General features: G+C 43.1%; 96 protein-coding genes, 2 tRNA genes and 3 rRNA genes (1 of these 101 only partly in view). 57 read left to right on the forward strand and 44 right to left on the reverse strand.

All coding sequences use genetic code 11. From position 1 onward, the window contains the following. Positions 1–532, forward strand: partial view of a hypothetical protein gene (locus tag ACFGVS_RS26265; protein WP_439696234.1) — the 3' portion only. 410 nt of this gene lie to the left of the window's left edge; the window shows 532 of its 942 coding nt (coding positions 411–942); its start codon lies off the left edge, out of view; the stop codon is at positions 530–532. A 320-nt stretch (positions 533–852) separates the two neighbouring features. On the opposite strand, the gene ACFGVS_RS26270 is transcribed toward ACFGVS_RS26265, so the two are convergent. Beyond that, positions 853–1,749, reverse strand: a complete 897-nt coding sequence (locus ACFGVS_RS26270; RefSeq protein ID WP_439696235.1) for an alpha/beta hydrolase — start codon at positions 1,747–1,749, stop codon at positions 853–855. 146 nt (positions 1,750–1,895) lie between these two features. Here ACFGVS_RS26270 and trxA point away from each other — a divergent pair, with 146 nt between their 5' ends. The 9 genes from trxA (at position 1,896) to rrf (ending at position 11,347) form a co-directional block, all read left to right on the forward strand. Further along, positions 1,896–2,192, forward strand: a complete 297-nt coding sequence (gene trxA, locus ACFGVS_RS26275) for a thioredoxin (protein WP_090652262.1) — start codon at positions 1,896–1,898, stop codon at positions 2,190–2,192. 127 nt (positions 2,193–2,319) lie between these two features. Continuing rightward, positions 2,320–2,955: a TetR family transcriptional regulator C-terminal domain-containing protein gene (locus ACFGVS_RS26280; protein WP_439696236.1), complete on the forward strand. Its 636-nt coding sequence runs from the start codon at positions 2,320–2,322 to the stop codon at positions 2,953–2,955. Positions 2,956–2,980: 25 nt separating this feature from the next. Continuing rightward, positions 2,981–4,348, forward strand: a complete 1,368-nt coding sequence (locus ACFGVS_RS26285) for an ABC1 kinase family protein (protein WP_439696237.1) — start codon at positions 2,981–2,983, stop codon at positions 4,346–4,348. Positions 4,349–4,450: 102 nt separating this feature from the next. Beyond that, on the forward strand, positions 4,451–4,993 hold the full coding sequence (locus tag ACFGVS_RS26290) for a hypothetical protein (protein WP_274209552.1): 543 nt from the start codon (positions 4,451–4,453) through the stop codon (positions 4,991–4,993). 741 nt (positions 4,994–5,734) lie between these two features. Next, positions 5,735–7,256, forward strand: a 16S ribosomal RNA gene (locus ACFGVS_RS26295). Between the two features lie 346 nt (positions 7,257–7,602). After that, a tRNA-Ile gene (locus tag ACFGVS_RS26300) sits at positions 7,603–7,677 on the forward strand. Between the two features lie 97 nt (positions 7,678–7,774). Then, a tRNA-Ala gene (locus ACFGVS_RS26305) sits at positions 7,775–7,851 on the forward strand. Positions 7,852–8,127: 276 nt separating this feature from the next. Beyond that, positions 8,128–11,006, forward strand: a 23S ribosomal RNA gene (locus tag ACFGVS_RS26310). A 229-nt stretch (positions 11,007–11,235) separates the two neighbouring features. Then, a 5S ribosomal RNA gene (gene rrf, locus ACFGVS_RS26315) occupies positions 11,236–11,347 on the forward strand. Together the 16S, 23S and 5S rRNA genes with 2 tRNA genes alongside form the textbook arrangement of a ribosomal RNA operon. 235 nt (positions 11,348–11,582) lie before the next feature. On the opposite strand, the gene ACFGVS_RS26320 is transcribed toward rrf, so the two are convergent. Further along, positions 11,583–11,756 carry a hypothetical protein gene (locus ACFGVS_RS26320; RefSeq protein WP_439696238.1) on the reverse strand — a complete coding sequence of 58 codons (174 nt, stop codon included), beginning with the start codon at positions 11,754–11,756 and terminating at the stop codon, positions 11,583–11,585. Positions 11,757–11,965: 209 nt separating this feature from the next. Here ACFGVS_RS26320 and ACFGVS_RS26325 point away from each other — a divergent pair, with 209 nt between their 5' ends. Further along, positions 11,966–12,178 carry a hypothetical protein gene (locus ACFGVS_RS26325; protein WP_143065561.1) on the forward strand — a complete coding sequence of 71 codons (213 nt, stop codon included), beginning with the start codon at positions 11,966–11,968 and terminating at the stop codon, positions 12,176–12,178. Between the two features lie 258 nt (positions 12,179–12,436). On the opposite strand, the gene ACFGVS_RS26330 is transcribed toward ACFGVS_RS26325, so the two are convergent. From ACFGVS_RS26330 to spt, 9 genes are all read right to left on the reverse strand, one after another. After that, positions 12,437–13,204: a hypothetical protein gene (locus ACFGVS_RS26330; protein WP_439696239.1), complete on the reverse strand. Its 768-nt coding sequence runs from the start codon at positions 13,202–13,204 to the stop codon at positions 12,437–12,439. A 243-nt stretch (positions 13,205–13,447) separates the two neighbouring features. After that, positions 13,448–14,386, reverse strand: a complete 939-nt coding sequence (locus tag ACFGVS_RS26335; RefSeq protein WP_439696240.1) for a phosphatase PAP2 family protein — start codon at positions 14,384–14,386, stop codon at positions 13,448–13,450. A gap of 1 nt (position 14,387) precedes the next feature. Next, positions 14,388–15,014: a sterol desaturase family protein gene (locus tag ACFGVS_RS26340; RefSeq protein WP_090653219.1), complete on the reverse strand. Its 627-nt coding sequence runs from the start codon at positions 15,012–15,014 to the stop codon at positions 14,388–14,390. A gap of 278 nt (positions 15,015–15,292) precedes the next feature. Then, positions 15,293–16,015 (reverse strand): CDP-alcohol phosphatidyltransferase family protein, encoded by a 723-nt coding sequence (locus tag ACFGVS_RS26345; RefSeq protein WP_090653266.1) that lies wholly within the window; start codon positions 16,013–16,015, stop codon positions 15,293–15,295. Positions 16,016–16,040: 25 nt separating this feature from the next. Beyond that, the gene (locus tag ACFGVS_RS26350; protein ID WP_439696241.1) at positions 16,041–18,599 is read right to left on the reverse strand and encodes a DUF5686 family protein; all 2,559 of its coding nucleotides are present in this window, start codon (positions 18,597–18,599) and stop codon (positions 16,041–16,043) included. A gap of 616 nt (positions 18,600–19,215) precedes the next feature. Beyond that, a complete protein-coding gene (locus ACFGVS_RS26355) occupies positions 19,216–20,541 on the reverse strand; it encodes an inositol-3-phosphate synthase (protein ID WP_090653221.1) in 1,326 nt (441 codons plus the stop codon). 191 nt (positions 20,542–20,732) lie between these two features. Beyond that, positions 20,733–21,719 carry an NAD-dependent epimerase/dehydratase family protein gene (locus ACFGVS_RS26360; protein ID WP_439696242.1) on the reverse strand — a complete coding sequence of 329 codons (987 nt, stop codon included), beginning with the start codon at positions 21,717–21,719 and terminating at the stop codon, positions 20,733–20,735. Continuing rightward, positions 21,716–22,834 (reverse strand): hypothetical protein, encoded by a 1,119-nt coding sequence (locus tag ACFGVS_RS26365; protein ID WP_439696243.1) that lies wholly within the window; start codon positions 22,832–22,834, stop codon positions 21,716–21,718. The genes ACFGVS_RS26360 and ACFGVS_RS26365 overlap by 4 nt, the downstream gene beginning before the upstream one ends. Before the next feature lie 112 nt (positions 22,835–22,946). Then, a complete protein-coding gene (spt, locus tag ACFGVS_RS26370) occupies positions 22,947–24,152 on the reverse strand; it encodes a serine palmitoyltransferase (RefSeq protein ID WP_090653224.1) in 1,206 nt (401 codons plus the stop codon). Positions 24,153–24,517: 365 nt separating this feature from the next. Here spt and ACFGVS_RS26375 point away from each other — a divergent pair, with 365 nt between their 5' ends. The 3 genes from ACFGVS_RS26375 (at position 24,518) to ACFGVS_RS26385 (ending at position 30,349) form a co-directional block, all read left to right on the forward strand. Beyond that, positions 24,518–25,864 (forward strand): TolC family protein, encoded by a 1,347-nt coding sequence (locus ACFGVS_RS26375; protein ID WP_274209545.1) that lies wholly within the window; start codon positions 24,518–24,520, stop codon positions 25,862–25,864. A 57-nt stretch (positions 25,865–25,921) separates the two neighbouring features. After that, the gene (locus ACFGVS_RS26380; RefSeq protein ID WP_439696244.1) at positions 25,922–27,100 is read left to right on the forward strand and encodes an efflux RND transporter periplasmic adaptor subunit; all 1,179 of its coding nucleotides are present in this window, start codon (positions 25,922–25,924) and stop codon (positions 27,098–27,100) included. 69 nt (positions 27,101–27,169) lie between these two features. Then, positions 27,170–30,349 carry an efflux RND transporter permease subunit gene (locus tag ACFGVS_RS26385; protein ID WP_439696245.1) on the forward strand — a complete coding sequence of 1,060 codons (3,180 nt, stop codon included), beginning with the start codon at positions 27,170–27,172 and terminating at the stop codon, positions 30,347–30,349. A gap of 124 nt (positions 30,350–30,473) precedes the next feature. Here the strand turns inward: ACFGVS_RS26385 and ACFGVS_RS26390 are convergent, their stop codons facing one another. Continuing rightward, positions 30,474–31,217, reverse strand: a complete 744-nt coding sequence (locus tag ACFGVS_RS26390; protein ID WP_439696246.1) for an SDR family oxidoreductase — start codon at positions 31,215–31,217, stop codon at positions 30,474–30,476. Positions 31,218–31,321: 104 nt separating this feature from the next. Between ACFGVS_RS26390 and ACFGVS_RS26395 the strand changes: the two genes are divergently transcribed. Together ACFGVS_RS26395 and ACFGVS_RS26400 are read left to right on the forward strand one after the other, a co-directional pair. Continuing rightward, positions 31,322–31,675 (forward strand): winged helix-turn-helix transcriptional regulator, encoded by a 354-nt coding sequence (locus ACFGVS_RS26395; RefSeq protein ID WP_439696247.1) that lies wholly within the window; start codon positions 31,322–31,324, stop codon positions 31,673–31,675. A 400-nt stretch (positions 31,676–32,075) separates the two neighbouring features. Continuing rightward, on the forward strand, positions 32,076–32,648 hold the full coding sequence (locus ACFGVS_RS26400) for a hypothetical protein (RefSeq protein ID WP_439696248.1): 573 nt from the start codon (positions 32,076–32,078) through the stop codon (positions 32,646–32,648). Between the two features lie 185 nt (positions 32,649–32,833). Here the strand turns inward: ACFGVS_RS26400 and ACFGVS_RS26405 are convergent, their stop codons facing one another. After that, positions 32,834–34,027, reverse strand: coding sequence for a pyridoxal phosphate-dependent aminotransferase (locus ACFGVS_RS26405; protein WP_177183958.1), 1,194 nt, complete (start codon positions 34,025–34,027; stop codon positions 32,834–32,836). Positions 34,028–34,117: 90 nt separating this feature from the next. Between ACFGVS_RS26405 and ACFGVS_RS26410 the strand changes: the two genes are divergently transcribed. From ACFGVS_RS26410 to ACFGVS_RS26425, 4 genes are read left to right on the forward strand one after another with little or no spacing between them, the layout of a single operon-like run. After that, complete coding sequence (locus ACFGVS_RS26410) at positions 34,118–35,092, forward strand: cation diffusion facilitator family transporter (RefSeq protein ID WP_439696249.1); 975 nt, start codon at positions 34,118–34,120, stop codon at positions 35,090–35,092. Beyond that, a complete protein-coding gene (locus ACFGVS_RS26415) occupies positions 35,092–35,535 on the forward strand; it encodes an NUDIX domain-containing protein (protein WP_439696250.1) in 444 nt (147 codons plus the stop codon). Before ACFGVS_RS26410 ends, ACFGVS_RS26415 begins: the two co-directional genes overlap by 1 nt. Next, a complete protein-coding gene (gene bioA, locus ACFGVS_RS26420) occupies positions 35,532–36,797 on the forward strand; it encodes an adenosylmethionine--8-amino-7-oxononanoate transaminase (RefSeq protein ID WP_439696251.1) in 1,266 nt (421 codons plus the stop codon). The genes ACFGVS_RS26415 and bioA overlap by 4 nt, the downstream gene beginning before the upstream one ends. A 1-nt stretch (position 36,798) precedes the next feature. Further along, the gene (locus tag ACFGVS_RS26425) at positions 36,799–37,404 is read left to right on the forward strand and encodes a hypothetical protein (RefSeq protein WP_439696252.1); all 606 of its coding nucleotides are present in this window, start codon (positions 36,799–36,801) and stop codon (positions 37,402–37,404) included. Positions 37,405–37,497: 93 nt separating this feature from the next. On the opposite strand, the gene ACFGVS_RS26430 is transcribed toward ACFGVS_RS26425, so the two are convergent. The 6 genes from ACFGVS_RS26430 to ACFGVS_RS26455 all read right to left on the reverse strand — a co-directional run bounded on the left by ACFGVS_RS26430 (position 37,498) and on the right by ACFGVS_RS26455 (position 43,995). Further along, complete coding sequence (locus ACFGVS_RS26430; RefSeq protein WP_439696253.1) at positions 37,498–39,309, reverse strand: LTA synthase family protein; 1,812 nt, start codon at positions 39,307–39,309, stop codon at positions 37,498–37,500. 138 nt (positions 39,310–39,447) lie between these two features. Beyond that, positions 39,448–40,092, reverse strand: coding sequence for a hypothetical protein (locus ACFGVS_RS26435; protein ID WP_090653236.1), 645 nt, complete (start codon positions 40,090–40,092; stop codon positions 39,448–39,450). 75 nt (positions 40,093–40,167) lie between these two features. Next, complete coding sequence (locus ACFGVS_RS26440; RefSeq protein WP_439696254.1) at positions 40,168–42,270, reverse strand: ComEC/Rec2 family competence protein; 2,103 nt, start codon at positions 42,268–42,270, stop codon at positions 40,168–40,170. A 42-nt stretch (positions 42,271–42,312) separates the two neighbouring features. Then, positions 42,313–42,648, reverse strand: a complete 336-nt coding sequence (locus tag ACFGVS_RS26445) for a MerR family transcriptional regulator (RefSeq protein ID WP_090653238.1) — start codon at positions 42,646–42,648, stop codon at positions 42,313–42,315. 143 nt (positions 42,649–42,791) lie between these two features. Further along, complete coding sequence (gene purN / locus ACFGVS_RS26450) at positions 42,792–43,370, reverse strand: phosphoribosylglycinamide formyltransferase (protein ID WP_090653239.1); 579 nt, start codon at positions 43,368–43,370, stop codon at positions 42,792–42,794. 103 nt (positions 43,371–43,473) lie between these two features. Next, on the reverse strand, positions 43,474–43,995 hold the full coding sequence (locus tag ACFGVS_RS26455) for a lipocalin family protein (protein WP_090653240.1): 522 nt from the start codon (positions 43,993–43,995) through the stop codon (positions 43,474–43,476). Between the two features lie 174 nt (positions 43,996–44,169). Here ACFGVS_RS26455 and yiaK point away from each other — a divergent pair, with 174 nt between their 5' ends. Beyond that, the gene (gene yiaK, locus ACFGVS_RS26460; protein ID WP_439696255.1) at positions 44,170–45,159 is read left to right on the forward strand and encodes a 3-dehydro-L-gulonate 2-dehydrogenase; all 990 of its coding nucleotides are present in this window, start codon (positions 44,170–44,172) and stop codon (positions 45,157–45,159) included. Positions 45,160–45,202: 43 nt separating this feature from the next. Here the strand turns inward: yiaK and ACFGVS_RS26465 are convergent, their stop codons facing one another. Then, complete coding sequence (locus ACFGVS_RS26465) at positions 45,203–45,928, reverse strand: RluA family pseudouridine synthase (protein WP_090653242.1); 726 nt, start codon at positions 45,926–45,928, stop codon at positions 45,203–45,205. A gap of 144 nt (positions 45,929–46,072) precedes the next feature. Next, positions 46,073–46,885, reverse strand: a complete 813-nt coding sequence (gene panB, locus ACFGVS_RS26470) for a 3-methyl-2-oxobutanoate hydroxymethyltransferase (protein WP_090653243.1) — start codon at positions 46,883–46,885, stop codon at positions 46,073–46,075. A gap of 348 nt (positions 46,886–47,233) precedes the next feature. On the opposite strand from panB, the gene carA reads away from it, so the two are divergent. Then, the gene (gene carA / locus ACFGVS_RS26475) at positions 47,234–48,334 is read left to right on the forward strand and encodes a glutamine-hydrolyzing carbamoyl-phosphate synthase small subunit (protein WP_439696256.1); all 1,101 of its coding nucleotides are present in this window, start codon (positions 47,234–47,236) and stop codon (positions 48,332–48,334) included. A gap of 300 nt (positions 48,335–48,634) precedes the next feature. After that, positions 48,635–49,018, forward strand: a complete 384-nt coding sequence (locus ACFGVS_RS26480) for a hypothetical protein (RefSeq protein WP_439696257.1) — start codon at positions 48,635–48,637, stop codon at positions 49,016–49,018. A gap of 22 nt (positions 49,019–49,040) precedes the next feature. Here the strand turns inward: ACFGVS_RS26480 and ACFGVS_RS26485 are convergent, their stop codons facing one another. Next, positions 49,041–51,275, reverse strand: coding sequence for a tetratricopeptide repeat protein (locus ACFGVS_RS26485; protein WP_439696258.1), 2,235 nt, complete (start codon positions 51,273–51,275; stop codon positions 49,041–49,043). A 137-nt stretch (positions 51,276–51,412) separates the two neighbouring features. Here ACFGVS_RS26485 and ACFGVS_RS26490 point away from each other — a divergent pair, with 137 nt between their 5' ends. Further along, positions 51,413–51,937: a helix-hairpin-helix domain-containing protein gene (locus ACFGVS_RS26490; RefSeq protein ID WP_439696259.1), complete on the forward strand. Its 525-nt coding sequence runs from the start codon at positions 51,413–51,415 to the stop codon at positions 51,935–51,937. A 531-nt stretch (positions 51,938–52,468) separates the two neighbouring features. Continuing rightward, positions 52,469–52,795 carry a DUF6686 family protein gene (locus ACFGVS_RS26495; protein ID WP_439696260.1) on the forward strand — a complete coding sequence of 109 codons (327 nt, stop codon included), beginning with the start codon at positions 52,469–52,471 and terminating at the stop codon, positions 52,793–52,795. A gap of 137 nt (positions 52,796–52,932) precedes the next feature. Here the strand turns inward: ACFGVS_RS26495 and ACFGVS_RS26500 are convergent, their stop codons facing one another. The 3 genes from ACFGVS_RS26500 to ACFGVS_RS26510 all read right to left on the reverse strand — a co-directional run bounded on the left by ACFGVS_RS26500 (position 52,933) and on the right by ACFGVS_RS26510 (position 58,880). After that, positions 52,933–55,107: a DUF5916 domain-containing protein gene (locus ACFGVS_RS26500; RefSeq protein ID WP_439696261.1), complete on the reverse strand. Its 2,175-nt coding sequence runs from the start codon at positions 55,105–55,107 to the stop codon at positions 52,933–52,935. Between the two features lie 182 nt (positions 55,108–55,289). Continuing rightward, on the reverse strand, positions 55,290–57,695 hold the full coding sequence (locus ACFGVS_RS26505; protein ID WP_439696262.1) for a glycoside hydrolase family 31 protein: 2,406 nt from the start codon (positions 57,693–57,695) through the stop codon (positions 55,290–55,292). A 570-nt stretch (positions 57,696–58,265) separates the two neighbouring features. Further along, a complete protein-coding gene (locus ACFGVS_RS26510) occupies positions 58,266–58,880 on the reverse strand; it encodes a class I SAM-dependent methyltransferase (protein WP_439696263.1) in 615 nt (204 codons plus the stop codon). Between the two features lie 42 nt (positions 58,881–58,922). Between ACFGVS_RS26510 and ACFGVS_RS26515 the strand changes: the two genes are divergently transcribed. Together ACFGVS_RS26515 and ACFGVS_RS26520 are read left to right on the forward strand one after the other, a co-directional pair. Further along, complete coding sequence (locus tag ACFGVS_RS26515; RefSeq protein WP_439696264.1) at positions 58,923–59,282, forward strand: MmcQ/YjbR family DNA-binding protein; 360 nt, start codon at positions 58,923–58,925, stop codon at positions 59,280–59,282. A gap of 85 nt (positions 59,283–59,367) precedes the next feature. Next, positions 59,368–61,446 carry a TonB-dependent receptor gene (locus ACFGVS_RS26520; protein WP_439696265.1) on the forward strand — a complete coding sequence of 693 codons (2,079 nt, stop codon included), beginning with the start codon at positions 59,368–59,370 and terminating at the stop codon, positions 61,444–61,446. Between the two features lie 79 nt (positions 61,447–61,525). On the opposite strand, the gene ACFGVS_RS26525 is transcribed toward ACFGVS_RS26520, so the two are convergent. Next, the gene (locus ACFGVS_RS26525) at positions 61,526–62,479 is read right to left on the reverse strand and encodes a lipid A deacylase LpxR family protein (RefSeq protein ID WP_439696266.1); all 954 of its coding nucleotides are present in this window, start codon (positions 62,477–62,479) and stop codon (positions 61,526–61,528) included. Between the two features lie 317 nt (positions 62,480–62,796). On the opposite strand from ACFGVS_RS26525, the gene ACFGVS_RS26530 reads away from it, so the two are divergent. Both ACFGVS_RS26530 and ACFGVS_RS26535 read left to right on the forward strand, forming a co-directional pair. Further along, positions 62,797–63,402, forward strand: a complete 606-nt coding sequence (locus ACFGVS_RS26530) for a DUF4142 domain-containing protein (protein ID WP_439696267.1) — start codon at positions 62,797–62,799, stop codon at positions 63,400–63,402. A 93-nt stretch (positions 63,403–63,495) separates the two neighbouring features. Beyond that, positions 63,496–65,928 carry a zinc-dependent metalloprotease gene (locus ACFGVS_RS26535; RefSeq protein WP_439696268.1) on the forward strand — a complete coding sequence of 811 codons (2,433 nt, stop codon included), beginning with the start codon at positions 63,496–63,498 and terminating at the stop codon, positions 65,926–65,928. 156 nt (positions 65,929–66,084) lie between these two features. Here ACFGVS_RS26535 and ACFGVS_RS26540 read toward each other — a convergent pair whose 3' ends face one another. Then, a complete protein-coding gene (locus ACFGVS_RS26540) occupies positions 66,085–66,627 on the reverse strand; it encodes a transposase (RefSeq protein ID WP_439696269.1) in 543 nt (180 codons plus the stop codon). Positions 66,628–66,737: 110 nt separating this feature from the next. Next, positions 66,738–69,053: a glycoside hydrolase family 31 protein gene (locus ACFGVS_RS26545; protein ID WP_439696270.1), complete on the reverse strand. Its 2,316-nt coding sequence runs from the start codon at positions 69,051–69,053 to the stop codon at positions 66,738–66,740. A 394-nt stretch (positions 69,054–69,447) separates the two neighbouring features. On the opposite strand from ACFGVS_RS26545, the gene ACFGVS_RS26550 reads away from it, so the two are divergent. Further along, a complete protein-coding gene (locus ACFGVS_RS26550; RefSeq protein ID WP_274209516.1) occupies positions 69,448–69,831 on the forward strand; it encodes a hypothetical protein in 384 nt (127 codons plus the stop codon). A 66-nt stretch (positions 69,832–69,897) separates the two neighbouring features. Here the strand turns inward: ACFGVS_RS26550 and ACFGVS_RS26555 are convergent, their stop codons facing one another. Beyond that, positions 69,898–70,800 carry a nucleotidyltransferase family protein gene (locus ACFGVS_RS26555; protein ID WP_274209515.1) on the reverse strand — a complete coding sequence of 301 codons (903 nt, stop codon included), beginning with the start codon at positions 70,798–70,800 and terminating at the stop codon, positions 69,898–69,900. A gap of 87 nt (positions 70,801–70,887) precedes the next feature. Beyond that, positions 70,888–72,003: a M42 family metallopeptidase gene (locus tag ACFGVS_RS26560; RefSeq protein WP_439696271.1), complete on the reverse strand. Its 1,116-nt coding sequence runs from the start codon at positions 72,001–72,003 to the stop codon at positions 70,888–70,890. Between the two features lie 266 nt (positions 72,004–72,269). Here ACFGVS_RS26560 and ACFGVS_RS26565 point away from each other — a divergent pair, with 266 nt between their 5' ends. Both ACFGVS_RS26565 and ACFGVS_RS26570 read left to right on the forward strand, forming a co-directional pair. Further along, positions 72,270–73,184, forward strand: coding sequence for a DUF6340 family protein (locus ACFGVS_RS26565; protein ID WP_439696272.1), 915 nt, complete (start codon positions 72,270–72,272; stop codon positions 73,182–73,184). A gap of 55 nt (positions 73,185–73,239) precedes the next feature. Then, positions 73,240–73,644, forward strand: a complete 405-nt coding sequence (locus ACFGVS_RS26570; protein ID WP_090653261.1) for a GNAT family N-acetyltransferase — start codon at positions 73,240–73,242, stop codon at positions 73,642–73,644. A 19-nt stretch (positions 73,645–73,663) separates the two neighbouring features. Here the strand turns inward: ACFGVS_RS26570 and ACFGVS_RS26575 are convergent, their stop codons facing one another. Beyond that, positions 73,664–74,161, reverse strand: coding sequence for a 4-fold beta flower protein (locus tag ACFGVS_RS26575; protein WP_439696273.1), 498 nt, complete (start codon positions 74,159–74,161; stop codon positions 73,664–73,666). 81 nt (positions 74,162–74,242) lie between these two features. After that, positions 74,243–75,784, reverse strand: a complete 1,542-nt coding sequence (locus tag ACFGVS_RS26580) for an acyl-CoA carboxylase subunit beta (protein WP_274209511.1) — start codon at positions 75,782–75,784, stop codon at positions 74,243–74,245. A gap of 108 nt (positions 75,785–75,892) precedes the next feature. On the opposite strand from ACFGVS_RS26580, the gene ACFGVS_RS26585 reads away from it, so the two are divergent. The 5 genes from ACFGVS_RS26585 (at position 75,893) to can (ending at position 80,522) form a co-directional block, all read left to right on the forward strand. Next, positions 75,893–76,225 carry a hypothetical protein gene (locus ACFGVS_RS26585; RefSeq protein ID WP_439696274.1) on the forward strand — a complete coding sequence of 111 codons (333 nt, stop codon included), beginning with the start codon at positions 75,893–75,895 and terminating at the stop codon, positions 76,223–76,225. Between the two features lie 77 nt (positions 76,226–76,302). Further along, a complete protein-coding gene (locus tag ACFGVS_RS26590) occupies positions 76,303–77,907 on the forward strand; it encodes a SulP family inorganic anion transporter (RefSeq protein WP_255369955.1) in 1,605 nt (534 codons plus the stop codon). A gap of 95 nt (positions 77,908–78,002) precedes the next feature. Further along, positions 78,003–78,725, forward strand: a complete 723-nt coding sequence (locus tag ACFGVS_RS26595; RefSeq protein WP_439696275.1) for a carbonic anhydrase — start codon at positions 78,003–78,005, stop codon at positions 78,723–78,725. A 357-nt stretch (positions 78,726–79,082) separates the two neighbouring features. Beyond that, positions 79,083–79,829, forward strand: coding sequence for a YoaK family protein (locus tag ACFGVS_RS26600; protein WP_274209508.1), 747 nt, complete (start codon positions 79,083–79,085; stop codon positions 79,827–79,829). 30 nt (positions 79,830–79,859) lie between these two features. After that, positions 79,860–80,522: a carbonate dehydratase gene (can, locus tag ACFGVS_RS26605; RefSeq protein ID WP_274209507.1), complete on the forward strand. Its 663-nt coding sequence runs from the start codon at positions 79,860–79,862 to the stop codon at positions 80,520–80,522. Between the two features lie 270 nt (positions 80,523–80,792). On the opposite strand, the gene ACFGVS_RS26610 is transcribed toward can, so the two are convergent. From ACFGVS_RS26610 to ACFGVS_RS26625, 4 genes are all read right to left on the reverse strand, one after another. Further along, positions 80,793–81,491 carry a head GIN domain-containing protein gene (locus tag ACFGVS_RS26610; protein WP_439696276.1) on the reverse strand — a complete coding sequence of 233 codons (699 nt, stop codon included), beginning with the start codon at positions 81,489–81,491 and terminating at the stop codon, positions 80,793–80,795. Positions 81,492–81,593: 102 nt separating this feature from the next. Then, positions 81,594–82,724 carry an efflux RND transporter periplasmic adaptor subunit gene (locus ACFGVS_RS26615; RefSeq protein WP_439696277.1) on the reverse strand — a complete coding sequence of 377 codons (1,131 nt, stop codon included), beginning with the start codon at positions 82,722–82,724 and terminating at the stop codon, positions 81,594–81,596. Beyond that, positions 82,717–85,962 carry an efflux RND transporter permease subunit gene (locus tag ACFGVS_RS26620; protein WP_439696278.1) on the reverse strand — a complete coding sequence of 1,082 codons (3,246 nt, stop codon included), beginning with the start codon at positions 85,960–85,962 and terminating at the stop codon, positions 82,717–82,719. The genes ACFGVS_RS26615 and ACFGVS_RS26620 overlap by 8 nt, the downstream gene beginning before the upstream one ends. Before the next feature lie 19 nt (positions 85,963–85,981). Next, a complete protein-coding gene (locus ACFGVS_RS26625; protein WP_439696279.1) occupies positions 85,982–87,382 on the reverse strand; it encodes a TolC family protein in 1,401 nt (466 codons plus the stop codon). Positions 87,383–87,473: 91 nt separating this feature from the next. On the opposite strand from ACFGVS_RS26625, the gene ACFGVS_RS26630 reads away from it, so the two are divergent. The 10 genes from ACFGVS_RS26630 to ACFGVS_RS26675 all read left to right on the forward strand — a co-directional run bounded on the left by ACFGVS_RS26630 (position 87,474) and on the right by ACFGVS_RS26675 (position 96,184). Then, complete coding sequence (locus ACFGVS_RS26630; RefSeq protein WP_274209502.1) at positions 87,474–88,421, forward strand: LysR family transcriptional regulator; 948 nt, start codon at positions 87,474–87,476, stop codon at positions 88,419–88,421. A 219-nt stretch (positions 88,422–88,640) separates the two neighbouring features. Next, positions 88,641–90,122 (forward strand): tetratricopeptide repeat protein, encoded by a 1,482-nt coding sequence (locus ACFGVS_RS26635; protein ID WP_090653157.1) that lies wholly within the window; start codon positions 88,641–88,643, stop codon positions 90,120–90,122. 478 nt (positions 90,123–90,600) lie between these two features. After that, positions 90,601–91,323 (forward strand): SDR family oxidoreductase, encoded by a 723-nt coding sequence (locus tag ACFGVS_RS26640; RefSeq protein WP_439696280.1) that lies wholly within the window; start codon positions 90,601–90,603, stop codon positions 91,321–91,323. Continuing rightward, on the forward strand, positions 91,307–91,882 hold the full coding sequence (locus tag ACFGVS_RS26645; protein ID WP_255369950.1) for a hypothetical protein: 576 nt from the start codon (positions 91,307–91,309) through the stop codon (positions 91,880–91,882). The genes ACFGVS_RS26640 and ACFGVS_RS26645 overlap by 17 nt, the downstream gene beginning before the upstream one ends. Before the next feature lie 17 nt (positions 91,883–91,899). After that, the gene (locus ACFGVS_RS26650) at positions 91,900–92,160 is read left to right on the forward strand and encodes an acyl carrier protein (protein ID WP_090653159.1); all 261 of its coding nucleotides are present in this window, start codon (positions 91,900–91,902) and stop codon (positions 92,158–92,160) included. Position 92,161: 1 nt separating this feature from the next. Further along, positions 92,162–93,508, forward strand: a complete 1,347-nt coding sequence (locus tag ACFGVS_RS26655; protein WP_439696281.1) for a beta-ketoacyl-[acyl-carrier-protein] synthase family protein — start codon at positions 92,162–92,164, stop codon at positions 93,506–93,508. Then, positions 93,505–94,317 carry an enoyl-ACP reductase FabI gene (locus ACFGVS_RS26660; RefSeq protein ID WP_439696282.1) on the forward strand — a complete coding sequence of 271 codons (813 nt, stop codon included), beginning with the start codon at positions 93,505–93,507 and terminating at the stop codon, positions 94,315–94,317. Before ACFGVS_RS26655 ends, ACFGVS_RS26660 begins: the two co-directional genes overlap by 4 nt. Continuing rightward, positions 94,307–94,708, forward strand: coding sequence for a holo-ACP synthase (locus ACFGVS_RS26665; RefSeq protein ID WP_255369952.1), 402 nt, complete (start codon positions 94,307–94,309; stop codon positions 94,706–94,708). The genes ACFGVS_RS26660 and ACFGVS_RS26665 overlap by 11 nt, the downstream gene beginning before the upstream one ends. Before the next feature lie 4 nt (positions 94,709–94,712). Continuing rightward, positions 94,713–95,534, forward strand: a complete 822-nt coding sequence (locus ACFGVS_RS26670) for an alpha/beta fold hydrolase (protein WP_439696283.1) — start codon at positions 94,713–94,715, stop codon at positions 95,532–95,534. Further along, the gene (locus tag ACFGVS_RS26675; RefSeq protein WP_090653163.1) at positions 95,531–96,184 is read left to right on the forward strand and encodes a glycerol acyltransferase; all 654 of its coding nucleotides are present in this window, start codon (positions 95,531–95,533) and stop codon (positions 96,182–96,184) included. The genes ACFGVS_RS26670 and ACFGVS_RS26675 overlap by 4 nt, the downstream gene beginning before the upstream one ends. A 169-nt stretch (positions 96,185–96,353) precedes the next feature. Here ACFGVS_RS26675 and ACFGVS_RS26680 read toward each other — a convergent pair whose 3' ends face one another. Next, entirely contained in the window at positions 96,354–96,608 is a 255-nt protein-coding gene (locus ACFGVS_RS26680; RefSeq protein WP_439696284.1) for a hypothetical protein, read from the reverse strand. 141 nt (positions 96,609–96,749) lie between these two features. Between ACFGVS_RS26680 and ACFGVS_RS26685 the strand changes: the two genes are divergently transcribed. From ACFGVS_RS26685 to ACFGVS_RS26700, 4 genes are all read left to right on the forward strand, one after another. Next, positions 96,750–97,220 (forward strand): YybH family protein, encoded by a 471-nt coding sequence (locus ACFGVS_RS26685; protein ID WP_439696285.1) that lies wholly within the window; start codon positions 96,750–96,752, stop codon positions 97,218–97,220. Positions 97,221–97,430: 210 nt separating this feature from the next. Then, on the forward strand, positions 97,431–98,243 hold the full coding sequence (locus ACFGVS_RS26690; protein ID WP_439696286.1) for a DUF6597 domain-containing transcriptional factor: 813 nt from the start codon (positions 97,431–97,433) through the stop codon (positions 98,241–98,243). 80 nt (positions 98,244–98,323) lie between these two features. Next, positions 98,324–99,091, forward strand: a complete 768-nt coding sequence (locus tag ACFGVS_RS26695; RefSeq protein ID WP_439696287.1) for an isocitrate lyase/PEP mutase family protein — start codon at positions 98,324–98,326, stop codon at positions 99,089–99,091. Positions 99,092–99,123: 32 nt separating this feature from the next. After that, positions 99,124–99,504: a YybH family protein gene (locus tag ACFGVS_RS26700; protein ID WP_439696288.1), complete on the forward strand. Its 381-nt coding sequence runs from the start codon at positions 99,124–99,126 to the stop codon at positions 99,502–99,504. Positions 99,505–99,585: 81 nt separating this feature from the next. Here the strand turns inward: ACFGVS_RS26700 and ACFGVS_RS26705 are convergent, their stop codons facing one another. After that, entirely contained in the window at positions 99,586–100,524 is a 939-nt protein-coding gene (locus ACFGVS_RS26705) for a DUF5996 family protein (RefSeq protein ID WP_439696289.1), read from the reverse strand. Between the two features lie 100 nt (positions 100,525–100,624). After that, positions 100,625–101,308, reverse strand: a complete 684-nt coding sequence (locus ACFGVS_RS26710) for a hypothetical protein (protein ID WP_439696290.1) — start codon at positions 101,306–101,308, stop codon at positions 100,625–100,627. Positions 101,309–101,813: 505 nt separating this feature from the next. Between ACFGVS_RS26710 and ACFGVS_RS26715 the strand changes: the two genes are divergently transcribed. The 4 genes from ACFGVS_RS26715 (at position 101,814) to ACFGVS_RS26730 (ending at position 105,221) form a co-directional block, all read left to right on the forward strand. Beyond that, positions 101,814–101,999 (forward strand): hypothetical protein, encoded by a 186-nt coding sequence (locus ACFGVS_RS26715; protein WP_439696291.1) that lies wholly within the window; start codon positions 101,814–101,816, stop codon positions 101,997–101,999. Between the two features lie 70 nt (positions 102,000–102,069). Then, positions 102,070–103,239, forward strand: a complete 1,170-nt coding sequence (locus ACFGVS_RS26720) for a YXWGXW repeat-containing protein (RefSeq protein ID WP_439696292.1) — start codon at positions 102,070–102,072, stop codon at positions 103,237–103,239. 231 nt (positions 103,240–103,470) lie between these two features. Further along, on the forward strand, positions 103,471–104,487 hold the full coding sequence (locus ACFGVS_RS26725) for a hypothetical protein (protein ID WP_439696293.1): 1,017 nt from the start codon (positions 103,471–103,473) through the stop codon (positions 104,485–104,487). 191 nt (positions 104,488–104,678) lie between these two features. After that, on the forward strand, positions 104,679–105,221 hold the full coding sequence (locus ACFGVS_RS26730; RefSeq protein ID WP_090653175.1) for a heme NO-binding domain-containing protein: 543 nt from the start codon (positions 104,679–104,681) through the stop codon (positions 105,219–105,221). A gap of 181 nt (positions 105,222–105,402) precedes the next feature. On the opposite strand, the gene ACFGVS_RS26735 is transcribed toward ACFGVS_RS26730, so the two are convergent. The 4 genes from ACFGVS_RS26735 to ACFGVS_RS26750 form a co-directional block, all read right to left on the reverse strand. Beyond that, a complete protein-coding gene (locus tag ACFGVS_RS26735; protein ID WP_439696294.1) occupies positions 105,403–106,446 on the reverse strand; it encodes an NAD(P)-dependent alcohol dehydrogenase in 1,044 nt (347 codons plus the stop codon). A 169-nt stretch (positions 106,447–106,615) separates the two neighbouring features. Next, positions 106,616–107,950 (reverse strand): sensor histidine kinase, encoded by a 1,335-nt coding sequence (locus tag ACFGVS_RS26740; RefSeq protein WP_439696295.1) that lies wholly within the window; start codon positions 107,948–107,950, stop codon positions 106,616–106,618. An 890-nt stretch (positions 107,951–108,840) separates the two neighbouring features. Beyond that, positions 108,841–109,299 carry an SRPBCC family protein gene (locus ACFGVS_RS26745; RefSeq protein WP_439696296.1) on the reverse strand — a complete coding sequence of 153 codons (459 nt, stop codon included), beginning with the start codon at positions 109,297–109,299 and terminating at the stop codon, positions 108,841–108,843. 30 nt (positions 109,300–109,329) lie between these two features. Next, entirely contained in the window at positions 109,330–109,821 is a 492-nt protein-coding gene (locus tag ACFGVS_RS26750) for an SRPBCC family protein (RefSeq protein ID WP_439696297.1), read from the reverse strand. 141 nt (positions 109,822–109,962) lie between these two features. On the opposite strand from ACFGVS_RS26750, the gene ACFGVS_RS26755 reads away from it, so the two are divergent. Then, positions 109,963–110,943, forward strand: a complete 981-nt coding sequence (locus tag ACFGVS_RS26755) for a GlxA family transcriptional regulator (RefSeq protein WP_439696298.1) — start codon at positions 109,963–109,965, stop codon at positions 110,941–110,943. A 55-nt stretch (positions 110,944–110,998) separates the two neighbouring features. Here ACFGVS_RS26755 and ACFGVS_RS26760 read toward each other — a convergent pair whose 3' ends face one another. Next, positions 110,999–111,373 (reverse strand): hypothetical protein, encoded by a 375-nt coding sequence (locus ACFGVS_RS26760; protein WP_439696299.1) that lies wholly within the window; start codon positions 111,371–111,373, stop codon positions 110,999–111,001. Between the two features lie 225 nt (positions 111,374–111,598). Here ACFGVS_RS26760 and ACFGVS_RS26765 point away from each other — a divergent pair, with 225 nt between their 5' ends. Further along, positions 111,599–114,772: a carboxypeptidase regulatory-like domain-containing protein gene (locus ACFGVS_RS26765; RefSeq protein WP_439696300.1), complete on the forward strand. Its 3,174-nt coding sequence runs from the start codon at positions 111,599–111,601 to the stop codon at positions 114,770–114,772. Positions 114,773–115,343 lie beyond the last annotated feature (571 nt).

Here is a 115,343-nt window from a genome sequence, read left to right on the forward strand (position 1 = left end):
GTATAATTCCGATCAGCCATCGGATACCAGTTCATATATCCAAAAACGGTTTACAGCAATGGTTGGGCAAACGGCAAACGTTACCCTTGGCATCCGCGATACTATTTTCGATATTAAAGGTGGCAGTAGCCAGGCCGTTAACGATACGCTGTTTGCATTTACAGGTTTACAAAACGATCAGCTGGTTAAAGGCGGCTCCTTAGGGCTCACTGTAGATTACGCAGCACTTCAAACTATGAAGAAGGGCTATACCTGGGTAGATACTACCACCAGTGCCGGTACCAATGTGAAAAATACGTTCTGGATTGAATCAAAAACGGATAAAACCACAACTGTAGCTTTTGAAAGCGCACTGCGCCGGCAATATTCAAATAGCAATACCAATGGTGTTTATGTAATTGATAATGCTACGGGGGTTGTTTTAATACGCCAGATGCGAAGTGTTACCACCGGTTACCAAATATTAAACAATGTAGTATACACAGCGTCCCGAAGCACAGCCTCTATCGAAAGTTGTTATAAAATACAATAGACCCCCAGCCCCTGAAGGGGGAGCTTTTGATTTGCAGGGTGTATTTTCAGGGGAAGCATATTAACAAAACAGTCCGGCAATCAATAGTGATGGCCGGACTGTTTTATTAGCGATTGTGGCAATGGAAAAAGGTATCGGGTATTAAATGCGGCTGTCTTTTTTACCGTTGATGCAGGTACTTTTTAAACTTATAAAAACTTGTATTTTTTTGTAATTTGTTGATGCCTTGTTGCAGATTATTTGCAATTAATTCTATGAAAATTGAAATTTTTTACCGCATTTTAGCATTAAAATAAATTTTAAGAAGTTTTTTAGGGTAATTAATGTAAAATTTTCTTCCGCTCCTTACTTGCCGGGTTTAAATAACCATTGTCGGCCAGCCAGTCGGCCAAACGTTGCGGCCAGGTGCTGATGGTTTGTAATTTCGATCGTTTGCCCATGTTAAAACCATGGGCCCCCTGGGCATACAAATGCACCTCGATGGGTACCTTGGCCTCGCGGTATTTTTGCATCAAACTTACCACCGGTACCGCGCAGCATGGGTCGTCATTGGCAGCTAATAAAAAGGCCGGTGGTGCGTTGGCCGGTACCACATCCGGTATATATAAAGGGCCGGGGTAAATCTGTATGATAAACTTGGGGATGGCGCTCTGTCTGTCAACCGGATCGGGTGCATTCGCATCGCCTTTGCCATCGCCAAAGGCAACCATATCAACAACCTCGCCGCCTGCCGAGAAGCCCATCAGGCCTATCCTGTTGGTATCCAGGCCATATTCGGCCGCCTTGCTGCGTACCAGGCGCATAGCCCGGTGCCCATCCTGTTTGGCGTGCACATCAATTTTATAAGGCGATAGGGTATCGCGACCTAAACGGTATTTCAGCACAAATACAGTAACACCCAGGTCATTCAGATATTTGGCAGGTTCAATACCCTCGGCGGTATAAACTAACAAACGGTGGCCGCCGCCTGGGCATATTACCACTGCCGCACCATTGGCCTTACCTGCCGGGGGAGCAAAAACCGTAAGCGATGGATTGTGAATGTTTTTTACCCAGTAATCCTTAGCCTGCTCGGGCTCATTTCGCCTGTTTTCGAAACCGGGTGCACCATTTGGCCAAAGTGGTATAACGGTAGGTTTGTCTTGCGCCAAAGCCGCAAACGAGGTAATAAAAAGTGCCAGGGTTAGGTAAATACCGGTTGTCGTACTCTTGTTCATAGTCAATAGTTAAGGGTTCATAGTCGGAAAGTCATATTTCCAATTAAGCGTCTGTTCAATAAACTTTTATCTAAAATAATGGTTATTATTGGTAATAATAGCTAAAACTATTAACCGTTAGTAATTAACTAAATAGTGAAAAAATTATGGCAAATTTCCAGGATATAATAGCTTCAGAAATTCCGGTACTGGTTGATTTTTCGGCCGAGTGGTGCGGCCCCTGTAAAATGATGCCGCCTATACTAAAGGATGTAAAACACGCCCTTGGCGATAAAGTAAAAATCATCAAGATTGATATCGACAAAAACCCACAAGCGGCAAGCGCTTACCGGGTGCAAAGTGTGCCAACGTTAATGATATTCCAAAAAGGGCAAACCAAATGGCGCCAGGCCGGTGTTGTGCAGGCAAGGGAACTGCAGCGTACGGTGGAGATGTTTATATAAGCCTCACCCCGGCCCTCTCCAAGGGAGAGGGGGTAAACAACGATCTATTAAATAATTACATAACCAACGCGCCAATCAAAAGTCCTGTCCTTTGGAGAGGATTTAGGTGAGGCCAACCAAATCAAACATGGCAACTATCGAAAGTATCCAGAACGCATATATTGATTATGTGCTAACCGAAGGCTCGGAGCCTAAGTCGGTATATATATTCGCTAAGCGAAATGAAATGAGCGAGGCTGAGTTTTACCAGTTTTATGGCTCGTTTGAAGCACTGGAGCAGGCTATTTGGGCAGGTTTTACAACTAAAACTATCGCCGAAATAAAAAGCCAGGAAGTTTGGGCGCAATATTCTGCCCGCGAAAAGGCTTTATCTTACTTTTACGGTTTTTTTGAGTTGCTTAAGGGCAGCCGAAGCTTTGCTATTTATTCCATCAAAAAACAACCAAGAGGTTTTACTACGCCACGTGTGTTTGAACAGATGAAAACGGCATTCGAAAGTTTTGCCGAAGATATACTGAAGGAAGGGATAGAAACCACAGAACTTACCGACCGTAAATTTTTTAGCAAACGTTATAAAGACGCGCTTTGGGTGCAATTTGTATTCGTACTCAACTTTTGGGTAAATGATAACTCTACGGGATTTGAGAAAACGGATGAGGCTATCGAAAAAGGCGTCAATGTAACGTTCGACCTTTTTCAACGCTCGCCCATCGACAATTTGTTTGAGTACGGAAAATTCCTGGTGAAAAACGGCGGGATATAAAGAAGTATGGACTTTTAAAATTATTATGACAGATAGCGAAACAGATTTTCCATCAGCTTTTGGAGAATATTCACAGGGAGCTTCGCCCGAGCAAAATAGCATACCAACAACCAAAGTAGAACGCAGCGCCAAATTTGTAAAAACAGGGTTTAAGATAGGCGGCAATTATATTAAGCATTACTCAAAAAAGCTGTTCAACCCGGATATGGATAAATCTGAGCTGAACGAGGATAATGCAGCTGATATTTACCAATCATTGAGCGAGCTTAAAGGCAGCGCCCTTAAAGTAGCACAGATGCTGAGCATGGATAAAAACCTGCTGCCGCAGGCCTATGTAGATAAGTTCACACAATCGCAATACAATGCGCCGCCACTTTCGGGTCCGCTAATTGTGCAAACGTTCAGGAAATATTTCGGTAAAAATCCCGATCAGATATACGATAAATTCAACATTCGGTCGAACAATGCCGCATCAATTGGGCAGGTACACCAGGCCGAACTGAATGGGAAGAAACTGGCCGTAAAAATTCAGTATCCCGGTGTAGGCGAATCTATCTCGTCCGATCTGAAACTGATCAAGCCATTTGCCTTCAGGATGCTGGGCATGAGTGAAAAGGAATTGAATGTGTACATGAGCGAGGTTGAAGAACGCTTGCTGGAAGAAACCGACTACGAACTGGAGGTCCGCCGATCTATTGAATTCTCTACCGCTTGCGCCAATTTGGATAATGTAGTATTCCCTACCTATTATCCGGAGTTGAGCAGTAAGCGCATTATTACTATGGATTGGCTGGAAGGGAAACACCTTAAAGAGTTTTTGGCCACCAACCCATCACAGGAATTGCGTAACCAGATTGGGCAGGCCCTTTGGGATTTTTACAATTTTCAGCAGCACGAGATGCGCGCTGTGCATGCCGATCCGCATCCTGGCAACTTCCTGATAACCCCCGAAGGTAAACTGGGATGTATCGATTTTGGTTGTATTAAAGAGATGCCCGAAGATTTTTACTATCCTTTCTTCTCGCTTACTTCAACCAATCTGTTGGATAATAAGGAAGAAACTATTAAAGCCTTTCGTTTGCTGGATATGATCCGTAAGGATGATACCCCGGCGCAGGTTGAATTTTTTTATGGCCAGTTTAAAGAAATGATAAGTTTGTTTGCCATGCCTTATATTGACGATCACTTCGATTTTAGCCAATCAGAGTTCTTCGACAAGCTTTTTGCCTTTGGCGAGCGCCTTTCAAAAATGCCCGAGTTTAAGCAGGCCCGCGGCGTTAAACACTTCATATATGTAAACCGTACCAACTTTGGGTTATACAATATATTACACGAATTGAAAGCCGAAGTGAAAACGGATACTTATAAACCGCATGTGGTACTGGAGTACTAAGTATAATCCAGAGATGGCAGATTTGGAACATGCTGATTTTTACTTACATTTGGATATATCAGCCTGTACCTTATGAAATTGAGTTATTTGTTAATAATTGCAATGTTTGCCTTACTTTCTTGCAAACCTAAACCAACACTTGTAGTAACACGTGATAACTTAAAGCCCGTTCGCGTTTTGCCGGCCAGTTATAAAGCAACTACGGGCATCAAAGCATCTTCAGCTGATACCTCCGAAATGAATGCACATCTCAATGCTTTTGCCAACTATTATGTATTAGTTGCCGACACAGGGAAGGATTATGATGAGTTGAAGGCAAAAATGCTTGCGCTACATGAATCGTCAAACCTGGCCATTGATACCATGGGCCGTTATTACGATAAAACCAAGGGTTTGATTGATTTGCCGGACGATGACGATGATGAAATGGATACAGGGGAATATTTCCCCCGCAGATACCCTTCTGAAAGTTTAAGCCTGGAATACCTTGATGAGTACCGCCCCGCTTCCAAGTCTAAAATGATTGCTTTAATAGTTGGTATATACGAAACTAAAACCAGTGCCGATAGTGCCTTAAATGCTATTAAACCCGGTAAAAATGCTTTTGTGCAGAAAGCCCGAATTTATGTGGGATGCATGTATTAACTATATTGGAAAGGTCGATGCCATTATAATCTCGATGCCACTGCCTTAAATCTTATCCTGTTTCAATTTTTCCTGCTGATACATAACGTCTTAGTGGTTTATATTAAATAAACATTAAAAACAGTTTGCATAAGTGTTAAAAGCGCGTACCTTTGCAGCCCGCAAATAAGGAAGCGGGAAAGTTCTTAGAAAGGTTGCTGAAGGAGTTTTTTGAAGCAGGAATAGGTAGAGGGTTTAGATAAAAAGGAAACTCAAAAAAAACTTCAGATAAAATTTCGGAAAGCGAAAAAGTTTACTACTTTTGCACCCCGCCACGGAGGGAGAAAAGAGAGAGGGGTAGGCGGACAAAACGGAAGAGATTCTTTGAAGATCGAGAGATAAAAAAAAGAAAAAATAAGTTTTGGAAAAGTAAAAAGGAATACTACCTTTGCAGACCCAAACGGAGGGTTGCTTTGAGGAGCGAAAGAAGTTAAAAAGCCGGAGCGATTCCGGTAATAGAAATGACAAATCAGACAAGGCAACTTGTAAAGATTATATAGCGGATTCGGATGATGAAGCGGGAAAGTTCTTTTAAGAAATAGAAAATCATGTAGAGTAACAACTCAAACAAAAAGAAGCTGCAAGGCGGAAAAGAGTAAGAGGAGTTATGATAACAAACAAGTGTTAGATACTGTATAAAGATATAATGATTATACAGATTCTATTATTAATAATAGGGTCAGTGAACAAACGAGACATTTTACAATGGAGAGTTTGATCCTGGCTCAGGATGAACGCTAGCGGCAGGCCTAATACATGCAAGTCGGACGGGATAGGAGAGCTTGCTTTCCTTGAGAGTGGCGCACGGGTGCGTAACACGTATGTAACCTACCTTGTTCAGGGGGATAGCCTCTCGAAAGAGAGATTAAGACCGCATAACATTATGATATGGCATCGTATTATAATCAAATATTTATAGGAACAAGATGGGCATGCGGAACATTAGCTAGTTGGTAAGGTAACGGCTTACCAAGGCTACGATGTTTAGGGGATCTGAGAGGATGACCCCCCACACTGGTACTGAGACACGGACCAGACTCCTACGGGAGGCAGCAGTAAGGAATATTGGTCAATGGGCGGAAGCCTGAACCAGCCATGCCGCGTGCAGGAAGACGGCCCTACGGGTTGTAAACTGCTTTTGTACGGGAATAAACCTTTGGTCGTGACCAAAGCTGAATGTACTGTAAGAATAAGGATCGGCTAACTCCGTGCCAGCAGCCGCGGTAATACGGAGGATCCAAGCGTTATCCGGATTTATTGGGTTTAAAGGGTGCGTAGGTGGCTTATTAAGTCAGGGGTGAAAGACGGTAGCTTAACTATCGCAGTGCCTTTGATACTGATGAGCTTGAATGAACTAGAGGTAGGCGGAATGTGACAAGTAGCGGTGAAATGCATAGATATGTCACAGAACACCAATTGCGAAGGCAGCTTACTATGGTTAGATTGACACTGAGGCACGAAAGCGTGGGGATCAAACAGGATTAGATACCCTGGTAGTCCACGCCCTAAACGATGAATACTCGATGTTGGCGATATACGGTCAGCGTCTAAGCGAAAGCGTTAAGTATTCCACCTGGGGAGTACGCCCGCAAGGGTGAAACTCAAAGGAATTGACGGGGGCCCGCACAAGCGGAGGAGCATGTGGTTTAATTCGATGATACGCGAGGAACCTTACCCGGGCTTGAAAGTTAGTGAATTGAGCAGAGACGCTCAAGTCCTTCGGGACACGAAACTAGGTGCTGCATGGCTGTCGTCAGCTCGTGCCGTGAGGTGTTGGGTTAAGTCCCGCAACGAGCGCAACCCCTATGTTTAGTTGCCAGCACGTTAAGGTGGGGACTCTAAACAGACTGCCTATGCAAATAGAGAGGAAGGAGGGGACGACGTCAAGTCATCATGGCCCTTACGTCCGGGGCTACACACGTGCTACAATGGGCAGTACAGAGGGCAGCTACCTGGCAACAGGATGCCAATCTCCAAAAGCTGTTCACAGTTCGGATCGGGGTCTGCAACTCGACCCCGTGAAGTTGGATTCGCTAGTAATCGCGTATCAGCAATGACGCGGTGAATACGTTCCCGGGCCTTGTACACACCGCCCGTCAAGCCATGGAAGCTGGAAGTGCCTGAAGTGCGTAACCGCAAGGAGCGTCCTAGGGTAAAGTCGGTAACTGGGGCTAAGTCGTAACAAGGTAGCCGTACCGGAAGGTGTGGCTGGAATACCTCCTTTCTGGAGCAGTATCGATACATCAGTTATTGTAACAAGTTACCTACATGATTATTTCTTAAAATTGGTTGATTGGTTTATTGAGTTAGATTAAGTTGAATAGGTTATATGCTATATATAATACAAAACAACAAATCAGTAATTCACTAATTCAGTCATTCAATAATTAAACACAAAAAGGAAACCCAAAAGATGAAGCCATCTATGTGGAGCGAAGCCGAAAGGTGAGCTGGGACACAGTTGGCAGTTCACAGTGGGCAGTAAAGAGCAGTTAGCAGTTGGCAACAAGAGCTAACTACAAAGCAGTACAAGCTGCAAACTGCAAACTAAAGACTGCAAACTGAAATATAGTCCTGTAGCTCAGCTTGGTTAGAGCACTACACTGATAATGTAGGGGTCAGCAGTTCAAATCTGCTCGGGACTACAAGCGCAGCGAAGCTGCGAGTGGGCAGTAAACAGTTCACAGTAGGCAGTAAAAAAAGGCTGCAAACTGCAAACTCAAAACTGCAAACTCATCTTAAGGGGGATTAGCTCAGCTGGCTAGAGCACCTGCCTTGCACGCAGGGGGTCAACGGTTCGAATCCGTTATTCTCCACCATGCCAGTTAGCAGAAGGCAGTTTACAGTGGGCAGTTAAAATAACTGCAAACTGAGAACGGCAGACTGCAAACTGACAAAACGTTCTTTGACATATTGGAAGAAGTAATAAAAAAGAGAAGACAACAGTATAGAGGACTGTTGCAGGCTTTTGAATATTGCGGAAAAGTAAAAAAGGAGAAAGGCTTCGGTCTTGCTACTTGATACTAAGTACTTGATACTAAAAACGGCAACAAGAATCAAAAAGCATACTATACGAGCAAAAGGCGTATAAGTAGAAGAAAGTAAGAAAGGGTACACGGGGGATGCCTTGGCTCTCAGAGGCGATGAAAGACGTGATAAGCTGCGATAAGCTACGGGGATTTGCAAATAAGATTTGATCCGTAGATTTCTGAATGGGGAAACCTAATTAGTTGAAGACTAATTGCATAAATGCGCAAACCTGCTGAACTGAAACATCTAAGTAAGCAGAGGAAGAGAAAATAATAATGATTTCCTGAGTAGTGGCGAGCGAAAGGGAAGAAGCCCAAACCAATTATGTTACGGCATAATTGGGGTTGTAGGACCACAACATGAAAATCAAACAAAACCGGAACGGGGTGGGAAACCCGGCCATAGAGCATGATAGCTGCGTACGGGTAATGAATGATTGGATAGTGGTATCCTGAGTACCGCGAGGTCGGAGACGCCTTGTGGGAATCTGCCGGCACCATCCGGTAAGGCTAAATACTCCTGAGAGACCGATAGTGAACCAGTACCGTGAGGGAAAGGTGAAAAGAACCCCGAACAGGGGAGTGAAATAGAACCTGAAACCGTGTACTTACAAGCGGTCGGAGCAGAGCAATCTGTGACGGCGTGCCTTTTGCATAATGAGCCTACGAGTTACTCTTTCCTGGCAAGGTTAAGTGTTTAAGACACGGATCCGAAGCGAAAGCGAGTCTGAATAGGGCGTATAGTCAGGGGAGGTAGACGCGAAACCTTGTGATCTACCCATGGACAGGTTGAAGGTGCCGTAACAGGTACTGGAGGACCGAACCGATAAACGTTGAAAAGTTTCCGGATGATTTGTGGGTAGGGGTGAAAGGCTAATCAAACTGGGAAATAGCTCGTACTCCCCGAAATGTTTTTAGGAACAGCCTGGCGGTTGAGTTAATAAGAGGTAGAGCTACTAATTGGGTGCGGGGGAGTCAAATCCTACCAAATCCAGATAAACTCCGAATGCTTATTAATATACGCTGGAGTGAGGCTCTGGGTGCTAAGGTCCAGGGCCGAGAGGGAAAGAACCCAGACCATCAGCTAAGGTCCCCAAATTACTGCTAAGTTGAACTAACGAGGTCCGATTGCACAGACAGCTAGGATGTTGGCTTGGAAGCAGCCATTCATTTAAAGAGTGCGTAACAGCTCACTAGTCGAGCGATCGGGCATGGATAATAAACGGGCATCAAGCAGTATACCGAAGCTATGGATTTGCAGCAATGCATCTGGTAGGGGAGCATTCTATTATCCGGCGAAGCAGGAGGGACAACCGACTGTGGAGGGAATAGAAAAGCAAATGTAGGCATAAGTAACGATAAGGCGGGAGAGAAACCCGCCCACCGAAAGACTAAGGTTTCCTGATCAACGCTAATCGGATCAGGGTTAGTCGGGGCCTAAGGTGAAGCCGAAGGGCGTAGCCGATGGACAACTGGTTAATATTCCAGTACTTTTTATAACTGCGATGCGGTGACGGAGTAGTGACACTGACGCGAACTGACGGAATAGTTCGTTAAAGGCCGTAGGTATATGGACTGTAGTTAAGTACGCAGACCATGCTGAAAGCTGATAGTATACCAAATCTTCGGAGGCGGTAATAGTTCAGGTAATCAGACTTCCAAGAAAACCCGCTAAGCTTCAGGTTATAAAAACCCGTACCGTAAACCGACACAGGTAGTCGAGGAGAGAATCCTAAGGTGCTCGAGTGAATCATGGCTAAGGAACTCGGCAAAATGGCCCTGTAACTTCGGGAGAAGGGGCGCTTTCAGCAATGGAAGCCGCAGTGAAAAGGCCCAGGCGACTGTTTAACAAAAACACATGGCTATGCAAAATCGAAAGATGACGTATATGGCCTGACACCTGCCCGGTGCCGGAAGGTTAAGAGGGGATGTTAGTCGCAAGGCGAAGCATTGAATCGAAGCCCCGGTAAACGGCGGCCGTAACTATAACGGTCCTAAGGTAGCGAAATTCCTTGTCGGGTAAGTTCCGACCTGCACGAATGGTGTAACGATCTGGGCGCTGTCTCAGCCATGAGCTCGGTGAAATTGTGGTATCGGTGAAGACGCCGGTTACCCGCAACGGGACGGAAAGACCCCATGCACCTTCACTACAACTTAACATTGATATCGGATACAGGATGTGTAGGATAGGTGGGAGACTGTGATCCAGCTTCGCTAGGAGTTGGTTAGTCAACGTTGAAATACCACCCTTTCTGTATTTGGTGTCTAACTCTGCACAGCGGAGGACATTGTTTGGCGGGTAGTTTGACTGGGGTGGTCGCCTCCAAAAAGGTAACGGAGGCTTTCAAAGGTAAGCTCAGTACGCTTGGTAACCGTACGTGGAGTGCAATAGCATAAGCTTGCTTGACTGTGAGGCAGACAAGCCGAGCAGGGTCGAAAGACGGATATAGTGATCCGGTGGTTCTGCATGGAAGGGCCATCGCTCAAAGGATAAAAGGTACGCTGGGGATAACAGGCTGATCTCCCCCAAGAGCTCATATCGACGGGGAGGTTTGGCACCTCGATGTCGGCTCGTCACATCCTGGGGCTGGAGAAGGTCCCAAGGGTTGAGCTGTTCGCTCATTAAAGTGGCACGCGAGCTGGGTTCAGAACGTCGCGAGACAGTTCGGTCCCTATCTGTTGTGGGCGTTGGAAGTTTGAGTGGGGCTGACCTTAGTACGAGAGGACCGGGTTGGACTAACCTCTGGTGAATCTGTTATGGCGCCAGCTGTATTGCAGAGTAGCTACGTTGGGAATAGATAAGCGCTGAAAGCATCTAAGTGCGAAACTAGCCACAAGATGAGACTTCCATTGAGGGTCGTAGCAGACTACTACGTTGATAGGTCATAGGTATAAAGGTGGTGACATCATAGCCGAGTGATACTAATTGCCCGAAGCTTTCTCATAGCAGGTAATAATAGTGGTTGATGGCAAATGGATCATAGTTCATAGTAATATGTACGATGAACCATGAACTATCAACCATGAACAGACTAATATTGTTGTTTTCTCTGATTAATTACTTCTTTCAATAATATGTCATTGTTAAGGCAGAAAGGCCAAAGGATAAAGGCAAAAGGTATTAAAAACCTTTCACCCTTCACCTTTAAGCTTTCACCTCGACATTAAAAATATTCAGGTGCCTATATCGGCGGTGTCTACCTCTTCCCATTCCGAACAGAGAAGTCAAGCCCGCCAGAGCCGATGGTACTGCGGTAAAACGTGGGAGAGTAGGTCGGTGCCAAATCTTAAATCAAGCCCTTGCTGGAAACAGTCAAGGGCTTTTTTGCGTTTCATTAGTTCACTGGTTCATGGGTCACTGGTTCATTGGTGTTCGGTTGGATACCATACTGTTCGGGTGTTCGGGGGCGAACGCTTATGTGGTTTATAGACAGTAGGTTAAGTGTTCGGGCAATCCGAAAACATGCAATTTACAGGCTAATCAATGCCTCCATCCGCAGGCATAACCATGTTATAATCCATCAATCTTCAGAATAGCACAGGGGAATAGGGTATCCCTGCCGGCACCTTGTCAGCTCCTTATCTGCCACCATGAGGCCACTATCGGTTACCCTTGATGTTGCCAATATGCACCCTTCGGGTACCGGGGTTTGGGTGTGGGCTGTTTTTGGCGGGTGCTGAGTGGGAAAATCCATCTTGTTGTATTGGATAAATCCTGTTGACAGAATTGTGGCGGGGTAAGTACCAAGTCGCGACAGAGCATTTGAAGATATAGAACCGAACCACGCTCCCAAATCACTCCCCGCCTCCGCTGTTTCGCCCCCTTGTTTTTCAGGCTCGCCGTTATTTAGGTGTGTGGGTATCTGTTTTCATGGCATTTTTACATCAACAAATTTAAAGCACCATGAAAAAGATCATTTTATTTATAGCCATCAGCGCCGGGGTGGCCTTGACAGCCGAAGCGCAAACCAGGGTAGTAGTACGTACGCCTGCTCGCAGGGTAGTAGTTGCGGCCAGGCCGCGGGTTGTAGTTGTGCCGGCGAGGCCGGTTGTAGTAGTGCGACCCGCTGTGCCGGTTGTGGCACGCAGGGTTGTTGTACGCAGACGGGTGTTGTAACCCGCCTGCACTGATATAAAATATCGTGACTACAAAGACAGGATGAAGGTACTTTGTTAAATAAAACTTAAACTAAATTGATTTAGCACTTAGGGCACTTAGTTTACTAAGCTGTTAAAGTATTCGGCATGGCGTTTGGTAAATGGCATTATTGCTGCCTGGGTTTTCGGGGCCTTATACGCCAGCGGCTTCGCTTTTTACGTAGCAGGTAATAAACTATTACGGCTATTGCCATTATTGCAAGCGCAATAATAAGCGTTATAACGAGACTGTATGCCTTGCCGAGGCGAGTTTGGAGCCGCGTTTGAAGCTGGAGGTATATACTTTTTTTTTGACGATGATGGAGTCTTGTTTTTTGATTTGAACAGAATCTTTTTTGTTGACCATTGCCAGTTTGGCTTCCTCAGCTTTTTGGATGCTGTCGTCTAAAAATTCATGTCGTTTTATGGCAACGGCTGCTTTGTCGTAATTCTTCATGTGCCGGTATAAATCGGCATAACCCACCTGTACTGCCGATTCATTCCTGGGATCTTTATTTTTTACCGCAATTTTTAAGGCTTCGTTTAAATCGCCCATGGCAAGGGTATAATCCTTGATGTCGCTTTTTATGGCCGATAGCTCAATTAGCGATGCAATGATGTTAGGAACATCATGTTTTAAACGGGATATAGTGTTTGATTGCAGTATAAACCATTTAGCCTGGCTATAAATATGCTGAGACCGGTATATTTTTGAAAGGGTATTGTAGCAGGTACGCATACCCAAAGAATCGTTCATGCCTGAATACACATGCAAAGCAAGCATCGAATAATTTAACGCTTCGTTTTTGTAATAATGTCTTAAATTTCTGTTGCTAACCGTGTCATAGTGCATGTACTCTTCGGCAATAGCTATATAGATAGGCCCCTTTAATGAATCGCTTGTGAGCTGTAATTTTTGCTTAAGGCTGTCCAGGTCACCAGCATAGGCTGATAATTTGGATACGGCTAAGAACGTAAAGATGAGGCAGGTAAGCAATTTTTTCATATAGGGGTTACCGAATATAGCAATATATTTTAATATTACTTAGTCAAATAATGTGCCTGATTAGCCCTAACTGCCTGCTACCCAAATAAAATAACTGTGAAATATTAATTGCTGCGCAGTAATGGCACTTTTTGTATTAAACGCGGGCAAGTTTTTTTTTTAAACAGCGCCCCGTTTTTTTTGCACATTTCATTTGGTACACAAAACAGGACAGCATTTACGCCCGGTATAAGTAATTATGTACTAAACAATAGTCTGTTCGTAACGGGTGATGAAGTGCTGTAGCGCCTTTGATCGCGCCAGCAAAAAATTGAAAAGAGAAATGCCGGTAAAGGCGCAGGTGATGCCTGCCAGTACATCAAGCACATAGTGGTGGCTGGCATATACGGCGGTAAACCAAATGCCCAGCATTACCACAGCAAAAAACAAATTTGCTTTGCCCAGGCGGTTTTTAATGCCATAGTATAAAACAATAACAGGGTACGATGAATGTAATGATGGCATAGCTGCAAATACATTTGAGCCTTTGGCATAAATAGACTTGAAAACACCGGCATGAAAAAATGCATCAAACTTGGCCAGCCCTGCGGTATTGCCCTGGGTTAAGGGATGAAATTGCAGGCCATGATATTGCACATACCAGGGCGGGGCCGCAGGGAAGGCGTAATAAACTACAAAGCCTATTAAATTAACCAGTACAAAGGTGAGCGAAAATTTAAGGAACTGCTTTTTGTTTTTAAAAAACAAAAAGGTTGCAAAGGCAAGCGGTACAGGTATCCAGCACAGGTAAAAAATACCGGCCATAACATCAATAACTGTATTGCCGTTTGCACGCCAGTATTCATTTGGTGTAAGCAGGTTGCCTTTGTAATGGATGCCGAACAGGTGTTTTTCGAAATTATAAATATCGGCTATGTGTACGGTATTGAAATTATAATTGGGGAAGGCCTTCATATAGTCAAATATGATCCAGTATACAACGAAGATGCTGAAGCCAAGGATAAATTTGCGGGTAACGGCCGATGCGTAAAAAAGAGAGTTAAATATCAGTACAAGCGTTAACTCATCGCTTTTGTAACCGATTAAAAAGTAGGAGAGTACTAAATACCCTATTGAAATAAGTGTAACAATAAGTACCGATTTGGTATTAATTGTTACACCGTGATGCGCGGCAGTATTCACCTTATTTTTTTAAGAATCCGGAACGGAATATTTTATCCCACAGCGGCGAACTAACCCCGTAACCCCTATCGGGATCCTGGTAATGGTGCAGCATGTGGTGTTGTTTTATTTTTTTGAACAGGCCGCTTTTAAAGTTAAAATGATGCATAGCATAGTGCGATATATCATAAAACAGGTAACCTAATATAAAGCCCGGGAAAAAGCCAAAAACATTATCGGCGGGCAATATCCATTTAAACAAAAAATAAAAACCGGTGGCCAGCGGAATGCTCAATGATGGCGGCAATACCAAACGTTTGGCATCACTCGGATAATCATGATGTACACCATGCATAATAAAATGCAGCCTTTTTGCCCATTCCCAGTTTTCGTTGGGTTTAAGGTGAAAAACAAAGCGGTGCATAATGTACTCGGTAATTGTCCAGACGAACAAGCCCAGGATAAACAGTTCGGTATATTTTATAAAACCAATACCCGCGTTAAAGGCCAGGTAGGTTGAGTAAATGATAACCGGTACAAAAATATACAAGGGTACGGTATAATGCACCTTTGATAAACCCTCTAAAAAGTTGCTTTTAAACATCCTCACAGACTCCTGCGAGTTAGATACATAATTCTTTTTTGCCATAATATATCAGGTTTAAAATTTTTTAACGATTTCTTCGCCTGTTATTTTGATGTTTTGTTTGATATAATTTATTGTCAGCTGCAGTAATACAGCCTTTGCACGAAGGTACGATATTTTGGCCGGGGTCTCAAGTTGTTAACTCAAAGTCTTCAGCCGGTAGCCATAAGTTAAATTTTCTATGACAATGCCTAATCAAACTTAGGACTAAGAAGCTGCGATTTATATAGAAACATGTTGGCTTTAAGCTTTGAGCATTCTGCTTTCAGCTTCTATAATACTTACGATCCCTCTTCCTCTTGTTTTATCAAGGCTTTTTTTGCTTCCCTTAACCGGTTAAACGCGGTAATATTGGTTAGCACAGCCAGCAATACCAATGGGAAGGTAAATATCGATATCGGTTCAAATACGTGAAATTTAACACCCGGTACAAACAACTTATAATTGCCGCCAATATATTGAGCAACTATACCGCTTATTAAGGCGCAAACACCAATGGTAACCACACGCTCCGGCCGTTGCATTAAACCACCTTTAACTTCAACACCTAAACCTTCGGCACGGGCTCTTACATAGCTTACCATCATGGAGCCTATGAGGGCTATAAACGCAGCTATCGAACTTATAAAATAATGGTGCCCTACCAGGTAATAGCAAATACCAAGAAACATGATCAATTCGCTGTAACGGTCAAGAACCGAGTCGTACAGCGCGCCAAAGGTTGATTTCATGTTACCTAAGCGGGCTACCTGGCCATCAAGCATATCAAACAGGCCGGCAAACAGGATTAAGCCCCCTGCCCAGCCAACATAGCGTAAATCGCCGCGGTTGCCTTCTTCGGCACCTAAAATAAAAATGGCCGCAACACCCACGTTAAGCACAAACCCGATTGATGTAACCGCGTTTGGTGTTAACCCAATCTTGATCAGAATTTTTACAACGGGATCAATCACCCGGTAAATCCCTAATTGCAGGTTTGTTCTAAGCGATATTTTTTGTTCCATTTTTGTAATAGTTTGATGTACAAAATTAAAAATCAAATTTAATTCTGGTGCGTATACCCCAATTTGCTACGTTCGGATGATTAAGGTAGTTAAACCTTTCCACAAAATCAACACGAATTAGCTTAAATATGTTTTCGATACCAACGCTTCCCTCAACATAAGGAGTTCGTCCTAATGAATAAGTTAGCGGCACTCCATTGGCATCAACAGGCAGCTGGTACAATGATGGGTGTATCGAAGGATTATTACCATCGCTCAAACCACCCCATAGCACCTTAAAGGAAGCTGTTTCGCGCCATTTTAACTTTTTAAATAGTGGCACCTTGTTAAAAAAGAAACCCATAAAATGCTGATCGATCCTTATACCTTCATAATGGTCATATACAAACTCCAAAAAGTTCATCAGGTTATATGAATCAATATCATAAGCATAAGTTTGATTGGCACGCGGAATTGATAATAGCGGATATGGAACAGTACCAAACACTTTACCACCATAAACGGCCACATCGGCATAACCCAACTGCGATTCGTAAACACGCTTATCAATACGTGCATCAATCTTTTGGTAGTTATATTCGCCGCCAAAAATGTTTTTTAAGCCGGCGGTAAATTGTACCTGGTAAATAGGATATTTGTTAGGGAGTGGGGTACGGTAAATTTTACCCTGGTAAAATTCTTCGTTGGGTGCATACCTTAATCCCGCGGTTAATTCGGTTGTAGTTAAATCATGAACAGGGTGGGTAAGGTCATTTCCCGGCCTGAAGTATAATGAGCCGGCCGGTTCCTGTTTCCAGTTGTTAAAACCGGCGCTGTATGAAAAATGACTATCAAACTCATGTACATAATCAATTCTATAATTATCGTTGTACAGGTATTTGTCATTTACACCACGCTTAAATGATAGCAGGAAGTTATCCTCCTGAACAAACTGAAGATTAGCCCCCGGTATTTTTGTATCGCGCTGAAAACTCGCCCTTATATAATTTTGCGGGAATTTATAGATCGATTTGTTATTAAGCGAATAGGTGGCGCTCAGGAAGTACTTCCATCGTTCGTCCTTAAAGCCATAAGCGGCATAGGTTTCAAAATAATAACGCCTGCTCAGGTTAGGGGTTGTACGGCCGCCAAACCTTAATTTAAAACCTTCAACCGGGTTAAAGCTGTAAAAAGTGTTGGCAGGGCCAATCTCAAACTTATCAAAGCCTTTATAGCCCGCAAGTAATATGGTTGCAATATCCACCGTACGTTTAAACGACGGCATATCTTTTAAACTATCAATGTTTTTATAAACTTTTGATTCGGCCGTAGTTAACGTATCCAGGCGATTTTTTTGCCAGAATGCATCGCTGCGGTTGCGGGCTTCGTCTGATGACTCTTCCGATTGTTTGGTGTAGGCAGTATCCGGCCTTGGCTTGTTTACTACGTAGTTACCATAAGTAATGGTACGCATGCCAAACAGGCTGCTTTTTGCATCCTTTTTTGATGCACCAAAGTCGGCAGTTGTAACGCTTTTGCTCAAATGGTACCTGTTGTCGGGATTTTGCTCAAAATCCAGGTCAACCTGTATTGATCTGATAAAGTTGATATTGATATGTTTGTTTACCAGTAGCGATGCTTTCTGAACCGCATAATTGCCATCCAGCGTTATATAAATGCTGCCCTCAAATAAAACATCGTTGGTATTGCGGGGCGTAAAGCTTAATTGTACCAGTTTTTGGCCTTTATTATCGGTAATGGTATCGGTAATAAAAAACTTGTAGTAGTTGGGCGAGTTATCTGATATCGGGCTTAAAAACTGGCTGGTTATCAGTAAAACATTATTATCGTATATATTAACCTTGGTATAAAGGTGCTTAAAATACTGTGCAAGGCCTGCATTATCCACAGCCGGGCCAAAATTCACATTTTTTTCGCCTATTACAATTTCCCTGTTTTTCTCGGGATTTTTACGGTAATAGTTTTGTACAAGCTTTTCATTAAGGAAAATAGGTAATATCGATTTGCCCGGGATAGACGTGCTATCGCGGTTATCTAATATAAATTTATACTTCCTGAAAAATTTGCGGTCGGAGAACTGGGCCGAAACGTTGGCGGCGCCAAACATCATTTTATCATATTCCCGGTACTCTACATAATCATAGGCTTCGGGGCGGTTTTTTTCTTTATTTTCAATAACCTTACGAATCAGCTCAACAGCGGGGTTATCTTTATTACGGTATTTGGGCTTTTTACCGGCCTTAATAGTAACCTGGGCCAGCTGTTGCGCCGCAGGGAAAAGCTTTACATTAATAACCTGTTCTTTACCAGGCACCACGGCCAAAAACGCATCCTTGTATCCTAAAAAAGATATTTTTATTTGCTTGTAAGTTTGATTGGTTGTTGACAGGCGGTAATTTCCATTGTTATCTGTAGTAACCCCGGTTGTGGTTCCGGTAAAGCTAACTACTACATAAGGAAGGGTTTGTTTGTTGCCCGCATCAGTAACCCTACCTGTAATAATGGTGGTTTGAGCAAATATTGAGGTAACAGAAAAAAAGAATATTGAAAAGAATAGACTTTTGTAAATTTTTTTAAACTTCATGTACTTTATGCAATTATGCAAATACAAACCTTTTTTTGATTGATAATATAATCCCGCCCCGCTATAGCTAACCTTTTGGTTACCGATATTATTAAATATCAGTTTAAATTATCGTGCCGATCAATCATACGCCCTTATCCACTTTCGGCCTGTTTAGGCGATAAACCTATTTTAAATGGGTTTAATGCACCTTTTATAACTCCTATATCACGCTTGTAACTGCGCTCCAAAGGTAAAAAAAATCCCTACAGACTAATGTGGTCAAAAAGTCAAATATTACCCGTGGCAATTACAACAACGGTAATCATTGAAATAAATTACCCTGAAATTATACTAATAGCTAAATAACGATAATAATATATATCAGGGCATACTTATCAGTATTTGTACAAACGTAACCTGTATAATTACAGATTTTAAAAAAAATATTCGTTACAAGGGTACTAAAAATTGCAGGCTTGCTATACACCGATACAGGTATTTAACATTTATTAACAGCTTAATTGATATCAGCAGCGTAACAGTTAATAAACTTAGGTTTAAGGATGGCTTATAAACAAATCAGCCGCATAAAGATCGGACTTTATACGGCTGATTTACATTTTATTACAATTTATTATGCTTCTGCGGCAAACATATCGTCATAATAATCTAAACCAAGGTGGGTTATCAAATCTTCGCCCATTAAATAACGAAGTGTGTTCTCTAACTTTATCAATTGTTTAAATATATCATTCTCGGGATGTAAACCGGCAGCGGTTTGCGGCGATTTAAGATAAAACGATAACCATTCCTGGATACCACTCATACCGGCACGCTTGGCCATGTCGCTAAATAAAGCAAGGTCGAGCGCGATAGGGGCGGCAAGGATGGAGTCGCGGCAAAGGAAGTTAATTTTGATTTGCATTTTATAGCCCAGCCAGCCAAAAATATCAATGTTGTCCCAGCTTTCTTTGTTATCGCCATGAGGGGGGTAATAATTGATACGGATTTTGTGGTAAATATTACCATACAGTTCCTGGTTATCTTCGGGTTTAAAAATATCTTCCAGTACGCCTAATTTTGATACTTCTTTGGTTTTAAAGTTATCCGGATCATCCAATACCAAACCATCGCGGTTACCTAATATATTGGTTGAAAACCAACCGTGTACACCTAACGAACGTGCAGCAAGGCCCGGTGCCAAAACTGTTTTCATTAAAGTTTGGCCGGTTTTAAAATCTTTACCTGCAATAGGCGTTTTGGTTAATTTTGATAGCTCAATTAAAGCGGGGATATCAACGGTTAGGTTAGGGGCGCCGTTTGAGAAAGGTACGCCTAATTTTAAAGCCGCGTAAGCATATATCATGCTTGGTGCTATCAGTTTGTCGTCATCTTTTAAGGCTTGTTCAAAAGCTGCAAGCGACTGGTGGATGGCCGACGCCTCGTAATAAATCTCTGTCGATCCGCACCATACCAATACAACACGGTCTAAACCGTTTTGCTCTTTAAAGTTTTTAATATCCTCCATTACCTGTTGTGCCAGCTCATAACGTGTGCCGGTTTTAACGTGGGTACCTGTAAGGTTTTTAGCGTAATTTTGATCGAAAGCGGCCTTCATCGGCACAATGGCTTCCAGTGCCGGTTTTACAGCATCCAATAACGACGATTCCAATACCTTTGCATTTGATGCAGCCTGGTAAACGTTATCTTCGTACACATCCCATCCGCCAAAAACGATATCGTTTAACTGGGCAAGCGGCACAAACTCATTAATTTTAGGGTTACGGTTTTCGGTACGTTTACCTAAACGGATGTGCCCCATTTGTGTAAGGGAGCCAATTGGTTGCGAAATGCCTTTTTTTACAGCTTCAACGCCGGCAATCAACGTGGTGGCTACTGCGCCCAAACCAGGGATAAGGATACCCAGTTTACCTTCGGCAGGAGAAATTTTGATTTTCATTATACTTATTTATTGTTTAATTGTTGGGATAAAACGGCTGTTTATTTAATTGCTCCGTTGTTATCGTCTGTTGTTTTATTTATTAGTAAGTGCCTGATTATTAATTTACTTAAACGTTTAAGTAAATTGCTTTGATTTTGTTATATTTCAATTTTAATGCTCCATGTATTAATGTTTAGTTTGCCTGGCGGTTATAACCAGTCGTTGGCCCTGTACCACTTTAGTGTTTCTATTAACCCGGTTTGCAAATTATACGTTGGATAAAATCCAAGGTGCGATTTGGCTTTCTCGATATCAACCGACCAGTTTACGGCCATGAGTTCGTTTAGCTTCTCCATGTTAATGATGGCGGCTTTGTTGCTCAAAGAACTAACTTTTTCTGATACCAGGGCTATTATTTTTACAAATATTACAGGTAAATGAAATTTAAAGGTTTTTAAGCTCAAAGCTTCCTTGGCTAAATTAGCCAACTCATATTTACTGTAATAGTTGCCATCGCTAAGGTTATAATCGGTATTATTTCCGTCGTATAGCGATTTTATGGAAGCTTTGGCTACATCCTTTACATATATAAAGGTTAACTTTTGGTCGGCCTTGCCCATGTATGGCTCAAGGCCGCGGGTAAGCTGCTTAAAAAATATAAATATCCCGGTATCCCTTGGGCCATAAATAGCCGTTGGGCGCAATATAGTATAGTTTAAATTTTCAACCGTCCTTAACTGTTCTTCGGCCAGTAGTTTACTGCGGCCGTAAGCAGTAACCGGGTTGGGTTTGATGGTTTCGCTGATGGCGCCGGATAATGTTTTAAGTGGCCCAAGCGCTGCCAGGCTGCTGATGAGTACAAACTTTTTAAGGTTGATGCCTGCCTGTACAGCGGCAGAAGCAAGGTTGAAAGTATGGGTGGCATTAATATAGTTATAAGCCGCCTGTGATTTGGCTGCTGTAACACCGGCCGCATGGATGATATAGTGGGGCTTAATATCTGCAAGCTGTTGCTTTAGCGCGGTAGGGTCGCGGTAGTCAAGGTTAACAAATTTGATATCGAGATTTTTCAGGTGGTCTGTTTTGCTGCTTTTACGAACGGCGGCATATACCTCAAAATTGTTGTGTAACGCCTCTTCGATAATATGAAACCCCGCAAAACCGCTCGCCCCGGTTATTAAAACCTTTTCCCTCATATCGCCTTTTTGTATAACCTGTATGTTTTGTACGGATCGCCCTTAATAGCTTCAATCGCGCGGTTTACCATGTCATTATGTTCTAAAGTCCAGCCGGCTTCGGCATGTTTAAAGCCTTTGGCTTTGTACTCTCTGATAATAGTGCCATATAAACAGGCTTCAATGCCCATTTTACGGTAACCATCTATTACCCCTAACGCATAAATGCGGATGCTTTGTATGTTTTTTTTGCCAAACAGTAATTTGAAAATACCGGTTGGCAATAAACGGCCCCTTTTTATCTTCTGAAAGATTTCGTTATAATTTGGCAGGGCCAGGCCAAATGCTACAATTTTGCCTTCTTGTTCGGCAACCAAAGCAAAATCAGGGTCGAGGATCAGCTTAAGGTCTTTGGCCAGGTAATCAAACTCCTCGTCGGTTAAAGGCACAAAACCAGTGTTGCTATCCCAGGCCGAGTTATATACTTCGCGAAGCTTGGCCGCTTCCTCTTTGAACTTTTTTAAATTTACTTTGCGAATGATGATATTACTCCGTTTTAAACGCTCCTCTAAAGAGTTGAGTAACCTTACCGATTTATCGTCATACTCCTGCCCGTCCCAGTGCCAGGCTATCAGGTCAACATCTTTACTAAGGCCATAGCTTTCAATAAGGTTGGCATAGTAGGGCTTGTTGTAGGTGTTCATTAAAAACGCCGGGCTATCAAAACCTTTAATCAATAAGCCGCAGGGCTCATTGGTGCTAAAATTTACCGGGCCTAAAAGCTGGCCGGTTACGCCTTTATTTTTAAGCCAGCCGGTAACCACATCAAACAGCAGGTTTGAAACTTCGGTGCTATTTATACAATCAAAAAAACCAAAAAAACCATCGTTTTTATGATTGTATTCGTTGTGGGCATTGTTCAGGATGGCTGCAATACGGCCTACAATTTTATCGCCGTCATAGGCTAAAAATGGCTGTACCTTGTTATGTTTATGAAAAGGGTGAATAGTTAGCAGGTCGCGCTGGGCTATAAACAGTTCTGGTACATAGTTTGGGTCGCCCTCATACAAATCATGCGGAAAATCAATAAATGAAGCCAGTTCTTTTTTTGAACTAACTGTTACAATTTTTATCATGAGTGGTTTGCACTAATTGGTTGCCCTAAGGCTATATGAACGTAAAAGTCCGTGTGTATACGGTTGCTTTAATAAAACAGCAGCCAAATATGCACACGGACACTTTATAAGATTATATTTTTTCTTTAACGGAAGTAACGCCTACGTCTTTAAAAATTTTAGTCAGTTTCTCAACGGCTTCCTCAATTTGCTCAAATGTATGGGTAGCCATTAAGGAGAAGCGCAGCAACGATGAATCTGAAGGCACAGCGGGCGAAACAACCGGGTTAACAAATATGCCAGCCGCCTGCAGCTGTTTGGTTACCAGGAAAGTTTTCTCGTTATCGCGTACATAAATAGGCAATATCGGGCTTTCGGTTGGGCCAAGGTCAAAACCTTCGTCAAGCAAAAGTTTCATGGCGTAATTGGTATTATCCCAAAGTTTCTGAATCCTTTCGGGTTCCGATTCCATGATATCCAGGGCCGCAATTACGCTGCCAACTGATCCTGGTGTCATACTCGCGCTAAACATCAACGAACGGCCGCGGTGCTTAATAAAGTCAACCGTATCCTTATCGGCAGCTATGAAACCACCCAACGAAGCTAATGACTTACTAAAGGTACCCATAATAAGGTCAACATCCTTGGTAAGGCCAAAGTGCGATGCAGTACCTGCTCCATTATGACCGATAACCCCCAGGCTATGCGCATCATCAACCATGATGTTTGCACCATATTGGTCGGCAAGCTGCACTATTTCAGGTAGCTTAACAATATCACCTTCCATGCTGAAAATACCATCAACAGCAATAACCTTTACAGCTTCTTCGGGCAATAATGCCAGTTTGCGCTGTAGGTCGTTCATGTCGTTGTGGGCGTATTTTAACACTTTTGAAAACGAAAGGCGGCTGCCGTCAATGATGCAGGCATGATCGTACTCGTCTAAAATAATGTAATCATTACGGCCCGTAATGCAGGATAGTACGCCAAGATTTACCTGGTAGCCTGTGCTGAATAAAACGGCGGCCTCTTTGCCAACTAAAGCGGCAAGCCTGTTTTCTAACTCAATATGAATATCCAGTGTACCATTTAAAAAACGCGATCCGGCACAGCCTGTGCCATATTTATCAATCGCTTTTTTTGAAGCTTCTTTAATTTTCGGGTGATTGGTAAGGCCTAAGTATGAGTTAGATCCAAACATTAATACCCTTTTGTTGTCAATTAATACTTCAGTGTCCTGAGCAGACTCAATAGGCCTGAAATAAGGATACAATCCCTTCTCCCGGAGCATATTTGCAACCTGGAACTCGGCGATCTTCCCATGTAGTTTTTTAACCATGTATTAACTCTGCTTTAATTTTGCGTAAAAATACCATGAATAAGTGTATAACTTATACGGTAAATGTAATTTTTTTTAAATAAGGCTACAGAACATGTAAGTTCTGCCAAAGCCACATTAAACCACATGGCAAATTAATTAATTTTTTTATTTATTTGCTATCCCTTATTTTCATTTTTTTGTAAAAACGGCCAAAGCTGGTTTTTTACCGCATTTTTTATAAAGTTTACGTAAAATTTTTGTGGTTGGCGCTATTTTGCTAATATTAACCACATATTCGCGTATCCCCTATGCAATTTGGCTAAAACTATAACATCGCCGTATTTGTAGTTTAAGCCGGCGATCATTGGCACCCATTCTTTCGTATGAAAAAACTAAAGTACTTATCCCTCTTAACGATAGTCAATTTAACATTAATTTTACATTCACCGGCTTTCGCACAAACAGGTGTTGATACAATTACCGGGCCAGTTACGCTTAAGCAAGCTGTTGACTACGCGCTGCGCAACCAGCCGGCTGTAAGGCAGGCCGCTATTGACGAGCAAATAAACGAGCGCGATATCAGGATCGGTTTATCGGGATGGCTGCCCCAGGTAAATTCATCGGGCCTTTATAATTACTATTTTAAAGGACAGCCGCAGGCGGGTGCATCGGGGGCCAATATTCCATCAAACGCAGGCAGCATCCGTAACCTGTCGACCCTGGGCGTTACGGCATCGCAGGTTATTTATAATAACGATGTGTTGCTGGCTTCAAAGGCCTCAAAATATTCGCGGGAGTATTATAAGGATAACACGTTAAGCAGCCAGATAAATGTTGTGTCGGATGTAAGCAAGGCTTTTTTTGATGTACTGTTATCGCAAAAGCAGCTGGATATTACCAATGAGGACATTACCAGGCTGCAACGAAGCTTAAAGGATGCCACCAACCGGTACCAGGCAGGCGTATCTGATAAAACAGATTTTAAACAGGCAACTATTGCCCTTAATAATTCTATCGCTACACGTAAAGCGACGGAGGAATCTATCAAAAGTAAAACCGCTTATTTAAAACAAATTATGGGTGTAGGCGGCCCGGGTAACATTACACTGGCTTATGATTCGTCCCGATATGAGCAGGAGGCTGCCATTGATACCAACCAGGTGCTTGATGTAAATAACCGGATTGAGTACCGCTTGCTGCAAGCCAGTAAAGCGCTAAAAAATTTAAATGTTGATTATTACCATTATGGCTTTTTGCCTTCGTTATCGGCGGTGGGCAGTTATAATTATGCCTACTTTAACCACAATTTTAGCCCGCTGTATAGTAATGCCTACCCTACAGGCTATGTTGGCTTAACGTTAAACCTGCCTATTTTTCAGGGCGGCAAACGCCTTCAAAATTTAAGCAAGGCACGTTTACAGGTTGAACGTACCGACCTGGATATTGCAAATACCAAAAATAGCCTTAACACCGAGTATGTACAAGCGCTTGCCGGTTACAAAAGCAATTACACCAGCTATAAGCTGGTACGCGAAAATGTTGACCTTGCAAAGGATGTATATAAAATAGTAAGCCTGCAATATCGCGAAGGCGTTAAAACCTACCTTGATGTTATTGTAGCACAATCAGACCTGCGTACAGCCGAACTAAATTATTATAACGCCCTGTTCCAGCTGCTGGCCAGCAAAATTGACCTGCAAAAAGCGTTGGGCACGTTGCCGGTACAATAATAATATAGCTTTCAGCATGCTTTTTTAAGAAGATACTCAAACGAACAAATTACTATAATGAAGAACAGATATATATATTGGTTAGCCCCGGCGGCATTATTAGCATGGGTATCATGCGGTAAACACGATAAAAAGGGCGCAGCCGCCCCGCCGCCAATCCCGGTTTCAATTGCCGAAGCAAAAGATGGTAATGCTACCTATTATGATAGTTACCAGGGGACGGTTATATCCATTAACACTGTTGAACTGCGCAGCCAGGTGCCGGGTTTTGTAACCGGTATATTTTTTAAGGAAGGCGACGTTGTTGAAAAAGGCAAAGTGCTTTACGAAATTGATAAGCGCAAATACGAGGCGGCTTATCAGCAGGCGGCTGCCAATGTGTTAAGTGCACAGGCCAACCTTACCAAAGCCCAAAAAGATGTTGACCGCTACAATATGTTGTTAAAAAACGACGCCATTGCGCGCCAAACTGTCGACCAGGCTGTTGCAGCTTATGAAACCAATAAGAGCGCTGTAGCAGTGGCCAAAGCGGGTCTTGCGTCGGCAGCTACTGATCTTTCTTACGCTACTATACGGGCGCCTTTTACGGGCCGTATAGGTATATCGCAGGTAAGGTTGGGGGCGCAGGTAGCCGTTGGCACTACGCTGATGAACACCATATCGGCCGAGCACCCTATTGGCGTGGATGTGGTGATTAACGAGCAGGATATTAACCGTTTTTATAGCCTGCAAAAATCAAGCAGCGATACCACTTTTAAATTACAATTACCCGATGGTAAAACCTACAATAAAACAGGCAAAGTTTTAGCTATCGACAGAGGAGTAAGCAGTGGTACCGGCAGCATTAAAGTAAGGATTCAATTTCCTAATGAGGATGATGTATTGAAAGATGGCATGAGCTGCGTTTTACAGGTGCTTAACAACCAATCGGGTAACAGGGTTCAAATACCTAATAAAGCCGTGACCGAGCAAATGGGCGAGTTTTTTGTTTTTGTAACCAGGGATACCACAGTTAAAGATACCGCCGACGATAAAACGATAAAAGACAGGCGGGATACTATTGCCAAACAAGTAAAAGTGAAGCTTGGCCCGCGTGTAAATACCAGTATTGTAGTAATGGAAGGTATTAAAGCAGGCGATAAAGTGGTAACTGACGGTTTCCAGCGTTTGCGCGATGGCGGCCGGATTACACTTGGCGCAGGTGGCCCGCCGGCTGGTGCAGCACCCAAAAAATAGTATGAACAGATAAGGAAAAATTTAAGCGATTGGCAGGATAATCCCCTGCAAAACTTAATAATAAAAAGAATGATTGCAGATACTTTTATAAAACGACCGGTTACCGCGATAGTGATCTCCCTGGTGATTGTTATTGTTGGTTTACTGTCAATGAGCAGCCTGCCTATCGGGCAATATCCTGATATAACCCCGCCCACGGTTTCGGTTACAGGTACTTATACAGGTGCCGATGCCCTCACTGTTGAGCAAACTGTTGCTACCCCTGTAGAGGTGCAGGTAAATGGTGTCCCAGGCATGACCTACCTGCAAAGTAACAGCAGCAGCAACGGCCAGATGAGCATGACCGTTAACTTTGATGTAGGTACCGATATTAATATAGCCGCGCTTGATGTGCAAAACCGGGTTGGTATTGCTACACCCACTTTACCGCAGGAGGTGCAGCGCCTGGGCCTTGTGGTGCGTAAACGTAACCCCAGTATATTAATGCTGGTGGCCATGTTTTCGCCAAAAGGGACGCATGACGTTACATTTACTGACAACTATGCCAACGTTTTTATAAAAGATGCTATACTGCGTACCAAAGGCGTAGGTGATGTTGTGAGCCGTGCCGATGATTTTAGTATGCGTATCTGGCTTAACCCTGCCAAGCTGGCTTCGTTAGGCATGAGCGCCGCCGATGTTACCGCTGCCCTGGCCGAGCAGAACGCCCAGGTAGCCCCCGGCACGGTTGGCGCCACGCCGCAGCAAAAAACGCAAACCTTTGAATACTCGGTACTGGTTAAAGGCCGTTTAAGCAAACCCGAAGAATTTGGCAATGTAATTATTAAAACGGTGCCCGCTACCGGCGCCATTGTGCATTTAAAAGATGTGGCACGTATTGAGCTGGGTAAGTTTAACTACTCGGGTAATTCGTTTGTTGATGGCAAAAGGGCATCATACCTGCTGGTTTACCAGGCGCCAAACAGCAACTCGCTCGAGACTGCCGAGAATGTATATGCCACCATGAACGAGCTTAAAAAAAGCTTCCCTGCCGATATTGATTATGTTGTGCCTTTTGAAGCGGTTACTGTGGTAAAAGTATCGGTAAGCGAAGTGGTTGATACCTTACTTATTGCTTTGGGGCTGGTTATTGTGGTTGTATTTTTATTCCTGCAAAACTGGCGCTCTACGTTAATTCCTGTTTTGGCCATACCTGTATCTATTATAGGTACTTTCATTTTCTTTATACCCTTGCACTTTACTATCAATACCCTAACCTTGTTTGGTTTTGTGCTTGCTATTGGTATTGTGGTTGACGATGCCATTGTGGTGGTTGAGGCTGTGCAGCATTATATGGATGAGGAAGGCATGACGCCGACAGAGGCTACCAAACACGCCATGGCCGATATATCGGCACCGGTAATTGCCATCGCTTTAATATTAGCGGCTGTATTTGTGCCGGTAGGTTTTGTACCCGGCATTGTAGGGCGGCTTTATCAGCAATTTGCTATCACTATTGCTATATCTGTACTGATATCGGCTTTTGTGGCGCTTTCGTTAACGCCAGCGTTGTGTACGTTGCTACTTCGCCCGCATAAAATAGATAATAAATCAAAGGGGCTCAATAAATTCTTCTTTGTATTTAATGAATGGTTTACCCGCGTAACCGGCAAGTACCGCAATACGGTTGATAAGGGAATAAAGCACTCCAAATTTGTTATTATTATACTGGTATGTATTATTGTTGGGGCGGTATTGCTATTTCATAACAAACCATCGGGCTTTATTCCGCTGGAGGATGACGGCCGTATTTATATTACCTATGATTTGCCCGAAGCTTCATCAACCGTACGTACAGTTGACGTATTGCACCAGATGATGAAAACGCTGGATAGCATCCCCGAAATTGCCCATTATGCTGCATTGGGAGGCTTAAATGTTATCAGCTTTGCCAGTAAGGCCAATAGCGCCACCATGTTTGTGCAGCTTAAACCCTGGGACGAACGTAAAGAAAAAGAACACCAGATAACGGCGCTGGTTGCCAAACTAAACCAAAAGTTGGCCCGGTTTAAGGAGGCCAACGTGGTGGTTATTCAGCCGCCTGCTATACCTGGTTTAGGTAGCACCGGTGGTTTCTCGTTTATCCTGGAAGAAAAACAGGCCGGCGGGGATATTAAGGTATTTGAAAAAACGTTGCGCACATTTATTACCGAATTAAACAAACGGCAGGAAATTGCACGGGCTTTCTCCTTTTTTACGGCAAGTACACCCGCTTATCAACTAACCATTGACAGGGAAAAGGCAAAAAAATTAGGGGTATCCATATCTGATGTTAACAGCGCCCTGCAAACGTACCTGGGTAGTACCTATATTAACGATTTTACCATTTACGGGCGAAATTTCAGGGTACTTGCGCAAGCTGATACGGCCTTTAGGACCAACGTAAGCAACATTGGGCAGTACTTTGTGCGTAACCAGTTTGGCACCATGGTGCCCTTAAGTACCCTTACATCCTATAAGGTTATTGAAAATTCGCCGTTAATTGCGCATTATAACCTGTTCCGTTCGGCCGAGATAAATGGCAGTACCAAACCGGGTTACAGTAGTGGTGATGCTATAACTGCCTTAAAAGAAGTTGCGGCCAAATCGCTGCCCCAGGGTTTTGGGTACGAGTTTTCGGGCTTAAGCCGCGAGGAATTACTATCGGGATCAAAAACGGTTTACATATTTGCCCTCTCAATTGGGTTTGTATTCCTGTTTCTTGCCGCCTTGTATGAAAGCTGGTCGGTGCCATTCTCGGTATTGTTATCGGTGCCATTAGGCGCGTTTGGGGCTATCCTTTTCCTTAGTTTCTGGCCCGATCTTACTAATAACGTTTATGCCCAGATTGGTTTGATAACCTTGATAGGGCTGGCCGCCAAAAACGCCATCCTGATTGTTGAGTTTGCCAAAGAACGGGTAGATAGAGGGATGAACCTTGAAAAAGCTACCCTCGAGGCGGTAAGGCTAAGGCTGAGACCAATCATCATGACTTCAATGGCCTTTATATTGGGCGTTGTGCCACTGATGATAGCATCCGGGGCGGGTGCCGAAGCCAGGAAGACTATCGGGTGGACAGTATTTGGAGGTATGTTAACCGCTACGTCGCTGGCTATATTTATAGTGCCGGTGTTGTATTACCTGATAACCAAATTTGCTTACGGTAAAGAGAAGCTTGCCGAAATGGAAAAAAATTACAAACCCGAAAATGGGCACGGGCCACAAGCCTGATAAATTAGCAAAAGCTAATACACAAAAATGGCCGGAAGAAATTCCGGCCATTTTTGCTAAAAAAACGAGCGTAATTTTAGCAACTAATTAAAAACGATTTAGCAATCTGATGCAGAGGTCTAATTTATTTTAGCGCATAGTTAATAAAGCCACCATCGGCCAATAGTTCTGCACCGTTTATAAAGCTTGCATCGTCCGAGGCGAGGAACAACACAGCCTTCGCAATTTCATCGGCATCGCCCAACCTTTGCAGCGCCGTGGCGGCAGCTAAATATGTCTTTGCTTCAGGAGGTACTGCATAATCTAATCCTGGTGTTTGAACTGGCCCCGGGCTAATAATATTTACGCGGATCTTTCTGTCGGCCAATTCATTTGCGGCAATCTGGGCAATTTTATTTAACGCCCCCTTGGTGGCAGAATACACGCTGGTGCCTAAATTTGAAGCTGTTGCTACTGTTGAGGATGTGAATATTACAGATGCCCCATTTGCCAGGTGCGGAATTAATTTTTGCAGCGTGAAAAACAGGCCTTTCACATTGGTGTTAAATTGGGCGTCAAAATCTGCCTCTGTTGCCTGTTCAATTGGGGCAAAAACAGCTATTCCTGCGTTAAGGAAAAGTACGTCTAATTTGTTTCCGCTTGCAGTAACTGCTTTTTCAAGAATCGAAATCTCTGCCAGTTTTGAAGTGTCCGACACTACGGTTTGCAAATTTGGGCTGTCGATCTCCGTGGCAGCTTTTTGCATATTACCGGCACTTCTGCCGGTAATCCAAACGTTTGCCCCGGCATTGATTAATGCTTTTGCGGTTGCTAATCCAATTCCGGTGCTACCCCCGGTTATAACTACATTTTTACCTTTAAAGTTCATGACTTATTTTTTTAATATTTACGAAGCAAACTTAGGATATAGAAATTTATTTTAGTTACTTTGTAACTAAAAGTAACAGTAACATTTGGGTAACAAGGTAACTTATGACAGACAATGTATGTGTGCCAGGGCACAAAAAAGAAATTATGGCCGTGCATGATGCAATGGACGTGCTGAACGGCAAATGGAAAATCTCTATTATTTCGTCTATTTGTTATTATAATAAAAGAAGGTTCTCTGATATTTTGAACGATGTAAACGGCATATCAAACAAAATGCTGAGTAAGGAATTAAAGGAGCTGGAAGCAAATAAGCTGATAAAGCGGACTGTTTTAGACACTCAGCCGGTAACCGTTCAATATAACCTGACCGAGTACGGACAAACACTGCAGACTATTATCAACAACCTGGCCGATTGGGGAATGAAACACCGACAGGTAATAATAGATGATATGTAAAAATAAAAAAGGAGAGGCTCAAACCCTCTCCTTTTTGTTTTTGGCAAAGCTTTATAGCTCGCCTCGGGCAGCTGTTTTTACATCATTTTAGTTTAAACCAAACAGAAATTCGTTAATAGGATACACTATGCTGAACAGTAGTGCTCCTGTTTTCTGAACATTAATTTGATGTTAAGTTTATTTCATAAGTAGATAAAAAGCCGATATTTAAGAGTGAAATAGTGTGCTGATAATCAATATCTAAGCAAATGTTTTTTGTAATATACCTGTTGTAATAATTGATTTTTGAATAGTCATGCCAATCTCACAAGCGCCAAAAAATGCTACAATGGCAAAGTATTTGTAAAAGGGGTATCAACGCGGCAATAAAACTGCGGACTATTTACTAAAAATTACAACTATGAAAACAGTGACAAAAGTTATAGCAGGCGCTTTTACAGCAGCAGCTATATTCGTCGGAACAAATGTTAATGCTCAAACAACCCCAGCCAACAAATTACGCTTTGGTATCGGTGTTGAAGCTGGTATACCAACCGGCGACATTCATGATTATTCAAAATTTGAATTAGGTGGTACAGGACGTTTACAATATGGTGTAAACAACAATGTGGCCTTAACGCTAACTTCGGGTTACTATAATTTCTTTGGTAAAACTTACACCACTTCGGTAACTACACCAACGGGTACTGCCACATCTACTTTTAAAGCCAGGTCGTTGGGTATGATCCCCGTTAAAGCTGGTCTTAAAGCATTCGTTTCGGATGGTTTCTACCTTTCGGGCGAGGCTGGCGCAGGTTTTGAAGTTCACCCAACAGTAGCTGGCGGTGATAAAAACACCAAACTTATCCTTTCACCTGGTTTAGGTTACGCAACCAAATCATGGGATATAGGCGCACGTTACGAAAACTTTTCGGGCCAGGGCAGTAACTACGGTATGGTAGGTTTACGTTTAGCCTATGGGTTTGGATTGTAATATCCAAAATTCCAATAATAACAAGAAAGCCCCTCGTCGTGATGATGAGGGGCTTTCTTGTTATTGTCTGAATCAGAATTTACAGAATTAGTGAATTAGCAGAATTTAAGTTGAAACGTTCTTCATTTTCAAATCTTCAAATTAATTATTTCATCTGCACATTTAAAATCTGAAATCTGCACATCTTATACCAGTTTCCCCAGCGCTTCTTTAATCCTTCTTACGGCTTCAATTAGCTTATCTTCGGCCGCAGCGTACGATAAACGGATAGCAGTAGGGTCGCCAAACGAATCGCCGCCAACGGTGGCAACATGGGCTTCTTCTAAAAGATAAATGCTCAGTTCATCAGCATCTTTAATGGTTTTGCCATTATAGCTTTTACCAAAGAACGAAGTTACCTCGGGGAAGAAATAGAAAGCGCCATCCGGCAGGTTTACTTTTAACCCTTCAATTTCACTTAGTAACTTGTATACTATATCGCGGCGTTTTTTAAATGCGGCGCGCATTTCCAGTACAGTTTCTAAACCACCTTCGTAAGCGGCAACACCGGCACGTTGGGTTATAGAGCAGGTACCAGAGGTTATTTGTCCCTGCATTTTATCGCAGGCAATGGCTATCTCTTTGTTTGATGCCGTGTAACCAATTCTCCAGCCGGTCATGGCAAATGCTTTCGACCAGCCGTTGATGATGATGACACGATCTTTAATATAATCAAACTGCGCTATTGATTCATGTTTATCAACGTAGTTAATGTGCTCATAAATCTCGTCGCTTAAAATATATACATGCGGGTGTTTTTCAAACACTTTGGCCAGGCCTTCCAATTCATCCTTACTGTAAACGCTGCCTGTAGGGTTACAAGGCGACGAGAACATAAACAATTTGGTTTTGGGGGTTATGGCTGCCTCTAATTGCTCAGGGGTAATTTTAAAGTTTTGTTCAACAGTAGTGTTTATAAAAACACTTACGCCTTCGGCCAGTTTAACCACCTCGCTGTACGATACCCAGTAAGGGGTAGGGATAATTACTTCTTCGCCCGGATTAACCAAACACAATACCGCGTTGGCAATCGCTTGTTTGGCACCGGTTGAAACTACTATCTGGCTAAAATCATAATCAAGTCCGTTTTCGTTCTTCAGTTTGGCAACAACAGCCTTACGCAGTTCAGGATAGCCTGCTACGGGTGTGTAGTAGGTAAAGTTTTTATCCATGGCCTGCTTGGCAGCTTCTTTAATATGTTCTGGTGTATGAAAATCAGGTTCGCCAAAGCTCAAACTGATTACATCCACGCCTTTTGCGGCAAGTTCACGGCCCAATTTGGCCATTTTAATTGTTGCTGATTCGGATAGGTTATTTATCCGGTTACTTAATGCGCTCATATAAATTATGTTATCGCGGCAAATATAGAAAATAACTTTACTGCTACTTACGCTTGTTATTTATAAATTTGCTGCCTAATAAAAAATGCCTTGAAGGAACAAAAAAGGATCATATTAATTTCGCTGATAACAGGTATTGTATTGATGATGGCGAAATTCGGGGCTTACTTTTTAACCGGTTCCAATTTTGTATTAAGTGATGCCGCCGAAAGTATTGTTAATGTAATTGCCAGTTCCTTCGCTTTTTTTAGCATTTACCTTGCCGCACAGCCTCGCGATGAAAATCACCCCTACGGGCATGGCAAGGTAGAGTACTTTTCGGTATTTATCGAAGGATCGCTTATAGGCATTGCCGGGCTCATCATTATCGGAAAATCGATATATAGTTTAATTCATCCCGAAAATATTCATGATTTGCTCACCGGCGCGGTTATTATTGGTGCCACGGGCGCTGTTAACGGCGCTCTGGGTTATTATATGATTTATAAGGGGAAAGTATTGCGGTCGATAACGCTTGACGCAGACGGGCGTCATTTATTAGCCGACATGGTAACCAGTATTGGCCTGGTGGCAGGTTTACTACTGATTCATTTTGTGGGTTTAATATGGCTTGATAGCGCGTTATCAATTTTGGTAGCCTTGTATTTAATTTATAGCGCCTACAAACTGGTACGTCGCTCTGTTGGCGGACTTATGGACGAGGCCGACATAGATGTAGTTAATGAAGTAATAAAGGTACTAAGCGATAAACGCCGCGATGCCTGGATAGATGTGCATAACCTGCGTGCTCAAAAATATGGTCATGAACTGCATATTGACTGCCACCTTACGCTACCCAGTTATTTTGATTTGAATACGGTGCATACCGAGGTATCGTTGGTTGATAAAATGATTAACCAGGAGGTAGGTATAAAAACCGAACTGTTTATCCACACCGACCCATGTTTGCCCAATTGCTGCCACTATTGCAGCATGCCCAATTGCCCCATCAGGAGCGAGGCCAAAACAGAAACCATTGAGTGGACGATGGATATTGTAGTACGAAATAAAAAACACTTTGAATAATGGCAGAGTATTTTAATGTAAGGGTTTACGGCCTGTTGCTTAATGATAACGACGAATTGCTGGTAAGCGATGAACAGGAATATGGGATGCGGTTTACCAAATTCCCCGGTGGCGGCCTTGAATTGGGCGAAGGCCTGGTTGACGGCCTGAAGCGCGAATTTATGGAGGAGTGTAACCTGGAAATTGAGATTGTAGGACATTTTTACACAACTGATTTTTTTGTGAAATCGGCCTTTAACAATTCGCAGGTCATTAGCGTTTACTATTTGGTACGGAGCATAAGCCCGGTAAATTTAGTTACCAAAACCATAGCCTTTGATTTTGACGGCGAAGGCGAAGTGCTGCAGTCATTCAGGTGGATAAACTTAACTGCCCTAAGTATAGCCGATTTTGCATTCCCTACAGATAAGCGCGTAGTTGAACTTTTACAGGAAGAGTTATGAACCTTACCGAACGCGACCTTAAAGTTATCTGGCACCCCTATACCCAAATGAAAACCGCGGCGCCGCCTGTACCCATTGTAAGGGGGGCGGGTGCTTTATTGTTTGATGAAACGGGCAAACAATATATTGATGCCGTATCGTCCTGGTGGGTAAACATTCATGGGCACGCGCATCCTTATATAGCACAGAAAGTAGCGGAGCAACTGCAAAAGCTGGAGCATGTGATCTTTGCGGGCTTTACCCATGAAGGCGCCGTTGAATTAGCCGAGCGGCTGTTGGCCCATTTACCCGGCAACCAGCAAAAGGCATTTTATTCAGATAATGGCTCTACAGCTATTGAGGTAGCCATAAAAATGTGCTTGCAATACTGGAATAACAACGGCCAGCAACGCACCAAAATACTGGCTTTTAACAATGCCTACCACGGCGATACCTTTGGTGCCATGGCTGTAAGCGGCCGCAGCGCATTTACAAAAGCCTTTGATAGTTTATTGTTCGAGGTCGAATTTATTGATACCCCCAACAAAGAAAACATCCAAAGTCTGAAATCTCAAATCTCACACCTCAAATCTCAACTGGCTTGTTTTATTTTCGAGCCACTGGTGCAAGGATCTGCAGGCATGCTGATGTACGAGGCCGAATACTTGAATGAACTGATGGTCCATTGCAAACAGGAAGGTGTGCTGATGATTGACGACGAAATTTTCACCGGGTTTGGCCGAACAGGAAAATCATTTGCATGCGATTATCTTAATGTACAGCCCGATATTATGTGCTTTTCAAAAGGCTTAACGGGTGGCACCATGGCATTAGGCTTAACAACCTGTACCCAGCACATCTACGATGCTTTTTTATCTGATGATCGGTTGAAAACGCTTTTTCACGGCCATTCGTTTACCGCCAATCCTATAGCCTGCGCATCGGCACTGGCAAGCCTGGATTTGTTTGAACAACCCCAAACAGCCGCAAATATTGAACGGATAGTTAACGCGCATGCATTGTTTGCCGGTAAAATTAAACATCACCCTAAAATAAAAAACCTGAGGCAAACCGGTACCATATTGGCAATGGAGTGGGAAACCGGGGATAATACCTCTTATTTCAGCTCGCTTCGCGATAAATTATACCATTACTTTTTAGCTGCCGGTGTTATATTACGCCCCCTGGGCAACGTAATTTACATTTTACCGCCGTATTGCATTACTGATGATGAACTACAGTATGTTTACAGCAAAATAGAGCAGGCATTACAAGAAATATAACATGTTATTAAACAAACTTCTACCGCAAATAATAGCCGATAACCAGTTGCACTCCCGCTGGCTGAACACGCTGTCGCTGATGGAAAACACCGGGGCCCGCAAAATTTCGGCCAGTGAAGACCCGCTTACGGTGACCTATATTATCCTGAAACATGCTGCCGAAGAGCATCGCCATGCCTTTTACCTCAAAAAACAACTGGAAAAAACAGGTGTTGAGCTGCCAACCTACGCTGCGGAATACCTGCTGGCCCCGGGCTCAAGCAAATACTACTTAAACCAACTGGATATTGACGTTTGCCGCTACCTTAAAAGCGAATTGAACCTTACCGGCCCCGAACTTCGTTTTGCGGCCTATTTGTTGGTAACCTATGCTATTGAAGTTCGTGCCGATGAACTTTACCCCATTTACCAATCGGCCCTTGACGAAGCGGGCAGCAAAGTAAACGTAAAATCAATTATCCTGGAAGAAGAAGGGCACCTGGAAGAAATGCTTAACCAGCTGCACAAATTCTCGCCCGATTGGGAAAAACACGCCAATAAAGCGGTAGCTTTTGAAACCAGGTTGTTTGAAATGTGGGTGAAGCAGCTGGGAGCGGCGATCAATTAGATTGTTTGAATCAGAATTTACAGGATTTTAGAATAAGGAGAATGAAAAGAAATTCTGTAAATTTTCTAATTCTGTAAATTCTGATTCAGACAATTAATACCTCATATACTCCGTATAAACCTCCTGTAAAAAAGCCTTGCCGTATAATAGTGCTGTATTGGTGGCTTTTGCATCCGCGTTTTTATTGCCGGTGTAAACTACTCTGCGGCCGGAGTTATCGTACGATACCACTTGTTGGGGTGCCATAAAACAAAAGCCATTGTCCCAGTCAAAAAAAGCAAAATCTTTGGTGGTAGGGTTAAGCAAATCTTTCGACCATTTAAACTGTTGATGGGGCAGGCCAAGCTGGGTAAGCAGGGTGGCGGCAATATCAGTTTGTCCGCCCAGTTTATTGATTTTTTTGCCTCTGTATTCGGGTTTTATTACTTCGCCAAAAAACAGCAGCGGGATATGGTATTTTACAGGGTTATAAGCTTCAGATACATTGCGTGGCAGGCGGTGGCCATGGTCGGCTACTAAAATAAACAGGGTGTTTTTATACCAGGCCTGCTTTTTAGCTTGTTCAAAATAGGCGTTGAGACATGAGTCGGTAAAGTAGGCGGTACTCCTGAACTTGTTAGCCGCATCGCCATCTTTATCTTCCTGGGGGAAGTGTGGCTTGCCCGGCAGCACAAAAGGCTCATGATTGGTTGATGTTTGCAGGTAGGTAAAAAAAGGCTGCTTTTGTTGTTGGGCAAAATCCAGGTGTTTAGCAAAAAGCACATCGTCATAAACACCCCATTGGGTTTTTACCAGGTTTTGATCAAAGGCGGCTTCGTCGGTAATATGATCAACCTGGTGGTTTTTCATAAACAGGTCAAAATGCATATAATTGCTTTTGCCGCCGTAAAAATATGACGTTGGATACCCCGCCGTCTTAAGCGATGACGCTATGGCCGGCAGCTTTTTATTTTTTAAAGTATCGGCAACAATGGTACGAATGGCCTGCGACGGAAAGCCGCTCATGATAGATACGATGCCTTTGTCGGTCCTGTCGGCAGATGAATAAATGTTGTTGAACAGGATGCCGTTTTTAATGAATTTTTCAAAATTGGGCGCTACGCCTTTATCGCCTCCTAATGACTCAATCACATCAGCCGTATAGCTCTCTATCTGGATAATGACAATGTTTGGCCTGTTGGTGGTAAGTATGTTTACCGTGCTGTCACTATTATAGCTATAAGCCTCCTGCACAAGCCGGGTAGCATTGTTTGGCTGCATAAATACAAATGGGTTGTACGGGCGGCCAAGGTTTTCAACTACGTTGTTAAACAGGTTCCATTCGGTATTAAGAGCTGCCTGGTTTAAAAATTCATGATCAGAAAAATAGGCTGAGTTTTGATCGACAGGTACTGGTTGTAAACCGCCCCTCATGAGCAAAAAGTTGGAAAAAAGCAGTAAGGCTATAACCACGGCTTTTAGCCTGGGTTCGAGCACGGGCTTTTTAAAGTTAAAATCAATGATCTTTAATGACAGGAAGATACCCGATGCCAATATTATAATACATATAAAAACGCTCCTGCCCACCGGTGATGATCCTGTTGAGGCAAATGCTTCGGACGGTGCGTCGTACAATGATTTAAATACCCTGAACACCACTTTGGTGCCCCACTCGCGGAAAATGTTGAAATTGAGCCCGGTATTTAACGAGATAAAAAACAGGCAAACCCAAACATATACTTTAAGCCAGATAGGTTTAACATGCGTTTTTGGTATGCACCAGTTAACCAGGAAAACCAACAGGGGGATGGCGCTGATATAGGCTGCTGCCGAAGCATCAAGCCGGAGGCCGTAAAAATAGGTCTGTATAATGTCGCTTAGGCCGGCATCTTTAAGCTTAGGCAGAAAATATAGCTCAAACGCCAAACGGGTTATTGCGAAGAACAATAACCAGAATAAAAAAAATCTGACTAAACTAAAAAGGTTTCTTAACATACAGGGGTACAAAAGTAAGTACTTTACTGCAATGTTAAGAAACCTTTAGCTTTTTGTTAAAGTAATTGCTTACCTGCCGCCGCGCATGGCTTTCAAATCGTCCATCGTGATTTTTTCAAAATCGGCGGGGATACCAAAGGTGCCGGCAGGTAGTTTTTGCTCGGTTACACTTTTAACCGTAACCTCAGTTGACTGGCCCTGTGCAAATGAAGTATACTGCACCGGGAAACCACCGATGCCAGCGTAATATTTAGCTATACCAGTAGAAGGTATTTCAATATCATTGGTAATCCATATGTCGTAAGTTTTGCTGGTTTTTTTATCGGTAGCAACCACTTTTTTACAGTTAAAGCCATTGATAACCTTAGTTTCGGTGCCCGGGGCAAAAGTAAATTGTGGTAAAGCTGCCATTGCCTGGTCAATATCATCCGGACTGGCTACTGCCGCTTTTTTAATGTTGGCAACAGCTACATCAACTAAAACCACCATCGATGTAGCATCGGCGTTTGTTAAAATTTTGATATTAGCCGGTCCGTTTGAAAAAGCAAATGCACTTGAATCGGCCCTGAAATAGTTTTTAGCTTCAACGGGGCGTCCCATCATCTGGGTAGTGAAATCTATAACGCCTTCGCTATACTTTTTTTGTGCGTTTGCACTCATTGCGGTTGCCGTAAGGGCAAGGCCCAAAGCAATACTTAAAGTTTTTATGCTCATTGTTTTAATTTGATTATTACCAATTTACCTGTTTTTAACTTAAAGACAAATTTATTGGCAGTTAGTTTAATGTTGTTAATTAGATACGGTAATAAGTGAATTGTTACGTTTTAATATTTTATAGTGTATGCTCAACGTTTTTGCAGTTGCCGCAAATCTTTCAATGGTTTGGCTACTGTTACTGCCATCAATGATCAACGTTTGGTAGCCATAGTTGCTATTTACCTCCTGTAAATTGGTGTGCGGGTTACCGGTAATATATAAATAATTGGTCATCAGTTTGCCCGGTAGCTGCTGGTTTTGTAAATGCTTATCAAATATAATTAACCTTTTATTATAAAACTGCATTAACGCGCCGCGTTTTTTAAACCATGTTGAACTGATGTTTTGGCCTAATCCTATAATGCTGATATGCTGCACCTGTGCGCTATCTAAATAAGGTTGTACCGAGTATTTGTAATTTTTATCAGTATCGGCAAGGTTGGTAAGTACAACTGCGCTGCTGCCGTTTTTAAATACAATGCCCGTGTTTTTACGCAGGTTTAAAAAAGCGATAGACTGGGTGTTTTCGGCCCGGTACCTTTTCAGGCTGATGCTTGTGGCAAATAGCAGCAGGCTGGCCAGGCTAAGTTTTATAAGCCATGTTTTTTTGTTGTATAAATAGTAAAACGCGCTTATAATGATTACATAAAGCAGTAAATACTCCGGCACGGCAAGCCATATTTTGCCAATGCCGGCAAAAGGCGCATGTTCAATAATTGCCAGTGCTTTGTTCATGAACAGGATGGTGTACTCCAATAGCCGCGCCAGTAAAGTTGATAGCAGGGGCACCCACGAAAGCGCCAGGTAGGCAACACCGCTATACATAATAACCGATGTAGGTACAATAATGAGCAGGTTACTCAGCAAAAAATAAACCGGAAACTGGTGAAAGTACAACGCGCTTAACGGAAATGTAATAACCTGCGCCGCTATTGATACCGAGCAAGCCATCCAAACTTTATTGGCCCATTTATTTTTAAACTCCAGCCATTGATAAACAACCGGCTGTAACACTACCAGCCCCGCCACAGCCAGGTACGATAACTGGAAACCAACATCTGTTATTAAAAGCGGGTTGTACAACAGCAGCGCGAATGCCGATACCGCCAGGATGTTGAGTGAATTAATGTACCGTGCATAGGTTTTGCCGATAATAACCATACTGATCATCACCGCTGCCCGGCAAACGGCAGGTGAGAAGCCGCTGAGCAGCGAATAGTACCAGATTAGCGCGATAATGATAACCGCTTTTATTACCCGGCCATGCCGGTAGCCGTTTAAAAAGCCAAGCGTAAATTGTAACAGAATATAAATGATGGCTACGTGCGCACCCGAAACCGATAATACATGAATAGTACCTGTTTTGGAATAGGCCTGCAAAATATCGCTGCTCAAATCGGCTTTGTACCCGAGTATTAGGGTTGATGCTACGGCTATGGCGGCCGGGTCATGCATTTGCTGCTTAAACCGGTTAATCATTTGCTGCCGTAAACGCAGCGAAAACGCGATGAGCGGGTTGCCGGTACCATGCTTTACAATCCGGTACATCTCCGGGTATAAAAATGCCTGGTAGTATATATTTTGATGCGCCAGGTATTTTTTGTAATTGAATTCGCCAGGGTTAAAGGGAGGGTCGATAGGGGTGTATTTGGCGGGAATAACCAACTCGTCGCCGTATTGCAGGGATATGGCTGCACTGTCTTTAATGGTGACCAGCAAGGTGCCGGTAACGGGTTTTAATTGCTTATTGTTAATGCTTTGCCCAACTGTTGCCGTAAATCTTAGCAGGCCGTTTTTGAGCTGCGGTTCGGTGGTAACTTTTATCGAAAGATATTGCGCCGGCCATCTGGAAAAATGTTGCCCATTGTTCAACTCGTTGTTATTGATTGCGGCGATGCAGCCTGCCAAAAACAGGATGAATGCGATTAATACCCCGCCAAGCCACCTGTTTTTATAAATAGCCAGTCGTTGGTAGGCTAAATTCAGGAAGATAAATGCAATACTCAGCCCGCCGAAAATGCCCCAAAGTAAAGGCAGGTATGCAGCTGTGATAAAGCCGATACCTAAGGATATCCCTGATAAAAAGGGCAGGAGCAATACAACAAACGGGATCTCGCCTTTATGATTCGCGATCATTTATGATATAGAAAACAATAAAGATATGTTTTAGGAGGATATCTACAACTGGTCCCTTACTTCCAGCAGGAATTTTTTGATGTTTTCGAGCGAATCAATCACCCGTTGGTTTTCTTTATGGTCGCCCAGGTTGCTTTTCAGGTGCTCTTTGGCACCGTTGAGGGTATAGCCTTTATCGCGGATGAGGTGGAAGATGATCTTGAAATTCTCGATATCTTCCGGTGTGAAATAGCGGTTGCCTTTTTTGTTTTTTTTAGGCTGAAGTACATCAAACTCCTTTTCATAAAAACGGATAAGCGATTGGTTTACATCAAACATGGCCGATACCTCGCCCATGGTGTAATACATTTTGCTTATTTCACGTTCTTTGTAAGCCATATGCAAAGGTATCTTTTTGATTTTGGATTTGGGAGCCGGGATTTGGGATTTTTTGCCTGAGCCCGATTAATCAGATTATCAGATTTCGACAGGAACTCAAATTCATTACAATCCGGTCAATCCTGCAAAATCCCTAAACTGTATTAGCTTTTCATCTTCTTCAGCAATGCTTCCACAACTTTTGGAAAATGCAGGTGTTCCAGCTGCTGGCCTTTGAATTTGATCATCTCAAGGTTGTCGCCTGGTTCAATTTTGAATTTCGACTGATGGATAACTTCACCTTCATCAAACTGCTCGTTTACAAAATGAATTGTTATACCGCTTTCTTCTTCCCCGGCATCTAAAATAGCTTTGTGTACATGATCTCCGTACATGCCTTTACCACCATATTTGGGCAGCAGGGCAGGGTGCAGGTTGATGATTTTGTTGGGGAATGCCTTTAATAATGACGCCGGAATCAGCCATAAAAAGCCGGCCAGTACGATAAGGTCTACCTGCAGGTTTTTGAGCAGGCGGATTACATCATCGGTCTCAAAAAATTCATGACGTGTAAATACGTGCGATGGCACTTCAAAATTGTCGGCTCGCTGTAACACAAAAGCTTGCGGGTTGTTGGTGAGTATCAATACAACTTCGGCCTCGGCATTGCGTTTAAAATACTCCATTATTTTTTGGGCGTTTGATCCCGAACCTGAAGCAAAAATGGCAATTCGTTTCTTCATTAAAGTTTTTCAAAGGTGATGAAACTGCCTCAAACGGTAATTAATATGTTAAGGGCAATTTATAAACCGTTCAATAATATTCAAATATAATTTTTTATGTGATTTAATTGCTACTTGTTATAGCTTTTTGCCTGATAAATCCATAGCGTACCACCGTGCGGGCCTTAGTTGCCGAATAATTGGGTTCAACGTCGCCGGTTTGTAATACCAGCGAGTAATTGCCAAGGGTTTCAATCTGTGTGTAGTCAAATGGTTTTTCGGTACTCATGGTGCCACCTGCTACCGTATCTTTAGCCACCATATCTGATGAGAAGTATAACCTGTTTTCGGTCAACGTCCAGGTGCCGGTTGATGTTTGCTCAATACAATCAAAATTGGTGTAGCTGCAGGTATTATCGCTTTTGAAAGTAAAATACTGGTTTTTATCACAATCGGTATTTAAGGTGTCAGGGTTGCCTACCTGCGTATTCCCTGTGTAATGGTAAACCTGTATCGAGGCCAGTTGCCAAACACCGCTGGCTAAAAGGGCCGGAATATTGCTGTTTTTATCTTTTTTGCAGGAGTTCACCAGTGCCCCAACGACAACTAAGGCAAGTATAAAGAGTAATGGAAATTTTTTTTTCATGAAATAATGTACGCGCAAAAATATGAAATCCTGCAGTTATTAATCCACCGGCAGGGGGTATATTTAAATAACTGTTTTAAACGTTTTTTATTTTAATGGAACGGCCAACATCTTCAAGCTGATGTAGCGGTTTTAACTTTTGAATTTTTACTTTTAACTTTTGAAATTAAAACCATGCGTATCCCATTCCCGCTGCTTCAAGCCGAATTTAAACGTGTTTTACTAAGCCTCGACTTTGCAGATGACAAGGCCGACAAGTGTGCTGTTATTTTTGCTGAAAACAGCAGAGACGGCATATATACGCATGGATTAAACCGTTTTCCGGTTTTTGTGCAGCACGTAAAAGATGGGCTGGTTAAACCGGATAACCAACCCAACCGGCAAGCTGGTTTTGGTGCCATGGAACAATGGAATGGCAATTTGGGTCCCGGGATGCTGAACGCCAGGTTTTGTATGGATAGGGCTATCCAACTTGCAAGTGATAACGGAATAGGATGTGTGGCACTAAAAAATACCAACCACTGGATGCGCGGTGGCACCTACGGCTGGCAGGCTGCCAATGCCGGTTACATAGGTTTATGCTTTACCAATACCATTGCCAACCTGCCACCCTGGGGCGGCCTTGAGCCACGTTTGGGCAATAACCCCCTGGTGATAGCTGTGCCACGTAAAGATGGGCATGTGGTGTTGGATATGGCCATATCGCAATACTCGTTGGGGAAGTTGAAGCAATACGAAAATAGTAACGAGCCATTGCCCTTACCGGGCGGATATGATAGCGAAGGTAATTTAAGTACTAATCCGGCAGCCATCCTTGGGGCAAAAAGGCTACTTCCTATTGGGTTTTGGAAAGGATCGGGGCTTGCGCTGGTGCTCGATCTTTTGGCTACTGTATTAAGCGGTGGAAACTCCACAGCAAGAATAACCGAAAGCGGGGCCGATTCCGGCATATCGCAGGTATTTATCTGCACAAAACCTGCAAACGATCAGCAAACAGCCACCTTAATTGAAGAGATCATCGCTTACACCAAAACCAGTACCCCTGAGCAAGAGGGTGGTACAATAAGCTATCCCGGCGAAAATACCCTGAAAACCCGTGAAAGAAATTTATCCGAAGGGGTTTTGGTTGATGAGCGGATTTGGGATGTGGTGAGGGGGCTATAAAGCCGCTCCTCTATTTTTGAATTTTGAATTTTTACTTTTGAATTTACCCAACCATCATCCCCTCAAATTTTTCCCAAAAGCCATCGCGCGGAACGGGGGCTATAATTTCGACAGGCTCGTTTTTTACCGGGTGAATAAAGGTAAGCTTACGGGCATGAAGGCAGATGCTCTTACGCAGGCTGCCACGCGGATATCCGTACTTATTATCGCCTACTATAGGTGAGCCCAGCGTTGATAGCTGTACGCGGATTTGGTGCGGCCTGCCGGTTATCGGGTCAACTTCTACCAGGTAGTACCCGTTAAGCTCGGCAACCAGTTTATAGCTCAGTTCAGATCGTAAACTACCCTGCACCTCTTTGTCGTGAGCTTTGGTTACATTTTTTTGCGGATTTTTTACCAGCCAATGTACCAATGTGCCCGATTCAGGATACGGTTTTTTGCGCACCACGGCATAATAGGTTTTATGCATTTCGCGGCCTTTAAACATTTTATTGATCCGTTCAAGCGCTTTACTGGTTTTTGCAAAAAGTATAACGCCGCTCACGGGCCTGTCAAGCCGGTGTACCACGCCTAAAAAAGCGCCGTTGGGCTTGTTATATTTTTGGGCTATGTACTTTTTAACTTTATCGTCTAATGACTCGTCGCCGGTATCATCAACCTGCACAATATCTCCGGCACGTTTGTTCACCGCAATAAGGTGGTTATCCTCATAAAGGATATCCTTATCAGTAACATCAAAACTGGTATAATTAAACTCGGGGCGGGCCATTTTATTATTTCGGATTTGGGATGTTCGATTTCGGATTTGCTGATTTAATAGCGGAGATAGTTCTTCCTTCTCATTTTCAAATTTTCAAATCCTCAAATTTTCAAATCATTTGCATATCTGCACATCTGAAATCTGCACATCTGCTTAATATTGTTCCTTATCACTCGGGAAGCTTTTTGATTTTACATCGCTGATGTAGTTTTTGAAAGCGCCGTTCATCTGCTCATATAAATTAGAATACTGGCGTAAAAAACGTGGCTTAAAATCGTTGTTAATCCCCAACATATCGTGTATTACCAAAACCTGGCCGTCGCACTGGCCGGCACCGATACCTATAATAGGGATTTGTACGCTTTGGCTAACTTCTGTTGCCAGCTTGGCCGGTATTTTTTCAAGCACAATAGCAAAGCAGCCAAGTTCCTGTAATTTAAGCGCATCTTCACGCAGCTTTTGGGCCTCAACTTCCTCTTTGGCGCGTACCGTGTAGGTGCCAAATTTATAAATAGATTGTGGCGTTAAGCCCAAATGGCCCATTACCGGGATTCCCGCCGTAAGGATACGGCTCACAGATTCGGCTATTTCTATGCCTCCTTCCATTTTAACAGCATGCGCACCAGACTCTTTCATGATCCGGATAGATGAGTTAAGCGCCTCTTTGGAATTACCCTGGTATGATCCGAAAGGCAAATCAACAACAACCAATGCGCGTTTGGCCGCGCGAACAACTGACGATGCATGGTATATCATCTGATCGAGCGTTATCGGAAGCGTGGTTTCGTGCCCTGCCATCACGTTTGAGGCCGAATCGCCTACCAGGATGATGTCCATACCGGCTTCATCTACAATGGTAGCCATCGAGTAATCGTAGGCAGTAAGCATGGCAATTTTTTCGCCACGGTTTTTCATCTCCTGCAGAATATGCGTGGTGATCCTTTTTACTTCTTTGTTTACAGACATAGTTAAATCTATTAAAGAAAGCGCAAATGTAATTTGAAACGCACGAATTTCACGAATTTAATCTAATTACAGTAGGCATGGATTTATAGACACGAATTTCACGAATTCAATCGAATTAGACTAACGCTAATAAATTAACTTAATTGACAGTGCATTCAATTCTTATTAATTTACCCCATTCGTGAAATTCGTGTCTATTAATTCGTGAAATTCGTGTTTTAAATCCGAAATATTCTCTTACTTTTGCACCGTGAATCCGGAAGTTCCTTACTTCAATATTTCTATCAGTTTTCACGGGGCTTTGAACCAGGCGATCCGATTTAATAATCCATTCAATTTTTTTGCTAAATGACGCACTTCACCAAATTACCGGCAGTACTTTTATTGGCTGATGGCACCGTATTTTACGGTAAAGCCGCTGGAAAGATCGGTACTACTACCGGCGAGATCTGTTTTAACACAGGGATGACCGGCTACCAGGAAATTTTTACCGACCCATCGTACTTTGGGCAAATAATGGTTGCAACCAATGCGCACATTGGTAATTACGGCATAGCCGATATCGAAGTTGAATCGGGAAACATCCAGATTGCAGGCTTGGTTTGTAAAAACTACAACATTGCTTACAGCCGTAAACAAGCTAACGAATCTATCCAGGATTATTTCCAGGCACAAAATATTGTGGGTATCAGCGATGTGGATACCCGCCAGATAGTACGCCATATCCGCGATAAGGGAGCCATGAATGCTATCATTTCTTCGGAGATATTAGATATCGAAGAGCTGAAAGCCAGGCTGGCCGAAGTGCCTTCAATGGACGGATTGGAACTATCGTCGCAGGTATCAACCACCGAAACTTACACTTTTGGTAGCGAGGATGCCGCCTATCGTGTAGCGGTACTTGATTTGGGTGTAAAGAAAAACATCCTGCGCAACTTTGACGACCGTGATGTTTACGCCAAAGTTTTCCCCGCAAAAACTACTTATGCCGAAATGGAAAAGGATTTTGCGCCAAACGGATATTTTATATCAAATGGCCCCGGCGATCCATCGGCTATGCCTTACGCTATTGATACGGTAAAGGAAATTTTAGCCGCCGATAAACCGATGTTTGGCATTTGCTTAGGGCACCAGTTACTGGCTTTGGCTAACGATATCCCAACTAAAAAAATGTTTAACGGTCACCGTGGCTTAAACCACCCGGTAAAAAATATCATTATCAATCATTGCGAGGTAACATCGCAAAATCATGGTTTTGGCGTGATCCCAGAAGCCGTACGGGCATCTGATAAGGTAGAAATTACCCATGTAAACCTTAACGATCAATCGATAGAAGGTATCCGTGTAAAAGATAAAAAAGCATTCTCGGTACAGTATCACCCGGAGTCGTCACCTGGCCCGCATGATTCAAGGTATTTGTTTGATGATTTTATCAACCTGATGAAATAAGCTGCGGATATGCAGATGTGCAGATTTTAGATGTGCAGATGATTTTGAAAGCCTTTCGAGTGTTAAACTTGAAAGGCTTTTTTATTGAGATATTAAAACTTAAATTAACATTCATTAACTTCAAAACTGTAGGTAGTGTTCGATTTTATAATTTACCATCCCTGGTTATTTTTTAGCTTTTTCCTGGTGCCTTTGTGCGGAGTGATATTAAGTAAACAATTCAACACCAAGACGCTTTATTATATATGCCTTATTGCCACCGTATTACTTTTTCCGGCCATCACCGGTTATAATTATGTGATGGATAACACCTACGCCTATTTAATTTATATTATTTTGTCTTGTTTGTACGGCATTATACTCATAAAAACCAAAATCAAATCAATTCTGGTTACTATCATTGCATCATGTGTGTTGATAACAATTTTAGGGTGTGTTAGTCGCTTTTGTGCAGCGTTGGGTAGTAAAACAACAGAAAGAGAGTGGGAGAGACAAGATTATAAAATCAGGTACGTAAAAAATCAAAGCTTATTCGGTGGTACAACGATGGAATATGAACTTTATCAATACACAACTTTCCCGATTTTTATGAAGCAGGTTGATGCCAAAATTGATACAACCGGCAGTTGCACAATTAAGTTTGAACTCGCAAAATTTGACTTTAACAGGTGTTCCGGTGAATGAGAAATAAATTCGCTGTTTGACGTTACGCTTCCACCGATTGGGCTACAGCCGGCAGTGTAAACATAAATTCGGTACCTACTCCCGGCTCGCTGGTTACCCATATTTTGCCGTGGCATTTTTCGACCAGATCTTTGCAAAACAGCATGCCCATGCCGGTGCCCGATTCATTTTTGGTGCCAATCTTACTGTTTACCTTGCCTTTAAACAGTTTGTCGCGCTGATCGGCAGACATGCCCACCCCGGTATCTTTTACCTTTACAATAATTCTTTTATTATCTTCTATCGTTGCCGAAATCTCTATGGTATCACCTTCTCGGCAAAATTTAAGTGCATTGGTAATCAGGTTACGAATAACAATGCGGATAGAGTTTGGATCGGCCCAGGCGGATAAATTGGCGGGGATACTATCCACCAGGGTAATACCTTTTAATTGGGCTTGCTCATGATAGCTCTCAATCTCCAAACTCACCAGCCCTTTTATCGAAAAGTTTTTTACCGATGCTTCAAAGTTTTCCATTTGGCTGTTTATCCAGAATAGCAGGGTATCAAGAAAATCAGAAGTATATTCCAGCTTTTTTAATACGCCGGGTATCATTTCCAGCAATTCTTCGTGGCTGATGCTGTCGTCCTGTAATAAACTGAAAAGCCCACGCAGTGTGCTTAATGGCGCGCGCAGGTCATGTGCTAAAATAGATATCAGCCTGTCTTTTAAAACATTTAAATCGTTTAGCTTTTCGGCCTGGTCGTCAATGTTGGCTTTTTGTTTCAATATCTCGTGGTTACGGTCTTCCAAAAGGGCGTTAATCTTTTGCTGCTTTCGTTTTTGCCGGTAATAAATACCCACAGTAACAATCATGCCCACAATGATGATAGAAAATATGGCGTTAACCAGGCGTTGGCTTTTTATTTTCTGTTGATATATCAGGTCGCGTTCGCGTTGTTGTTGGGCAAGTTGCCGTTTCTTTTCGGCAAAACTTAATTCGTAATTATATGACGTTAGCTTTTGAATGCTTTCATTATCGTTAATTTGATTTTTAAGGTTGATATACTCATTCAACATCCGGTTGGCATCCTCAAATTTGCCAAGGCCGGCCATCGCTTTGTTAAGTTGTAATGCGGAGTTTGAGCGTACCGATATATTCCCCAGTTTAATAGCCTGCGCCTGCCCATCCACGGCGTATTTATACGCATTTTTATAATCGCCCAACAAATTATAAACGGTGGCATAACCGTTTGAAGCATAGGCCTGGTTATAAACAATCTGGTATTTTGTAGCTATCCGTAATGATGTATCCAGGTATGATTTGGCAAGCGGAATTTGATTTTTATGCGCATAACACATGCCCAGATCTGTATAAACCGAACTTAGCCCGTCTTTATCATCTTGCTGTTTGGCTGTTTTTAACGATTTTAATAAATACACTATGGCCTCGTCGTACTTATGCTGGGCAAGCAGTACTTCGCCAATATTTTCATTTAGGGTGCCAACAGCCTGTTTGTTATTAGTGGCCTCAAATACCTGTATAGCCTTTTTGAAATATTCGAGGGCGTTTGGAAATACCTCCATGTTTTGCAATACCACACCAATATCATTATAAATTTCGGCCGAGGTTGTTACATAGTTGTTTTTTAACGCAATAAAAAGGCCCTTGTAGTAAAAGTCGAGCGCATTTGAAAGCTGGCCTTTGCTAAAGTATGTTATACCTATGTTTTTATAGCAATCTGTTAAGGTAGGCTCGTCCTGGTTACGCAGGCAAATCAGGCGTGCTTTATCTAAATAGCCTAACGCGAGTTTGTATTCGGCCAGTTGGTTATACATCCGCCCGTACGAAATGTAGGCCTTACTAAGGCCCTTATCGTTATGTAAGCTTTTGAATATGGCTATAGCTTCGTCGAAATTTTGTTTAGCTTGTTTGGAGTTGCCTTTAAAATAATTTACGTGCCCGGTTTCCAGCAAACCATTAGCTATACCTTCCGGATATTTAATTTTGCGCGATAGCTCAATGCTTTTTTTGCCATAATAGTAAGCGCTATCGGGGTTCGATTTAAAGTAACCCGATGCTATTTTATTGAGTTTGTTAATGGTAGCGGTATCCGGATTTTTTTGATATGCAGACGCAGGCAATAACAGGTTTTTAATGCTGTCAACTTCGGGATGTGATTTGGCAAATGCCGAAAGGCTTAAGAATATAAAAAAGACCGCCGATATTACCCCTCGTGTGCCATTGTTATCTACAATATGTTTTTTTAATCTCAAGATCAGTTAATAGTTAATGCTTTATACGAGATAAACAGCGAAATTGATTTGGTTTATTTTAATTATTAAATATAGGGTATTTTAGTAGTGGGCTTAATTAATTCCCTTTAATTAATTTTAATGCTTTAACAGGCGCTATGAAAAAGAATATCGACCTCAAATTAAATGCCGGTGAAAAGGCAATACTTAAAAGCCAAAAAATAAAGATCAATGCGTTGGCCGGTTACGCTCCTGATGAAATAGCGGCTATCCTGAAAGCATCGGCCCAAAGGAGTCAGGAAATTGCCGCGCTGATGGAATTTCAAAGCATCCCATCGTTAGGCATCAACTTTGCAACCGAACTTATTGAACAGGGGTATTATTCATTAAAGCAGCTTGAGGGAAAAGATCCGGTTGAACTGTACAATGCATTTGAAAAACATTGCGGCGCCTGGGCCGACCCCTGTGTTGAGGATTCGTACCGTTTGTTGGCCCATTATATTGTACACCGCGACGATAGCAAACGCTGGTGGCACTTCACAGCCGAACGCAAAGCCTACCGCGCCCAATACGGCTTCCCTGCCGACAGGCCAAAAAGCCCATGGTACGATTTACCACAATATCCTAAAATGAAACAGTATGCCGATAGCCTGAACAAAGATGTAACTACAGCGAAGTTATAAGTGCTTGGTTGTAAGCCTCGGAGTCGAAAGACCAGGTTTATTCCTAAAAGGACTTAGAAGCTGTCTAACAACGAAAATTATTCATTGCCGTTGACTTTAGTCAACGAAAGGAAAGGATCGTTTCTCGCTTTAGCCAAATTATTAAAGCGACTTTTGGCTAAAGCCACTCGCCTTTTAGTTATTATTCCGCTGACTAAAGTCAACGGCAATGATTTTTATAGGATACAAATAAATCATCTAATTAAATTTAAACAACTTCTTCGAACTTAAGACTTTGACTAGAGCCTATTTGTTATTTCAGGACAAGACAGTTTTGTCTTAATTCTTGACTCTTTTTTTATTTGTTGTTTTTATTTGGATTTATTCTAAATAAGGATTTACTTTGCTTTTGTTCTTAAAAAGGGAAATACGCTTCCTGCAAAGTAATTGACGTTTAAGTTGAAAAAACACTTTAAAATATAAAGCCCTGCTCTGCGATAAATGCCGCGATGGTTTTATTACAGGGCAGGCACCAATTAAATCTATCTATTTATGTGCGACGCAAAAGTATTGAGCCAGGTTGGTGCATCGGTTATAAGCCGGTGCCAGGAGTGCCGTTGTATCTTCATCTGGAATAATAACCTTATCCTGAGTTTTACGCCCGAGCAGTTTGTACAATTCCGGGATTTTACCCTTGAGCTTAATTTTGAGAATTATACCTTCCCGTTTCCCGACGGGCAGGAACGTATGGTAATGCGTACCCCGGTAAATGATGTACAGTTTACCTTCAGCAGCGATGAATGGGACGATTTTCATGCCGCCATGAACGAAGCCGTTTACATGCAGGAAGTATACAGCCTGATGGAAGGGGGGGAGTAATTTTAGATGTGCAGATTACAGATGATTTGAAAATTTGAGAATTTGAAGATTTGAAAATGAAAAAAATCGAAAATTATGAATTTACAAATCCGAAATCAAAATTAGCAAATCCGAAATCGAAATTCCGAAATCCGAAATCAAAGATTACACCAGTAAGTCCACTTAACTACCAGCTGGCGGTTTTTAACGGTATAGGGCGATGGTATGGAGTTATCCCCATAAACAATAAAAAAATCTGACGCCGGTTTGTAGCGCCACTGCAGGCGCACGTTGGTATTGATGTTTTTTACCTGGCCGTTGTATTGTACATAAGTGGTAAAATATAGGGTGTTGCTTAAGGTAATATCTGCTTTTGGGCCAATCAGCCAAAATTGGGTATCGCCATAAGGCTGGGGCAGGCGCAAATCATTAAATGAGGAGTTTACAAACAGGTTAACATAAGGCTGAAAGCGGTAGCCCAGTTGTGCAATCAGGCTGGTACGGTATCCATCGTAATAACCACCGTGCAGGCCCTCTAAAAGGTAAGTAAATAGTGCCTGCGGCTTCGATACAAACTGCATGTCAACCGTATTCCAATGATGTTGCGAGCCAATAGGCAGCGGTGTTTTGCCTGTATTGGTTGGATCAAACGGTACCAATAATTTGATATAGGTATCAATGCCCGATACCGTAAATGTACTTTTGTTACGCAGTGTCATGATATAAGCTAAGGTGCTTTCGTTATCGGTGCGCTTAAAATTCTCGTCAAAATAATAGTTGCTGGTTAGCTGGATGCCATGGATAAGCACATCGCCGCCTTTGGGAAAAAAATTATGTAATAGCAGCGGACTGATTTTATTATAGCCAACCCTGGGTACGTAGCCAACCCCCGCAGTATAGTTTTTGCCAACATACTCATCTTGCAAATAGGCCGTCCAGTATTTGCTCAGGTATTGTACGTGGGCCGCTGCCACCAGGTCGTGCCCCTTAAGGCCGGGTGTAAATGATTTTAGGCCTAAAAGCTTGCCGGTCCATAAATTGCTTGGCGAGGCCAGGTTGTACTCCACCCCAAAGTTGCGGTTATAGGCATTGCCCGGGGTTGATGTTCCTGTAGCATCCTTATTAATAAACATAAAGCCTATGTTTGAACGGCCGAAAACACGGCGCTGAAGCGTGAGCACGCCATAGTTTTGGGCAGGGGTAAGGGCATCGTTTGATGTTCCGGTTTGTATATCCATCAACCCAACACGCCAGTCTTTATCCAGTTTGCCGGTAAGCCTGGTGCCAAACCTGATGGGGGCATTAAGCCCAATCCTGCGCGAAAAAAACGGCCTTATATCGGCGTAACCGAAATTGGCAAACAAGTCGCCGTTCTCTAAAAAAAACTGCCTCTTCTCGGGAAAAAACAATTCATACCTGTTCAAATTTACCACCTGCTGGTCTACATCAACCTGCGAAAAATCGGGGTTAACGGTAAGGTCGAGGTTGAGAGACGAGGTAAGGCCTATTTTGGCATCGCCGCCTATTTCTTTTTTCCAGTCGGTTTTGGTTCCGGCTATGTAATCTTTAGATAGGCCGGTAAGCGCGTAGGGGATGAGCGAAATGTTGGTGCCGGCATCGGGCGGTAATTCGTCCCAAACCAATAGGCCTGTATACGCCAGCGACGCCGTGGGGAACTGCCTTGGCACCGGCGCCCAGCTCGATTTTTCGGTAGATATCAGGTCGTTCCGGCTAAAGTTAATGCCCCATTGGCCAACGCCTTTTTTATAGCGGATACTTTTAAAGGGGATGGCCGCTTCAAATACCCACTTATCAGGATAGTTTTTTACTACCGATATCCATTTGTTATCCCAGCTAAGGTCAACCTTGCCACCCTCGTACATGGTACCATCCCATTGAGCGCCGGCGGCGTTGGCGCCAAAGCTAAAGCCATCTGTGCGGGCGTCAAAGGGGTCGAGAAAAAATATAAAATTATCGTTTTTTTGAAAGGCGAAATCTCGCTTCAGCGATTCAACCATGTATTCGCCGGGCCCTGCGGTATAGCAAACGGCAATAATGTACAGGTTGTTGTTATCGAAGGTCATCCGCACCTCGGTATGTAATTTGGCCCGGCTGGTATCCATAGGCATCACCATAAAAAAGTTAGCAGCCGAATCGGCGCTATGCCAGGCCTCGTCCATAACCCCGTCAATAGTAATGGGTGCCGTGGTTTTACGAATGTGGTATTGAAACGCCGAATTCTTTTTTTGCGCCGATGCGGCAAATGGCACCCAACATAAAACCAACAATAGTGATATAATTTGAAAGGGCGACAGGTGTTTGCTTGGCTTCAACAGATTTTAGTTTTATTTTTTGAAATGCTTAAACACAAACCAGCCTGCATTTTATTGCAGGCTGGTATATTTTTCCGAAAGATAATAATTAAGAAAGAAGAATTAATGTAGAAATAATTTCCTTTTCAATTACCGCAAGAGCTTTCTGTCTTGACTCTTGATTCTTAACTCTTGATTCTTTTTTACAAGTTAACTACCAACGCTTTACCACTGTATTTAACCACCTTATCAGCTTTGGCTGTTATCTCCACATCTGAGCCATGTGCCCCCTTAACCAGCACAATATTAAAGGTGCGGTTTTTTAGCATCCCTGGAAAGTGGCCCTTGGTACCTGATATAGTCAGCTTATGCGCTTTATCATCCCAGTTAAAGCTGATGGTGGCAAAAGCTCCTTTTTCGTAGTTGTAATTTTCGTTCTCGTCTTCGTACAGCTTAAACGTACCATTTGCACCGGGGTATATCCTTAACTCGATATTGCTGGCTGGTTTTTCGGTAGCGTATTCCATGTGCGGGCCCATTGGGATGATAGAACCAGCTTTTACATAAAGCGGCAATATCTCGATAGGTGCGGCAGCGCTGATGGTTTGGCCACCGTCGAGCACTTCGCCAGTCCAAAAGTTGTACCATTTGGTTGCGGCAGGCAGGTAAACCTGGCGCGCTTTAGCTTTTTTATCAGCATCGGCCGATGTATACAGCTGCTCGGTAACCGGGTTAACCATAAAGGCCGGGCCAAACATATATTGGTCTGGTATGCCGTAGGCTTTTTCATCGTTCCTGAAATCAAATGTCAGGGCGCGCATCATGGTATAGTTTTCGGTAGTTACCTTGCCGGCCAGCGAGTAGATGTATGGCAGCAGGCGGTAACGCAGTTTATCAAAGTTTAACAGGATGGCTTTGGTATTGGGATCCCAGTTGTCGCTAAACAATGCACGCTCGCCTTTACCGTGGATGCGGAAGATGGGGCAAAATGCGCCAAACTGAAACCAGCGTGTAAACAGCTCGCGCTTATCCGGCTGCGACCAGTCGGCAGCTTTCCAATGGAAGTGGTAACCGCCGATATCTGATGTCCAATAGGGGATACCCGATGCGCAGGCGTTGATGCCCTGCGGCACCTGGTTTTTATAGTTCCAGAAGGTACACTCAATATCGCTTGACCATAAGGTGGCTGCATTACGCTGTTCGCCGGCAAATGATTGCCTTACCAAAAAGAAAGCGCGTTTGCCCGGAATATCCCTGCGCCAGCCTTCATAAACACCTTTGGTGTGCTGCAACGAGTAGGTATTAAAATAATCAATCCCTTTACCTATGCTAAAGTTGCTTTGGCGGCGGGCATCAAGCAAAGCGCCATTATCCGGCTCACACTGGTCAATCCACCAGGCATCAAAACCGTAGCGTTTTACCAGGCTATCGCGTGCCTGGTCCCAATACAATTCGCGGGCTTTAGGGTTGTGGGCATCGTAATAAGTATCAAAAGTGTGGGTAACCACGTTATCCCAGGTAATATCGGTTAAGCCGCCCATTTTTTCTAATGCATCATAGTTGGGGGTGCCTTTACCAAATACAGGCCATATCGAAATCATGGCATGGATGTTTGCTTTGTGCAATTCATCAACCATTTGTTTTGGGTGGGGGTAACGCTCGGGCTTCATCACGTGCGAGCCAATTGGCAATGGATCCCAGTAGTACCAGTCCTGTACAATTACGTCAACCGGGATGTGGTTATCACGATATTTATCTTTAACACTTAATATCTCCTTTTCGCTCATGTACCTGTCTTGCGATTGGAAAAGCCCGTAAGCCCATTTGCCAAACATTGGCGCACGACCGGTTGCTATACGATACGAATCGATAATATGATCGAAGGAAGGGCCGTAGAAGAAGAAGTAATCAACCTGTTTACCGCTTTCAGATACGTATTTAAATTTGGTGTTATCGGCCTCGGCACCATAAAAGTTTGATGCCGAATAGTTGTCCCAAAGCAAGCCATAGCCCTTGGTTGATAACAATACCGGGATAGCACCGGTAAGGTACTTGATTAGCAATTCCTGGTTGCGGCCTTTATAGTTAATGGATAAAGAATCTAAGGGGTGGCAACCCAAACCGTAAAGCGCTTCGTTTACCGGCGAGGTAAACTGTGTGCTTACATTATAGGTGCTGATGCCGGCAATAGTTGCAGGAGTTATCGTTTTGTTTTCGCTGTCTTCGGAAGTAATTACGTTGCCTTTTAAATCGGTATAAGTAATGGCGTTGGTGGCCTTGTTCACTATTACCTTCATTTTTGCCGTGGTGATGACTACCTCGGTTTTGGTTGCCGTTACCTGGTAGGCAGTAGGGGTTTTCCAGCTGTTAACCACCACCAGCGAAGGCTTGGTTTCAAAGGCATCAAAAATGGTATATTTTACTTCGATAATGTCGGCACTGCGCACAAGCACCTTCATCAGGCCCTTATCTAAAGAAAAGGTAACGCCATCGGGACCTTTTTTAAAGGATTTAACGGTAGCGTTTGCAGTAAGTGTGGCCATAGCGCCTGCCAGCAAGATAAACAACGCAATCGATTGTTTTATTTTTGCATTTAAGGTGGGTAACATTTTAAACATATTGAACAGCAATAAATTAGTTTATAATAAGTGTAAGAATAACACCTGTTTTGAAAACGTGAATATAGGTACTTTTTTTAATTGGAGAAAAAATATTTGCAGTGTTGCGAACACTCACCTGCCGGCCCGCTTTTAGCGGATGGCACCCTCTCTTCGCCTTTCGCCGCATATAGGGGCTTGCACGAGGGTTTAATTTGCCTGGTATGGATATTCGCTATTCAAGCTTTTACTGTCCGATTTCTTCTGCTGTTGGAAAAAATCGAACAGCGGTTATTCTTTAGCCCAAAGTCTTAAGTTCTGAGCCCCAAAAGAACAACTTTAGACTTACGACCTTGTACTGTTGATTTAATATCAGATATTTTGTTTTACTTAAAAATATTAACCACCAGGGGTGTACCACCCCGTACCAGGGTGTTTCAGGGCGTGTCAGGCCGTACCACCCCGTACCAGGGTGTTTCAGGGTGTGCCAGGCCGTACCACCCCGTATCAGGGTGTCTCGTTCGTACCGGTACAGTACACTTTGCCCTGTCCGGAATTAAACGCATCATAACGCCGACAAGATTATTGCTTCTGTAAACACCAAGTAGTCATGCATCGCAGGTTTTGTACGTTGGTTGTTTTTATGGGTTCGTAAAACGTACCGTTTAGCGCAAAGCCATAGCGCAGCAATATTTGTTCATCTACTAAAAAACGTTCAGAACCGTCGGGGAGCAAGAAACGGTTGTTATTATCAACAGGCTTCACCAGGTTTTCAATCCCGATATCCGATGCAAGCCTGGCAAAAAAGTAACCGCCGGGTTTAAGCACCCGCCAAAGCGAGTGTACCATGTTGTCGAAATGTTCGATACTTTTTGCAAAATGTAAAACCGCGCTGCAAATCACCAGGTCGAAAGTGTTATCAGGATAAGGCAGATCTTCAACACCCGATACCGCAAAGTTTGACAGGGGATTAGCCGGCGCTAACATGGCGGATAATTGCTTAACCGCATCAATAGCCGCCTCGCTTTGATCAACCCCATAAACATCAAACCCGTTTTGTAAAAAGTAAACCAGGTTTCGGCCGTTGCCACAGCCGGCATCCAATACGGTTTTGCAGTCATCAAACCGGCCTTTCAATAACTGATCGAACAGGTAAATGTCAATATTGCCAAATGTTTGCTGAAGCTGATTTTGCATGCCGAAAATTAAGAATAATATGAAAATTACCTAACTTTAATTATGGCCACAGATATGTCGATCTTTATGCAGTTTCTGCGTAGCATACTGCTCCCTTTGCCGGGTGTTACCGAGGGAATGCATTTTGAATACCCGGCCTTTTATGTAAATAAAAAGATCTTTACCAACGTAAAACCGGCGCAGGAACTGCTTGCAGTGTATACTACCGAACGTGAAAAATGGATGGCGCGCGATCCGCATACCTTCTTTATTACCCATCATTACATCAATTACAAATACATGGTGGTACGCCTTGAAACGGTATCGCCTGATGATCTTAAAACCCTGTTGATAACCGCTTATCGTGCGCGGGCAACAAAAAAACTGGTAAAAGAATACGATGTAATGATATCAGTTGGGTAATTACTCCTTTTCGCCCCAACTTGTTACCAAAACACAACGCACATTTAGCGTTAAAACAACTACTTTTGCCTACCTATTTGACTATATGATAAAATTGTACCTGAGCTGCTTTCTGACCCTTGCAATAGCTGTAAACGCCACCGCCCAAAGTAAAAAAACAATAAAAAAAGATACCACGCACCTAAAAACTGTAACTGTACACGGCTATCTTAGTGAACAGCCGGTGTTGAGTGTACCGGCTTCGGTAAGTGTATTGGGGGCTGCACAATTAAAATTACAGCCCGATAATTCATTCGTTACGGCATTAAACACCGTTCCGGGTATCAGGGCCGAGGAGCGTTCGCCCGGGAGTTACCGTTTATCCATCCGCGGAAGTTTGTTGCGGTCGCCGTTTGGGGTAAGGGATGTAAAAATTTATTTTGATGAAATTCCCTTAACGGATGCCGGGGGCAACACTTACCTGAATGCTATTGATATAGGCAGCATAGGCAGTATCGAAATTTTAAAAGGCCCGGACGGCAGCTTGTTCGGCGCCAACTCCGGCGGGGTAGTTTCGCTGAGTTCTATTAACCGCTATAATGATGGTAGTTATTTAACGGCGGGCGTTAATACCGGCAGCTATGGCTTGTTCCACGAAAAGGTTACACTTCAGCAGCGTTCGGGGGCAAATCTGTTTAATATCAGCCAAAGTTTTCAAACCTATCATGGTTACAGACAGCATAGTGATATGCATCGTAATTACATTCAACTGGCCGATAAATGGAACTATAGTGGTAAAAATGAATTAAAAGTGCTGGGGCTATATTCCAACCTGGCCTACCAAACGCCCGGCGGCTTAAACCTGGCGCAGTTTACAGCCAACCCAACACTGGCGCGGCAGCCAACTGCAACTTTACCCGGAGCTATACAACAGCAAATTGGTATCACCACTAAAATGTATTTAGGCGGATTGACTAACGAATACCATTTAAGCGACAGGATCAGGAACGTGCTGTCTGTTTTTGGCAGCCATGTTGATTTTGCCAACCCATTTATTACCAATTATGAGCAACGTAAGGAAAATACTTATGGATTGCGCACTTATTTTGAATTGGCCGGCAATCACCAGGAAAACCTGGATTGGAAAGCCGATTTAGGAATTGAGTGGCAGCAAACCAATTCGCTGATTAGCAATTATGGCAATAAAAAAGGCGTAAAGGACACCACCCAAACCAGCGATAATATCCACACCAACCAGCATTTTATCTTCGGGCGCTATTCGGCAGACCTATTTAAACGCCTCCATGCGGAAGCCGCGCTGAGCTTGAATTGGTACGACTATGATTTTAAAAATATTTACCCGCTTAACCAAAGCGGTTTTACCAACCGCAATTTTACGCCGCAGTTAATGCCAAGGCTTGCCTTAAGCTACCAGCTTACCAATAACTTTATCTGGCGGGCGTCGGTAAGCCGCGGCTACTCTACACCAACCACTGCCGAGGTGCGGCCTACTGATAATATTGTAAATACCAGCCTGCAGGCACAAACCGGCTGGAACTACGAGACCGGTTTCCGCCTGCGCAACCAGGACGAGACTTTGCTGCTCGACGCTTCGGTATTTTATTACCGCATCAGCAATGCCATTGTGCGCCGTTTAAATGCCGACGAAACCGAGCACTATATCAATGCCGGCGGCACCAATCAGCCAGGTTTTGAATTATCGTTTACAGATTGGATTATCCGCCAGAATAGTACACATTTTATCCGTGGCCTTCAGTTTAATGAATCATATACTTACAGCGGGTTTACTTTTCGCGATTATACGGCTACCAGCACCAGCTATTCGGGCAATAGGCTAACGGGTGTGCCCAGGCATGTGTTTGTATCCAGCCTGCAACTCAAATTCCCGGCAGATCTTTCGTTGTTTGCACAGCATAACTACACTTCAAAAATTCCGCTCAACGATGCCAATACAATATATGCCGGGCATTATAACCTGTTACAAGCCAGGGTTAGCTGGCAACCAACAATCGGGCATAAAACACGATTGGAGATTTTTGCTGCCGCGGATAACATCCTGAACCAAAAATACAGCCTTGGTAATGATTTAAATGCAGTAGGCAACAGGTATTATAACGCTTCGCCTTTAAGGAATTATAATGTGGGGATGAATGTGAGGTTGTAAGGGGGTTTGATTTTAAAAACAATTCATCTTAAACTCTTTTAGTGTTGCTATTTTCAAACCTGCAAATTGAACTTTAATCTTACTTAAATCTATAAACCCCGGTTATTGCCGCCCATTGGTGCGAATGTATCATCGTTTTAACTTCGCGGGTGTGGAAAATAGCGGCAACATCAAAAGTGAAACGGGTAAAGCTAAAACCTACGCCAAATTGCTGGCTAAAAACAAAGGGCTTTTTGGTCCCGGTAATTTCCAGGCTATTAGGGTCGTGGCTGCTAAAAAGGCCGCCTTGTACGGTGGCATCGTAAACTATGGCGTTTATTTGCGGTTTGTAGTAAAAAAATAACTCTTGCTTGTGCAGTAAATTGCTTTGAGGAGTTAACGAGGCCGTGCTTTGCGTACTTATTGAACTGAATAGCTGGTTAAAGTTGCCCAGGCGAAACAGCGGCCCTAATCCGGCCCCGGTAAAGCCGGTACCTAAATTGGCATAGCTGGCCAGGCTTACATCTGCCCATGACGCACGGGCAAGCAGCTTGTTATATTCGGCAGATAAATTAAGCTCAACATCATTCCTGATCTGGTATTGCCAGCCGTTCAATGTGTAAAAGCCAAATGTGTTATGAATAAGTTTTTGAATAGGTTCGCCGCCGGCAGCGGGGCCAACCAGCCCTATTTGGGCACCAAGCTTAAGCGTGCTTTCGTTTTTATATAATAGGTTTAAGGTACCGCCAATGTATGTGTATGCGGCAAAAGGCCTGTCAACATCACCCGCGTCCCTAACGTAACCCGATTGTGGATTAAACATCTTTTGCCCTAATTCGATGCCCAAAATTTTGTTTTGAAGGTTCCCTGATTCTGCAACTTTTAAGGCCTTACGGTAATAAAAAAAAATACCATTGGTGTAATACCTGTCAGACCCCTGGCCCAGGTACGAGTCGTTATCAGTTTGGATGCCAAATTCCTGGCTATGTTGCTGGGCAAATAATGTGGTACAGCCCAACAGGCATACCAGCGTAAAAAAAAGCTTGTTTAGCATTTAGTATGAATATTTCTGCGGCCAATATATAAATTTTGAGTGGTTTAAATCATAGTTCATCGTATTATGAAAAATGTTGTAAACAATTGTAAATAGGTGAGAAATCAAAATTAAAACGTTGAAAGAAAATCGGTAAAAAAAAGATTGCCAGGGCGGTTCGGTTGTGCCAGGCTGGCGGCTGTGGGACATTTTTATATCCAAATTTTATTGCTTTGAAAAGGGTTTATTTATATAAACTTAATGTATTTTACAAATAAGAAAATAAAACTTATCTGAGTAAAAGTTGTTGCCTATAAAAACATAAATAAATCACTACTATGAAAAAGTTAAGTTTAATGGCGATGATGGCAATTGCTGCCTTATCATTCCAATCATGCGGCGGTGCCAAAGACAGTAAAGATGCTGCCGACAGTACCAATGCCGTTAAAGACACATCAACAATGGCGGTTAACGATACTACCGGCGTAACCGGCGCAAAAGGCATTGCTGTTGATAAAGATGATGCAAAATTTGCTGTTGACGCTGCCAACGGTGGTATGACCGAAGTTGCGGCAGGTAAAGTTGCCGAAACCAAAGCCTTAAATCAAAAAGTTAAAGATTTTGCTGCGATGATGGTGGCCGATCATGGCAAAGCAAACGAGGAATTGATGGCTATTGCCAAAACCAAAAACATTACATTGCCAGCCGCACCAAGCGAAGAAAAGCAAAAGGAGTTGGCCGATCTTTCAAAAAAATCGGCCAGCGATTTTGACAAAGCTTACGTAGATGCCATGGTTGACGGGCACAAAAAAACAATATCGATGTTTGAAGATGCTGCCAAAAACTGTAAAGACGCAGATTTGAAGGCTTTTGCCGAAAAAACTTTACCTACTATAAAAGGCCACCTTGCCGAAATAGAGGCGATAAAAAAAGGCATGAAATAATTAATGCTGATTTTGTAACAATGGAAGGGAGGTAATTTTACCTCCTTTTCTGTTTTTATACCTATTTTAGGGCTTAACAACAGATTAGCCCCTATGAAAAAAGTCTACCTGCTCTTTTTTGCCTTACTGATTTTTGTTTTGAATGTTAAAGCCCAACAAACTGATGAGATTGATGCCAAAACAAAAGGCTTTACCAAATACACCGGTTATTTTAACTTCTATTGGGATGAGAAAACCGGGAAGATTTTTTTAGAGATAGATAAATTCGATCAGGAATTTCTTTACGTAAACTCGATGCCAGCGGGTGTAGGGTCAAATGATCTGGGTTTGGATAGGGGGCAAATTGGTGGCAGTCGCATTGTGAAATTCATAAAAAGCGGTCCTAAGGTATTATTGATGCAGCCCAATTACAGCTACCGGGCTGTCAGCAATAATGCCGAAGAAAGAAAATCTGTAGAAGAAGCCTTTGCCCAATCGGCTATTTGGGGTGCCACGGTTGTGGCCCGGGATGGGGATAGGGTTTTGGTTGATTTTACGCCTTTTTTGTTACGCGATAGCCATAAGATTGCCGATAGATTGAATAACAATAACCAGGGTAGTTTTAGCTTTGACGATAGCCGGTCGGCAGTATATTTACCCAATACAAAAAGCTTTCCTGATAATTCGGAATTTGAGGCCACTATTACCCTGGCCGGAAAAGGCAAAGGTTACGAGATTAGCTCGGTGACGCCCGACCCTAATGCTGTTACAGTAAGGATGCACCAATCCTTTATAAAACTACCTGATGAGGGTTATAAAAAACGAAACTTCGACCCACGATCCGGCTATTACGATGTGGACTATATGGATTATGCTACGCCTATTGATGAGCCTATTATGAAACGGATGCTTGCCCGCCACCGGTTGGAGAAAAAAGACCCGACAGCGGCTATTAGTGAACCCATAAAGCCCATTATATATTATGTTGACCGTGGGGCGCCCGAACTTGTGCGTAACGCCCTGATTGAAGGAGCCGGCTGGTGGAACCAGGCCTTTGAGGCTGCCGGTTATAAAAACGCTTTCCAGGTTAAACTGCTGCCCGAGGATGCCGACCCAATGGACATCCGTTATAATATTATCCAATGGATTCACCGCTCAACCAGGGGATGGTCATACGGTGCATCAATTGATGATCCGCGTACAGGCGAAATAATTAAAGGCCAGGTTTCCCTTGGCTCCCTGCGCGACAGGCAGGATTTCCTGATTGCCGAAGGATTGGTTCAGCCTTATGAAGATGGCAAACCAACAAGCGATAAAATGATGAAAATGGCCCTTGCCCGTTTAAGGCAATTGGCGGCCCATGAGGTTGGCCATACCCTGGGCTTGCAGCATAATTTTACTGCCAGTGTAAACGGCCGGGCATCGGTAATGGATTATCCGCCACCGGTTATCAGCCTGAATGCTGATGGCACTATCGACCTCAGTAAAGCTTATCGCACCGAAATTGGTGAATATGATAAACGTGCCATCCTTTATGGTTACCAGGATTTTGCTAAAGGTACCAATGAGGATGAGGCTTTAAAAGGCATCATTACCGAAACCATTAAACAAGGCTTTTTATTTATATCTGATGATGATGCCCGCCCGGCCGGCAGCGCTCACCCACAAGCCCATTTATGGGATAGCGGTACCAATGCTGCCGATGAACTGAACCGCCTGATGGTTTTACGCAAACATGTGCTGGATAATTTTTCGGAAAAAGCCATTCGCCAGGACGCGCCAATGGCTACGCTGGAAGAGGTATTGGTGCCGATGTACCTGATTCACCGTTTCCAGGCCGAGGCTGCTTCGAAAATGTTGGGCGGGTTGTATTATACCTTCGCTTTAAAAAACGATGGGCAAACCATTACTAAATTTGTGCCTCCCGCCGAGCAATGGAAGGCTTTTAATGCGCTGATGGGCACCATCAGCCCCGATGCATTGGCACTGCCCGAAAAGTTGATAGAGAAAATACCACCGCGACCAATTGGTTATCCGCGTACAAGGGAAACCTTTAAATCGCATACCGGCCTCACTTTTGATCCGCTGGCCGCTGCAGAATCTGCCGCTGCTGCAACCTTATCGTTCATGTTACAGCCCGAGCGCGCCGCCAGGCTGGTTGAATACCAATCGCGCGATAATACCCAGCCGGGCCTTTTACCTGTTTTGAATAAGCTGGTAGCCCAAACCTGGAAAGCCCCGCAACCGGCAGGCTATAAAGGCGAGTTGCAACGCCTGGTAAATAACCTTGCCCTTAGGCAGATACTGACCCTGGCAGCCACAACCAGCGCCCCCGAAAGCGTGCGCGGTATTGCGTTACTACAGATAGATGACCTTAAAAAATGGATGAAAACAGCGGCGCTTACTGCTGCCGGCAGCAGTAAAGCTAATTTGCTGTTCGGTTTATCACAAATCAATGAGTTTGAAAAAAATCCCGATAAGTTTCAACCCGCACCAATGTTGAATATGCCGGATGGATCGCCGATTGGGATGGATGGGGATGAATAAAAATCTATCATTTACGACCCGTATTTGTAGAGACGCAATACTTTGCGTCTCCCGCATGCAAATCAATCATGCAAATTCCCGGATTTTCAAATGCATCTCAACTATCGAGCGTTGAAAATTCGGGCCTAAACGCGGGAGACGCAAAGTATTGCGTCTCTACATTGGGAAATAATTATCTTCATTATCGCCTTTGGCCAACCAATCTGTCAGGTTATTGAATATATATGCCCTTACATTTTGGTATTCCTTTTCATTGCGAATCACCCTATCAAAATACCGTGGCTGCCACGCAAAATCTATCTCGTTGATTGTAGCATATGTTTTAACTGATGCTTTATAACCACGCATTGCCGATGCTAAATTTTGGCTTTGCGCGCCAAATTTATTGACCTGCCAATCAACTTTATCAGGTTTGTTTATAAAAATAATGCCGTGTAAATGATTCGGCATCAACACAAATTCATCCAGTTCGATAAAAGGATGAAGAATTGGAATATTCGCCCAGTTTTTAGAAGCCACCTCTCCAATCGGTGTCATTTTTAAAGCTACTGCCGAATTCGGTTCACTAATAACGTCGCCAAAATAATGAACTCTGTTTTTTGTGCATATCGTTACATAATACAAGCCATTTGATCCGTAATCCCATCCAGAAAGACGGGTTGCCGGAATACGATATCTATTGTTAAATTTTTCATCCATCTAAAATAAATATGGCAAATTTTTGATAGAAAGACAACATTGGCCGCTGTGATTATGGACGTTTTACATACATCATCAAATCTCTGGATGAGATAATTCAAATCTTCAATTCAAACAAATCCTATCATCATCTCCTCCTTTACAAAATCAACAACCTTATCATTCACCCCTCTCTCAAATCCATGCCAAACAATACTCAGTTTATCAAACCTCGAAAAAAATGTTCCCTCAACTGCCGATAAGGTGACGCTTTTTTTCTTCGGATCAAACCTAATGGTCCTCTTATAATAAGCCCCCTGTTCATAATTATAAGACAACCCGTCATCTTCATAATACAAAAACTCACTGGTTTTTTTGCCATTCCAAATGTGGAGTAGCAGTATGCCATCGCCTTTAGCGGCTGTACTTTGCGTTACGCTTTGCATTGGTATAATAGCGCCTGCTTTTACAAATACAGGCAAATCGGTTAAAGGCGAGGCTACATTTACAATTTTACCACCTTTGAGTTTTTCGCCGGTACTTAAGCGGTACCAATCGCCTTTGGGCAGGTAAACATCGATTGTAAGTTTATCGCTTTCAACCGGCGCAACCAACAATGCATCGCCAAACATAAACTGGTTTTGGAAGCGTTCGAAATATACTTTTTCGTCAAAAGAATATTCAATGGCCAGCGTGCGGCTAATGGGTAAGCCTGTTTGTGTGGATTGATGAAAGGCCGAATAAATATAGGGCAACAGCTTATATCGTTGTTCAATATCTTTTTTGATGAGCTGCTCGTTGACATCTCCCCATTCCCATGGCTCGCGCATTTTGCTGCCCTGGATAGCGTGGTTTCGAAACATTGGCGTATAAACTCCTAACGAATTCCAGCGTACCATTAGCTCAGGCGTCGGGTTGGCGCTAAAGCCACCGATATCTACGCCGGTAAAAGATATGCCGGTTATACCAAGGCTGTTTACTAAACGCTGCCCCAAAAGCATGTGCTCATCAGTGCCGGTGTTATCGCCCGTCCACACGGCCGAATAGCGCTGTGTGCCGGCGTATGCGGCCCGGGTGAGTACAAATGGTCGTTTGTTATTCAGGATTTTTCTTGTGCCCTCGTATGTAGCCCTGGCCATTTGCATGCCATAAGCATTGCGCACTTCGGGCATATATTTATCTCCAAATTTTACCATCCACGGGATGTTTTGCCCCCAGGCTGCCGGTTCGTTCATATCGTTCCAAAAACCATCTACGCCAACATCTGTCAAAGCGGTAAACGCTGCGCCCCACCACTCCCGCACATCATCCCTGAAAAAATCGGGAAAGTGACAGCGGCCCGGCCAAACATACCCTGTATAATTTTCGCCATCGGGATATTTGGCAAAGTAGTCGTTAGCTACTCCTTCATCGTATTGCTTGTAGCCGTCTTCAATCTTTATTCCCGGATCAACTATCGTAACCAAATGAAAACCCATCGCCTTTAGCTCGTTCATTATGGCCCACGGATTAGCAAAGGTTTTCTTATTCCAGGTAAAAATTTTGAAACCCTCCATATAATCAATGTCGCAATACATCACGTCGGCCGGGATCTTCTTTTTGCGGAAGGTTTTGGCAATTTTTAATACTTCTTTGGCGCTCATATAGCTCCAGCGGCATTGCTGGTAACCAAGGCTCCACAGCGGCGGCATTTCCATGCGGCCAGTGAGCCAGGTATAATCTTCAATAATTTTGGCTACGCCCTGTGCGCCAAAAAAATAATAGTTCATATCGCCGCCATCGGCACCAAACCAGCTCATTTCATCGTCGGTGGTAGCGCCAAAGTCGAAATAGCTTTTGTGGGTATTGTCCAGAAACAGACCATAGGTTAGCCCGCTATGCAGGCCTATAAAAAACGGAAATGTTTTATATAAAGGGTCGCTTTTGTTGTTGTAGTCAACCGCATCGGTATTCCAGTTAACATACGATGTTCCGCGCCGGTTAAGGTTGCCGGCTTTCTCGCCCAGTCCAATAAATTTTTCATCGGCATATAATTTACGATAGGTAATTACGCGCTCGCCCTGCCAGTTGGTGCCAAAACGACTATCGTCTTCGCTTAGGGGTTTGCCGTCAGCCGTAGAAAAGTTAAACCTCAAGGGTGATTTATTGATGCTGAGTTTTAATGCCGGGGTGTTGATTTCGATTGCATCAGCTGATTCATCAAATTCAAATTTGCCGATAGGTTGTTGTATAACAGCATAAGAACTATCCGGGGCACTATGCCTTCTACTGATATTAACCCGGATGATTGTCGGGCTGTATACACATACCCTTGCTTCTGCTTTTATCGTTTTAATAGTTAGCAGGCCGCCCTGTTGTTTAAAACTTTTTACGTTCCCTAATATTTCTACTTCCATATGGTAACATGCCGGCGCGATTGATAGCAGGGCACAAAAAAGCAACGCCATTAAGTTTCAATGGTTTTTATAAATGTAAATCAGTATCGTGTCAACGATAAATTGACGGATAGTCTTCAGCCCAAAGTCTTAAGTTCTAAGCCCAAAAAAGAAAAAAACAACTTTAGACTTACGACTTAGTACTATCGACTTAGCACAAGCCAATTATACCCGCATAACCGATGAACAGCAAAAACGCATCGATGAACAGCGGCTATTGAACTATAAAACCACGGTGAGTAGCCATTTTGTGGATTTTTAGCAGTTTGAAGATCGTTATAAGCTGTTGGTCTATAACTACTTATGGATGGTCTATTTGGTTTTGGCAACTGCAAAAGATGTTGTTGTTTTGGATATTGAAAATAACAAACACATTTAAAAACAACATTTAAAAAATAAAAAGATCATGAAAAATTCAATCAAATTATCAGCATTATTCTTGTTATTAAGCGCCGGCATTTTCACTTCAGCTGCTGCCAATGCCAAAGGCCATACCGAAAAAGCTAAAGATGTTATCACTGTATCATCGTTAAAACACGATCGTGGCGTAGCAGTAATGATTTCAAAAAACGAAGCCAGCAAATCATATGTAACCATTTTTGACCAGGCCAATAACATTTTGATGGAAGACTTTTTGCCCAGCAAAGTTGAAGTAGAGAAAGGTTACGTACTAACCAGCCTGGACAACGGCGATTATAAATTCGAGATCAAATCAAACGACCAGGTGGTTACAAAAACCGTTCACGTTTACGATGAAGACAACAAAAAAAGATTCTTCTTTATAGACTAATCCAAAACGTATAAAAGCAAAAAGTCTGGCAGATCGCCAGACTTTTTGCTTTTATATAGCAGTAACTTAATCCCAAAGTGTAGCCGGGTAGGTGCCATTGGCAACCAGTTCTGAAATGCTTTTTTGTACAATAGGCTTATCTTCTTTATAAGTAACACCAAACCATTTTGAGCCGGTTGGGATAACTTTAAATGATGCTATATTTTCTTTGATCAGCTTATCGGCCACCAGCGGGATAAAAAACTCTGATTTTGGATTGTTTTCATTAGCCGCAACAAACTCTCTGAACATTTCTTCGCTTTGTTTGAAAACAGCGGGTGTAAAGCCCCAGAAATTCATAGATACGCGGGTATCATTGCTTAACGCGTGTTCGCCTGTAGCATCTTTGTAAGCTACACTGCCGTCTTCTTTAAAGTAAACTTCGGTACGCTCATTAATCTCGACCATGTTACCGGCATCATCAACTTTACAAACACCGCGCGATACGGATCCGTAGTCAGACAATGTCCTGTCAATCTGGTAACCTATTAATGAATAAGTATCATCGGTAACTTCGGTAGTTAAAAATTTGGCCATTTTTTCAAACGAATCGTAACCATAAAAGTCGTCGGCATTAATCACACAAAAAGGCTCATTTACCTGGTTGCGCGCTGCAAGTACTGCGTGGGCAGTGCCCCAGGGTTTTGCGCGTTCAATTTCTTTATCAATGCCAAATGGTTTCAGGTCGAAGCTTTGAAAAACGTAATCAGTTTCAATACGGCCTTTTAGTTTGGGTTCAAAAATAGCTTTAAAATTATCTGCAAATTCTTCGCGGATGATAAAGCTTACCTTGCCAAAACCTGCTTTTATAGCATCATATATTGAATAATCGATTATGGTTTCTCCGTTGGGGCCAAAGCCGTCAACCTGTTTCATACTGCCGTAACGGCTGGCCATCCCGGCGGCCAAAATAAGTAGTGTGGGTTTCATAAGGATGTATATAGGGAGTACTTAATTGCTAATTTTTTAATAGAATAAGGAAATGGTTTGAAATCGAAATTGTTTTAACCGGATTAATTATTTGATATACCTGAAATCCTGGCCGGCTGTAATATTTAACAATGTTTCGTAAATTAAACGGATCACATTATCTACATCTTGTTTGTGAATCATCTCTACAGTGGTATGCATATAGCGTAACGGCAAAGAAATTAATACCGATGGCACACCATCATTAGAGTAAGCAAATGCATCCGTATCGGTACCTGTCGACCGTGAGGAAGCCTGGCGCTGGAAAGGTATTTCGGCTTTTTGGGCAGTTTCTATCAGCAATTTATTCAGGTTATTTTGTACTGCCGGAGCATATGATACAACGGGGCCACGACCGCAAGCCAGGTCGCCCTGGGTAATCTTGTTAATCATGGGCGTTTGGGTATCATGGGTTACATCGGTAACTATTGCCACATTCGGCTTTATTTTATGGGCTATCATTTCGGCACCGCGCAATCCAATTTCTTCCTGTACGGCATTTACAATATACAGGCCAAAGGGTAATTTAATGTTGTTTTCTTTCAACAAACGGGCTACCTCGGCAATCATGAAGCCACCGGCGCGGTTATCCAAGGCGCGGCCAACATAGTAGCGGTCGTTCAGGATCATAAACTCATCTTCATAAGTGATAACGCAACCTACGTGAATGCCCAATTTTTCAACCTCTTCTTTTGAGGTGCATCCGCAATCTAAAAAGATATTTTTAAGTGTCGGGGCTTCTTCCTTGTCGCCGCCAGTGCGGGTATGGATTGCGGGCCAGCCAAATACGGCTTTTACAATACCATTGTCGGTATGGATGTTTACCCGCTTTGAAGGCGCTATCTGGTGATCAGACCCACCGTTACGGATAACGTATATTAATCCATCACTGGTAATGTAGTTTACAAACCACGAAATTTCATCGGCATGTGCTTCAATAACAACCTTATAATCGGCTTTAGGGTTAATGATGCCAACCGCGGTACCATAATTATCTACATAATGTGTGTCGATATATGGTTTCAGGTATTCCAGCCATAATTCCTGGCCTTTCCATTCAAAACCGGTAGGCGAGGGGTTGTTTATGTATTTTTCGAAAAAAGCCAGTGAAGTTTCGTTTACAACTGAAATATGCGGAGTGGGATCTGATTTCTTTTTAGCCATGTTGTTTGAGTAACCTATATTAAGCAATAAAGCAAATATAATAAAGCCATTGATAATGCTTCAAAATAACTTGCCATAATGGAAATAAATTAACGTTTTTATTGTTAATTTAATACTTCTACATCGATAATTAACGTTTTTTTTAATTTAAGGGGCAATTAAACCTTTTAATTATTTTTTTGTCATTAACTGTATACCCTACAGTAATCTGTAAGTTTGGGTTATTTACAATATTTTTGAACTTTATTACCTTAATAAACCACATCGTGAAACGCTTTGCGCCCCTTTTTATCCTGATTATCGTTTTTTTGACATCCTGTAGCGTGCCTCAATACGTTACGGTACCGGTTAATTATGGTCCTAAAATGGGCTTTAGCCGCGACAGTACTATCATTGTAGTGGCAAACCGTTACCGGCCGGATTCTGTGAAGATCAGGGATTACAGAAGAATAAGCGTTTTGAAAAAGATGGCAGTTGTATCACTCCAAACTGCCGCCAACCAGTTAAAATATTTAAAAGGTGTACACATCATCAACCTTGTCGATTCGATAAACTACACCGTAAATACCGACTCGGTTAAATTTTTGGCCGCTGCACACAAAGCCAACTATGTATTGGTGTTAAATGACATCGGCGCGGGTATTTATCCCGAAACGGTTTATTACAATGGCATTCCATCTAACTATTATACTACAAAAATAAAGACCAGCCTCGCGCTATTTGAAAGTAACGGAATTTATTCAAAAAAGCTGGCAGGGATGGCCGAAGTGCCCCAGGATGAAACATATTCAGGTGGTTTTGGGTCTTTATTTAATAAGCCATCCTACAGAAGCAGTATTCCTGCGATGACAGCAGCCACACGTGATGCTACCCTGGATGCCTTAAAAGATTATTTGCCTTTTTCAATATCAAACGAACGTCCCTTGTACGCCGACGGCGGCGCACTTGAATCGTCGGTAACGCAAATTAAGGCCGGCAAATTTGATGTAGCCTTTAAAATACTAAACCCGCTTATAGATGGCACCGATAGCAAGCTGGCCAGCAAAGCAGCCTATAACCTGGCAGTAGTTTATGAAGCTCAGGGCGATATTGATGAGGCGCTTAAAACCGCCAAACTATCTAACGAAAAACACCCCAACGATTACGCAAAAGCGATAATTGTGGATTTGATGAAGGAGTAGTTGGATGTGCTTGTCCATCAGGCAAGTTGTTGATAAGGCTTATTAATTAAAATAAATGCAAATAGAACAAATACGCCCTGAATTAACCTGGCGGCTGCGCCAAACAGTTTTATATCCGCAGCAAAAGCTTTATGAAATGGAAATGGAGGAGGACCAGGATGGCCTTCATTTTGCGGCTTTTAAAGATAATGCGATAATAGGCGTAGTTTCCTTGTTTCAGCGCGGCGAAGATTTTCAGTTCAGAAAGTTTGCCGTTGATGAATCGCAGCAAAATATGGGAATCGGGAGCGCAATGCTCAGACATATAACCGATTTTGCTGTGCGCAATGGCGGCATACGCATATGGTGTAACGCGCGTATATCGGCTATAAACTTTTATTTGAAGGCTGACTTTAAGCAAACCGGGCAAATTTTTTCAAAGAATGGGTTCGATTATGAAATATTGGAGAAGTTAATCTGAAATATATATCCCGCTATCTTTACCGGCCCAAAAAATCGTCCCAGCTCTGGTTTGACCATGAAAGCGTTTCAATCGGGGTAATAGTAGTTACTATTGGTGTTATGGGTTTTATCACCGGCATAAAAATTGGTGCTACCCTATCTAATGGAGGCAGTGTGATGGGCCCGCCCGATGCGCCACGTACCCAGGCAACAGCATTCCCTGTTTTATCGCGAAAAAAGCCATTATGAAACAGCCCTAAGTAAGCATTGCCATATGCAAATGAAAAAACATCCTGTTTGTCTATAAAAGCTAAGGCTTTGTTACCCTCGTAATTGAATACAATGGCGTCTTTTATCCATCCTATCACAACTCCGACCCGGTTGTAAACAGCAGTTTCGTCGCCCGAAAACTTAATATTTGATATCCCAACGCTTGAAATGGCGCCGCCACGTGTATGCGGTGGTTGTAAGTGATTAACTGCACCATTAAAATTAAGCCAGGCGGCAGTTATAGCAAGGATGATGAGGTAGCGCATGAGTTTAAGTTTTGTTACAATGACTACAACAACAATAAAAAGTTTAATTACTATTAATTTTTTTATCGCAGACGACGGTTATCACAACGGCATATTCCCATGCTTTTTCCTCGGGTTGTTTACCACTTTATTTTCCAGCATTTTAAAGGCATGGATGAGTTTAAGGCGGGTTTCGGCGGGTTCAATTACCTCATCAATAAATCCGCGTTCGGCGGCGCGGTATGGGTTGGCAAAGGTGTCGGAGTATAGTTGCTCCTTTTCTTTCCATTTGGCTTCCTTGTCTTCGGCTGTGCTGATTTCCCGCTTAAAAATAATTTCGGCAGCGCCTTTGGCCCCCATCACAGCAATCTCGGCCGATGGCCATGCATAGTTCATATCGGCACCAATGTGTTTAGAGTTCATCACATCGTAAGCGCCACCATAGGCTTTGCGGGTAATTACAGTAACACGCGGAACGGTAGCCTCGCAAAAGGCGTAAAGCAGTTTGGCGCCGTTGGTGATAATGGCATTCCATTCCTGGTCGGTACCCGGTAAAAAGCCGGGCACATCTTCAAATACCAGCAAAGGTATATTGAAGCTATCGCAAAAGCGCACAAAGCGGGCAGCTTTAGTGGAACTGTTAATGTCCAGTACTCCGGCCAAAAATACGGGCTGGTTGGCCACGATGCCTATGCTGCGGCCGGCAAGGCGGGCAAAGCCAACAACAATATTTTCGGCAAAATCTTTATGGATCTCCAGAAACGAGCCTGTATCTATCACATGATCAATAATCTCGCGGATATCATAAGGAGTTGATGCTATTTCGGGCAAAAGTGTATCTAATTCGGGGCGAAGCTCGTTGCCAATATCATAAGGCAGGGCAGGGGCCCTGTCCTCGCAATTCTGTGGCATATAGCTTAGCAGTTTTTTGATGTTTTGGATAGCCTCAATCTCGTTTGTGCAGGCAAAATGGGTAACGCCCGATTTGGTGGCATGGGTTGTTGCACCGCCCAGTTCTTCGGATGTTACAATTTCATGGGTAACCGTCTTAACCACATTCGGCCCGGTTACAAACATGTATGAGGTATGCTCAACCATTAAAATAAAATCAGTAATGGCCGGGGAGTATACCGCACCTCCGGCACAAGGGCCCATAATTGCCGAAATTTGAGGCACCACACCCGATGCCATGGTGTTTTTATAAAATATATCGGCATAACCACCTAAGGATACAACCCCTTCCTGGATGCGGGCACCGCCAGAATCATTAAGGCCTACAACCGGTGCGCCGTTTTTTATGGCCAGGTCCATGATCTTCACAATCTTTTCGGCATGTGTTTCTGACAATGAGCCGCCAAAAACGGTAAAATCCTGCGAAAAAACATAAACCAATCGCCCGTTAATAGTGCCATAACCGGTTACAACACCATCGCCGGGGTATTTTTCTTTCTCCATCCCAAAATCTGTGGAACGATGAGAAACCAGCATGCCAATCTCCTGGAACGAGCCTTCGTCCATTAAAAAATGGAGCCGCTCGCGTGCTGTTAATTTCCCTTTTTTATGCTGACTTTCAATACGTACCGCACCACCGCCTTCAAATGCCTTCTGGCGTTTTTGTCTTAATACTCCGAGCTTTTTATTCACAATTCAGGTTGTTTGTAACATGCTAAAAATAGTAATTAAATTGTAAGATGTACATAAAACTGCTGTGACATGCTTTCTCAGGAAGGATTTTTCATTATATTTGTGATAATGAAGATCAGGAAATTTAAAATACTGGTAGTTGCAATGTTTATGGGGGTCTTTATGCTAAAGATGGCCCTATCACTTGCGCCTGTATTTTTATATCTTGACAGCAAAGCCGTAAGCGCGGTAATTTTGCAATTAGAGCAGGAATCAAAAGCCGAAAAGGATACGCCCGATAAGGATGTATTTAAAGAGAAAAAGGTTTTTGACGAGTACGATTTACACAGTATTGATTTCATTACTTTTGTTGCAGAAACTAAAGTGCTTCACAATATGGAGCATGCCCTGTATATACAAACCTACCATCCGGTAGTGCCAACTCCCCCGCCCAACGTTTAAATGATTTAACCGGATATTTCTTATCCGGGCTGTAACGCTTTACAATTCATTTAAATTTTTATTCAAACACATTTCTTATGTCAATTAAGCAAGGTGGATTTGCCATGGGCAATCTTAACCTAAAAAAATACTTTTTGCCCAAAAACTTAAAACGCGATCTTCCGGCCAGTCTGGTTGTATTCCTGGTAGCGTTACCCTTATGTCTTGGTATAGCTTTAGCATCGGGCGCACCATTATTTGCCGGTGTGCTTACCGGTATCATTGGCGGTGTAGTTGTAGGCTCGTTGAGCGGTTCGCAGCTTAGCGTGGCCGGCCCGGCCGCTGGTTTAACCGTTATTGTATTAAACGCAATAACCAGCCTTGGTGCATATGAGACATTTTTATTGGCGCTTGTACTGGCTGGCATTTTCCAGATTTTGCTGGGTATTTTAAAGGCCGGAACGATAGCCAATTACTTTCCGTCGGCGGTAATTGAAGGCATGCTGGCCGCTATCGGCATCATCCTGATCATGAAGCAGTTTCCGCACGCGGTGGGCTACGATGCCGATTTTGAAGGTGATGAAGGCTTTAACCAGGCCGATGAACACAATAGTTTTTCAGGTGTGCTGGGCGCGTTGAGTAAAATTAACTACGGGGCAGTAATTATCAGCATAGTTTCATTGGCTTTGATGATATATTGGCCAAAATTCAAAAAAATGGCTATGGTGCCCGCGCCTTTGCTGGTTGTATTGGCGGGCATTGCCTTAAGCCTGGCATTTAAAAATACAGGTTTGGCACTGCTTGACAAGCAATTTGTACACATACCTATTGTAAACAGCAGTACCGAGTTTTTTGCCCTTTTTAAAACGGCAGATTTTAGCAGCATTGGTAACAAGCAGGTTTGGATAACCGCCTTTACAATTGCCGTGGTTGCCAGCCTTGAAACTTTGCTTAGCTTGGAAGCCGTTGATAAGATAGACCCGATTAAACGCATTTCGCCAACTAACCGCGAGCTTGTAGCCCAGGGTATAGGTAACATTACCAGCGGCCTTTTAGGCGGTTTGCCTATGACAGCTGTTATCGTTCGGTCGTCTGCCAACGTTAATTCGGGCGCGCGTACCAAAACCAGCGCCGTGGTTCACGGCTTACTTTTATTAATATCGCTGTTATTTATCCCGGTATTAATCAATTTAATCCCTTTATCCTGTTTGGCTGCTATCCTGCTCATGACAGGGTATAAGCTGGCGCGTATTGCCCTGTTTAAACACATGTGGCACCAGGGGCTTAGCCAGTTTATTCCGTTTGTGGTAACCATTGTGGCCGTTGTTTTAACCGACCTGTTGATAGGGGTTGGTATTGGCATGCTTGTAGGTATCTTTTACATACTGCGCACCAATTTACGCAACCCGTATTTTTACCAGATTACTAAAAACGGCGATAAAAAGGTGATCAGGATTAAACTGGCCGAGGAGGTATCCTTTTTAAATAAAGCAGCCATACAAATTACGCTTACCAGTCTGCCAAGCGGAACTGACGTGATCATCGACGGCTCCAACTCGCGTTACATAGATCCGGATGTGCTCGAGATCATCCACAATTACAAACACAATGCCTATACCAAGGGCATAGTGGTGCAACTACTTGAAATAAAGGACAAGTACGATGTACCTCCTTTAAAAGAATTAATGTATAACCCTAATTAGTTTTGAGTATTGCGTTATCAGTTTTAAGTTGCGGCACATCGCCGTTAAACAGATTTAGCAATACAAGTAATTAACAATTAAAAAAGAAAAACATCATGGCACTTATAGAAAATAAAAAAAACGATAAACCGGTAATTGATACCACCAACATACAACTGGCCCAGGCCGATAGCTACAAAGCCCTTATCCGCGGCAATGCCGAGTGGGTTGATAAAAAGTTAAAAGAAGACAGCAACTTTTTTACTAACCTGGCTAAAGGCCAGTCGCCACAGGTATTGTGGATAGGTTGCTCCGACAGCCGTGTACCTGCCAACGAGGTTACAGGCACCAAAGCGGGCGAGGTATTTGTGCATCGGAATATTGCGAATGTATGCGTACACTCGGATATGAATATGCTGAGCGTGCTTGACTATGCCGTTAACGTGCTTAAAGTAAAGCATGTGATAGTTGCCGGTCATTACGGCTGCGGCGGCGTTGCCGCGGCAATGAGCAATAAGCAGTTTGGCTTAATTGATAACTGGTTGCGCCATATTAAAGATGTGTACCGCCTGCACAGTCATGAGCTTGACCGTATTACCGACGAAACCCAAAAGCTAAACCGGTTGGTAGAGCTGAATGTAAGTGAGCAGGTGTATAACCTGTGCAAAACATCCATTATCCAAAATGCCTGGATGGAGCGCCACGACCTGGAAGTACACGGTTGGGTAATAGATTTAGGTACCGGTTTAGTGAAGGATATTAAAGTGAGCAGCAGCAGCCCGCACAATTTAGGTTATGTGTATGAGCTGGATAGCGTTGAAGCTGTGGCCTCGCACTAAATTTTTTGTTTGATTGAAATAGCCTCCCTTTGTTTGATTGGCATCTGGGGTTTATTATGTTTGATTAGCCCCGGCTCATGAAAATGGCCGGGGTTTTTTATTGCCTCACCTAAATCCTCTCCAAAGGAGAGGACTTTGATTTTTATATTAGATAGAAAGGGGGGTATTAAATCTCCTGTTGATACGATTATTTGAGGATAACTTTTTCAAGCCACTAACCTTATTTTAAAGTCTCCTTCTTTGAAGAGGATGATCGCAGTTTAATATTTTTTGTACTCATGAAAGCTTCGTTGTTTAGGAGAGGCTTTTGATTTTTTTATACTATTTTTAACCGTTGGTTATAAACAACGGCTACCTATGCTAAGGCAATCAAAAGAAGAACGCACACTTAAACAAAATTTATTGCTGGCGTCGTCAACAGCTTTTGTATCGGGTGTTACCAACGTGGCCGGTATGGTTGCGTTTTTGGCCTTTACATCCAACATTACCGGCCACGTGGCTAACCTGGCCAAGCATATTGTGGAGCAAAACTTCAGAGAGATCATCGTATTTGTAATTTGGCTGCTGCTGTTTTTTGCCGGTGCCTTTTTATCTAACTTTATTGTGCGTTCGCTGGAGTATAAGAGCAGGTACCGGGCGCATTCTACACCAATAATTATCGAGATCGTTTTGCTCTTATTCGTGGCTATTTATGGGCATAATTTTTATAAAGAGACTGACCTGGAACGCGAAATTGTTATAGGTGTTATTATCTTTTGTATGGGCTTGCAAAATAGCCTGGTATCTACCATATCGGGCGGGTTGATAAAATCTACCCATTTAACTGGCTTATTTACCGATCTGGGGGGCGATGTTTCAGAATGGGTACATCCTAATGTAGAGAAAACAACGGTTATCCGAAATAAGATTATCGTTCGGCTAACGGTGCTTTCTTTTTATTTTATCGGGGCCATTGCCGGCGGATTTTTATTTAATCTGTACGATTTTGCAATTTTTTACTTCATTCCATTAATTTTGCTTACGATATTATATTATGATTTATCGCCCGTTGCGCTGCACAAAATAACCCGTTTGTTTTGGGCCGATAAAGGCAGATCGATATAAAAACTATCTAACAATAATCTACTAAAAACTATGTGTGCCAAAAAATTAATACACGACACAAGCCATATTACTTACGAAAGCCTTTTAGAAGGTAACGAGCAATTTATTGCCGATGCTTTGGCCGAAGATCCTGACTATTTTAAAAAATTGGCCAACGGCCAAACACCGCCGGTACTTTGGATAGGTTGCGCTGATAGCCGGGTACCTGCAAACCAGATTACTAATACATCGCCGGGCGAAATATTTGTACACCGTAACATTGCCAATATGGTGATACACTCGGATATGAATATGTTATCGGTATTGGATTATGCGGTAAATGTGTTGAAAGTAAAACACGTTATTGTAACAGGCCATTACGGTTGCGGAGGCGTTATTGCCGCTATGAGTAATCACGAATTTGGTTTGATAGATAACTGGCTGCGCCACATTAAAGATGTTTACCGCCTGCATGCAGAGGAACTTGACGCTATTGAAAATGAGCAGGAACGTACCAATCGCCTGGTAGAATTAAACGTAATTGAAAACGTTTATAACCTTTGCAAAACCTCCATAGTGCAAAATGCCTGGAAAAATGGGCAGCCGCTGGCCGTACACGGCTGGGTATACAGCATAAGCACCGGCAAAATTAAAGATATGAAAGTGAGCACCAGCGATAACGCCAACCTGGGTGATGTGTTTAAGTTTGAATGATATTATAGCCTCTATAAAATAACCTTAAAAGGAAAGAGGCTGTATCATAAATCATGATCAGCCTCTTTTTTGTGTGATTTATTCGGGTACCTGATGGAGGCAATTTTCGTACAGGCGATTCTCAGACGGTCATTTTGATTTATGATACAGCCTCTTTCCTTTTGAAAATAAGTGATATACTTTTTTGTGCTATGTTAATCACATAATGACGGATAGTTCTAAGTCAACAACAATAAATTGACTTTTGACTCAAGACTAAGGACTTAAACATTAGTCTACTTTACTCACCCTGCCCGATCCCATATATTTTGTTTCGCCGGTTGTGGCGTTGCCCGAGTATAAAACACTGCCCGAGCCTGCTATACGTGCCGACACAGTTTTATTGGCTATGATATTAACACTGCCCGAACCTGCAATCCTGGCTTCTACGGTTTCGGTTTTCAGTTCTTTGCCATTTACCTCGCCAGATCCTGCTATGTTTACATCAGCCATGCCGGTGCTTCCTTTAATATCGATAGAACCAGAACCGCTTAAACGTAAATCGAGTGTTGACGACTTAACCGCGGTTTTAACATTGCCCGAACCGCTCAATGCTACTTTGGCGTTATCGCCGGTTAATACGCCATCTACGGTTGCATTACCCGACCCACTGTTGCCCAAATATTTTAACGTTTTAGCCGTAATATAAATATTGGCGCGTTTAATATTGTTGTGCTTGTTCCAATGATCTTTAAATTCAACCTTTAGCACCCCGTTTTCTACTTCGGTTTTAATATCGTTCACTACATCGGCATCTACATCAAGCTTAATGCTTTCTGTGCCATCAATTTTTATAAATACATTGAACGGGCCGCCGCAGGCAATACCTGTATAGCCCGATACACTTCGTGTAACCACTTGCGCAGATGCATTAACAGCTATGAAAGTGGTAAGCAGCAATGCCATCCCAGAGAAGATAAGTTTTTTCATGATCATCTTTTTTGTTTATAAGACGCATCGGCCGGCTAAAACGTTGCACGTCTTATTTATGCTATTAACCATTCACCACTCACTCCTCACCACTCACCAAACTCACTGCTTTTCCTTCACGTTGCTTCCGTTCCTTATTTCATCGCTGGCAACTTTTACCAGTTTATCCCCGGGTTTAAGATCGCCAAATATCTCCATCATATCGCCCGAGGTAAGGCCTTTTTTTACATCAACCCACTGGGCTTTATTGTTTACCACTTTTATTACAAATACTTTTTCTGTCGAGGTTGCAACTGCTGTTTTGGCTACCACAAAAGTGCTGTCGCCATCAGGCAGCGGAACGTTAACTTCGGCAAACATATGCGGCAATAGCTTTTTGCTTTTATTGTAAACATCCATTTCCAAACGCTCGGCTCTTAGCTTTTCATCAAGCGCGCCGGCCATTCGTTTTACCTGGGCAGTGAATTTTTCATTGGGTAAAGCTTTTATGGTAAAATTTACTTCGCTTTTATTGCTTAATGATCCGGTGTAGTTTTCGGGTACCGATACCACCAAACGCAGCCTGTTTTGATCCTGTAAAGTAAACAACGGATCAGATCCTTTACCACCGGGGCCTACATAAGCGCCCAGGTTTACATTACGGCTGGTTATAACACCATCAAAAGGAGCCCTTATCTCCAGGTAAGCCAGGTTAGCCGATACTTCTTTTAAGGCTGATTTGGCAGCTTCTACGTTAGCCATATCCGCGTTCTTTTTAGCTTCGGCCTGTTCCAGGTCGTTAAGCGAAATAGTTCCTGGAGTTTTGCTGGTGCTTACCAACCTGTCGTAAGTTGCTTTGCTGGCATAATAAACGGCCTCATATTGCTTAATGCGCGATTGCGCACCTGCAAGTTGTGAGTTTATTTCCGGTGCCTCTAACACTACCAGCAACTGGCCGGCGTGTACTTCAGATCCTATATCAACCAAAAGTTTTTTAACGTAGCTGTTAACTTTTGCATAAAGGTCAACCTGCTGGTAAGGGATCAGTTCGCCGGGGATGGAAATGCTGCTGCTTAATTTACCTTTGGCTACCGTCACCAGTTCAACGGTTGGTGTTTCGGCAGCTGCCTGCGTTTGCTCTTCAGCCTGCTGGTCCTGTTTTTCCTTATCATCAGAGTGGCAAGCACCTAATGAGCTTAAAGCAATAGCAAAAGCGGCAAGGATAAGTATCGGTTTATTTTTAAATTTATTCATGATGATGTAAAGGGACATAAAATTTACTTTCTTTATCTTCTGGGTCTAACGAAACGGATTGGGTTGTGGCATCGGCTTGTACCCAGGCAAAAACCAGGGGTAACACCAGTAAAGCTGCAAAGGTTGAGGCTATAAGTCCGCCAATAACTGCCCGGCCTAATGGCGATGTTTGATCGCCCCCTTCGCCCAGGCCCGATGCCATGGGCACCATCCCTACAATCATGGCCAAACTGGTCATTAAAATAGGGCGTAAACGTAGGGCAACTGCCTCGCGGGCTGATTTTAATGCATCGCCATTATGCTTGCGTAATTCTTCGGCGTTGGTTATCAGCAATACGGCGTTTGAGATGGATACACCTACCGACATGATCATACCCATGTACGATTGCAGGTTGAGTGTCGACCCCATTATTTTTACTAAAAACAATGATCCAAACAACACCGCCGGCACTGTTGATAATACCACCAATGACATTTTAAACGACTGGAAATTTGCAGCCAGCATCAGGAATATTACCAGGATGGCCACTATCAAGCCCGATTGCAGGCTATCCAGAGTAGCTGTTAGTGTTTGGCTCATCCCGCGCATTTCAATAGTTAAACCGCGGGGCGGTTTCCCTAAAGCGTCAATTGCTTTTTGTACATCGGTTGTTGCGGTACCCAGGTCTTTATTGTATAAGTTGGCCGTTACCGATAGGGTAGGGATAGCGCCAATGTTATCGTTTTCGCCATTGGTAATGCCTGTTTTAATATCGGCAACGTCGCCCAGTACCGGGCGGGCCTGGTTGGCCAATACCGGTATCTCGCGCACATCATTCAGGCTGCTCATCTGGTACTCTGGTACCTGTACCTGTACCAGGTAGCTTAGGCCCGCCTTTTCATCAATCCAGTTATTTTTTTCGGTAAACCTTGATGATGATGTGGAGGCTACCAACGATCGGGAAATGTCGTTGAGCCCAACACCCAATTGTGCAGCACGCTGCCTGTCGATATTGATATCGATGGTAGGGTAATTAAATGACTGCCCTATTTGTGCATCGCGCAGGTATTTAATATCCTTTAGCTTATCTAAAATTTTAAAGGCATATTCCTGGTTTTGCTTTTTGTTTTTGCCGGATAAGGCAATTTCGATAGGCGTAGGCGAGCCCTGGCTTAAAATTTTATCAGTAAGTTCTATCGGTTCGAAAGATAGTTTTACCCCCGGTATTTGTTTAGCAACCTGGTAGCGTATTTTTTCTTTCAGGTCATCAAGATTTACTTTGTAATCCTCGGTTAAGCTTATCTGCATAACTGCTTCCTGCGGGCCGGCCATAAACAGATAAATGGGGTTGGTTGAAAACGACGAGGGGTGCGAGCCAACAAATGTTGAGGTGATGGCAATGTGGTTTTTGCCCACAATGTCGCCCAATATATGCTGGGCTTTAACCGCTATAATCTCAGTGCGTTCAAGTCGGGTACCATCCGGCGCGCGTAAACGTACCTGAAAAGTGCCGGAGTTTACTTTAGGCAGTACATCGCGCCCAATGATGTTAAACAGTAAAAAAGCCAAGGCGAATGCACCTATCACATATGCGGTTACAATAAGCTTGCGGGCCGGCAGCATACGGTCCATCAGGCGCATAAAACTTTCCCTGAACTTGTCAAACCTGGTAGCCTTTTCGCCGTGATGCTCTAACGCAAGCTTCATCGCTTTTTCTTTTTGCTCCCATGGTTCGCCTTCATCCTCCAACGCGAAGCCGTCGGGATGGCTGTGGTCTTCGTGCTTGTTCACCATAATCCAGTTGGCCATGATGGGTACAAACGTTTGGGCCAAAAAGTAAGAAATGATCATGGAGAAACCGATGGCTAACGCCAATGGCAGAAACAAAGCGCCAGGGATCCCCGTCATGGTAAAGGCCGGTGCAAACACCGCCAGGATACAAAAAAGGATCAATAATTTGGGGAAAGCAATCTCCTTACAGGCATCCCAGATAGCCAATGCCTTGGGTTTGCCCATATCAAAGTGCTGGTGAATATTTTCGATAGTCACCGTTGATTCATCCACCAGGATCCCGATAGCCAGCGATAGCCCGCTCAGCGTCATGATATTGATGGTTTGATGGAACAGCGAAAGGAAGAATATTGCCGAGATAATACAGGTTGGGATAGTTAATATTACAATTAACGCCCCGCGCCTGTCGCCCAGGAACAGCAATACCATTAAGCCGGTAAGTACCGCGCCAATAGCACCTTCCTCGGCCAAACTCTTAACAGCGTTTATCACGTAAATCGATTGATCGAACACAAAAGACAGCTTTACATCCGGTGGTACCAGGGCCTGGAATCGTGGTAATGCCTTCTTTAAATTCTGCACTACCTCCCAGGTTGATGCCGTGGCCGATTTGGTAATAGGGAGGTAAACCGATCGCTTGCCGTTGATAAGCGCGTAACCGTTCGTAATATCAGCCCCATCCTCAATGGTGGCCACATCGCGCATAAATACAGTTTGGATGCCGTTTTTATACAGCGGGATATCCCCAAAATCCTTTACATTTTTAATGGTGGTATTTGATGGCGCCAGGTAATTATAATCGCCTATACGTACGTTACCTGCAGGGGTATTCTGGTTGTTTTCGCGCAGGGCAGCAACAATCTGGTCGGGCGTTAAATTGTGGGTCCTTAACGCAGTCGGATCTATTTTAATCAAAATGGTGCGCTGGTTACCTCCAAAGGGCGCAGGTGCAACCAAACCCGGTATTGAGGTAAACGACGAGCGGATATAAACCGAAGCATAATCAAGTAATTCATTATTGGTACGGGTGGCGCTGCTTAATACCAACTGGCCAACCGGCAGGGTAGAGGCATCAAACCTGAGGATGAACGGTGGTTGCGACCCCTGCGGGAACGCCGACTGCGCCCTGTTGGTGTACGCCGTGACCTCCGCCGCGGCCTGTGCCATGTTGGTACCTTCGTAAAAAGTAACTTTTATTAGTGTTAAGCCTTGTATGTTTTTTGTTTCGATGCTTTTTACGCCCGATACAAATAGCAGCAAGTTAACATATTGCTTACCAAAGTAAGCCTCCATTTGGTTTGGGGTAAAACCACCGTATGGGTGAGATACATAGATAACCGGCAGGTTCAAATCCGGAAAAATGTCGATCTTGATAGTACGCACCGCATTTATCCCGAAAAAAAACAACCCGGCTACTATAACCAATATGGTAATTGGTTTTTGAAGCGCCCCTTTTATCATTCCCATTATATAATGTGTATCAGTTTTAAAAATTATTAATGAATAAGCCAAAATCGCCGGTGGCGGCTGCTTTGTAAAGCAATGCCTGCCAAACGTTGTTAGACGCTATGTACTTATCAACTTCGGCACGGTTTAGTGTGTAAAGTGCCTGTGTAAAATCAACAATGTTCGATAGCCCGTTTTTGTACAGGGCGTATTTTTGGGTATAGGCATCGCTGGCTGCTTTTACTTCAACAGGTACTTCGTTGTAGTTTTTAAGGGCGTTGCTGATGCGGGTTTCGGCCAATGATTGTTGGGCCTGTAGCTGCTGGGCTACCAGGTCATAATCATTTTTATATTGTGCCGATGTGAATTTTTGCGATTGTACCTGGTAATGTGTCCTGAAAATAGTTGTAAAATTCCAAACCATAGCCACACCGAATAAATAATTATAGCGGGTAGGGTCGGCACCGGCGCCATAGCTGCTGCTGTAACTGCTTTGGTTGGTACCATAGTCGGAGTTAAAGCCCGAGCCGCGGCCCTGGTAAACGCCAAAAAGGCTAAAAGTTGGCAAGGCAAACGTTTTAAGGTATTTGGCCTGCTCATCGCTCACGCCTATCCGGTTTTGGTAATAGCGTAACGTAGGATGATCTGAAACAACAACAGCGCTTTGCGCGGCCAGGGTTGTGGGCGCTTTGGTAATAAAGGCGCTATCCAGTTCAAACTCCTGCGCCGGGATGCCTAAGTAAACTGATAGCTGGTTGCTTTGATCCTGTACTGTTTGCCGGGTGTTGGTTAAAGCTATGCGGGCGTTTGATACTTCGGCGTTAGCCAACGATGAATCAACACCGGCATTAAGGCCGTTTTTTACACGGGCGGTAACTACTTTTTGCAATTCGATAGCCCGGCTAAGGTTATCTTCCTGCGCTTTTTGCAACTGCTGGGCGGCTAATAAGTTAAGATAGGTACTTGCTACGCGTATCTGGTGCTGAAAAGTTTCCTGGGTCAGGTCGGCCTGTTCACGGTTAACCACCTGGCTTTGCACCTTAACTTTTTCCTTCGCTTTGCCAAAGCTGAAAAAATCCCAGCTTACGTTGCTTAGGTAGAGGGAGCCAAATGCCGAATTCCAGTTCTGCTTAGGTAGTGCAGGGCCCGAAGATGCCGCCGAAAGGCCATGATAGCCATACAACGGGCCGTTTTGGCCATTGGCGGTTCCGTAGTCTTGCTGTGCCGAGATGCTTACATCTGGTAAATATTCTGTGCGTGTTTCTTTTAAATATGCCCTGGCAGCGTTTAACTGATTAGCTTTCGACTTGATGGTACCGTAATTAGCGAGCGCCATTTGTTCAGCATCTTTAATATTGAGAACCTTTTGCTGAGCCTGAGCCTGGATGACATAAAAAACACCTAAAAACAGAAGTAATTGTTTTGAAGGTATCTGTAACATTGTAGTGTAATTTGTACACGGCAAATGTAGATGTATCATATATATTAGAAAAATGAATTAATTTTGTCATAATCATTAGAAAAACTAATATATGAATATTGCACTGCATCATTTCCGTTTGGTTGATACAATTTCTAAAGAAGGATCGCTTACAAAAGCAGCCGCAACTTTGCATTTAACACAGTCGGCGCTGAGCCATCAATTGAAGGAATTGGAGCGCGAAATGGATATTGAAGTTTTTCACCGGCAGGGTAAAAAACTCCATCTTAGCGAGCAGGGGTATCGCTTCCTGCGGAGCGCCGAAAAGATCCTGGCCGAGCTGAATTCGCTTGAAGAAGACATCCAGAATTACAAGAACGGCAAGACCGGGAAACTTACCATCAGCATGCAATGTTACACGGCTTATCATTGGTTGCCGGGCATCATCAAATATTACAAAAACCGCTGGCCTGATATCAATATCCACATTTTATCGGATGCAACACGCCGCCCGCTGGAGTATTTAATGCGCGGCGAACTGGATATTGGCATAGTGCGTACGCAGATGATAAATACCAAAATTGTATACGAGCCGATCTTTGAAGATCAGCTTGTGGCCGTAATTTGTACCGATCATCCGCTGGCAAAAAAGGACATTATCAGCGTATCGGATTTCCAGGACGAAGAACTCATTTTACCGTTGTATGATCCATCATACCAGGACACGCCGGTGATTGAAGCCCTCATCCAGGCGCAGCAGGTAAAGCCCAAAACGTTGCACCGCATTCACTATACTGATGCCACTATCGAGATGGTGAACGCAGGCCTTGGCATCAGCGTTATGGCCGACTGGATTGTTAAACCATACCTCAATGGTCGCAACATTGTGACAAAACCCTTGCATCATACCATTGCCCAACGCACCTGGTATGCCGCAACTATCAAGCAAACACCTGCCATCCAAAACTTTTTGGAGTGCCTGAAAATGCATTTTTCAATAAACGGATTGATAGGGAAACCGGCCGAAGAAGTATTGGCAGATATGGCCGAAGTGGTTTAATTGCCGCTATGTTTGGAGTATGGTTTTAAGCGTTCTTTTTTCTATGCCTTTGTAAAACTATTTGATGATATTTTCCTTTACCTATTTGTATTGATAGCTACCTGGCAGGAGACAAAAAATAAACAACAAAGCTTAAAACTGCATTTAAACCTATAGCTTTGAAGCTAATCTATACTGACATGTTAAACAAAGCTAAAAGCTGGTCGTTACCTTTTTAAAATGTTTTATAAATCTGTTTTACTACTATCGTTCTTATTAGGTTTTCAATTGTCTGTACAGGCAAATTTTGTATTCAATAACAATTCAATAGCGGCTTATAAAGCCATATATGAGTTAAAATTTAATGATGCTAAAAAGTATATCCAGGACGAAAAACTAAGAAATCCGCAAAATGGCATTACAGTTTTGCTTGATAATTACGCCGATTATTTGCACCTGCTTACTTCAGAAAATAAAAGTGAATACGAAAAATTAAAAGACCTGAAATCGGACAGGATTGATGTCATAAAAGATAACGACGAAAATTCACCTTATTATTTGTTTGCCCAGGCCGAGATTTACCTTCAATGGGGAATGTTAAAAGCCAAATTTGGCGATTTTACGGCCTCTACCCTTGATTTAAACAAGGCCAAAAATCTGCTGAACGAAAACAACAAGAAATACAAAGATTTTTTACCCAACCAAAAAAGCCTGGCTTTACTGGATGTGATCTTTGGAGCCATTCCATCTAACTTAAGAGGAATAGCGAATTTTTTCGGCATTCGGGGCGATATCGCAAGCGGGTATAAACAGCTGGAAAAATTCAGGGCCCAGATAGCAGGTTCGCCCTATAGTTATTATAATGATGAGGCTGTTTTTTTGATATGCTTTACTGATATAGATGTATTACACAGCCGGAACAACTATGCACACCTGGCACAGCTGTTAGATGGGATGAATGATAAAAGCCTTTTGAAGGCTTATTTGCAAGGCTATGTTGCCTATAAAACCGGGCATAATGACGAGGCAATTAATTACCTTCAAAACGCACCAAAATCAAACCTGTATCCCGCCTTGCCGGCAATAAGTTATTTATTAGGTAATGCAAAATTATGCCGTATGGATACCGATGCCAATATTTATTTATTAAAGTTTTTAAAAGATACCAGGGGGATCAACTATATTAAAGACTCCTACCAAAAACTGGCTTACTATTATCTTTTAAGGAATGATTTAAACAACTATAATAATTATATAAAGCTGACACGTACCAAAGGTTACACCACCGACGAAAAAGACAAACAGGCTTTAAAGGAAGCCAATGATGTTAAACCCGATCTGGAGCTTTTAAAAGCAAGGCTGTATTTTGATGGCGGCTATTATAACAATGCCTTAGCGCAATTAAAATCTAAACAGGTAAACGATCTTAAAAACATAAGGGATAAAATTGAGCTTTATTACAGGTTTGGACGTACCTATGACCGTATGAATGTTTTCAACGATGCTTTAACCAACTACCAAAAGGCAATTAACATCGGCAAAAAAGAAACCTATTATTACGCCGCCAATTCGGCATTGTTCTCCGGTGTTATTTACGAACAGAAAAAGGATTATAAAAAAGCTGCCGACTATTACAACCAGGCCTTGCAGATGAAGAACCATGAATATCAAAACAGCATAGATACCCAGGCAAAAGAAGGCCTGAACAGGATAAAACAATAATAGAATCAAGAATCAAGATACAAGAATCAAGAAAAGTATTGATAATCTGTGCGATCATAAAAGCTACTAGTATACAGGCTTTTTAAATGCAGCCAGGTAAAAAGAGCTTGCTTATCAGCTTTTCAAATTATCGAAATAAAGATAAATACATAGTATGTATTAGCATATAACCTGCTAATAGCCAGTTCGCAATATTTGTCTTGATTCTTGACTCTTGATTCCTGACTCTTATTTAAATCGAAGTACAGTTTATTATTTTAATGGTAAATCGGGCCAAACAGTTTATAGAATTGCAATTTAAAACTTACATTTGAAATACATATTCACTGTTGAGTATAATAATGTATTGGTAAGTTATTGTTCCTAACCACAATTGAGGTTACGTTAATTTAATCATCTATGGGTTAACGTAATGCAAGTATTGAAAATACATCTGCCGAAATAACTTTTAATTGATACGTAAAAAATCGTTTAACAAATGGTTGAAAAAAAGATATTGATAACCGGAGCAAGCAGGGGTTTGGGCCTGGCAATATCAAAAATACTTTCAAAAGAATATACTTTAATATTACATGCTACCCGCAAAGAAAGTTTTACCCATATTGAGCCCGGAAGCCATTTACTTTGTGCCGATCTGAACGATAGGCAGGAGCTTAATGAGTTTTGTAACCGCTTAAAAAAAGAGCATGGGGATACCTTGGTAGCCGTAATTAATAATGCGGGCATAACGTTAGACAAATCTTTAATTTACCAGCCCGAAAATGATATTGACAGGATACTGCAGGTAAACCTTAAAGCCCCTGTCATGATCTGTAAGGCAGCAATGAAAATTTTCACTTTAAAAAAACAAGGTGTAATTATCAATGTAAGTTCGGTTGTTGGCGAAACGGGCAATGCGTTCCAGGCTGTTTATGCGGCCACCAAAGCCGGTTTGGTAGCGTTTTCAAAATCGTTGGCCAAAGAAGTGGCAGCGCTTAATCAAGAGCATGCAATAAGGATACTCAGCATTTCGCCGGGTTTTATTGAAACAGACATGACTGACCGGATCCCGGAAGCCGAAAAGCAAAAATTCCTTACAGCTATACCGGCTAACCGCTTTGGCAGCGTAAATGAAGTGGCAGAAGTAGTGGCTTTCCTGGTTTCAGACAAAGCATCTTATATAAACGGAACTAACATACATATTAATGGCGGGTTATTATGATCAGGGAGTACTGATACACAATTTATGTGATTCGGACCCGAAGGATGTACTGGTTAACCACGGACCAACAAAGTTGCTGATTGATAATTATCACTGGCATTCGCCAAATGTAGGTATTGTTGCAAGCTACACCCCGAAGGATCGGGATGTGGAAGACCATTTTAATATTTTTAGAGGGGTTGACCAGATAGAAGCATTTGCACAGGCCACTTCCGGTTCATGCAGCGTATTTTTAGAATGCCAGAAATTGGCCTCTACTCCGGTAGAGTTATCCGAAAAATTCGTGCCCAGGTTTTTAAGTATTGGCCAGGTAAATTTTATAGGTTATTTAGAAAAGGGTGACACATTTATAAGTATCGGGAACATAAAATTTTATAAATTCAGGCAGATAGTTTGCGACGGAAGGATTTATAAATGTCCCACAGGCATTAACCTGGATAAGCATTTTGAAGATTTTACCGAAGAACGTTTGCTGGCATATGATATAGGGGCCGGTTTTACGCTTATTGCCGAATTTAATGACATAACAGGAAGATCAATTAAAAAAGAATTAATTTAACAGCAATTAAAATATTAATGGAAAGACAAGAAATTATTGATGGTTTGGTAGAGATACTTAAAACCGTAAGAACAATAAATCCGGATAAATTGGTGGGCGTAACAGAAGAAACTGATTTTATAAAAGATCTGAACACCCCATCAACAGAGATGATAAATATTGTGGCTAAAACCGAGCAGAAGTTTGATGTTGAGTTTGAAGACGATGACATTGATGATTTAGGGTCGCAGGTTAAAGATATTGTTGATCTGATATTGAAGTCAAAAGAAAAAGATTAATATGAAAGGCAGGAAAGTAGCGGTTGTGGGAATGGGCGGAGCTTTCCCTGCCTGTGAAAATCTGGACGATTTTAGCCGGAAAATATTTGCAGACCAAAGCCTGATCCGGTCATGGGACCAGGCCCTGGCCTATGGCAAAAATATCCGGTCGTCTGTATCTGGTTATATAACAGAACAGGAGATGAATATTGATGTAATCTATTCATCATTAGCCGCAAACTACCCGGAAACCTATGTTGATAATTTGGACAGGATACCGCCTGCCAATTTAGCCACTGCCGATGTTGGAAGTATCTGGGCGATGCTGGCCACCTTAGATGCCATAAAAATGGCCGGATGGTCGGACGCAGAAACCCAGTCGGAGCAAACCGGTGTGATTATAGGCTCTGGTGGGGCCGGTAACGTGATTTTACGGAACGCCTGGCATAATTTTTATGAACTGGGTAAAAAAACACGCCTAAGCGGAGGACACACTGTTGACCGTACCATGGTTTTTCGCGAAGCCGCCAATGTATCTATACTCATAAAAAATAAAGGCGTTTGTGAAGCTATCGGGTCGGCCTGTGCAACCGGGCTTGGTAATATAGGTTACGCGTACCGTTTAATTAAATTTGGTTTACAGGACAGGGTTATTGCCGGCGGGGTTGAAGGTACATCGTTAGAAACCTTTATTGGTTTTGATGGTATGCAGGTGCTGAGCAAAGGCTTTAGCCCCGAAGAAAGTTCCCGCCCTTTTGACATAAACAGGAACGGGTTTGTATGCTCATTTGGCGCAGGGATAGTAGCACTTGAAGAATATGAACAGGCTATAGCCAGGGGTGCTGAGATATTAGGTGTAATTGATGAGTATTTTAATAACTCTGATGGCGATGGTGATATGTTTTTTCCATCCTTTGCCGGCCAGAAACGCTTATGGAAAGGTTTGCTTTCTGAGTCGGAAGGTAAGCCGGATGTTGTAAAGGTACATGGCACTTCCACACCGGCAGGCGATGCCATTGAACTGTTAAGCGTAGTAGATGTTTTAGGTGAGGATGGCTATCATATTTCGGCGCCAAAATCGCAATTCGGGCACATGTTGGGCGCCGCGGGGGGAGTTGAGTTTATTACGGCTTTGCTGATGCTTAAAGAGCAGAAAGTTTTGCCTTGCTTAAATTCGGTACAACTTAATCCCGAACTGGAAAGTTACCAGAAAACAAGCCAATGGACCGGCCCAACCAAACCTTTGGAAGCTTACCGGAACCTTATTCCACAAAAAAGCTTTTCAAAAGGAATTAACAGTATTGTTTGCCTTAATTACGGGTTTGGCGGTACAAACAGCGCTTTAAAAGTATCGAAGCATAACATATGATTAGTAACAACAATAAAGTTGCCGTTATATTTGGTGTAAGGAACGATAGCTCCATAGCTTATGATGTTGCCTTAAAACTAAATCAATCTGGTTGCAGGCTTGCGCTTAGCTATGTTGAGGATACTAAGGACGATGTACTTTACCTGATGGAAAGGCTGAATATTGATACCCGTTTTGCCAAACAGGTGGATGTAAGGAATGAAGAGCAAATTACAACGTTTTTAAATTTTGTACACCAGGAATTAGGCCCCATTGACTATATACTGCATGCCGTAGCTTTTGGCAATCAAAAAGTGATGTGTTCCTCCCTGCCAGGTAGTAAAGAGCCTGCACCATCATATATCGATATCCCGTTTGAAGACCTGATGGATTCCTTCAATATCAGCGCCTATTCGCTGTTAAGAATAGCGCGGGTGGCCGAAAACCTGCTGCAAAAAAATGCATCTATCCTAACACTTACTTACAATGCCGGAAGCAGGGTGTTCCCCGAATATGCGGGTATGGCCATTAACAAAGCAGCCCTTGAAACCATTGTATTATATCTTGCCAGTTATTTCAGGACCAAGCAGGTGAGGGTGAACGCAATTTCTGCCGGTTTGGTCATGACATCATCAGCAGGGGGAATAAGCGGGATCCGTAAGATCAGGAAATTAGGAAAAATTACGGCGCCGTTAGGCAATATTGATGCCGGGGATGTTGGCGATACAGCATTGTATTACTTTTCGGATCTTTCAAAAAAGGTAACCGGAAATATTCATTTTGTTGATGGCGGCTTTAATATAATGGCAATACCCGTAGATGGAGCATAAAATAGAATCGTCGGTGAAAGAATTAACAGCCCTGCAGCGATTTGCAGTGGGCAACGACCTGGTATGCTTAGCCGATTTTAAAACTTCTTTAACCGACTTGTTTAAAAATAAAGTTTATACCGCTGCCGAGATTGACTACTGCGATAGTTTTAGCGATCCAATTCTCCGTTACGCATCTACCTGGGCAGCCAAAGAGGCTGTTTACAAGGCGGTTAAGCAAATTGACCCGGCACCTTTAAGCTGGAAAAAAATAGAAATTATCAGGACAAAAGCTTCCGGTCGCCCGCATGTGGTTTTACAACCTAATCTTAAATGTTACCAGGTAAGCCTTACCATATCGCACGATGGCGACTATGCCTGGGCTTTGGCCTTAATTGATAAAATAGCTTAAGCCGTTGACCTCACATTACTATCAAACCGACTTAGTAGATCTCCATTATTATAAATTTGGAACGGGAAAAGCGCATATGTTATGTTTTCATGGTTTTGGTATGCACGGCAAACAGTTTTTAGCATTAGAGCCCGAACTCGGTAATAAATATACCTTTTGGGGATTTGACCTTTTCTTTCATAAAGAAACAAAATTGAAGGATAATAGTTTAGCAGCTGTAAAAACCGGGCTTACCAAAAAACAACTCGCTGATTTAATAGTTTCCTTTTGCAAAACAATGCAGATAGACCGGTTTTCGGTAATAGGTTATTCTATGGGGTCGCATTATGCAACAGCGGTTGTTGAAGAACTTCCGTTTTTGATTAACGAATATATTGTTGCGGCGCCATCGTCTATTAAACCGGGCCGTATGGTTAGTTTTTTTAGCAGGAATGCGGCCGGTAATAAAATTTTAGAAAAAATAGTTTTAAGTAAAAACGCCATGGTAAACCTGTTGGTTACCTGCAAAAGGGTAGGCCTTATAGATGCCGAAGGCTACAATATTTTGTTAAAAGAAATTGAAACAGAGGAGTTAAGATTTAACATGTATGCATGCTTTACTTATTTACGGTTTTTAATAACCGATGAAGCAAAGTTGACCAAGTCGCTTAACGATTATGATATAAGGAGCATTTTTATTTTTGGTAAGCGCGATAAAAAGTATCCGCTTGCTATCGGAAAAGCCTTTTTACCCCGGATAAAAAACGCCGAAATAATAGATATGGATGAAAGCCACGAAATAATTAATAAACGTTTTGCTGCGGTTTTAGGAGGCCTGTTGTTATGATCATTAAATCAAAGCCACTACCTTTTTTTTTATTAAAAATGGCCGGGTACCTGGTCGAAAGGGTTTTAAAATCGCGTTTAAATAAACTGGTTATTAACCCAATTGAAATTAAGCCCGGCCATTCCTATATTTTATTATGTAATCACTTTGGCTTTGGGGATGGTTTTTTAGGTTTTTATTTAGCCTGGAAGGTAATTTTAAAGCAGGGGCAGATGAAGCGTTTATACATCATGTCGGTAAAAAAACAAATGCAAAAGAACCGCTGGCTCAGGTATTGCGGTAGTTTTTCTGTTGAGCCGGGTAAAGTATCTATCAGGGAAAGTTTTGCATATGCTGCCGAACAATTGGCCGAACCGGGTAACCTGTTGCTGTTTTTTCCGCAGGGTAACCTGGAAAGCTGCCATATCCGGTCGATTAAGTTCCAGGAGGGTATTGCCGAAATAATCCCGTTAATTAAGGGGAACTGCCAAATCATCTGGACCAGCAATATTATCGAATACTTTGAAAGTTTAAGTCCCTCGGTATATTTCAATATGCTTGATTGTGGTACAAATCACAACTTCGACTTCGATACATTGAAACAACAGGTTAACCAACACCACCTTCAATCAATTAAGCAAAATATACGTTTTACTGACGAAGAAAATTAACAGGATACAACCGCATTATGCCGGGCGTTTCCACCACCGGTAGAAGTGGTGGCCGTGCTACCTGCTCATACTGCGCCCCCGGTGCTGTGCCCACAACCGGCCTTAGGCGCAGGCCGGTATCCGCGCTATCACTAACGCGAACTTGCGGGTAATTGTGGGCCGGCAGCTATTACCGTGTAAACGGCCTTCGGCTCGAATGCATGATTTTGAAAAGTTGCTCCACATCATCATGGCTAACAAAACTTCCGGCTTCAACTGCAGCGTCGGCGTGTTCAAGCTCGGTATTATATTCATCAATAAATGCGCAGTTGAGCTCATCCGCACTTTTGTGAACATTGGCCTGGTAGCTATAACGCAGGCTATCCAAAAAAGCCAATAGTACCTTCTCTTCCTGCTCGTTTTTCGTGTTTCCCAATACGCTCATAAATCAAATATTTTTATAAAAACCAAACCTATAAGGCAGGCTATCAGATACGATAGTAAATACAAAGAAACAGTTCCGGTTTGTACAATTTTGTCACCATCGGCAACAATAGCTTTGTATCATCAATCAAATATTGTTGTTATGTTTAAAATCACCCTTATTATTAGCCTGGCCTTATCATCGGTATTTTATACCGGCAATGCCCAGCAAAAAAGTAAAAACCAAGATCTGGCCGAAGCTAAAAAAGCGATAGCGGAAAGTAACCGCGTTTACTTCCAGTCTTTTGTTAAAAACGATCCGGCTATATTTATCAACCGGTATGCAAAAGATTGCTGGATAATGCCGCCAAATGCTCCGGCCATGAAGGGAGCCGATGCACCGCTTAAGTTTTTTAAGATAGCTTATGACAAAATAGGACTGCGGAACGGAAAATTTATTACCCTTGATGTATTTGGCGACGGTGAGCATTATGTCACCGAAGTAGGACTTTGGAAATCGTACGATGTGAATAATAAGCTGTTTGACGAAGGTAAATTCCTGGTGTTGTGGAAGAAGACACCCGCAGGCTGGAAAATGTTTCGCGATTCATTCAGCAGCGACCGCCATAAATAATGCAATAAATTAGGAATGATGTTACAGAAGAACCGTAAATTCACATCAGTAAAACTTTCAAAATAACTATTACACTTTAATAGAATTGAGCTAATGGTCGATTCTGAATTTATCTATCTCGAAATTAAGTCTCCCCTGCCGGGGGAGATTATTCGCAGTTTGATTGTTTTTGGTGCTCATGAAAGCTATGCTATTTAGAGGGGGCTCATTATGGAATTTAAACACTTTTTTCCATCGGATATTTTAAAGCCTTATGTAAGGCATTATTATATTTTTGAATCAGATTCGGACGCGGAATTTGAGGATACCGTATTTCCGAGCGGCGATATGGAAGTTATCTTTAACCTGGGTAGTGGTACCTGGGAATCGCTGGTTGATCACGAATTTCTGAAAACGCCGCCCATTGAGCTATGGGGACAAATTACAAAACCCCTGGCCATCCGGTCCAAGGGGCGGCATACTATGCTGGGCATTAAGTTTTTTACACATTCGGCGGCCTATTTTTTCAACGATGAAATGGGCGCGTTTAACGACCGGATAACCGATTTTACAGATGTTATTGGCAGTCCGGGCAAAATACTGCACGCCCGGTTACTGGAAACTACAGACCAGCTAAAAAGAATAACACTGATAGAAAATTTCCTGGTAAAACGGCTGATGGACAGCGAAAAAAGAGCACCAGGAATTGACAGGGTGGCGCACATTTTATCGAGCATAAAAAAAGAGCCCGCCGAAAATAACCTGGGTAATATTGCCTCAAAATATGGTATTACTCCGCGTTACCTGCACAAATTAATTTACCGGCACACCGGTTTGTCGCCATCATCGTTTAATAAAATCATCCGGTTTCAGCATAGCCTCAAGCTCATCACCAAAAATGAGCAGCCTTTTACCGCCGTCGCTTATGATAGCGGGTATTTTGACCAATCGCATTTTATCCGCGATTTTAAATCTTTTACAGGCTTTACACCCTCGGCCTACCTGCAAAATATAACCCCGGTTAACCAGCTTTTACAGCAATAATTTAAACCGTTCCGGTTTGTACAATTTCGACATTTGCAGCCGCCATACCTTTGTTTCAACAATTAAAACAAAGGTACAACATGAATAATTTCGAAACATTTTCGCAACTGCACCAAAACCCAACTCCGCTTATTTTAGGAAATATTTGGGATGTAAAGAGTGCACAAATTTTTGAGGCCAATGGTTACCAGGCTATTGGTGTTTCCAGCCAGGCGCTATCAAATGCAATGGGTTACCAGGACGGCGAGAACCTGCCCTTTGAAGTGCTGCTACAACTGGCCAAACGGGTTGTTGAAGTGGTTGACATCCCATTTTCGGTAGATATGGAAGGCGGTTACAGCCGCACCATCGAGGGTATTATTGCCAACATTGATAAATTGCATGATGCAGGCGTAGTTGGCATAAACCTGGAGGATACTATTGCCGGTGCCAGTCGGTATCTGCAGCCTGTAGATGAATTTCAAAAGACGCTGTCGACCGTGGCAAACCACATCAGCAGGAACAACTTAAAGCTGTTTTTAAACATCCGCACAGATGGTTTCCTGCTGGGCCTGCCATCGGCGCTGCCCGAAACACTTATACGCGTAAAAAAATATGAAAACGCGGGGGCCAGCGGAGTTTTTGTGCCCTGTATTACCCATAATGACGATATTAAAGCGGTTGTAAATGCTACCGGCTTGCCTGTTAATGTAATGTGCATGCCTGCACTGCCCGATTTTGAAGCGCTGGCTTCGCTGGGTGTAAAACGCGTTAGCATGGGGCCGTTTCTTTTTAATAAGGCCTATGATAATGTTAGCCGGCTTGCAGCCGCGGTCATCAGCGATAAAAACTTCCTGTCAATTCTTTAACAATTTCAATTCACCCATAAATTTAATAAACCATGAACTTACCAAAAAGGGCCGAAGATGCCCATGCAACACTGGCCGCTGCTTTTAATACTGGCGATGTAGCCACCGTAATGAGTATGTACGATGTAACCGGCATTATTGTACCCGAACCAAACAAGCCGGTATCGGGCAGGCAACAGTTTGAAGATTCGATAAAAGCTATTTTATCCATCAAAGGAAAAATGGAGATTAAAACCGTGTATTGCCTTCAAACAGGAAATATAGCCCTGGGTCGCTCTGAATGGAGCATTACCGAGGGCGACGAAGTAAAAGTGGCTGCCAAAGGCATCGAAGTGATGCAGCAGCAAACCGATGGTACCTGGAAAATAATCATCGACCAGGCCTTTGGTGCCGAAGCTAACCTGGTAGCTTAAAAACCAGCCCATACATGCTTTAACCGGCCCTGTCTCCTTACGGAGCAGGGCCGGTTTATTTTATGGCTGCCTGGCAACATGTTAAAGCCGGTTCTTCAGTGCTGATAAGTCGCATTGCAGGTTTTTGTCCCAATTGCCGGTTGTTGCAGCGGCATCATAGGTAGATTGCATAAACTCAAGCAAAACAGCTTCGGGGTTTGCAGCCCGTTGCACCGATTCATAGGTGAGCAGAAATTCGCCCATTTCGGTGCTGTAAAATGCTTCGGGTGGTGCTACCTGCTGTGTGCCAAAATCGTCCGGGGTAGGGTAACAATACGAATAAAATGTAGGATGCGGGAAAGCATCCGAACCAGCCCAAAAACCGCATGAACTTACTTCTTGTGAATAAGCCTCCTGCATTACCGCTTTGGGCATATTAGGCATAGCACCCTGGTGCAGGGGCGCCGGCCTGCCCGAAAAACGGGTAACAGCCAAATCAAAACCGCCCCAGAAAAAATGTACCGGGCTGTTTTTGCCCTGGAAACCGGCCCGAAAATCGGTAAATACATTATGGATGCGTACCAGGGCCTGCCAAAAGTTGTGCATTACAGCGGCATCGTAACCGCAGGGTGCATGGTTTTGGGCAAAAGGTATGGCTGGGTCAACCTCGTTGGGTACAGCGTATATAGTTACATTTACTCCGGCCTGTTGAAGGGTATTTATCAAATCCGTATAAAATTCGGCTACCGTTTTACCGCCTATGGCAAAATCGAGCTTTGCCCCTTGGCTGGTAGTTACCTGTACCTGGTGACTGATGAAATCAAGGTCGATCTGGAAAACACCACCGGCATATGGCATGCTGCCGGTAGTTAACCCCGTAGGGCTTACATACAAAGTAACCTGCCATGAATGGTTGATCCAGGGCATTTGCTGCAGCCTTATTTTACCAACTACCTGGGTGTACATGTGTACGGTAGCTATAGTTTCTTTCAGATCGTGATAATCTAAAACGGGCCAGGCGGGGGTAGTGTGATTGTTCATTTGCTACGAGTTTTTTAGGGAACAATGGGGGAAGATTTATGTTTTGAGATATAATTACTGTAAATCTACGCCTTGGATTTTGCCAACAGCCTTCATTTCGCTATGTTCTATATTCTTCCGCTAAATCTGCCTTATAAACCATTACCAGCCAGGCAGCCTGGGTAACAAGGAATGATATAAGGCAAAAAAGCAAATAAAGACCTGCTCTTGATCCAGGCTCAAAGCCCTTACCACGGGCTTCGAAAATCAGTGCCTTATCGAGTTGGATATTACTGGAAGTGTTGATTGCGGCAAGATAAGCCTGGTAAAGGCCGCTGTTGTCCATCCGTTCCAGGTAATTAAACTCTTGTAAGTTTTTGGTACTGAACCGGAGATATACGTCATCTGTAAAACGATCTATCTCGACATTGTTGCTTTCATGCACCTGGTTTTTTACAAGCTCCTGATATTTTATACCCAACCAGGCTGTTGGTTTAAGAACTACGATGTTGGCCTTTACAAGGCCGAGGTTATTAGTTATGGTATTTTTTGGGGTGGCATACGCAGGGCAAGCAAAATATATCTCGACGCCGAAATTTTCCTTATGATCGCCGCTTATAAAATGGGTACTGTAAACAGTCGCCTGTTTTTTACATACATAAAAATCTTTCATTTTGTAATACCGGGTTAAGGGCTTTTGGGCTACCTGGGCGACCGATTGTAGTTCGGTTAGCCTATCTGTACGGACAATCAAATACTTTTGAGCAAATATGGTTGGTACACATAAGCCAAAGATGGCAAGCAAAAAATAAAATCCGGTAGGATTTCCACGGCCTCTATCAGGCTCAAGCTTTAGAAAATGCAGACGCGGCATAATAAATATAAGCACGGGCCACTGGCAAGTTATAAGTGGTAAGCCATAGATGATCATTGATCCCGTAGGTGTAAACCAACGCAGGTAAATGCACAGCAACCAATGGGAAAAAGTAAAAAGACCGATAAAACTTGCATTTAAAATCAAATAGGGCAAAAAGAGGTTTTTGAACCTGAAACTTGAATCGGACATCAATAAATAAACTTTGTTATTTGATTGCAACATCGGCCAAATATTACAAGATATTGAAAATATCAACCTGGCCGATCAGTATTCCCTGCATCATTATTGCTCAAAAAAACATCTTTGGTGCTAGCTGAAAAGAAGGTACAGTTTATCAATTAAGTATTATCTATAGGTACTTATGTTCAGGTATTCGCCGAAAAAATACACTGCTTTTAATACCTGGTAAATTGTAATATTAAAGATGTTTTTAATGATTAAAATAGATCATAAAAAACACCACACTCAATCTTCCATACAAATTATCGCGGCTGTTGATATCGTCAGGATTGCGCGGGCGGGAGATACAAACAAGGAATGGTTTGCCAAGTTCACCATAGATTGGTCCGGTTCCCGGGGAGGGATGTTCCATAACGCCTCCATTATGATGAAGAAATAATGAACCTTTAAAAACCTTTTAAACCACATGTTTTGTTTTTTGTCACTATTAAAACAGTAAAAAATTACTTATGAAAAGGATATTCAGAAACATGGTTTTAATTGCGGGCCTGGCAGCTGCAGCCCCGCAGGTTAATGCACAGGTGAGTGTAGGCATCAGTATATCTGCACATATTGCGCCTCCGGCACTACCGGTTTATACACAGCCGGTTTGCCCCGGCGATGGTTATATATGGACACCGGGATATTGGGCATACGCCGATCCTGATGGCTATTACTGGGTGCCCGGCGTTTGGGTTAGGCCACCGCATTTTGGGTTGCTGTGGACACCGGCCTATTGGGGCTTTGAGGGTGGGGTGTACGGTTTTCACGCGGGTTATTGGGGCCCTCATGTTGGTTTTTATGGCGGTATTAACTACGGCTACGGTTATGGCGGTGCAGGTTTTGGCGGCGGTATCTGGGCCGGCAACGTATTCAGGTACAATACCGCGGTGGCAAACGTAAACACCACCATTGTGCATAATACTTACGTAAACAATACGGTTATTAATAATACTACTATAAACCGCACCAGCTTTAACGGCCAGGGCGGGGTTAATGCCAGGCCAAACGAGCAGGAACGTAGCGCCATGAACGAGCGCCATGTACAGCCAACATCAAACCAGTTGGACCATGAACGAACTGCCAGCCATGACCGCAGCCAGTTTGCCTCAACAAACCACGGCGTACCGGGTACCGTGGCCATGAACAGGGTAGGCGGTCGCCATTTTGATCAGCAGGGCCGTATTGCCAATGGCGTATCATCTGGTAAACTAACTGCCGGCGAAACCAAAAAACTGGAAAACCGCGAAGCTAACCTGAACAAAGAGGTGCGCGCCGATAGGGCTAATAACGATGGACATTTAACCAACCAGGAAAAAAGCCAGGTAAACCGGCAGCAAAACAGGATAAGTAATTCTATCTATGCTGATAAACACAACAATAGCAATGCCCACTATGGCGATAACCCCATAGGCGACAGAAGAGCCAATCAGCAGCAAAGGATAGCACAGGGTATTCGTAACGGACAGATGAATGCCGGTGAAGCCGCCAGTGCCGAAAACCGGCAGCAAAATATTAACCGTACTATCCGCGCCGACCGCCAGGCCAGCGGGGGGAGCTTAAACCGCCAACAATTCAGGCAGGTTTACCGCCAGCAAAACCGTGCCGGCAGGCAAATTAGCCGCCAGCGCCACGGCTAAACTATAGCCTAATATTAGGTAACAAAAAAGAGCCTGTATCAGAAATGATAACGGGCTCTTTTTTGTTTAGGGCCTGTTTTCACCATTGTTTTTAATTTACGGATAATGTTCAAAAAATAAACTGATGCTATGAAACAGGCTGCCAGCATTTTACGTAGTAAGATGCAGCGTTAATAATTAGTGTAAAAACTGCCAAATACTAAGCCATTGATTGATTTTACTAAATATAAAATGAGTGTCGATCCGATATTTTCTTTTAATGAAGATCAATTTAACCAGTTATTCCCATTTTATATTTTAATTAACCAAGACCTTACCATACAATCATGTGGTAACAGTTTAAAAAAGATTTTTGAACGGCCTCCCGAGCGCTTATTTTTTGATCACTTTAGCTTAAAACGCCCAGCCAATGTACCGGCAACATTTGTATCGCTGTGTGGGGTTTGCAAGCAACTGGTAGTAGTTGAAGTGAATAACGCATTTAATGATATATTGAGAGGGCAATTTGAACTGCTGCAAAACTCAAACCAGTTACTTTTTATCGGTTCGCCCTGGTTTGATAACATGACAGAAGTAAAACAGCACAAGCTTACCCTGCATGATTTTGCCTTTCACGATCCGTTAATTGACCTTTTGCATGTACTTAAAACCAAAGATATTGTAAACGACGATTTAAAGCAATTACTTATCACCCTTCACCGCAAAAAAAGCGAGTTGAAAAAGGCAACAGATGAAATTCGTGATATAGCGCTTTTTGCTTTACAAAACCCCGATCCATTGTTTAGGATTGCAACAGATGGTCGTGTTTTAATGAGTAACCCTGCAGCAGATCATATCGCTTATTTTAATTTCGAGGGAAATAGGTACTGCCGCGAAGAATTCTGGAAGCTTATCGTCAGGATTCAAACATCTTTTGATACCCCGTTTGAGGCGGCTTATGAAAACAAGATATACTCTTTTGTTTGCCGTTACATTGCCGACCACAACTATATTAATGTTTATGGCAGGGATGTTACCGAAAAAGAAGAGGTAAAGCACGATAACCGGCATAAAAGCATGGTTTTGGCAAAAGTTGCGTTCGACCAAACCCACCTGATAAGGGCACCATTGGCCAATATTTTAGGCCTGATAAACTTGTTGGAGATGAATAAATCTGAAGATGAGGCCGATCCGGCTGTATTATCACATTTGCTACAGAGTGCAAAAAAACTGGATGCTGTAATTAATGAAATAGTAAATTTGATATAAATGTTATTAATCTTGTTTATTGTGGTCATATATAGTAACTTATAGCAGGTTGCCTGCGTTAAAAATGTCATTCGGCAACCCGTAGTTTCTTTAATACTAAGAAAAACGATAACACAAATGCAGATCCTCTGACGAGACCGGATAATATCGCGGGGCATGGCATTTTTTAGTCTAAACTTAAACTTTTAACCATGTACGGAATAGTTAACAAAGCGATAGAAGACTTAGTAGTGGCAAACTTTGGAGAGGATAAGTGGGAAGCGGTAAAACTGCGCACGAAGCTTGATATAGATTTTTTCATCAGCAGCGAACCCTATGACGATGACCTGACCTATAGCCTGGCCAACGCGGTGGGCGACGAGATGGATATGCCTGTTGCCGACGTGCTGGAGGCCTTTGGCGAGTGGTGGATACTGAAAACCGGGAAAGAAAAATACGGAGATTTGATGGAAGCCGGCGGCGAGCATCTGAAAGCTTTTTTAATTAATTTGCCGATGTTCCATAACCGCATTATGCTGATATATCCTAAGCTCACCCCGCCGGAATTCCAGGTTACAGATATTGAAGAAAATAGCATCTCTGTACATTATTTTTCAAAACGGATTGGCCTTAAATCATTTGTAAAAGGCTTATTACTGGGCCTGGGTAAAATGTACGGCACACCTGCACAGGTTTCGCTTTTAGCCGATAGGGATAACGGCGACGATCATGAAATTTTCCGGGTAAGCTGGTAGGGGAGGAAGCTTAAAGCCGAAAGCTTAAAGCTGATTCACAGCTAGTACACGAAATTATAATGTGTTACGTAACGAAGAAATATTACACCCAAGCTTAAAAAAACAGGTTCTCCTGTAAAAAGAGAACCTGTTTTTTTAGATCTACTTTTTGCTTTTAGCCTTTGGCTTTTCGCCTTAAGCTTTACAACGTGGCCATGTCAATTACAAACCTGTAATGCACGTCTCCGGCAAGGGTACGTTCGTAAGCTTCGTTAATTTTATCAATGCTAATCACTTCAACATCCGATGTAATGTTATGCTCGGCGCAGTAATCCAGCATTTCCTGGGTTTCTTTTATGCCGCCCACTAATGATCCAACCAAACTTCTGCGTCCCATAATGAACGGGAAAGCAGCTACTGGTGTAGGCTGTGGCGGCGCACCCAATAAAACCATCACGCCATCGGTGGTTAACAAGTTCAGGTATTCGTTATAATCATGTGCAGCCGAAACCGTATCAATAATAAAATTGAAGCTGTTGGCCAGTTCGGCCATGGTATCTTTATCAGTTGTTAGTTTAAAGTGGTGCGCACCCAATTCGGCAGCATCTTTTTCTTTACTTTTTGATCGGCTTAGCATCGTCACCTCGGCACCCATTGATGCTGCAAGTTTAACAGCCATGTGGCCCAGGCCTCCTAAACCAACTACGGCAACCTTGTCACCGGCTTTTACTCCCCAATGGCGTAACGGCGAATAGGTGGTGATACCGGCACACAACAAAGGCGCTACTTTTTCGAGCGGTAATTTGTCGGATACCGATAGCACAAAGTGTTGTGTAACCACAATATGGCTTGAGTAGCCACCCATCGTGATGGTTTTTTTATCCTGGCTAAGCGAGTTGTAGGTTTGGGTATGGCCGTTTTGGCAGTATTGCTCCAGGTCGTTTTTGCAATTGGCGCAATGCATGCATGAATCTACAAAGCAGCCCACGCCAACGGTATCGCCAATTTTAAACCGGGTTACGTTAGCGCCAACGCGAGTAACTTTGCCCACAATTTCGTGGCCAGGCACGGCAGGGTAAATGGTGCCTCCCCATTCGTTACGGGCCGTATGGATATCTGAATGGCAAACGCCACAATATAAAATTTTAATTTCAACATCGTCGGCTGCGGGTTCGCGCCTGTCAATTGAAAACGGAGCCAGGGGCGTTGCTGCTCCCTGCGCTGCATAGGCTTTTACTGATGTCATGGATTGATGTTTTTGTGTGTTACAAAAATGCAACGTACTTACCAATAAATATGTTTTTGGACTAAAATTTTTTTAACAGCCACTCGCATAGTAACTACCGAAGATTGCAGCTACGATTAAAAAGTATGCCAGGTTAACTGTTGATACATCCTATGCGGGGGGCTCCTGCCTAAATGGGTTTTGCGGCAGACTGCACCATGGGCCCGGGAGAATTATAGGTGATTGTTGCCTGCGGGCTATAATTAAGGCAGATAAAAAAGGTACTGCCCAGCCCTGGTTCGCTCTTGAACCAAATGTTGCCCCCCTGTAGTTCTACAAAGTTTTTGCAAAGCACCAGGCCAAGGCCGGCCCCTTTTTCTTTACCTGTGCCATAAGTAACCTGTTCGCTTATCGAAAATAATTTAGCCTGTTTTTCGGCCGGGATCCCGATGCCATTGTCGGCTATCGCGATAGTGCATTTGCCATCGCTTGTAGTGGCGCTTATAGTAACCTTACCGCCCGGGAAGGTAAATTTAATGGCGTTCATTACTACGTTTCTGACTACCAGCTGCAGCATGTCGGCATCGGCAGTAACCCAAATGGCCTCGTCTATATCATACTGTAGCTCAATCTGCTTCTCGGCCGAAATACTTTTTAATAACTGTAAAGTACCATCCAGTGCACGCAATAACTGCAAAGGCATCAACTGCACCTGTACACCTCCCATCTGGCTTTTTGTCCAGGAAAGCACGTTACCCAGCATTTGCGAGGTATCCCGGGTACGGTTTAGCAATTCATTCTCAATGTTCCGCCTTTCTGTTTCGTCCAGTTTATAATAGGTAAGTAATTCCAGGAAACCCTGTACCGAAGCTAAGGGTTCCTTAAGGTCATGTGCCAGGATAGATAGTAATTTGTTCTTGGTTTCGTTGCTTGCAGCCAGTTCTGTAGCTTCATGCTCGGCCCGTCGGCGTTCCTGGTGGTAAGCACTCCGGATAAAAGCAATGATAAAAAAAATAAGCGCGGCTATAATAATGTAGCTGTACGCAAAATCCGTAAAGCGATTAGTTTTGTTAGGATAGGTATCCCTGATCCAGTCGGGGTGAGTCGCTTCCCAGTATATGAGCAAAAGCATTACCGATATGTTTAATGGCAGCCATATAGCGTATTGTTTTTGCGGGATGATTGATACTGCTATAATAAACGATAGCAGGAATATAGCCAGGGTAGGGCCATTAAGGCCCGAATTGTCGTAATAATTGGCTATTAGCATCAGGTTGTTAATAACCTGGAACGCCACAATTGCCAGGCTGAGCATTTTATGAAAACGGGATATATAGTAGGCCACAGCTACAACCAGCAATACCACAAACATAAGCCCGGCCAGTTTGGGCAGCCCAATCATATAATTGAAAGGGATGTTGAGCCCAAGCCCAAACATTACAATAATACAAACAGAATGGAAGATACGCCCTTCTAAAGCGAAGTCGGGTTTATCGCCAATTAATTTATTCCACAGAACATTCACCTTATAGTAATCAAACTTTACAGTTAAACGGAATTAACATGCCAAAGGTTGAACATACGAAAGGCTGTTACCCTATCGGCATCCCAATTTACTTGTTTTAGTTGAAAGCTGGTTTGAAATAATAAGGAAAATTGATTTAATGTTTTGGAGGATTGGCTCGTAGTCAGTCTTTTTGCCTTATGCGGGCAGTGTTATCAGTTTGTTCCGGCATCATGTAATCATCCGGATGTACTCGACATTGTTTTCGGCCGATGCAAGCTTAAGTCCCTCATTGGCCGATATGCCTGGGCATCATGAAAATGAAAGGTTATAAAAAAGAACAGGCAAAATAAGGTTGTTTTCATGGTTTTAATATTGATGGTTTCTTCATGTATTTAGAAGATTTTTAATTCCCTTTCCTTTGGCTACCGTATGTACACATCTTTAAAACAAAAGAAAATGTCATTTCGAACGAGGTACGAGGAGAAATCCTATACGTTATGCATTCAACCATGCAAATTTGCAAGCATGACGTATAGGATTTCTCCTCACGCCAACACCCAAGCCCTCCCCGGTTCGCTCGAAATGACATTTTTTTTATTATTGGTACGTTTCCAAAAGATGTGTATACACAGTAGCTCAATGGGAGGGGGGGGCGCCGCGTAATTATCGAGCGTGTAACTAAACGCTTGATTTAACCCCTACCTCCTCCTTCCCCAAGGAAGGAACCGCACACTCCTCCGCTTTTTTACTTCTTCCGAATACATACGATGGTTTCACAAAGCGACCGCGCTTTATATTATAAAATTATTCTTTATTTTTAATAAGGCCAAATAACTACAAAACAGTTGCCTGCGCGTTTTTTAATAGCGCCGCTAACCCACAGCGTGACCGTTTGGTTTTGGACAGCGTCAATTTGATACTACCTGTTGTTTGCGGTACGGGGTCCCGCTTCCGGTGGTTAAAAAAGCATGCAGGCTATCTATAAAATAATCCCAGCCAGCCTCGCATACGTTATAGCATTCAAAACCTGGGTTTAAGCCCTCGTGTAAAAAATTCAGGGTTGTGCCCTGGTTATCGGCGCTTATGGTCCATATCAGTTTGGTGCCTACCCATTCTGCCTTGTTTGTTAGGGCAGCCATATCTATATGTGCTTTGTCGCACCGCCATACTACACGGTTATTGGGCACTGCTTCAATGATACTGAAGGTTTTTTTGGTTTTTCCAAAGGCAATATCATATTGGTCGCCGGTGCGGGCGGTGGTGCCGTTTAGGTCATCGCTCCACCAATCGGCAATATGCCGGGTAATGGCGGCGTAAACTTCATCGGCTGATTTGTTTACGGTGATGCTTTTTTGATAATTGTTCATGGTGTATTGAAGATAATGTGGTTTGCCGGCTTATTTTTTTTCGGCCATGAGTTTCTCTTCGTCTTCTGTTCGTGCGGTACCGGCTGCGTTAGGCAATCCTTTACCTGTAGCAATCAGGCTGGCCAGGCTGTTCTGGATATAATTTGTCCACGCGCCCCGGCAAATTTCGAAACACTCATATTCGGGCACCAGGCCATGATGGGTGAAAACGATTTTGGTTTTACCATCTTGTTCCGAAATCCCGAAACTAATTTTTGTGCCTGTCCATTCGGTTTTATCCCGTGTAAATTTAAAATAGTTATCCAGCACCAGCCAAACTACTTTTTGGTTGGGAATAACTTCTACCAGTTTTATTTTGCAGGTATGAATGTCTTCAAAATGGTAATTAAACTCATCATTCAGTTTGCTGGTATCGCCTTCAATTTCTTCCGACCACCATCCGCGAACGTTGTTGATGGCATTAAATGCTTCCTCGGGGCTTTGGTCAACCAACAGGGTGGTTGAAAAATCTGCTGTTGTCATTTTTAATAGGTTATTGATTTGATTTGGAATTGAATATAGCAAATTTAACGCCCTGATATTGTAAACGCAGGGTGTAATATGGACATTGTGACGGGTTGATTTGGACGGGAAGGTTAGCTATCTTTATTCAAAATAAATGTCATGAAGCAAGTGATCATCATAGTTCCCAAAGGGTATGCCAACCTGGCCAGCGTAGTGGGTACTTTTCAAATCCTTAACCGCGCCAATGGCTATTGGCAGCAACTGGGGCGCCGGCCTATGATGGAAGTGCGCATAGCCGGTTTTGAAACAGAATTGAAATTGGATGGCGGCTTCTTTTCCATTTTTCCGGTAAGTATTGAAGAGATACAAAAAACGGATTTGCTTATCATTCCCTCCGTTTCACACGAGTACGACCGGGTACTTAAGGAGAACGCCGGCCTCATCAGCTGGATTGGCGAACAATATGAACGGGGAGCCGAAATAGCCAGTATTTGCACCGGCGCTTTTTTGTTGGCTGCTACAGGCCTGCTCGATGGCAAAACCTGCTCCACCCATTGGAATGCGGCAACTGCTTTTAAGCGCCTGTTCCCCAACGTCGACCTGCATACCGATAAACTGCTTACGGTTGGGCAGGGCATTTACACCAATGGTGGTGCTTACTCCTTTTTGAACCTGGTGCTTTTCCTGGTCGAAAAATATTTTGACAGGCAAACAGCTATATACTGCTCCAAAGTATTCCAGATTGATATGGACCGGACATCGCAATCGCCCTTTAATATTTTTCAGACACAGAAAAATCATGGAGATGAACTGATTGGCAAAGCCCAATCTTTTATAGAAGAAAACTTGCGCGAAAAAATTTCCTTCGAAGGATTAGCCGCTAAACTGGCCATCAGCCGCCGGAATTTCGACAGGCGCTTTATTAAGGCCACGGGCAATACCCCGGTAGAGTACCTGCAGCGTGTAAAGGTAGAAGTAGCCAAAAGCACCCTGGAAAAAGGCCGCAAAAGTATTTTTGAAGTAATGAATGAAGTTGGCTATGCCGATGATAAAGCCTTCAGGGAAGTGTTTAAAAAAATTACAGGCCTGTCGCCGTTAGATTATAGGGCGAAGTATAACAGGGAAGGGGTTGGGGTGTAGGATATTGTGATTGTTTGGCGTAAAAGGGGTTTTAGGGGGACTTAAACTACCGACGCTAATCTACAAGAACAAGCGTATCTAATACATCGTTCCTGTGCTTAATAATGCTGTCAATATTTTTATATCTGCGAACACTATCGGCGCCGTAATGGTTGCCATATTCCAGGTAAATTTTGATGATATGGTTGCCTACGGCTGTATCCGGGTTTTGCTGATAGCTTTTACATAAACAATGCGCTAATTTATTTTGTGACGCCCGGTACAGATCCGGGCCTGGTTCGCGACTGTTATATTTAAAATGTACGGCGCAGTTTTTGAAGGCGAGGGTTTGCGTACTGTTATCATTAATCGCGGGCAGCATCACGGTAAAGAAAATAACAATTAAAGCAATAATGCCTAACACAACAGCTGCCGTTTTTCGCTCTTCCATAAAAGTATTTGATCTTAATACCGGGAGAGATAATTAAGTAACCCGCTTGGGTAAGCTTAACAAACATTCTAAACAACAAATTGGCCATTATCATTTAATGAATTTACCTACTCAAATTCAATAAAATTAACATTTAGATTAAACAATCACTACTCAAGGTTAATAGTTAGCAAATGCCTGGTTAACACGGCAAGTACACCTTTGCGGCTAACTAATACTTAAGAAATGCTGACTTTATACAAAACTATCCTGCAAAAAATATGCCTGTTGGGCATAGCCTGCTTCCTGTTGGTTACAACGGGCCAGGCACAAACTAACCTGGCCGGTATTTCCGGCAAAGTATCCGGCCCTGGCGGCACGCTTTTATCTAACGCAACCGTTACGGTGAAAAATGAGTCGACTGGGTTCATGATCAAAACTACAACCAATTCAAAAGGAGCTTTCCTTTTAAAAGAGCTTCCACTCGGTTCGCCCTATAGCATTACTGTTGAAGCTATGGGTATGGCGCCGCAAAAACAAACCGACTTTGCACTTAACCAGGGCGACCTGCTACAGGTTGCATTTGTGATGGAAGACAAAGTTCATGAGCTTAACGTGGTCGAAATTAAATCGGCCACCACGCGCAACAAAATTGAAAATATTGGCTCATCTACAGCTGTTACCGCTAAAGACATCGCGAAGCTGCCGGTAAACGGTCGTAATTTTACCACCCTGGCAGATTTATCGCCACTTAGTTCGGGCGGCAGCTTAAATGGCCAGCTGGCATCGGCAACCAATTATACTATTGACGGTATGGCGGCACGCGGCACCATATCTGGCGGGCAGCCAACCGGCGCTTACTCTATATCGCTGGAAGCCGTGCGCGAATTCCAGGTGGTTACCAATGCCTATGATGTTACTTACGGTAATGCCGGCGGGGGTACCATCAGTACGGTAACCAAATCAGGTACCAACGTACTTTCGGGAAGCGCTTTTACCTACGCGCGTGCCAACTGGCTTTCAAGCCCCTATGGCTTAAACGGCTTAAAACGTAACCAGGCGTTCTCTACTTATCAATATGGCTTTTCTTTGGGTGGCCCTATAGTTAAAGATAAGGCGCAGTTTTTTATCGCCTGGGACCACCAGGCAGATTCGCGGCCTTTGTACATAGCTAATATTCAATCTGCCGATGATGAAAAACGTTACAACGTAACCCAGGCTACGCTGGATAACTTTTTATCAATAGCGCGCACAAAATACGGTGTTGCCAATTCGCCGCAGGTGGGCCAGTTTGATAAATTTAAAAATACCCATGCGGGTTTCGCCCGGATTGACTGGCAGATCAACGCTAAAAACCTGCTTACCATTCGCGATAACTTTATTTACGACCTGGATAATCAATCGGATGGCGATAACACGGCCATTAATATTTACGAGGTGTATAGCACCCGTAAAAGTTTGAACAATAGTGTAATGGCCTCGTTGCGCAGTATTCTGAGCCCAAACTTAACCAACGAACTGAAAGTACAGCACTATTGGGAATACAATAAAATGTTTGCTAACAGCCAGCTGCCTGCCGATAATATTCCGCGTGCTATAGTACAGAATATCTCTTCGACAGCGGCAAACGGATCAACCTATTCAACGGCCATACAATTGGGCGGGCAACGTTACGGCGGCGATTATTTTAACAATAACGTAGCGCAGCTTACTGATAACGTATACTGGACAAAAGGCAAATTTAACTTTACTTTAGGAGGCGGCTTGTCATTTACCAACCAGAATTCGATTTATGGCAGCGAGACCAACGGGCGTTTTTATTTTACCGGGCTAACCAATTTCAATAACCTTACACCTTACCGTTTTGCCAGGGATATTTATGTCTCGGCAGATCATAATATCAAATTCAACATTCTTGCCCCCAACCTGTATGTACAGGCCCAAACCACGTTATTTCCCGGGTTTGATTTAACCGCCGGTATCCGTGCCGATTATACCGATTACCTTGATAAGGCGAATTTTAATGATGTAGTTTACCGTACATTGGGCCTAAACACATTTAACAAGTTGGCTACCCTGCAAATTCAGCCCCGTTTACAGGCAACCTGGGATTTAGGGCAAAACGGGAAAGATATCATAAGGTTTGGAGGCGGTATTTTAGGCTCGGCGCTTAACCCTTATTCCATGATTAACAATATGCTGTTTGATGGCTCGCATATCCAAAGCGTTGATGTAACCGGTAGCCTGGTACCCACGCCAAATTTTCCGGCTTATCGTAAAGATCCGTCGACAGCGCCAGGCCAGGACCTGCTCAATAACCCATCGATACCAAAGATGGCAACCATTAACATGAACGGCAAAGATGCCAAAGTACCTACGGTTTACAAGGCCAATGCTTCGTATTCTCACTTTTTTGCGCAAAACTTTCGTGTTACCGCCAGTGCTTACTTAAGCCTGGGCCGCAATAACTACACTTACGTAGATAAAAACATGGTAGATGAACCATATTTCCGTATTGCGGCCGAAGATAACAGGGGCGTATACGTTCCGGCAGGTACAATTAACGCCGCAAACGGATCGGCCGATTGGACACAAGGCCGCAAAACTACCGAAGTTGGCCGGGTGCTGGAATTGGAAAGCCTGGGAAAAGTAAACCAGGTGGCATTTGTTATCGATGCCGACTACAGGTACTATAAACAGGGCGAAATATCTTTCTCTTACACTTGGAACCAAACTAAAGACAATACCTCGTACAACGGAAACGTGGCAAACACCGCAACCCTGGTGCAATATGTAAAAGACGATCCGCGTAACCTAAGCAGCATGAACTATTCTGATAACCAGTTTCGCAATAAGGTGGTGTTTTATGGCAGCTCGCCAACGTTTCATGGTTTTAGCGCCGGTTTACGGTTCTCGGGCATAAGCGGCACCAGGTATTCATTAACAGTAAACGGCAACGTTAATGGCGACTTTGTGGCCAGTAACGATCTTGCTTACATTTATAATCCTAACTCCGCATCTACGCCGCAATATTTAAAAGATGGTATCAATGCCATATTAAATAACCCCAAAGTTGAAAAAGGGATGAAAGATTATATCGAGAAAAGCTTTGGCAAAATAGCAGAACGTAACGGCGGCGTTAACCCGTTTTACGGTGTAATAGACCTGAGGCTGATTAAACGGGTACAAATCCTGAAAAAACAATACCTGGAGATATCAGTCGACCTCTTTAACGTCAGCAATTTAATCGACAAAAACTGGGGCGTAAACCATAATCTTGGTACTACATCAATTTACACCATTAAAAGCTTCGACGCTGTAAATAAACAGTACGCCTATACCGTAAACACCAATGCAGGTGTATCCGGCTTAAGCGGTAACCCATACCAGTTCCAGGTAGGGTTACGATATGGGTTTTAAGTAAACTATATAAGTTCAGAATGGCATTGCCCTGCGATAGCGAAAAGCTGTTGCAGGGCAATATTTTTTGGTTTATATGCTGCTGGTTTTTAGTAATATATGATTAGGAATGGCGTTTATAACATTGCGGCGAGTCGATTCACCCCGACGAGGCTACGCCCGTCTTCCCCTCTCTCCGACTGCGTCGCATAGAGGGGCGAAAAAGGAAAAGAAAAAATGAGCTTCGCCCTCTATGCGGCTTCAGCCGGAGGGTGGTCGGGCGCAGCCTCGACCGTGTGAGTCGTCGCCGACATGCGAAACAGGTTGTGGCCTCTCCATTAGTAGCATAAAAACATTCGTAAACCAAATTTAGACGGGCGCTGATAAGTAAAGAAAAAGAGAAATTGCTTTGCGTTTTATCGTTTTTGTGCGAAAAGGATATTTTTTAATTTAAATTAAAAACATTAACTGTAGGTGGTGTGCCAGCCCGTGCCAGGGTGTTTCACCCCGTACCAGGGTGTTTCACCCAGTACCAGGGCGTTTCAGGGTGTGTCAGCCCGTATTGGTACACACACTTTGTTGATGATAAAAA

Source organism: Mucilaginibacter sediminis (assembly GCF_051903035.1).
Classification (GTDB): Bacteria; Bacteroidota; Bacteroidia; order Sphingobacteriales; family Sphingobacteriaceae; genus Mucilaginibacter.

Coding starts and splice junctions, on each gene's coding strand:
- ACFGVS_RS26375 (WP_274209545.1), top strand. CDS start 24,518: ATGAAAAAACTAAAGTACTTATCCCTCTTAACGATAGTCAATTTAACA.
- ACFGVS_RS26360 (WP_439696242.1), bottom strand. CDS start 21,719: ATGAGGGAAAAGGTTTTAATAACCGGGGCGAGCGGTTTTGCGGGGTTT.
- ACFGVS_RS26665 (WP_255369952.1), top strand. CDS start 94,307: ATGGAGCATAAAATAGAATCGTCGGTGAAAGAATTAACAGCCCTGCAG.
- ACFGVS_RS26675 (WP_090653163.1), top strand. CDS start 95,531: ATGATCATTAAATCAAAGCCACTACCTTTTTTTTTATTAAAAATGGCC.
- ACFGVS_RS26590 (WP_255369955.1), top strand. CDS start 76,303: ATGTCAATTAAGCAAGGTGGATTTGCCATGGGCAATCTTAACCTAAAA.
- ACFGVS_RS26630 (WP_274209502.1), top strand. CDS start 87,474: ATGAATATTGCACTGCATCATTTCCGTTTGGTTGATACAATTTCTAAA.
- ACFGVS_RS26730 (WP_090653175.1), top strand. CDS start 104,679: ATGTACGGAATAGTTAACAAAGCGATAGAAGACTTAGTAGTGGCAAAC.
- ACFGVS_RS26330 (WP_439696239.1), bottom strand. CDS start 13,204: ATGAAAAAATTGCTTACCTGCCTCATCTTTACGTTCTTAGCCGTATCC.
- ACFGVS_RS26525 (WP_439696266.1), bottom strand. CDS start 62,479: ATGCTAAACAAGCTTTTTTTTACGCTGGTATGCCTGTTGGGCTGTACC.
- ACFGVS_RS26735 (WP_439696294.1), bottom strand. CDS start 106,446: ATGACATCAGTAAAAGCCTATGCAGCGCAGGGAGCAGCAACGCCCCTG.
- trxA (WP_090652262.1), top strand. CDS start 1,896: ATGGCAAATTTCCAGGATATAATAGCTTCAGAAATTCCGGTACTGGTT.
- ACFGVS_RS26745 (WP_439696296.1), bottom strand. CDS start 109,299: ATGAACAATTATCAAAAAAGCATCACCGTAAACAAATCAGCCGATGAA.
- ACFGVS_RS26765 (WP_439696300.1), top strand. CDS start 111,599: ATGCTGACTTTATACAAAACTATCCTGCAAAAAATATGCCTGTTGGGC.
- ACFGVS_RS26515 (WP_439696264.1), top strand. CDS start 58,923: ATGGCCACAGATATGTCGATCTTTATGCAGTTTCTGCGTAGCATACTG.
- ACFGVS_RS26535 (WP_439696268.1), top strand. CDS start 63,496: ATGAAAAAAGTCTACCTGCTCTTTTTTGCCTTACTGATTTTTGTTTTG.
- carA (WP_439696256.1), top strand. CDS start 47,234: ATGACGCACTTCACCAAATTACCGGCAGTACTTTTATTGGCTGATGGC.
- ACFGVS_RS26405 (WP_177183958.1), bottom strand. CDS start 34,027: ATGAGCGCATTAAGTAACCGGATAAATAACCTATCCGAATCAGCAACA.
- ACFGVS_RS26385 (WP_439696245.1), top strand. CDS start 27,170: ATGATTGCAGATACTTTTATAAAACGACCGGTTACCGCGATAGTGATC.
- ACFGVS_RS26270 (WP_439696235.1), bottom strand. CDS start 1,749: ATGAACAAGAGTACGACAACCGGTATTTACCTAACCCTGGCACTTTTT.
- ACFGVS_RS26355 (WP_090653221.1), bottom strand. CDS start 20,541: ATGAAAATCAAAATTTCTCCTGCCGAAGGTAAACTGGGTATCCTTATC.
- ACFGVS_RS26400 (WP_439696248.1), top strand. CDS start 32,076: ATGAAAACAGTGACAAAAGTTATAGCAGGCGCTTTTACAGCAGCAGCT.
- ACFGVS_RS26350 (WP_439696241.1), bottom strand. CDS start 18,599: ATGAAGTTTAAAAAAATTTACAAAAGTCTATTCTTTTCAATATTCTTT.
- ACFGVS_RS26320 (WP_439696238.1), bottom strand. CDS start 11,756: ATGGATTTTCCCACTCAGCACCCGCCAAAAACAGCCCACACCCAAACC.
- ACFGVS_RS26455 (WP_090653240.1), bottom strand. CDS start 43,995: ATGAAAAAAAAATTTCCATTACTCTTTATACTTGCCTTAGTTGTCGTT.
- ACFGVS_RS26440 (WP_439696254.1), bottom strand. CDS start 42,270: ATGATCGCGAATCATAAAGGCGAGATCCCGTTTGTTGTATTGCTCCTG.
- ACFGVS_RS26285 (WP_439696237.1), top strand. CDS start 2,981: ATGACAGATAGCGAAACAGATTTTCCATCAGCTTTTGGAGAATATTCA.
- can (WP_274209507.1), top strand. CDS start 79,860: ATGTGTGCCAAAAAATTAATACACGACACAAGCCATATTACTTACGAA.
- ACFGVS_RS26290 (WP_274209552.1), top strand. CDS start 4,451: ATGTTTGCCTTACTTTCTTGCAAACCTAAACCAACACTTGTAGTAACA.
- ACFGVS_RS26615 (WP_439696277.1), bottom strand. CDS start 82,724: ATGAATAAATTTAAAAATAAACCGATACTTATCCTTGCCGCTTTTGCT.
- ACFGVS_RS26365 (WP_439696243.1), bottom strand. CDS start 22,834: ATGATAAAAATTGTAACAGTTAGTTCAAAAAAAGAACTGGCTTCATTT.
- spt (WP_090653224.1), bottom strand. CDS start 24,152: ATGGTTAAAAAACTACATGGGAAGATCGCCGAGTTCCAGGTTGCAAAT.
- ACFGVS_RS26280 (WP_439696236.1), top strand. CDS start 2,320: ATGGCAACTATCGAAAGTATCCAGAACGCATATATTGATTATGTGCTA.
- ACFGVS_RS26480 (WP_439696257.1), top strand. CDS start 48,635: ATGGATAACACCTACGCCTATTTAATTTATATTATTTTGTCTTGTTTG.
- ACFGVS_RS26625 (WP_439696279.1), bottom strand. CDS start 87,382: ATGTTACAGATACCTTCAAAACAATTACTTCTGTTTTTAGGTGTTTTT.
- panB (WP_090653243.1), bottom strand. CDS start 46,885: ATGTCTGTAAACAAAGAAGTAAAAAGGATCACCACGCATATTCTGCAG.
- ACFGVS_RS26695 (WP_439696287.1), top strand. CDS start 98,324: ATGAATAATTTCGAAACATTTTCGCAACTGCACCAAAACCCAACTCCG.
- purN (WP_090653239.1), bottom strand. CDS start 43,370: ATGAAGAAACGAATTGCCATTTTTGCTTCAGGTTCGGGATCAAACGCC.
- ACFGVS_RS26445 (WP_090653238.1), bottom strand. CDS start 42,648: ATGGCTTACAAAGAACGTGAAATAAGCAAAATGTATTACACCATGGGC.
- ACFGVS_RS26325 (WP_143065561.1), top strand. CDS start 11,966: ATGAAAAAGATCATTTTATTTATAGCCATCAGCGCCGGGGTGGCCTTG.
- ACFGVS_RS26755 (WP_439696298.1), top strand. CDS start 109,963: ATGAAGCAAGTGATCATCATAGTTCCCAAAGGGTATGCCAACCTGGCC.
- ACFGVS_RS26505 (WP_439696262.1), bottom strand. CDS start 57,695: ATGTTACCCACCTTAAATGCAAAAATAAAACAATCGATTGCGTTGTTT.
- ACFGVS_RS26345 (WP_090653266.1), bottom strand. CDS start 16,015: ATGGAACAAAAAATATCGCTTAGAACAAACCTGCAATTAGGGATTTAC.
- ACFGVS_RS26645 (WP_255369950.1), top strand. CDS start 91,307: ATGGCGGGTTATTATGATCAGGGAGTACTGATACACAATTTATGTGAT.
- ACFGVS_RS26650 (WP_090653159.1), top strand. CDS start 91,900: ATGGAAAGACAAGAAATTATTGATGGTTTGGTAGAGATACTTAAAACC.
- ACFGVS_RS26690 (WP_439696286.1), top strand. CDS start 97,431: ATGGAATTTAAACACTTTTTTCCATCGGATATTTTAAAGCCTTATGTA.
- ACFGVS_RS26575 (WP_439696273.1), bottom strand. CDS start 74,161: ATGCGCTACCTCATCATCCTTGCTATAACTGCCGCCTGGCTTAATTTT.
- ACFGVS_RS26495 (WP_439696260.1), top strand. CDS start 52,469: ATGTGCGACGCAAAAGTATTGAGCCAGGTTGGTGCATCGGTTATAAGC.
- ACFGVS_RS26760 (WP_439696299.1), bottom strand. CDS start 111,373: ATGGAAGAGCGAAAAACGGCAGCTGTTGTGTTAGGCATTATTGCTTTA.
- ACFGVS_RS26715 (WP_439696291.1), top strand. CDS start 101,814: ATGATTAAAATAGATCATAAAAAACACCACACTCAATCTTCCATACAA.
- ACFGVS_RS26540 (WP_439696269.1), bottom strand. CDS start 66,627: ATGGATGAAAAATTTAACAATAGATATCGTATTCCGGCAACCCGTCTT.
- ACFGVS_RS26610 (WP_439696276.1), bottom strand. CDS start 81,491: ATGAAAAAACTTATCTTCTCTGGGATGGCATTGCTGCTTACCACTTTC.
- ACFGVS_RS26570 (WP_090653261.1), top strand. CDS start 73,240: ATGCAAATAGAACAAATACGCCCTGAATTAACCTGGCGGCTGCGCCAA.
- ACFGVS_RS26620 (WP_439696278.1), bottom strand. CDS start 85,962: ATGGGAATGATAAAAGGGGCGCTTCAAAAACCAATTACCATATTGGTT.
- ACFGVS_RS26750 (WP_439696297.1), bottom strand. CDS start 109,821: ATGACAACAGCAGATTTTTCAACCACCCTGTTGGTTGACCAAAGCCCC.
- yiaK (WP_439696255.1), top strand. CDS start 44,170: ATGCGTATCCCATTCCCGCTGCTTCAAGCCGAATTTAAACGTGTTTTA.
- ACFGVS_RS26380 (WP_439696244.1), top strand. CDS start 25,922: ATGAAGAACAGATATATATATTGGTTAGCCCCGGCGGCATTATTAGCA.
- ACFGVS_RS26390 (WP_439696246.1), bottom strand. CDS start 31,217: ATGAACTTTAAAGGTAAAAATGTAGTTATAACCGGGGGTAGCACCGGA.
- ACFGVS_RS26510 (WP_439696263.1), bottom strand. CDS start 58,880: ATGCAAAATCAGCTTCAGCAAACATTTGGCAATATTGACATTTACCTG.
- ACFGVS_RS26435 (WP_090653236.1), bottom strand. CDS start 40,092: ATGAGCATAAAAACTTTAAGTATTGCTTTGGGCCTTGCCCTTACGGCA.
- ACFGVS_RS26555 (WP_274209515.1), bottom strand. CDS start 70,800: ATGAAACCCACACTACTTATTTTGGCCGCCGGGATGGCCAGCCGTTAC.
- ACFGVS_RS26340 (WP_090653219.1), bottom strand. CDS start 15,014: ATGGCAAAAAAGAATTATGTATCTAACTCGCAGGAGTCTGTGAGGATG.
- ACFGVS_RS26685 (WP_439696285.1), top strand. CDS start 96,750: ATGTTTAAAATCACCCTTATTATTAGCCTGGCCTTATCATCGGTATTT.
- ACFGVS_RS26425 (WP_439696252.1), top strand. CDS start 36,799: ATGTTATTAAACAAACTTCTACCGCAAATAATAGCCGATAACCAGTTG.
- ACFGVS_RS26490 (WP_439696259.1), top strand. CDS start 51,413: ATGAAAAAGAATATCGACCTCAAATTAAATGCCGGTGAAAAGGCAATA.
- ACFGVS_RS26595 (WP_439696275.1), top strand. CDS start 78,003: ATGGCACTTATAGAAAATAAAAAAAACGATAAACCGGTAATTGATACC.
- ACFGVS_RS26640 (WP_439696280.1), top strand. CDS start 90,601: ATGGTTGAAAAAAAGATATTGATAACCGGAGCAAGCAGGGGTTTGGGC.
- ACFGVS_RS26720 (WP_439696292.1), top strand. CDS start 102,070: ATGAAAAGGATATTCAGAAACATGGTTTTAATTGCGGGCCTGGCAGCT.
- ACFGVS_RS26700 (WP_439696288.1), top strand. CDS start 99,124: ATGAACTTACCAAAAAGGGCCGAAGATGCCCATGCAACACTGGCCGCT.
- ACFGVS_RS26545 (WP_439696270.1), bottom strand. CDS start 69,053: ATGGCGTTGCTTTTTTGTGCCCTGCTATCAATCGCGCCGGCATGTTAC.
- ACFGVS_RS26680 (WP_439696284.1), bottom strand. CDS start 96,608: ATGAGCGTATTGGGAAACACGAAAAACGAGCAGGAAGAGAAGGTACTA.
- ACFGVS_RS26415 (WP_439696250.1), top strand. CDS start 35,092: ATGGCAGAGTATTTTAATGTAAGGGTTTACGGCCTGTTGCTTAATGAT.
- ACFGVS_RS26655 (WP_439696281.1), top strand. CDS start 92,162: ATGAAAGGCAGGAAAGTAGCGGTTGTGGGAATGGGCGGAGCTTTCCCT.
- ACFGVS_RS26660 (WP_439696282.1), top strand. CDS start 93,505: ATGATTAGTAACAACAATAAAGTTGCCGTTATATTTGGTGTAAGGAAC.
- ACFGVS_RS26560 (WP_439696271.1), bottom strand. CDS start 72,003: ATGGCTAAAAAGAAATCAGATCCCACTCCGCATATTTCAGTTGTAAAC.
- ACFGVS_RS26465 (WP_090653242.1), bottom strand. CDS start 45,928: ATGGCCCGCCCCGAGTTTAATTATACCAGTTTTGATGTTACTGATAAG.
- ACFGVS_RS26520 (WP_439696265.1), top strand. CDS start 59,368: ATGATAAAATTGTACCTGAGCTGCTTTCTGACCCTTGCAATAGCTGTA.
- bioA (WP_439696251.1), top strand. CDS start 35,532: ATGAACCTTACCGAACGCGACCTTAAAGTTATCTGGCACCCCTATACC.
- ACFGVS_RS26550 (WP_274209516.1), top strand. CDS start 69,448: ATGAAAAATTCAATCAAATTATCAGCATTATTCTTGTTATTAAGCGCC.
- ACFGVS_RS26705 (WP_439696289.1), bottom strand. CDS start 100,524: ATGAACAATCACACTACCCCCGCCTGGCCCGTTTTAGATTATCACGAT.
- ACFGVS_RS26530 (WP_439696267.1), top strand. CDS start 62,797: ATGAAAAAGTTAAGTTTAATGGCGATGATGGCAATTGCTGCCTTATCA.
- ACFGVS_RS26600 (WP_274209508.1), top strand. CDS start 79,083: ATGCTAAGGCAATCAAAAGAAGAACGCACACTTAAACAAAATTTATTG.
- ACFGVS_RS26585 (WP_439696274.1), top strand. CDS start 75,893: ATGAAGATCAGGAAATTTAAAATACTGGTAGTTGCAATGTTTATGGGG.
- ACFGVS_RS26635 (WP_090653157.1), top strand. CDS start 88,641: ATGTTTTATAAATCTGTTTTACTACTATCGTTCTTATTAGGTTTTCAA.
- ACFGVS_RS26395 (WP_439696247.1), top strand. CDS start 31,322: ATGACAGACAATGTATGTGTGCCAGGGCACAAAAAAGAAATTATGGCC.
- ACFGVS_RS26725 (WP_439696293.1), top strand. CDS start 103,471: ATGAGTGTCGATCCGATATTTTCTTTTAATGAAGATCAATTTAACCAG.